Origin of the sequence: Janthinobacterium goodfellowi, assembly GCF_051380695.1 — a bacterium.
In the GTDB taxonomy this organism is placed as follows: domain Bacteria; phylum Pseudomonadota; class Gammaproteobacteria; order Burkholderiales; family Burkholderiaceae_D; genus Janthinobacterium.
On record NZ_JBNYXN010000010.1, the window covers coordinates 1 to 114262 of the forward strand.

Genomic DNA, 114262 nt, shown 5'->3' on the forward strand with positions numbered 1-114262 from the left:
CTGTTGGTCACCGATGGCCATGCCGCCTATCGCGCCTTTGCCCGTGAAGCGGGGATCAGCCACCAGGCCGTCAATTTGCGCGCAGGCATCCGGGTGCAGGGCGCCGTGCATGTGCAGCACGTCAATGCCTATCACAGCCGCCTACGGGAATGGCTACGCCCCTTTCACGGCGTAGCGACGCGCTACCTGTCGAATTATCTGGGCTGGCGCTGGATACTCGACGCCGGTCGTATCCGTTCGCCGGAAACATTATTGAAGGCAACACTGGGAGCATTCCCACATTTGACGGTGACATAGCCATGAAAAACGCCCCGCTGCATCGCTGCAGCGGGGCGCTTGCCGGCAAGCGCCGGTTTTACTTATCCAGCTGCGTGCGCACGCGGGCGATCGCGGCGCGTACCTGGCGTGGCGCGGTGCCACCCACGTGGTCGCGCGCGGCAACGGAACCTTCCAGGGTCAGCACCTTGAAGACGTCTTCACCGGTCAGCGGCGAGAAGGCGCGCAGCTGCTCGAGCGACAGGTCGGCCAGGTCGCAGCCGGCGTCGACGCAGGCGCGCACGGCCAGGGCCACCGCTTCATGGGCGTCGCGGAATGGCAAGCCCTTCTTGACCAGGTAGTCGGCCAGGTCGGTCGCCGTGGCGTAGCCTTGCAGGGCGGCTGCGCGCATCGCTTCCGGTTTCACCGTGATGCCGCCGGCCATGTCGGCGAAGATGCGCAAGGTGTCGATGACGGTGTCGACCGTGTCGAACAGCGGTTCCTTGTCTTCCTGGTTATCCTTGTTGTAGGCCAGCGGCTGGCCTTTCATCAGGGTCAAGAGGCCGATCAGGTGGCCGTAGACGCGGCCCGTCTTGCCACGCGCCAGTTCCGGCACGTCCGGGTTTTTCTTTTGCGGCATGATCGACGAGCCGGTGCAGAAGCGGTCGGCGATGTCGATGAAGCCGATGCGTGGACTCATCCAGATCACCAGTTCTTCGGCCATGCGCGACACGTGCATCATCAGCACGGCGGAGGCGGCGCAAAATTCGATGGCGAAGTCGCGGTCCGACACGGCGTCGAGCGAGTTGTGGCAGACGTCGTCGAAGCCCAGGGTCTTGGCCACGCGCAGGCGGTCGATGGGGAAGGTGGTGCCGGCCAGGGCGGCGGCGCCCAGCGGCAGGCGGTTGACGCGCTTGCGGCAGTCGGCCATGCGCTCGGCGTCGCGGCCGAACATTTCGACATACGCCAGCATGTGGTGGCCGAAGGTGATCGGCTGGGCCACCTGCATGTGGGTAAAGCCCGGCATGATGGTGTCGGCATGCTGCTCGGCCAAGTCCGTCAGCGCGCTGCGCAACGTCGCCAGCAGGGCGGTGATGTCGTCGATGGCGGAACGCACGTACAGGCGGATGTCGGTGGCCACCTGGTCGTTGCGCGAACGGCCCGTGTGCAGGCGCTTGCCCGCATCGCCCACCAGTTCGGTCAGGCGTTTTTCGATATTCAGGTGGACATCTTCCAGGTCCAGCAGCCATTCGAACTGGCCGGCGGCGATTTCCTGCGAGATTTGCGCCATGCCGCGCTGGATTTCCGCGTAGTCGGCCGGGCTGATGATGGCTTGCGCATGCAGCATTTCCGCATGGGCCAGCGAACCTTCGATGTCGAACAGCGCCAGGCGCTTGTCAAAAAATACAGAAGCTGTGTAGCGCTTGACGAGGTCCGAGACCGGTTCGGAAAACCGGGCCGACCAGGCTTCGCCCTTTTTGGAGAATTGATCAGTCATGAAAGAAGTCCTTTAGTGTAGGGCGATTATAAACAAGGTTGGCCGGCGGTAGGGCTTTTAGGGGCTTGCAGGGCGCTGAAATGGCCAGGAATGGGGCTGGCAAGCCTCAAATGCCACGGCGATGGCCTGTTGTGCGTTTCATCCGGGCTTTTTGTATTCTGTTCCGCGAATCGTGCGTTTGGTCGCAATCCGATGGCGGTTCAGGGGGGATCGGCCTACAGTTCAATCATCGCAACACACAACCAGCCACCCAAAGGACATCATCATGAACATCGCTAAAAACATGGAAGCCATCTTCGTTGCCATCATCGCCGTCGCCGCCGCCACCAGCCTGGCTACCGCCGCCGTGCCGAAGTTCCGCGCCGCGCCGGCCCCCATCGCCGCCAGCGCCGATCAAGCTACCATGCACACCGTGTACGTCAGCGCCAAGCGCTTGAGCGCCGAAGAAAAAGCCGCCTTGTAAGCGCGGCAGTGCCATGCAGGCAGTACAAGAAGCATCGGCAGCAAACAGCAACACCGCATCACGGACAGGCAGAACGGGCGGCGCCCCCGGTTCTATCCAGCCCTGGTGACAGCCGCAGCAAAAAGGCCGATGATCGTGTTTTTCAACGATAGCCGGGCCAGCGCGATGTCACATTTGATGATCAGCACCGACAAGGCGGAACTCGACGTTCCAGCCATCCACCATTTTCTCAGCACGCAATCGACATGGGCCATCGGCATCCCGCTGGCTACCGTACAGCACGCGATCGACCATTCGCTCTGCTTTGGCGGCACGCTGGACGGCCGTCAGGTGGCGTTCGCCCGCGTGGTCACCGACTACGCCACTTTTGCCTATCTGGTCGACGTGTATGTGCTGGAAGAATACCGCGGCCGCGGCTACAGCCAGCGCCTGATGGAGGCCGTGATGGCGCATCCCGGCTTGCAGGGCTTGCGCCGCTTCATGCTGGCCACCAGCACGGCGCATGATTTGTATGCGCGCTACGGCTTTACGGCGCCGCTCAGGCCGGAGACGCTGATGGAGCGGTATGTGCCGGATATTTATCGGCGTTGAACGGCCGGCGCGGTGTGCGCGGCCCGGGTCCTGCCCTGATACTGATATTGCGATTTTCTTGATCAACCACGCGACAGCCCTCTATTGGAACCTGACTCCATGACCTCTTCCCTTCTCTGGCCTCTCCTTGCCGTGTCGCTCACGGCGACTGGCGCACCCATGCCAGATGCATTCAGTCCGGCGCCTTGCGAGACGGGCATTTTTCGCCACGACCAGAAGGACTTCGTCGCCATTACCCATGGGGGCAGGGGGTACAGTTACACCTTCAGCGACGGGACCGTCGGCAACACGCAGGATGCCGGGGCGCTGCTCGCGTGCGGAAAAGACGCCGTGCTTGTCGGCGGCAAGGGGCGCTGGCCGAAAGTGGCACTGGCCGAATCGAATACGCGTTTTGAATCGAACGGCATCATGCTCGCGGGACGCTTGTTGGAGGCGCCGGGCGCAGGCAAGGACACGCCGCTGGTCGTGTATGCCCATGGTTCCGAAGGCAGCGGCTGGATCGACCGAGCGCGCGATCCTTACCAGATGGTCGGACGGGGCGTGTCCGTTTTCGTGTATGACAAACGTGGTACCGGGCAGTCCGAAGGGGAATATACGCAGAACTTTCCGCGCCTGGCCGATGACCTGGTGGCCGCGTCGCGCGAAGCCAAACGGCTGGCGCAAGGCCGTTACGGCCGCTTCGGCCTGATAGGCGTGAGCCAGGGCGGCTGGATCGTCCCGCTGGCGCAGGCGCGCGCCAAGGCCGACTTCATCGGCATCGGCTATGGCCTGGCGGTCGATATCACGGAGCAGGACGCGGCGCAGGTTGCCAGGGAACTGCAGGACAAAGGCTATGGCGGCGACGTCATTGCCAAGGCCCGTAGCGTGACGGATATCACGGCGCGGTTGGTGAAATCCGGGTACAAGGATGGCCTGGATGCTTTGTCCGAGGTTCAGCAGCGATTCGGCAAGGAACCGTGGTTTGTCCTCATCAAGGGAGGCTACACGGGCGTGCTCCTGAGCATGCCGGTCGAGGAGCTGCGCAAGAATGGCGTGCCGCGGTTCGACAAGCTCGGTGTAGACTGGTCGCAAGATCCGGTGCAGGTCTTGCGCCAGGTCGCGGTGCCGCAGTTATGGGCCTTGGCAGAGGAAGACCGCCAGGCGCCGCCGGCGGTCACCGTGGAGCGCTTGATGGCGTTGCGCAGCCAGGGGCAGGCTATCTCGGTCTACCTCTTCCCGCAGGCCGATCACGGCATGCGCAGCTATGCTCAGGCATCGGATGGAACGCGCAAAGTCACCATCATCACGCCGGGGTTTTACGATCTGATGGCCGACTGGGCAAAGGGCGGTGTCGATGGAAAGTACGGACAGGCGTATCGCAAATAAAGCCACGGCGACTGTGCGGCGCCGTGGCTTTTTTCATTGCCAGTGCATCAGGCACGGCGGAATCAGTAGCAGTAGCGCCAGCACCAGGTAGATCAGCTGCAGCGGGATCATCCACTTGGCCCAGGTAATCCAGGGCACGCGCGCCAGCGCCAGCACGCCGACGGTGATGCCGGACGTGGGGATCATCGGCGTGGTGAATTCGCCGAACTGGAAGGCCAGGATGGCCGTCTGGCGCGTCACGCCCACCAGGTCGGCCAGCGGCGCCATGATGGGCATGGTCAGCGCCGCCTGGCCGCTGCCCGAGTGGATGAAGAAGTTGATCACCGACTGCATGAAGAACATCTTTTGCGCGGCGAAGACGGGACTCGACGACGCTACCAGGGGCGTCAATGCATGCAGTATGGTGTCGATGATCTGCGCGTCGCGCGCCAGGATCATGGTGCCGCGCGCCAGCGCGATGACCAGCGCCACGCTGACCATGTCGCGCGCGCCCTGCACGAAGGATGCCACCAGGCTGTCCATGTCGAGCCGGCCGACCAGGCCGACGATGATGGCCATCACCAGGAACAGGGCGGCGATTTCATCGATGAACCAGTCGTACTTGACGACGCCGACGACCATCGTCAGCAAGGTCGCCATGAAAATCCACAGCACGGCGCGGTGCGTGCGCGTCATGCCGGCAAAGCTGTCCAGGTCCATCGAATGTTCGCTGCGCTTTTCGATATCGAGCAGGTAGGTCGGGCTTTTTTCCGGATGGCGCTTGATGCGCGCCGCGTACCACATCAAAAACACGATGCTGACGGCCGTGGCGATGGCCCACACGATCAGGCGGTAGCCGATGCCGGAAAAGATCGGCACGCCCGCGATGCCCTGCGCGATGCCGACGTTGAACGGATTTAAAAAGGCGGCGGAAAAGCCCACCTGCGAGCCGATGAAGGGTATCGACACGCCCGTGATGGTGTCGTAGCCCAGCGCCAGCGCCAGCGGCACGAAGATCAGGATGAAGGGAATCGCTTCCTCGTTCATGCCGAAGGTGGCGCCGCCCAGCGAGAACATGGTGAAGAAGACGGGGATGATGGCGGCGCGCACGAAGCGCGAGCTGGTATGGGCCTTGGCGATGGCCTTGATCAGCGAATCGAAGGCTTCCGTTTTTTGCAGCACGGCGAAGGCGCCGCCGACGATCAGCACGAAGCCGATGATCAGGCTGGCGTCGACGAAGCCCTTGATGGGCGCCATCATCAGCGCGGCCAGGCCCTGCGGCTTGTTGGCTACGTAATGAAACGTGCCGGGGATGATCAGCTGCTTGCCGTTGACCAGCTGGGTGTCGAATTTCCCGCCCGGCACCAGCCAGGTCGCCAGGGCGATCATGGCCAGGATGGCGCACAGCAGGACGAAGGTATTGGGGAGCTTGAATGTTCTCATGGCGCTTTTTTGTGACATTTATTGGCTCAGCAGGCTGCCGCCGCGGAAGGCGATGCTGCCTGCGACCTTGCCGACGTTCATGCCGCGCAGGACGTGGCGGTGGGCGCTGCGCGCAAAAAAGACGCCGGCGACGGTGCAGCGCAAGGTCGTCGTCTCGCCGCTGACGGGGTCGATCAAGTCTGCCACGGCATCGCCGGCGGCCAATACGTCGCCCATTTCGCGCAGGTAGACCAGCACGCCGTGATGCGGCGCGAGGATAGGTTCCACGCCGGCCAGCGGCGTGGGCGTACATTGCGGCGCGGGCAGGTCGTCGCCGGCGCCGGCGATGTCCAGCACGCCTTCGATGGCGAGAAAGCGCAGCAGGGCGGCGGCGTCGCGTTCGGCCAGGGCGTAGCTCACTTCCACTTCGCCGCGCAGTTCGACAGTGGTCGACAGGCAGGCGGCGGGAATCGGGTAGCGGCCCTGGAAGTGCGCGTCGAGATCCCACCACAAGCGGCTGCAGGCTTCGTCGAACGGTTCTTCGCCGGCAGCCAGTTCCAGCAGCACGGCGCGCGCGCCCAATAGCGCGGACAGGGGCGCGATCTGCGCCGCCAGCGGCGTGCCCGTATAAATGTGCAGGGCCGCCTCGTTATCGCAATGCAGGTCGAGCACGATATCGGCGTCGATGGCCATGCCCAGCAGGGTTTTCTTCAGCGTCTCCGCATCCGTGCCCGGCCGCCAGGCGGCGACGGCGGCGCGCGCATGCTCGCGTATCAGCGCCACGTTCGCTTGCGCATCCTGTCCCAGCTGGCCATCGAGCGTGGTTTTCAATTCATCGGCCACGTGGCGGTAGGCGCGGTTGAAGTTGATGCCGGTGGTCAGGTCGAAGCGGCCGAACGGCGCGCCATGGATGGCTTGCGCCAGGCCGATCGGGTTGGCGGCCGGCACCAGGATGATTTCGCCGTGCACCTTGCCGGCCGCCTCCAGCGCCAGCAGTTCGCGGCGCAGGAATTGCGACACCAGCATGCCCGGTACCTCGTCCGCGTGCAAGGCCGCCTGGATGTACACCTTCTTGCCGCTGCGGCTGGTGGCGGCCGCGGAGCCGAAGTGGAAGCTGCTCAATTGGCAGGAGACGCTGGCGTGCGCGGTGGAGATGGGATGCTGTCGTACTTGCATGGTGAATTCGCCCCAAAACGGGGCGCGGTTGATGGATTCCGGTCGATTATGTAGCAATATTTTCACGAAGTAAATCAATGAAAATCCTTTTACAAATATTTGTTGAGTTTTCTTTTTGATATGAGTACAGTAAGTTCGAGCGCCCCGTTTTCGCCTCCTTATCCGTCATTCGCCACACACAAAAACACAGGCCGCCAGCGATATGAGAGCATCCGCCAGTCCTGCCAGAAGCAGCGCCCCTACGCCACTTGCCACCACGCTGGCGTCGCCCGATGCCGCGTTTGCGCAATCGCCGCTGGGGCAGGCACTGATGCACGTGCTGGCCGGCGGCTCGGCCTCGCAGCGGCAGATCGCCGACTACCTGCTGCGCAACCAGATGCGCGTGACGGCGCTGGGCATCGAGGAACTGGCCGACAGCTGCCAGGTGTCGACGGCCACCATCAGCCGCTTCGCGCGCGACATCGGCCAGAAGAATTATTCGGCCATGCGCGGCGCCATGGCCGAAACCCTGCAATCGCTGCTGCAGCCGGTCGACAAACTGCGCCGCACGATAGAACGGCGCGCGCGCGCCACCTCGCCGATCACGGAAAGCCTGGAATATGCGGCCGCCAACATCGCCGCCACCTCCGATGCCCTGTCGCCGCCCGCCATGCAGGCCGTGGTGCGCCGCCTGACGCGCGCCAAGGTCGTGTACGTGATGGGTTTCGGCCTGTCGGCCAACCTGGCGGGCATGCTGGTGCAGCACCTGCAGCCGTTTTGCCCGCACGTGGTGGAAGTGGTGGGCATCGGCGGCTCGGAAGTGGCGGCCGGTCACCTGGTCAACCTGACGGCGCACGACGTGCTGGTGGTGATCTCGTTCCCCCGCTATACGCTCGACTGCATCGGCCTGGCCAGCTTCGCGCGCGACCGCGGCGCCTGCATCGTGGCGCTGACCGACTCACCCGCGTCGCCCCTGGCCGAATTGGCCGACCACGCGCTGTATGCGCAAAGCACGCATCCCGTTTTGCCCAGCAGCGCCAGCACGGCGCTGGCCATGATCGAGGCGCTGGCCGTGGCGCTGATGGTGTCGAACAAAAAGAACGTTGAAAAAGCGGCCCGCTTGAGCGACGTCATCGCAGCCTATCTGTATGGCGGCGAACATGGCGTGCAGGGCGCGCGGAAAACAGCTTCAAAGCAACGCAAGGCAGTCCCAAAACCATGATAAAAATCAGACGTACACCATTGGGGAGAGAGGCAATGCAGATGAAAAGACAGGATGGCGGCTCCTTGCCACGCGAGTCGCTGCTGGCGCAAGGCGTGCGGCTGGCGCTGGGCGCCTTGAGCATGTCGGCGGCGCTGGGCATGCTGGCCGGTGGCGCGCGGGCCCAGGAGCAGGGGCCGGACGTGGAGCCGGCGCCGAAAAAAATGCAGCGCGTGGAGATCACGGGGTCGGCCATCAAGCGCCTGGAGTCGGAGACGGCGCTGCCCGTGCAGATCATCACGCGCGCCGAGATCGACAAGGCGGGCGTGACGACGGCGGCCGAGCTGATGGCGCGCGTGTCGGCCAACGTGGGCGGCCTGACGGACGGTGCCAGCATCAACGTGGGCGGCGACCAGCGCGGCTTCAACAGCGCCAACCTGCGCGGCGTGGGCACGTCGTCGACCCTGGTGTTGCTCAATGGCCGGCGCATGGCCAACTTTGCCTCGCCCGGCGACGATGCGGGCGTGGACCTCAATAACATTCCCGCCGCCGCCCTGCAGCGCGTGGAAGTGCTGCTCGACGGCGCCTCGGCCCTGTACGGCACGGACGCCATCGGCGGCGTCATCAATTTCATTACGCGCAAGGATTACCAGGGCGTGGAGCTGAACGTCTACGGCAGCCGCACCGACGAAGGCGGCGCGGGCAAGCGCACGGCCAGCATCACGGCCGGCACGGGCGACCTGGCGGCCGATGGCTACAATATCTTTGCCGTGGTCGACCTGCAAAAAACGGACCGTCTGCGCTCTTCGCAGCGCAAGTTCATCCCGAACCTGCAGATTCCGCAGCGCCTCGGCCATCTGCTGTCGAACTTTACCAGCCCGGCGAATATCCGCCTGTCCAGCGCCCAGCGCGAGCACCTGCAGGACAACGGTTTCCTGCTCAATGGAAAGCCGATCACCAACCGCCAGATCAATTTTGCGATTCCGGACTGCGCGCCGCCGGCCAATCTGTATCTGCCGGCGGGTACGGGCGGCGTCGATGCCTGCACCTACGACTACATGGGCGACACGGAGCTGTATCCGAAGACGGACAAGCAGAACCTGCTCACGCGCGGCGTGCTGAAACTGAATAACGATCACCAACTGTATGCGGAAGTGGCGCTGAGCCGCTCGCGCAGCTATTACGTGGGATCGTCGGCGCGCGTGACCGGCTTCCTCGATTACAGCAAGGTACCGCAGCTGGCCAATGCCGGCTTCGATACCATCGTCGATGACGACGGCAAGCAGGTGGAGCGCGAACTGGAGCTGCGCATGCGCCTGAACGAGGCGGGCATGCGCACCAGTCAGCTGACCAGCGAAAGCCAGCGCGTCGTGGTGGGCGCCACCGGCACGCTCGCCGGCTGGGATTACGACGTGGGCTTCAATCACAGCGTCAACGTCGTGAAGGACCGCGATACGCATGGCTACGTCCTGTACGACAAGCTGATCGCGGGGATCGCCGCCGGCGACATCAATCCCTTCGGGCCCTCCGGCGCGAAAGGCCGGGCGCTGCTCGACAGCATCCAGATCGACGACGAGGTGCGTCATGCGCGCGGCACCATGGATGGGGTGGATTTCAAGGCGTCGCGCGCGCTGATGGCCATGGGCGGCGGCGACATGGCGCTGGCCGTGGGCGGCGAAGTGCGGCGCGAACGCACCGAGTTCCGCCCATCGGCATTGCTGATGAGCGACAACATCAACAACGATGCGGCGCCGGAAGGCGGCAAGGGCACCAGCGACAGCCGCAACGTGCAAGCCGTGTACGGCGAATTGCTGCTGCCGTTCAGCAAACAGTGGCAGGCGCAGTTGTCTGGCCGCTACGACCATTACGAGCAGGTGGGCGGCGCCCTCAGCCCCAAGGTGGGCCTGACCTACATGCCCGCCAAGCAGGTGCTGCTGCGGGCCTCGGCCGGCAAGGGCTTCCGCGCGCCGTCGATGTCGGACCTGCACCGTCCCACCGTCTACAGCAGCACGGCGACCTTGCCCGATCCCGTGCTGTGCGCCACCGTGGACAACAATTATGCCGATTGCGCGCAAAACTGGGACACGCGCCGCTACAGCAACGACAAGCTGAAACCGGAACACAGCCGCCAGTTCTCGGCCGGCCTGGTGCTCGAACCGGACCAGCACTGGACCTTCAGTGTCGATTACTGGAACATCAAGCGCACTGACCTGATCAGCGAAATCGGCGACGACATCATCCTGGGGAACCTGGCCAAGTACGGCAACCTCGTGCACCGCAACGAGGACAATGAAATCGACTACATCGAGCTGCGCAAGGAAAACCGCGGCGCGCAAAAAGCCTCGGGCATCGATATCACGGCCGACCTGCACGGCGTGAAAACGGCGTGGGGACGCTTTGGCGGGCACCTGAGCGGCACGTATGTGCTCGGCTCAAAAATACAGACCAGCCCTGGCGATACCTTTGTCAGCAATCTCAACCGCTTCGTCACGGATGGCGTGGTGCAGCGCTGGCGCCACACGATCACCTTGGACTGGGACAACGGCCCGTATTCGGCCAGCCTGTCGAACACCTATTCGAGCGGCTACGATGACCAGAACTCGGCCATCAACACGGACGACGGCAGCGTGGTCAAGCCGAACCGCGTGAAGGCGTACACGCTGTGGGACATGTCGGGCGCGTATGCGGTCAGCCAGCAGTTCAAGCTGCGCGCCGGCATACAGAATCTGTTCAATACCAGTCCGCCGTACTCGAACCAGGCGTACTTTTTCCTGTCCGGCTATGACCCCAGCTACACGGACCCGCGCGGGCGGCGCTTTTATGCGAGCGCCAATTACAGCTTCAAATAAGGCAAAAAAGCAGGAAATGCCGCAATACCGCTGTCACACGCGGCGGGTAGTATCGCAGTTGGGTTGCAAGCAGCAGTTTTGGCAGCAAGGGCGCATGCCTGTATCAAGCAGTGTGCGCCCCTTTTCTTGTATTTGAAAGGCACCATGAAATCATTCTCAAGCCGGTATCACACCTTTTGCGCCGCGCTGCTGTTCGCGCTGGCATTGTGCAGCTTCCCTGCCGTGGCGGCGCCCGGCGGCAGCGCCATCGGCAGCGCGCCGCAGGGCACGCTCGTCATCATCGGCGGCGGCCTGCGCGCCGACAATGCCGAAGTCTGGCAGCGTATCGTCAAGTTGTCGGGCGGCCCAGGCGCGCGCATCGCCGTGCTGGCCTCGGCCGCGATGAACCCGGAAAAATCGGGTGAAAGCATCATCAAGAAGCTCAATCAATATGGCGCGGACGCCTTTTTCGTACCGCTGGCCGTCAAGCTGGCCAATCGCGATTACCGCAAGGCGGCCGAAGATCCGGCCATCGTCACGCAGATCAAGTCGGCCACCGGCATCTATTTTGCCGGCGGCGACCAGGGACGCATCACGCAAGCCTTGCTGCGCCCGGACGGCAGCCGCACGGCCGCGCTGGAAGCCATCTGGTCGGTCTACCGCAACGGCGGCGTGATCGCCGGTTCCAGCGCCGGCGCGGCCATCATGAGCACCACCATGTTCTACGACGCCAAGCCCGTGCTCGACATGCTCAAGATGGGCGTCACGGACGGCCGCGAGATCGCGCCGGGCCTGGGTTTCATCGGCAGCGACGTCTTCGTCGACCAGCATCTGCTGGTGCGCGGGCGCTTTGCCCGCATGATTCCCGTGATGCTGAAAAAAGGCTATCACCTGGGGCTGGGTATCGATGAAAACAGCGCCATGGTGGTCGACGCCATGCGCGACGTGGAAGTGATCGGCTACAGCGGCGCCCTGCTGATCGACCTGTCGGGCGCCATCAGCGACCGCGGCGTGAAAAATTTCAATATCAGCAATGCGGCCATCAGCTATCTGGACCGGGGCGACAAGTTCAACCTCGTCACGCGCGTGTTTACGCCCTCGCCGGACAAGGCCGATAACAAGCTCGATCCGAACCAGCCCGACATGCGCGAACCCGTGTTTACCAACGATATCCTCGGCAACAACGCCGTGCTCGACCTGATGGGCAATCTGATCGACAACGCGCAGCAGGAAGCCATCGGCATCGCCTTCGGCAACCCGCGCGACCCGTACCCGGACCTGGGCTTCGAATTCCGCTTCAGCAAAACGGTCAACAGCGTCGGCTACAGCTCGACCGAGGCGGAAGCGTATTCGGTGCTCAAGCTGCGCCTCGACATCCGCCCCATCCAGCTGCGCCAGCCGCTGTACCGCTACAAATAAGCGGCGCCGCTGCGCCGCCAGCGCGGCCACGCGGCGATCGTCATGGCCCGCAGCAGCCACTCGACGGGGCCATAAGAGTGGCCGCGCAGCCACCAGCGGCTCAGGGGCAGCTGCAGGCTGAAGATGATGACGGCCAGCGCCAGGGCGCCCAGCGGCGAGACGCTGCCCATCAAGCGCGCGCCATACGCGAGGAACAGCCAGGCGCAGACGGCCGACTGCAGCAGGTAGTTCGACAGGGCCATGCGGCCCGTATCGGCCAGCAGCGCAAACAGCGTGCCGTCGCGCAGGCGCTCGAACAGGGCCAGCGCCAATGCCAGGTAGGCGCCCGCCAGCAGGGGCGCGCTCGCCAGGCCCACGGCCAGTCCCGCCACCTGCCATGCCTGGCTGTCGCCATACACGGAGGTCCAGGCATACAAGGCGGCGCCGGGCAGTCCCGCCAGCGCGCCGGCCCACAGCAGGCGGCGGCGCAGCGGCAGATAATCGGCCGCGTGCAGCAGCATTTCGCGCTTGCCGGCGGCCAGGCCGCACAGGAACATGGCCAGCGCGCACGGCGCCTGCACCAGCAGCAGGACGATCCAGATGTCGCTCAGTTCGCGCAAGTGCTGATTGACGACGGCGGCCGGCGTGGCGCGGTAGGCGGCCAGCGCCGTTGCCGCCTTTTGCGCCATCGCCACGGCGTTGTCCGCCGCGTCGCCCGCCGGCTGCAGGCTTTGCAGCCAGGCCATGCCTGCCCAGAACGCGGCGCAGACGGCGACGAGCACCAGGGCCTGGGACAGCGCCTGGCGTTCGCCGCAGCGGTGCAGCGCCAGCAGCACGATGCCCAGCACGGAGTAGGTGGTCAGTATGTCGCCATGAAACAGCAGCACGGCATGCAGGGCGCCGATCAGCCACAGGCCCGCCTGGCGGCGCAGCATGCGCGGCACGAATGGCGCGTCGGCGCGCGCGGCCGCCTGCATCTGCAAGGTGAAGCTGTAGCCGAACAGGAAGGAAAACAGCAGGTAGAACTTGGTCTCGAACAGCAGCGCGACCAGGAAATGCGTGGCGCGGTCGACGCCGCCGTGAAAGGCGGGATCGGTTAAGCCCAGGCCGAACCAGGGCGTGGCGAAGGCGCCGATATTGACCACCAAAATGCCGAACAGGGCGCAGCCGCGCAGGGCGTCGATGTCGGCGATGCGCGTGGGCGGGGTTTTCATGGCGGCGCTCATGCCAGGGCAGGGCGCAGGAAGCGCGCCAGCAGCAGGTGCAAACTGGCGCGCTGCGCCAGCGGCGCGTAATCGGGATCGACGGCGACCCGGTTGAAGATGCCGTCGATCAGCGCGGCGATCCAGCCGGCCGTTTGCGCGGCGTCCAGCGCGGCGTCGATCTGGCCTGCCGCCGCCGCCTCTGCCAGCAAGGTTTGCAGGCCGCCGCGCAGGCTGGCGTCGTTGCGCGCCACCCTGGCCGCGATATCCGTGTCGCGCATCGCCTCGGCGGCAATGTCCAGCGCCAGTCCCGCAAAGTCCCCGTCGGCCGCCAGCGCCAGCACCAGGTCCATGAAGTCGAGCAGGGCGCCGTACGCATCGGCGCTGCCTTGCACGCCGGCGAAATAGGCGGCCGTCTCGCTGCCTTCCTGGTCGACGATGGCGGCGATGATGGCTTGCTTGGTGGGGAAATAGTGAAACAGGTTGCCGGGACTCATGCCCGCTTGCGCGCAGATGGCGGCGGTGCTGGTCTGGTGAAAGCCCTTGCGCGCGAAGCAGTGGCGCGCGGCGGCGAGAATGGCGTCGCGGCGGGCCGCGTGTTTGCCGGGATCGATGGTGCGCATGGCGATTGCTCTCCTTTTAATTAATCGATTAGTCAGTCTAATATAAAGGAATGGCGTGGCACGGTCAAGCTGGGTGCTTTGCACGCCTCATTCCTGTCGCTACAATGTGCCGCACCGGATTTTTCCATGCCCGCCGCTGGCGCCGCTGTTTGTTCGGAAAACCGTTTCATTTACCCGTTTTTCTACCGTGTTAGGAATGAGATGCAGCAGACCCCGATTCGATCCTTCCTTTGCGCGCTGGCGCTGGCCGCTGGCATCGTCCCTGTCGCGCAGGCCGATAATGCCCCGCTGCCGGCCACCATGCGCCTCGATTACCAGCACAGCGGCAATGCGCTGGGCGAGCACTATGCGGTCGAACGCGTGCTGGTCGAGCCCCTGCCATGGCCGGGCAACCTGGCGCGTCCCATCGACGACAGCAACCGCGGCAACAATATGCTGGAAGTGGTCGACATCAAGTCGGGCAAGGTGCTGTACTCGCGCGGCTTTTCCACCATCTTCGGCGAGTGGGCCAGCACCGACGAGGCGAAAACGACCACGCGCGCCTTCCAGGAATCCGTGCGCTTCCCGCAGCCCGAGCACCCCGTGCGCGTGCGTATCCTCAAGCGCGACGAGCGCGGCCTGTTTTCCATTGTGTGGAGCACCGACGTCGATCCTGCCGCGCAGGACGTGATCCGCAAGCAGCCGCCGGCGCCCGTCAAGCCTATCCCGATCCGCATCAGCGGTCCGTCGTCCGAAAAGGTCGACCTCCTGATCATGGGCGATGGCTACACGGCCGCCGAAATGGGCAAGTTCGAAGCGACGGCGCGGAAATTGGCCGAACACCTGTTTACCGTCTCGCCATTCCGCGAGCGGGCCAATGACTTCAACGTGTGGGCCATGGCCGCGCCGACGCAGGAATCGGGCGTGTCGCGTCCATCGACGGGCGTGCATCACGCCTCGCCGCTGGGCACGCGCTACGACATCTTCGGCAGCGAGCGCTATGTGCTGACGACGGACAACCGCGCGCTGCGCGACCTGGCGCAGTACGCGCCGTACGAATTCATCGAAATCCTCGTCAATAACGATACCTACGGCGGCGGCGGCATCTTCGGCCAGTTCAGCACGGCGGCAGCGAACAACGACTGGGCCAATTACCTGTTCGTGCATGAATTCGGCCATCATTTCGCCGGCCTGGCCGACGAGTACTACACTTCGCCCGTGGCCTACCAGTCGAATGGCGAGCGCCAGGAACCGTGGGAGCCGAACGCCACGGCGCTGCGCGATCCGGCCAAGCTGAAATGGAAGAGCCACGTCAAGGCCGGCACGCCGCTGCCGACACCCTGGCCGAAGGAAGCGTACGACAGCCATGCGCGTGAATACCAGAAGCAGCGCGCCGCGCTGCGCGCGGCCAACCGCCCGGAAAGCGAGATGAGCGGCTTGTTCAAGGCCGACCTGGCGTACACGCAGCAGCTGTTCTCGAAGGCGCCGCAGCGCCATGCGGTGGGCGCCTTCGAAGGCGCGAACTACGAGTCGTCCGGCTATTACCGGCCCGAGATGCAATGCATCATGTTCGACCGCAGCGAGACCTTCTGTTCCGTATGCCAGGACGGCATCAGCACCATCATCGACTTGTATTCGCGTCCCGCCCCGGCAGCGGGAAAATAATGCCGTTCATATCGTTGGAGTAAGCATGGTGGGCCATGTTGCATCGCAATAGCATGGCCCCCGTTTCACCGTTCCCCCGCCTTGCGCCGCGCGCCAAGGCGCCACGCCGCTTGTTTTTCAGGCAATCCCCCTCCCTTTTGCACGGCCGCCTTTCCGTGCGCCAGCCCCGCGATATTGTCAAATAAGCACCACGATTCGATTGCTTGTCAATTAGTTCATTTAAATAATATTGATGTAGAATTTGATGTATATCAATGTTGCATCGCCGCAATCGCACTTATAGTTGACCTAGCTCAAAACGATAAGCATGCGGACCGGACTCATCGCGAATCACGTATCTAAATGCTGTAGAGTAATTTTCGCCCTGTACCAGTTCCCCGAGAATGCACTGGTGCCGGCCTCGAATTTCAGTGACGGAAGCCGATTCATGAAGATGCACACCCTCGCGCCTGACGCGTGCAATACCCTCCATCCCCACACACCGATTGCCTTGCCGTATGCGCGCGCCGGCGGCGTGACCTTGGCCATGAGCGCGGCCGCCATGCGCGCCGGCGCGGTGCGCTGCGTGCATGCGGCCACGCCGTGGCCCGCCTTGCGTCCGGTCCAGGCATGACGGCCGACTTGCGCCCGCACTTGCCATTGCAGGGCAAGCGTGGGCTGGTGGTCGGCATCGCCAACGCGCAAAGCATCGCCTGGGGCTGCGCCAGCGCGCTGCGCGCGGCCGGTGCCGAACTGGCCGTGACCTGGCTTAATGACAAGGCCAGAGCGCACGTGGAGCCGCTGGCGCAGCAAGTGCAGGCGGCCATCATGGCGCCGCTCGACGTGGCTGTACCGGGTCAATTGGAGGCGCTGTTCGCGCAGATCGAACGACAGTGGGGCTCCATCGATTTCGTCGTGCATTCCATCGCGTATGCGCCGAAACACGATTTGCATGGCCGCGTGACGGACAGTTCGGCCGACGGTTTTGCCCAGGCGATGGATATCTCCTGTCATTCCTTCATGCGCATGGCGAAGCTGGCCGAACCCCTGATGCGGGACGGCGGCAGCTTGATGACCATGAGTTATCTGGGCGCCGAGGAAGTCATCGCCGACTACGGCTTGATGGGCCCCGTGAAGGCGGCGCTGGAAGCGTCGGTGCGCTATCTGGCCGCCGAACTGGGGCCGCAAGGCATCCGCGTCAACGCCATCTCGCCGGGCCCCCTGGAGACGCGTGCCGCTTCCGGCATCGCCCATTTCGACCGCCTGATGGCCGACGCCATCGAGCGCTCACCCATGCGCCGCCTGGCCACCATCGAGGACGTGGGCGCGCTGTGCGCCTTCCTCGCCGGCGACGGCGCGCGCGCCATCACGGGCGGCACCCTGTATGTCGATGGCGGCTACAACATTCTGAATTGACTGGAAGACGATGACCATGGCTGTTTCTACTTTGTCCAACCGCGCCAGGATGGTCGCGCTGGCTGCCACGCTGGCGCTGGCCGGCTGCGCCTCGATGGCGCCGCCGTACGCACCGCCGCCGCTGCCCGTGGCGGCCCAGTATCCGGAAACCGATCCCGCCGGTGCGCAGGCTACCGACATCGCCTGGCAAGCCTACTTCGCCGACGCGCGCCTGCAGGCACTGATTGCGCAGGCGCTGGCGAATAACCGCGATATCCGCATCGCCGCGCTGCGCGTGGAAGAGGCGCGCGCCGCGTATGGCATCCAGCGCGCCGAGCAATTCCCCACCATCGCGCTGGGCGCCTCCGGCAGCCGCGCGCGCGTGCCCGGTGACCTGAGCGTGACGGGCCGCCCCATGACGAGCGCGCAGTACCAGGCGGGCTTGAACGTGAGCGCCTGGGAACTCGATTTCTGGGGCAGGGTGCGCAGCCTGAAGGACAGCGCGCTGCAAACCCTGCTGGCCAGCGACGAGGCGCGCCGCGCCGTCGGCGTGGCCCTGGTGGCGCAGGTGGCCAATGGCTACCTGGGCTTGCGCGAACTCGACGAGCGGGTGGAACTGGCGCGCGCCACGGTCGACAGCCGCGCCGAATCGCTGCGCATCTTCACGCGCCGCTTCGAGGTGGGGTCGATTTCCAAGCTGGACCTGACGCAGGTGGAAACCCTGCTCAGTCAGGCCCTGTCGCTGTCGGCGCAGCTGGAGCAGGCGCGCGCCGTACAGGCGCATGCGCTGGCCCAGCTGGTGGGCGGCCCCGTCGACCTGACGCCAGACACGCGCCGCTTCGACGACGCCAGCGTGCTGCAGCCGCTGCATGCGGGCCTGCCTTCGGCCCTGCTCACGCAGCGTCCCGACCTGATCGCCGCCGAGCACCAGCTGCGCGCCGCGCAAGCCAATATCGGCGCCGCGCGCGCCGCCTTCTTCCCCACCATTTCGCTGACGGCGGCTTATGGCACGGCCAGCGCGGAGTTGAGCGGCTTGTTCGACTCGGGCAGCGGGGCCTGGAATTTCGCGCCGCGCCTGGTGCTGCCGATCTTTGACGCGGGCCGCATCCGCGCCAATATGGACCTGGCCGAGGTGCGCCGCGACGTGGCCGTGGCCAATTATGAAAAGAGCGTGCAGGGCGCCTTCCGCGAAGTGGCCGACGCGCTGTCGAACCGGCGCTGGCTGGCGCTGCAGGTCGATATCGGCAAGACCACCTTGGCCGCGCAGAGCGAACGCGCGCGCCTGGCCAAGCTGCGCTACGACAATGGCGCCGCGCCCTACCTGGAAGTGCTCGATGCGCAGCGCGACCTGCTGACGGTCGAGCAGCAACTGGTGCAGACGCGCCGCGCGCTGCTCTCCAGCCAGGTCAGCCTGTATGCGGCCCTGGGCGGCGGCGCACCAGCGCCCGCCGCCGCTTCCACCCACTAATTTGATCGCCCCGATACCATGACTCCACAACTGAAGAAAAAACTCATCCCCGCCGCGCTCGTCGTGGCCGTTCTCGTGCTGGGCTACGTGGCCTGGCAAAAAATGCGCCCCACGGGCCCTGGCGAAGGTTTTGTCAGCGGCAATGGCCGCATCGAGGCGACGGAAGTCGACGTCGCCACCAAGCTGGCCGGCCGGGTCAAGGAGATCCTCGTGCGCGAGGGCGATTTCGTCAAGGCGGGCCAGCCGCTGGCCACCATGCAGGTGGACTCGCTGACGGCCCAGCGCGACGAGGCGCGCGCGCGCCAGCAGCAGGCGTCCGATGCCGTGGTCGGCGCGCAGGCGCAGGTGGCCGTGCGCGAAAGCGACAAGGCGGCCGCGCTGGCCATGGTGGCGCAGCGCGAAAGCGAACTTGATGCGGCCAGGCGCCGCCTGGCCCGTTCCGAAACCCTGTCGAAGGAAGGCGCTTCCTCGGTGCAGGAACTCGACGATGACCGCGCCCGCGTGCGCAGCGTGGCCGCCGCCCTGAATGCGGCCAAGGCGCAGGTGACGGCGGCGCAGGCGGCCATCGATGCGGCAAAAGCGCAGGTGGTCGGTTCGCGTTCCGCCGTCGTCGCCGCCGAGGCGACCACGGCGCGCATCGATTCCGACCTGGCCGATGGCCAGCTGACGGCGCCGCGCGACGGCCGCGTGCAATACCTGGTGGCGCAGCAGGGCGAAGTGCTGGCCGGCGGCGGCAAGGTGCTCAACCTGGTCGACCTGTCGGACGTCTACATGACTTTCTTCCTGCCCGAGACGGCGGCAGGCAAGGTGGCGATGGGCGGCGAGGTGCGCCTCATCCTCGACGCGGCGCCCAATTACGTGATTCCCGCGACGATTTCGTTTGTCGCCGCCAGCGCGCAGTTCACGCCGAAGACGGTGGAAACGGCCAGCGAGCGCCAGAAGCTGATGTTCCGCGTGAAGGCGCAGATCAGCCGCGAGCTGCTGCAAAAGCACCTGGCCCTGGTCAAAGTGGGTTTGCCGGGTGTGGCCTGGGTACGCCTCGATGCGAAGCAGCCATGGCCCGCTGAACTGACGGCGAAGGTTCCGCAGTGACCATGGACGTGACTTCCTTTGTCGTCAGCATCAAGGGCGTCAGCCAGCATTACGGCAAGACGGTGGCGCTCGACGGCATCGACCTCGACGTGCCGGCCGGCCGCATGGTGGGGCTGATCGGCCCCGATGGCGTGGGCAAATCGAGCCTGCTGTCGCTGGTGGCCGGCGCGCGCGCCGTGCAGCAGGGCAGCGTGATGGCGCTGGGCGGCGACATGCGCGACGCGCGCCACCGCGACGACGTCTGCCCGCGCATCGCCTACATGCCGCAAGGCCTGGGCAAGAATCTGTATCCGACCCTGTCGGTCGAGGAAAATCTGCAGTTTTTCGCGCGCCTGTTCGGCCATGACGCGGCCGAGCGCCGCCGCCGCATCGACCAGCTGACCCGCAGCACGGGCTTGCAGCCCTTCCTCGCGCGCCCGGCGGGCAAGCTGTCGGGCGGCATGAAGCAGAAGCTGGGCCTGTGCTGCGCGCTGATCCACGACCCCGACCTGCTCATTCTCGATGAGCCGACCACCGGCGTCGATCCGCTGGCGCGCGCCCAGTTCTGGGATCTGATCGCCGGCATCCGCGTGCAGCGTCCGCAAATGAGCGTGATGGTGGCCACCGCCTACATGGACGAGGCGCAGCGCTTCGATTGGCTCGTGGCCATGGATGACGGCAAGGTGCGGGGTACGGGTACGCCGGCCGAACTGCTGGCGCGCACGGACAGCGGCAACCTGGAAGCGGCCTTCATCAAGCTGCTGCCAGAAGCCAAGCGCGCCGGCCACCAGCCCGTCGTCATCACGCCGCTGGACCCTGCCAGCGCGCAGGACGTCGCCATCGAGGCCAAAGACCTGACCATGCGCTTCGGCGACTTCACGGCCGTCGATCATGTGAATTTCCGCATCGGCCGCGGCGAGATCTTCGGCTTTCTCGGCTCGAACGGCTGCGGCAAGTCGACCACCATGAAGATGCTCACGGGCTTGCTGCCGGCGACCGAGGGCAAGGCCTGGCTGTTCGGCAAGGAAGTCGATTCCAACGACATCGACACGCGCCGCAGGGTTGGCTACATGTCGCAGGCGTTTTCCCTGTACAGCGAACTGACGGTGCGCCAGAATCTGGTGCTGCACGCGCGCCTGTTTCACGTGCCGGAGGGCGAGATCCCGGCGAGGATCGACGAAATGGCACAGCGCTTCGACTTGCGCGCCGTGATGGACGACTTGCCCGACAGCCTGCCGCTGGGCATACGCCAGCGGCTGTCGCTGGCCGTGGCCATGGTGCACAAGCCGGAAATGCTGATCCTCGACGAGCCGACGTCCGGCGTCGACCCCATCGCGCGCGACGATTTCTGGCGCCTGATGATCGAACTGGCGCGGCGCGACCGCGTCACCATCTTCATTTCCACCCACTTCATGAACGAGGCCGAGCGCTGCGACCGCATCTCGCTGATGCACGCGGGTAAAGTGCTGGTCAGCGATGCGCCGGCCGAACTGGTGCGCAAGAAGGGCGCGCCATCGCTGGAAGCGGCCTTCATCGCCTACCTGGAAGAGGCGGGCGGCGGCACGGCGCCGGCGGCGCAGGAAAGCGAAGCGCCCGTGCAGCAGGCGGAAGCGCCCTCACAGCGGCAGGAACATCGCCGCAGCCGTTTCAGCCTGGGCCGCATGCTCAGCTACATGTGGCGCGAGGCGCTGGAATTGCGTCGCGACCCCGTGCGCCTGACCCTGGCGCTGGGCGGCTCCGTGCTGCTGCTGTTCGTCATCGGCTTCGGCATCAGCCTGGACGTCGAAGACTTGAGCTATGCGGTGCTCGACCACGACCAGACGACCCTGAGCCAGAATTACACGAACAACCTGGCCGGTTCGCGCTACTTCGTCGAGCGCCCGCCGCTGCGCGACTATGCCGATATCGACAAGCGCATGCGCAGCGGCGAACTGTCGCTGGCCATCGAGATCCCGCCCGGTTTTGCGCGCGACGTGCAGCGCGGCGCGCCGGCGCAGGTGGGCGCGTGGATCGACGGCGCCATGCCGATGCGCGCCGAAACCGTGCAGGGCTACGTGCAGGGCATGCATCAGCTGTGGCTGGCCGACCAGGCCCTGCACCGCTACGGCATCACGATGAGCAACCCCGTCGCCATCCAGACGCGCTACCGCTACAACCCGGACGTGAAAAGCCTGCCCGCCATGGTACCGGCCGTGATACCGCTGCTGCTGCTGATGCTGCCGGCCATGCTGGCGGCGCTGTCCGTGGTGCGCGAAAAGGAACTCGGTTCCATCATCAACCTGTACGTGACGCCCGTCACGCGCCTGGAATTCTTGCTCGGCAAGCAGGTGCCCTACGTCGTGCTGGCCATGTTCAACTTCGTCCTCATGGCCCTGCTGGCCGTCACCGCCTTCGGCGTGCCGATCAAGGGCAGTCTGCCGACCCTGATCGGCGCCACCTTCATCTTCAATATCTGCGCCACGGGCATCGGCCTGTTCGCCTCGACGTTTACGCGCAGCCAGATCGCGGCCCTGTTCGTGACCATGATCGGCACCATGATCCCGGCCATCCAGTTTTCCGGCCTGCTCAATCCCGTCTCGTCGATGGAAGGCGTGGGCAAGGCCATCGGCCTGATGTACCCGGCCACGCATATGCTCAATATCAGCCGCGGCGTATTCAACAAGGCGCTGGGCTTTGGCGACCTGCACGCCTCGTTCTGGCCCCTGCTCGTCGCCATTCCCGTGATCCTCGGCGTGACGGTGGCGCTGCTGAAGAAACAGGAGAGCTGATATGCGCCACCTTGAAAACATCTACCGCCTGGGCGTGAAGGAAATCTGGAGCCTGATCCGCGATCCGATGATGCTGATCCTGATCCTCTACACGTTCACTCTGGCCATCTACGTGGCCGCCACGGCCAAGCCGGAAACCCTGCACATGGCCTCGATCGCCATCGTCGACGAGGATGGCTCGCCGCTGTCCGGGCGCATCGCCTCGGCCTTCTTCCCGCCCCAGTTCACGCCACCGGCCATGATCAACCAGAGCCAGGTCGATGCGGGCCTCGATGCGGGCCGGTATACCTTCGTGCTGACGATCCCGCCCAAGCTGCAGGCCGACGTGCTGGGCGGGCGCCAGGCGGAGCTGCAGCTGAACGTCGACGCCACGCGCATGAGCCAGGCCTTCAGCGGCAGCGGCTACATCCAGCAGATCGTCGCCGGTGAAATCTCCGAATTTGCCAAACGCTACCGGGGCGCGACCGTCTCGCCCGTGGAACTGGTGATGCGCGCGCGCTTCAATCCCTCGCTGAGCCAGGCGTGGTTTGGCTCGCTGATGGAGCTCATCAACCAGGTGACGATGCTGTCGATCATCCTGACCGGCGCGGCCCTGATCCGCGAACGCGAACACGGCACCATCGAGCATTTGCTGGTGATGCCCGTGACGCCGGCCGAGATCATGCTGGGCAAGGTCTGGTCGATGGGCCTGGTGGTGCTGCTGGCCGCCGCCCTGTCGCTGAACCTGGTGGTGCGCGGCATGCTGCACGTACCGATCGAAGGCTCGATCGCGCTGTTCCTGTGCGGCGCGGCCCTGCACCTGTTCGCCACCACCTCGATGGGGATTTTCCTCGCCACCGTGGCGCGCAGCATGCCGCAGTTCGGCATGCTGCTGATCCTCGTGCTGCTGCCGCTGCAGATGCTCTCGGGCGGCAGTACGCCGCGCGAAAGCATGCCCGAGCTGGTGCAGAATATCATGCTGATCGCCCCGACCACGCATTTCGTCGAATTGAGCCAGGCGATCCTGTACCGGGGCGCCGGCATCGACGTGGTGTGGAAACCGTTCCTGGCCTTGCTGGCCATCGGCACGGCCCTGTTTACCTTCGCGCTGGCGCGCTTTCGCAAGACCATCAGCCAGATGGCGTAGCCCCCCGCGCCGGAATGGTCCGGCGTTTTTTGCATGAAAAGGATAGCCATGAAGACCGAAGCTGCACCATTTTTCTCCACCGGCGGCGTGCCGTCCCTGGGCATGCTGGGCGACTATGCGCGCGACTCGTGGCAGCGCATCGTGCTGTACGCGGACGTGATGCGCCGGCGCGGCAACCAGTACCAGGAGCACCTGGCCGAGGAAGTGCCGAACGTGCTGGACTTCCCCGCCGAACTGGTGATGTCCGGCCTGGAGCTGGCGCGCCCCGTCAACTATGGCCTGGCGCGTATTCTGACGCCCGATGCGCCCGAGCCTGATCCATCGAAGCGTCCGTTTGTTGTCGTCGATCCGCGCGCCGGACACGGTCCCGGCATCGGCGGCTTCAAGGCGGAAAGCGAGATCGGCGTGGCCCTGCGCGCCGGCCATCCGTGCTACTTCATCGGCTTCCTGCCCGATCCCGTGCCGGGACAGACGGTGGAAGACGTGATGCACGCGGAGGCGGCCTTCCTGGAAAAAGTCATCGCCCTGCATCCGCTCAGCGAAGGCAAGCCCGTCGTCATCGGCAATTGCCAGGCGGGCTGGCAAATCCTCATGACGGCGGCCATGCGCCCGGAGCTGTTCGGGCCCATCATCGTGGCCGGCGCGCCCGTGTCCTACTGGGCCGGCTGGCATGGCCGCAACCCCATGCGCTACGCGGGCGGCCTGATGGGCGGCAGCTGGGCCACGGCGCTGGCAGGCGACCTGGGCAACGGTCGTTTCGATGGCGCCAGCCTGGTGCAGAATTTCGAGAAGCTCAACCCGGCCAACACCCTGTGGAGCAAGCAGTACAACTTGTATGCGAACATCGACACGGAAGCGCCGCGCTACCTGGAATTTGAAAAATACTGGGGCGGCCACGTCTTCCTCAACGACGTCGAGATGCAGTACATCGTCGACAATCTGTTCATCGGCAACCGCCTGGCCACGGCGGAATTGATCACCTCCGACGGCGTGCGCCTGGACTTGCGCAATATCCGTTCGCCCATCGTCGTGTTCTGCTCGAATGGCGACAACATCACGCCGCCGCCGCAGGCGCTGGGCTGGATCACGGACCTGTACCGCGACGACAAGGACGTGCTGATGCACGACCAGACCATCGTCTACGCCGTGCACGACAGCATCGGCCACCTGGGCATCTTCGTCTCGGCCAAGGTGGGGCACAAGGAACACCAGAAATTCGCCAGCAATATCGACCTGATCAACCTGCTGCCGGCCGGGATCTACGAAGCGAGAATCGTCGACAAGACGCCCGACACGCCGAACGCGGACCTGGCCAGCGGCGACTATGTGCTGCAGGTCGAGCACCGCGGCATCGAGGACGTGCGCGCCATCGTGCAGCCGAGCGTGGAAAACGACCGCAAGTTCGCCGCCGCCGCGCGCGTTTCCGAGGTCAACCTGGCCCTGTACCGCACGTTCGCGCAGCCGTGGGTACGCGCCATGGTCACGCCGCAGACCGCGCGCTTCCTGCAGCTTGCGCATCCGCTGCGCGTGTCGTACGAGCGCTGGACCGACCACAATCCGCTGGCCAGGCTGGTGGCCAAGGAGGCGGAAAAAGTGCGCGCCCACCGCCAGCCGGTATCGCCCGACAATCCGCTGCTGGCCATGCAGGAAGCCGTCTCCGGCGCCATCACGGCCGGCTTGAACGGCTGGCGCGACTGGCGCGACACGCTGCAGGAAACCACCTTCGACCTGGTGTACGGCTCGCCCCTGGTGCAGGCGCTGACGGGACAAGCCATCGGCGATGCCGCGCCGCCGCGCCCCCATCCCGGCATCTCGCCCGAGCATTGCGAATACGTGCGCTGCGAAACGCGCAAGATGGACGAGGACATGCAGCGCGGCGGCCTGGTGGAAGCGGCCGTGCGCGCGCTGTTCTACATCTACCGCTTCCGCATGATCGCCGACGAGCGCAGGGTCAACCTGGCCCTCAAATTGATCAAGCCGCAATACCGGCAGGAGGTCGGCATGGAGGAGTTCCGCGGCATCGTGCGCCAGCAGGCGCGCCTGATGCTGCATGATTTCGATGCCGCCATCGCCGCCTTGCCGGTCTTGCTGTCGCGCGCCGAGCCGGACGACATCGGCGCGCTGGCCGAGTGGCTGCAGCAGGTGCTGCAAGTGCCCGAGGCGCCGACGCCGGACGAGGAAGCGAGCCTGCAGCAGATGCTGGACGTCTTCGACCGCGCGATCAAGGCGCAGGCGAAGGCGCTGCCGCCGGACGCGCGTGCATCCCATGCCGGAACCAAAGCCAAACCGGCCAAACACATTACCTCTGCCTAGAAGACCACGATGACTACTACACAAGACGATGATCTGCATATCGTGCGTAACCGCACCTTCGACCAGATCGCCATCGGCGACACCGCCAGCATCACGCGCACCCTGAGCATGGACGATATCGCCCTGTTCGCGGTGATGTCGGGCGACGACAATCCGCAGCACCTGGACGCCGAATTTGCCGCTTCCAGCCGCTACCAGGGCGTGATCGCGCACGGCATGTGGGGCGCTTCCCTGATATCCGCCGTGCTGGGCACGCGCCTGCCCGGTGCCGGCACCGTCTACACGGGCCAGACCCTGCGCTTTTTGCAGCCCGTGCGCGTGGGCGATACCTTGGCCATCAGCGTCACCGTCACGGCCCTCGAGCCGCGCAGCCGCCACGTGACCCTGGCTTGCCGCTGTGTCAACCAGCATGGCGCAGTGGTGCTCGACGGCGAGGCGCAGGTGATTGCGCCGGCCGAGCAGATCGAGCGGGCGCGCGCCACCTTGCCGGAAGTACGCCTGCATAACGGCGACGGCACGCGGCGCCTGCTCGAGCATGCACGCACGCTGGGGCCGATCCGGGTCGCCGTGATCCATCCCTGCGATGAATTGAGCCTGTCGGGCGCGCTCGACGCCTATGCGGCCGGCCTGATCACGCCCGTGCTGGTGGCGCCGCGCGCGCGCCTGGAAGCGGTGGCGGCCGAAGCGGGCCTGAGCCTGGCCGGCATCGCCATCGAGGACGTCGAGCATAGCCATGCGGCGGCCGCGCGCGGCGCCGAACTGGCGGGCAAGGGCGAAGTGGAGGCGCTGATGAAGGGCAGCCTGCACACGGACGAATTGATGTCGGCCGTGCTGTCGGCCAGCGCCGGCCTGCGCACCAAGCGCCGCATCAGCCACTGCTTCCTGATGCAGACGCCCGCGTATCCGCGCCCCTTCATCATCACGGACGCGGCCATCAATATCGCGCCCAACCTGGCCATGAAGGCCGACATCGTACGCAACGCCATCGACCTGGCGCACGTGATCGGCGTGGCCTGCCCGCGCGTGGCCATCCTGGCCGCCGTGGAAACGGTAAACGCGGACATGCCGGCGACTTTGGACGCTGCCGCCCTGTGCAAGATGGCCGACCGCGGACAGATCACGGGGGCGATCCTCGACGGCCCGCTGGCTTTTGATAACGCCGTGTCGATCGCCGCCGCCACCGTCAAGGGCATCGTCTCGGAAGTGGCGGGGCGCGCCGACATCCTGCTGGTGCCGGACCTGGAAAGCGGCAACATGCTGGCCAAGCAGCTCGAATACATGGGCGACGCGGACAGCGCCGGCATCGTGCTGGGCGCGAAAATCCCCGTCATTCTCACCAGCCGCGCCGATTCGCGCGCCAGCCGCATCGCCTCGTGCGCCATCGCCGTGATGCTGGCCAACCATTACCGGAGCACGCCGCCATGAACGCGCCAATCACCCACGCCGACGGTACCCTGATCCTCGTGCTCAATTGCGGCTCGTCGAGCATCAAGTTCGCCCTGTTCGAGCAGGCGGACGGCGTGTTGCCGCAGCAGGCGCAATGGAGCGGCAAGGTCGAAGGCATCGGCCGCGAAAACGCCACCTACCGCGCCGGCGGCCTGCCGGCGGTGGCCTTGCAGCTCGATGCGGAGCAGCCGCATCACGCGGCGCTCGAATACATCCGCGCGCAAGTGGTGGCGCAGCTGGCCGGACGTTCCTTGCGCGCCGTGGCGCACCGCGTGGTGCATGGCGGCAGCAAGTATTTCGCCCCCGTGCGCATCGATTTTGCCGTGCTGGCGGACCTGAAAAGCTATGTGCCGCTGGCGCCCCTGCACCAGCCGTTCGCGCTCGAGGCGATCGAGGTGTTGCTCACGTCGCGGCCCGACATCGCCCAGGTGGCGTGCTTCGACACGGCCTTCCACCACACGGTGCCGCAGGTCGAACAGATGCTGGCCCTGCCGTACGATGCGTGGGAGCGGGGCTTGCGCCGCTATGGTTTCCACGGCCTGTCCTACGAATACCAGTCGCTGGTGCTGGAGCAGCGTTTTGGCGCTGTCGCGCGCGGCAAGGTCATCGTGGCCCACCTGGGCAGCGGCGCCAGCCTGTGCGCCATGGAGAATTTGCACAGCGTGGCCACCACCATGGGATTTTCCGCGCTCGACGGCCTGATGATGGGCACGCGCTGCGGTTCGCTCGATCCGGGCGCCGTGATCTACCTGATGGAAATCGAAAAGCTGTCGCTGGAAAAAGTGGCGCATGTGCTGTACCACGAGTCGGGCTTGCTGGGCGTGTCGGGCGTGTCGGCCGACCCGCCGGTCTTGCTGGCGCAGCAGGACCGGCAGGATGCGACGGGCGAACGCATTCGCGCCGCGCTGGCCTTATATATCCGCCGCATCGTGCGCGAGATCGGCGCCCTGACGGCCGTGCTGGGCGGGCTGGACATGCTGGTGTTTACGGCCGGTATCGGCGAGCACAGCGCCGAACTGCGCCAGCGCATCTGCGCCGAGCTCGGTTTCCTCGGCCCCGTGCTCGATGCGCAGGCCAATGCGCGCAACGCCAGCCGTATTTCCACCGATGCCAGCCGTATCGTGGTGGGCGTGGAGCCGGCCAATGAAGAGTGGGTGGCGGCGCGCCACGCGGCCCTGGCCGTGGGCGCATGGGGATCTGAAGCGTAGGGCTGCGCTCGATGGGAAATTTGCCGATTTGCACATATTTCTCGTTGAGTGCGCTACCGCACTGTGTGGTTTGCCAGTTATCTTTACTATGAAGTCATGCCATTGCGCTACATCAAGAAACAGCGCGATGCCTGGCAAATTTTGAACATTTTGCCCGCCTTTAGTAAGAATAAAATTAAACCATATTGAAAGGTCTCATCATGAACAAATTACTCGCCGCCCTGATCGCCACCCTGTTTGCTACCGCCGCCTTCGCTCAAACCGCGCCGGCCACGGAAGCTGTCGTGAAAGCCCAGGCTTCCGCGCAAAAAGACGTCAACAAGGCTGCCGCTTCGGAAGCCAAGGTCGATGCCAAGGCTGACGCCAATGTCGCCAAGGCCGAAATGAAGGCTGACGAAAAGAAAGCTGACGCCCATCACAAGGCGAACAAGACCAAAGCCAAGGCCCATGACAAAGTCGTCAACGCCGATGCGGAAGACAAGCTGAAAGCGGAAGCCAAGGCAGACAAAACCGATGCCAAGGCCGATGCGAAAGCCACCAAGGCTGCCGTAAAAGCGAACGCCAAGGTCGCCAAGGAAAAAGTGGAAGCGAATGCCGACAAAGCCCTCGCCGCCACCAAGACCGAAGAAGCCAAGGCCAAAGCCGACGCTGAAGTCAAGGCCGCCGCCGCCAAGTAATTCCCCGTTTGCGGGCCACGGCCCGCAAGCCAAAAAGACAGCTTCGGCTGTCTTTTTTTTCGTCTGCCACTTTTTTCGGGCACCGCTTGCCAGTCTTGATCTGGCACAAATGCTCCTCTTTTCGCCGTGCCATAGTGAATTGGCCAACAGACGAAGGAGACATCATGAGCACCGCTAAAACGAAAAAATCACCGGCCACCGGTTCGGCGGAAGGCGCGCCGGCGATGCAGTCCATGCAGTCCATGCCGGTCGAGGGCGACGTGCATGCCGGCATTGATGCGGCGGGTGCCGACGCCATGCCGGGGCCGCGCCTGGGCATGTCGTACGCAGACCAGGCCGCCACCCATGCCGCAGCTGCCAGCGCGGGGAGCATGCCGGGCGGCGGCATGCAGCAGGCATCGCAGGGCATGGCCGGCGCCAGTTGCATGCACGTGGGCGATGGCGGCGGCATGGGGGGCGACCGCGACCGCGACGGCGATGGCGGGGGCGGTGGAGGCGGCATGGGCGGCGACGGCGGCGGCCAGGGCGGCGGTACGCCGCAGGTGCGCACCTGCGCCACGATGGACGTGCATCGCCGCCTGCTGACGGAAGATCCATCGTATGCGAGCGTGCGCGCCGATATTGAAAACCTGGCCGGTCTCTACGAGGGTGACGGCAGCATTGCCGCACGTTCCGGCGTGACGCAGATACCGGTGGTCGTGCACGTGGTGTGGAATACGGCCGCGCAGAATATTTCGGATGCGCAGATCGCCAGCCAGATCGACGTGCTGAACCGTGATTTCCGGCGCGTCAATCCCGATGTCAACAGCACGCCGGCGCCGTTCCTGCCGCTGACGGCCGATGCGCGCGTGGAGTTCGCTCTGGCCACGATCGATCCGAACGGCGCGGCCACCAGCGGCATCGAGCGGCGCCAGACGACCGTGGCCTCATTTGGCGCCGACGATGCCGTCAAATCGCAGGCGACGGGCGGCATGAATGCCTGGCCGGCCGACACCTACCTCAATATCTGGGTCTGCCAGCTGGGCGGCGGCTTGCTCGGCTACGCGCAGTTTCCCGGCGGCCCGGCCGCCACCGACGGCGTGGTGATCCTGCAATCGGCCTTCGGCACGACGGGCACGGCCGCGCCGCCCTTCCACCTGGGGCGCACGGCCACGCACGAAATCGGCCACTGGCTGAACCTGAACCATATCTGGGGCGACGACGGCACCGGCTGCTCGGGCACGGACAACGTGGCCGACACGCCGAACCAGGGCGGACCGAACACGGGCCAGCCTTCGTTCCCGCACATTTCCTGCAGCAACGGGCCGAATGGCGACATGTTCATGAACTACATGGATTACGTCGACGATCCCGCCATGTTCATGTTCACGGCGGGCCAGGTGGCGCGCATGCAGGCCTGCCTCGATGGTCCGCGCGCCAGCATCGGCACGGGGACGGGCGGCACGGGCGCCACGCCGCGCCAGAGTTCTTCCCCCGTCGTGGCCTGGGGCGCGAACCGCCTCGACGTCTTCGTACTGGGCACGGACCGCGCGCTGTACCACAAGGCCTGGAACGGCACGGCCTGGGCGCCGTCCGTCACCGGCTATGAAGGGCAGGGCGGCATCTGTACCAGTGCCCCGCAGGTGGTGTCGTGGGCGCCGAACCGGCTCGACGTGTTCGTCACGGGCACCGACAGCGGCTTGTTCCACAAGTGGTGGAACGGCACGGCCTGGGTTCCGTCCCTGAGCGGTTATGAAGCGATGGGCGGGCTGTGCGTGGGCGACCCGCGCGCCGTGGCGTGGGGGCCGAACCGCCTCGACGTGTTTGTCGTCGGCACGGACCGCGGCCTGTATCACAAGTGGTGGAACGGGGCCGCCTGGGGGCCGTCGCTGACCGGGTACGAAGCCATGGGCGGCATCTGTCTGGGCCAGCCGGAAGCCGTGGCGTGGGGGCCGAACCGCCTCGACGTCTTCGTCATCGGCACGGACCGGGCCCTGTACCACAAGTGGTGGAACGGCACGGCCTGGGGACCGTCGCTGACGGGCTACGAGCGCCTGGGCGGCATTTGCACCTCGTCGCCGAAGGCGGTGGCGTGGGGGCCGAACCGGCTCGACGTCTTTGTTACGGGCACCGATGGCGCCCTGTACCACAAGTGGTGGGACGGCGCGAAATGGGGGCCGTCCAACGACGGCTTCGAACGGCTGGGCGGCATCTGCGTGGGCGAGGTGGAAGCCGTGTCGTGGGCGCCCAACCGGCTCGACCTGTTCGTCATCGGCACCGATAGCGCCCTGTACCACAAGGCGTGGAACGGCAGCGCCTGGACGCCGTCGCTGACGGGCTTTGAAAGCCTGGGCGGCGTGTGCACCTCGCGTCCGCGCGCCACGGCCTGGGCGCCGAACCGCCTCGACGTGTTTGTCACGGGCACGAATGGCGCCCTGTTCCACAAGGCCTGGAACGGCACGGCCTGGTCGCCTTCCGTGAGCGGCTATGAAAGCCTGGGCGGCGTGGTATCGTGTTTCTGACATCAATGCGTTAAACAGGAGGCGGCATGCACGGCATGACAACGGCACTGCCCAGCGGCAGCTGGACGCATTCCTTCGAGGAGGATGCCGACGGTATCGAGGTGTACCGGCCCACGGCCTCCTTCGCCTTTCCTCCCAGCCGCAAGGGGCGCAAGGTGCTGGAGTTTGGCGCGCCCGCCGGCGCCATGGCGCAAGGGGAGGCGACATTGACGTCGATGGCGCCCGGCCCCGACGACCGTCCCCGCGCCGGCCCCGTTACCCGGCTGGTGCCCCTGGGCATGGGCCGCTATGCGCTCAGTGATGCTGGCGGGGGGCAGGACGTGATCGACATCGTCGAAGCGACGCCCGACGTGTTGCGCCTGGCGCGGCGTTAAGGCTGACCGCGCAGCTTGTGCGCGAGCGCCGTGCGGTTGCCCACGCCCAGCTTCTGGTAAATCGCATGCAGCTGGTTGCGCACGGTGGCCGGCGACTTGCCCAGTTCCCTGGCGATGCTTTTATACGGCAAGCCTTCGGCCGCCATGGCCGCCACCAGCCGTTCTGCCGGCGTCAGGCGCTGCATGGCGGCCTGCCTGAAACGTTGTGTGTCATCCCTGCTCTCCTGTCCGTGGGCGGCATGCCGGTGGCATGCCTGCAGGGATAACGGGAACGCGGGGAGTATTTATAAGATTATTTTTGCCTGCTGCGCCTACGCGGCGATGGGCGAAAAAAAAGACAGGCGAACCTGTCTTTTCGTGTGGCGCGATGGCGCTCAGCCGATGGCTGCCATCGATACCGGTTTCAGCTTGGCCGCTAGCGCCTTGCCCTTCTTGGCGCGCTTGCCGAAATGCTCAGCCAGGGCTGTGGCGCCCAGCGACGCATCCTGCGGTTTCGAGGCCCGGCCGATGCCCGAGACCACCACGCCGCGCTGCGTGATCGGCTGCACGGCCAGCAGCTTGTCCTTGGCATCGAGGTCGATCAGCTTGACGCCCGTGCCGCCCTTGGACAGGGTTTTCATTTCATCGAGGCCGAACACCAGCAGGCGCGCGCCTTCCGTTAAACAGGCCAGGGCGCTGGCCGCCTCGGGGATGACTTTCGGCGCCAAAGGCACGTCGCCATCGTCCAGGGTGATGAAGGCCTTGCCGCCTTTCAAGCGGCTCGTCATGTCGCCCGCCTTGGCGATGAAGCCGTAACCGGCGCTCGACGCCAGCAGCAAATTGGTGGCGCCATTGCCCGCAAAGTAGTGCAGGATGCGCACGGCGTTGCCCGGCGTGCCGCCGCTCAGGTCGCACAAGGTCGTGATCGGCACGCCGTCGCCGCGCGCGTTGGGCAGCGCCGCGACGGGCACCGAGTAAATCTTGCCGTTGTTGCCAAAGCCCAGCAGGGTGTCGACCGTGCGGCACTCGAAGGCGCCATGCAGGCTGTCGCCCGCCTTGAACGTGAACTGCGCCGCATCGTGGCCGATGCCGGTACGCGCGCGCACCCAGCCTTTTTCCGAAATGATGACGGTGACCGGCTCATCGACCACCTTCTGTTCGGCCACGGCTTTCTGCGCTTCCTCGATCAGGGTGCGGCGCGCGTCGCCGAACTGCTTGGCGTCCGCTTCGATCTCGCGGATGATGGCGCGCTTCATCGAGCCCGGGTTGTCGAGCAGATCCTGCAGCGATTTTTCTTCCTTGCGCAGTTCGGCCAGTTCCTGCTGGATCTTGATCGTTTCCAGGCGCGCCAGCTGGCGCAAGCGGATTTCCAGGATGTCATCGGCCTGGCGCTCGGACAGCTTGAACGCCTCGATCAGGGCCGCCTTCGGTTCATCGGAATTGCGGATGATCTGGATCACCTTGTCGATATTGAGCAGGATCGCTTCGCGCCCTTCCAGGATATGGATGCGGTCCTTGACCTTGCCCAGCTTGTAGCCGGTGCGGCGCGTGACGGTCTCGAAACGGAAGTCGATCCACTCGCGCAGGATGTCGCCCAGGCCTTTCTGGCGCGGACGGCCATCGCCGCCTATCATCACCAGGTTGATCGAGGTCGACGATTCCAGCGACGTATGCGCCAGCAGCATCAGCATGAATTCCGTCTGGTCCTGGTTCTTCGACTTCGGCTCGAACACGAGGCGCACGGGCGCGGCGCGGCCCGATTCGTCGCGGATGGTGTCGAGCGAATTGAGGATCAGCGCCTTCAGGGCCACCTGGTCCGGTGACAGCGCCTTCTTGCCCAGCTTGATCTTCGGATTCGTCAGCTCCTCGATTTCTTCCAGCACCTTTTGCGACGAGGTGCCCGGCGGCAGTTCCGTCACGACGGCTTGCCACTGGCCGCGCGCCAGTTCCTCGATCTTCCAGCGCGCGCGCACCTTCATGCTGCCACGGCCGCTCGCGTACATGTCGGCGATCTGCGATGGCGGCGTGATGATCTGGCCGCCGCCGGGGAAGTCGGGGCCGGGAATGATGGCCATCAGCTCGGCGTGCGTCATCTTCGGATCGCGGATCATGGCGACGGCCGCTTTCGCCACTTCGGCCAGGTTGTGCGACGGGATTTCCGTCGCCAGGCCCACGGCGATGCCGGAGGCGCCATTGAGCAGCACCATCGGCAGACGGGCCGGCAGCAGCTTCGGTTCTTCCGTCGAACCGTCGTAGTTGGGCTGGAAATCCACCGTGCCCATGCCGATTTCATCCATCAGCAGCTTGGCGATCGGCGTCAGACGCGCTTCCGTGTAACGCATGGCCGCCGCGCCGTCGCCATCGCGCGAGCCGAAGTTGCCCTGGCCATCGATCAGCGGGTAGCGCAAGGAGAAATCCTGCGCCATGCGCACCAGCGCGTCGTACACGGACTGGTCGCCGTGCGGATGCAATTTACCCAGCACGTCGCCGACCACGGCCGCCGATTTGCGCGGCTTGGCCGTGGCATTCAAGCCCAGCTCATTCATCGCATACAGGATGCGGCGCTGCACGGGTTTCTGGCCGTCGCACACGTCGGGCAGGGCGCGGCCCTTGACGACGGAGATGGCGTAATCGAGATAGGCGCGCTCGGCAAAGGTGGACAGGGTCAGCGCTTCGCCGTCGAATACCGGTTCATCCGGCTCGATCGGCTCAGGCTGGGCATCGTCAAATAAATTGGTTTGTGTGGACATGGCGCTTGTTTCGGTGTTAAGTGGTTGCGGTTGAATTCGTGGGGCTGATTATGACAGCCGGGATTTGGAAAAGGACTTGCCGTACGTCAGATACATATAGCGCAAGGTCAGATACAGCACGGCCAGGGCCAGCTCGACGCTGTTGTGCATCATCGGCATGGCGCGGATGGCCGGGGCGTGGCCGGCTAGCACGAAGCTGGCGAGGGACGGCACCAGCACCACCGGCCAGATCGTCTTCCATTTGAAATCGGTGGGGGAAAACAGCAGGCCGGCGCACGACCAGGCATACAGCGCGGCGCCGATGAGGGCGGCCGGCAGCTGTTGCAAATACAGTTGCAACAGCAAGCCCGCACAGCCGATCAGCCATGCCGCGCGCAGGCGGGGCAAGAGCGCCTCCGGCCAGCCGCAATCGCCATACAGGCCGGTGGCGCTGCGCAGGGCCAGCGCCGCCAGACAAAACATCATCGGCATGGCGTCGCCGATGGCCAGCGCAGACTGGCCCTTGCCGCTCATGAACATGGCGGCGAACAGCGACATGCCCAGGACCAGGAGCAGCAGCATGCCATGCAGCAGCTGGCGGTTCATCGCATACGCGAGCAGGGCCGACGCGCACAAGCCGCCCGCGGTGACGAGGCGCATAGTGTCGCTGCGTTCGGGCAGGAACAGCATCAGCGCCAGTACGAGGTAGGGCACGATCCAGCCCAGTTGCCGCAAGCCGGGCCGCTGCCACAGCACGGGCAGGCGGTCCTGCAGCGCTTCCTGCAGCGAGTCGAGTCGCGCGAACAGGGGCGCCGGCCAGCGCAAGGCATGCATGGCCAGCAGAGTAAAGGCCAGCGCCTGGAAACCGAGCAGGCTGGCATAGGCGGCCGTGTCGCCGAGCTTGAAGCCGGCCGCATCGAGCACGCCCGCAAGCATGAAGTGCAGCACGAAGCCCAGGCCGCCCGACGCGAGCGTCGTCTGCTTGAAGTAGCGTTTGCCATGGACGGCGTGTTCCCACTGCTCGAACAGGTCCGTATCGAGCTTGTAGGCCAGCATCTCGCCGTGCTGCCAGCGTATCGCGTGCAGCAGCTCGCGCAGCTGCTGCGTGAATTTTTCATCGAACAGCTGGCGCGCGTAGGCGCTTGGCGGCTGCTGCGACATGATGCAGTCCAGGCCGGGGTAGCTGTCGCGGTTGTCGCTGAAATGGGCGAACGAGCGGTCGGCCCGGTAGCGCTGCACGGCGGCGCGCACCAGGTCCGCATGGCTGCGCGCCAGGTAGGAAAAGTCGTGCTCCCAGCCCAGCTGCTCGAACAGGGCCTGGCGCAGCGCCAGGTCATAGCCGGCGCTGGCGCAATAGCGCAGCGCGCACAGGTCGAATTCCTCGCGCACATCGAGGTTCAGCATGGCGTCGTCCTGCAGCATGCGGGCCAGCGCGTCGCCCGCATCCGCATGCCGCATCCATGCCAGGCAGCCTTGCCACAGATTGGCCGCTTCCTGCGCCGGATCGATGGCGACCACGCCCCATAGTTCCGGCGGCGGTGCCTGGTCCTGGGCGATGACGCCCCACAGTTCCGCGTGCGCTTGCTGCGCGGGTTCGTCGATGACGCCCCACAGGTCGTCCGGCTCCATGGGCGGCGCTTCTGGCGCTTCCTCCACTGCCGCTTCGGCCGCTTGCGTTTCCGGCAGATCACCAGCACACAGGTGCGCATGGCGCAGCGCGTATTCATACGCGTTGCGCAGCTCCTGGAAGGCGGCAGGATCGTCTTCGGGACGCGTCACCTTCAGGCGCTTCGCATACGCGCGCTTGAGGGCACGCTCGTCGCCGGTCGGCTCCGTGCCCAGGATCTCCCACAGGCTGCGCTGGCCGTTGTGCATGCCGCCGTCCATTTACAGGAAGCTCTCGCTCTCGACCTGGCGCAACACCTCGTCGAGCGCCTGGCGCGCCTTGCGGATGGTGGCCGGATCCTGCGTTTCCAGCGCGGCCTGGAAATTGGCCGTGTGCGCCGCCAGGTACTGGCGCACGTCGCCCAGCGACTGTTCGTACAGCCGGTCGGCGCGCGTGACGAGGGTGCGGTTTTCCATCTGCTCGCGCGGGTGGATCTTCAGGTCGGCCAGTTCCGCAAAGCGCTGCTCGATCTGTTCCGGCGTCATCACGCCCGCGTTGTCGCTGATGATCATCTTGTGCTTTTCCTGCGTGGCCAGCACCGTCACTTCCGCTTCCAGCACGCCGCTGACGTCGTAGGTGAAGCGCACGTCGATGCCGATCTCGCCCGCCTTTTTCGCGGGGATCGGGAAGCTGATCTTGCCCAGGAAGACGTTGTCGGCCACCAGGCGCGACTCGCCCTGGAAGATCGCCACGTTGATTTCCTTCTGGTTGTCGTGGATGGTGGTGATGTTTTCCGTGCGCGAGACGGGCACCACGGAGTTGCGCTCGATGATGGGCAGGTAATGGCCGCCCTCATACTGGTTCGCGCCGACCTGGCGCGAAATCGAAATGCCCAGCGAATACGGCGCCACGTCCGTCATGACCACTTCGTCGAGGGCCGCGTCGCGCATCTTCAGGCCCGCCTGCACGGCGGCGCCCAGCGCCACGGCTTCGTCCGGGTCCAGGTGGATGGCGGGGAAGCGGCCGAACATGCGCGAGACGAGTTTACGCACCAGCGGCATGCGCGTGGCGCCGCCGGCCAGCACCACTTCATTCAATTCCGCGGCGCGGATGGTAGCGTCGCGCAGCGCCCGTTCCACGGGCAGGCGCAGGCGGGCCAGCAGCGGCTCGCACAGCTGCGCCAGCTTGTCTTCGCCGATCTCCCAGCTGAATTCCCTGTCCTGGTAGCGCGTGGCCATGCGCACGGACGGCTGGTCCGACAGCAATCGCTTGACGCGCTCGGCTTCGTCGCGCAGCAGCTGCTGCTGGCGCGGGTCGAGCAGGCGGCTGCCGACGGCGTCACGCAGGCCGCTGCCTTCCATGAAAGCGTCGACCAGCACGGTGACGAAGTCTTCGCCGCCCAAAAAATTGTCGCCGGCCGAGGCGCGCACTTCCATCACGCCTTCGAACAGTTCCAGGATCGACACGTCGAACGTGCCGCCGCCCAGGTCGAAGACGAGGAATTTGCTTTCCTGATCCTTGTCGCGGATGCCATAGGCCAGCGCGGCGGCCGTCGGCTCGTTGAGCAGGCGCTCCACGCGCAGGCCCGCCAGCTGGCCGGCGATGCGCGTGGCCTTGCGCTGCGCATCGCTGAAATACGCGGGCACGGTGATGATGGCTTCCTCGACCTTGTGTCCCAAAAAGGCTTCGGCATCTTCCTTCAGCGCGCGCAGCACCATCGACGACAGTTCTTCCGGGCGGAATTGCTGCGTGCCGAGGGTGATCTTCTTTTCGCTGCCCATGTAGCGCTTGAAGACGGCCGCCGTCAGCTGCGGGTGCGTCTGCAGCCGTTCGCGCGCGGCGCGGCCCACCAGCACGGTGCCGTCGTCATCGATGCTCACGCACGACGGCGTCAGGTGTTCACCGAGCGCATTCGGGATGATGGAAGCCTTGCCGTCGCGCCAGATGGCGACCAGGCTGTTGGTGGTGCCCAGGTCGATACCGATGATCATCAGATATCCGCCTCCGCCTCATTGCCGTGTTCCTCGATCCAGGCGCGGCGTCCTGCCGCTTCGCCCTTGCCCATCAACATATTGAAGCGCGAGGCCGAGGCCATGTGGTCGATTTCACCGAGCGTCACGGGCAGCAAACGGCGCGTGTCCGGATTCATCGTCGTTTCCCACAGCTGCTCGGCGTTCATCTCGCCCAGGCCCTTGAAGCGCGAGATCGACCAGGCGCCCTGTTTCACGCCTTCCTTGCGCAGCTTGTCCTCGATGGCGAGCAGCTCGCCGTCGTCGAGCGCATAGATTTTCTGCATCGGCTTCTTGCCGCGCGCCGGCGCGTCCACGCGGTACAAAGGCGGACGGGCGATGCAGATGTGGCCCTTGTTGATCAGGACCGGGAAGTGCTTGAAGAACAGGGTCAGCAGCAGTACCTGGATGTGCGAGCCGTCCACGTCCGCATCGGACAGGATGCAGATCTTGCCGTAGCGCAGGCCCGACAGGTCGGGCGAGTCGCCCACGCTGTGCGGATCGACGCCGATGGCCACTGCAATGTCATGGATCTCGTTATTGGCGAACAGGCGGTCGCGGTCCGTTTCCCACGAGTTCAGGACCTTGCCGCGCAGGGGCAGGATCGCCTGGAATTCCTTGTCGCGGCCCATCTTGGCCGAACCGCCCGCCGAGTCGCCCTCGACGAGGAACAGTTCATTGCGCGCGATGTCCGACGATTCGCAGTCGGTCAGCTTGCCGGGCAACACGGCCACGCCCGAGGATTTTTTCTTTTCCACTTTTTGCAGCGAACGCTGGCGCGACTGCGCCTGCTTGATCACGAGCTCGGCCAGCTTCTTGCCATAGTCGACGTGCTGGTTCAGCCACAGTTCCAGCGGCGGCTTGGTGAAGGTCGACACGAGGCGCACGGCGTCGCGCGAATTGAGGCGTTCCTTGATCTGGCCCTGGAATTGCGGGTCCAGCACCTTGGCCGACAGCACGAACGATGCGCGCGCGAACACGTCTTCCGGCAGCAGTTTCACGCCTTTGGGCAGCAGCGAGTGCATCTCGACGAAGTTTTTCACGGCGCCGAACAGGCCGTCGCGCAAGCCCGATTCGTGCGTGCCGCCATTCGAGGTGGGAATCAGGTTGACATACGATTCGCGCACGATGGCGCCTTCTTCCGTCCACGCCACCACCCACGCCGCGCCTTCGCCTTCGGCAAAGCCTTCCGAGTCCGGGCCAGCGTATTGCGCGCCTTCGAACAGGGGAATCAGGGTTTCGCCATTCGATACCTGCGCCAGCGTTTCGGTCAGGTAGCCGCGCAAGCCTTCCGCGTACTGCCAGGTCTGCGTATCGCCCGTCTTCGCGTTGGTCAGCGTGACGGTCACGCCCGGCAGCAGCACGGCTTTCGAGCGCAGCAGGCGTTGCAGCTCCGTTTGCGAGATGTTCGGCGAATCAAAGTATTTTGCATCGGGCCAGGCGGTGACGCGCGTGCCCGACTTCTTGCCGTCGCGCGGGGCGGGGCGGGAACTCAGGGGCTCGATCACGTCGCCGTTGGCAAACACCATGTGGTGCAAGCCGTTGCCGTCGCTTTCCTTGCGCCAGACGGTGATTTCCAGGCGCGTCGACAGCGCATTGGTGACGGATACGCCGACGCCGTGCAAGCCGCCCGAGAACGCGTAGGCGCCGCCCGAACCCTTGTCGAACTTTCCGCCCGCGTGCAGCCGTGTAAACACGATTTCCACCGTCGGCACGCCTTCTTCCGGGTGCAGGCCGACGGGAATGCCGCGGCCATTGTCTTCGACGGTGATGCTGCCATCCGTGTTTTGCGTCACGGCGATATGCGTGCAATGACCGCCCAGCGCCTCGTCGGAGGCATTGTCGATCACTTCCTGAATGATGTGCAGCGGATTTTCAGTGCGGGTGTACATCCCCGGGCGCTGCTTGACGGGTTCCAGTCCTTTCAGGACACGGATGGATGATTCGCTGTAGTCGGATGCTGGTTTTTTAGTGGCCATACGTGTTCAAGCTAAGTAAAGACAGTGGTTGGAACGCCACGCCAGGGCACTGCGGGGCGCAATGACAGCGGCGGCGATAACTGTATGAATATACAGTATATCCCGTCCAGCGTCACTGGGGGAGGGCAGTGCGGCAGGCTTGGCGTCCTTGTGCGGACGCTCGCGCATTCTATCTTGTCCGGCGAGCAATAGCGCTACTCCAGGGCAACAACGGTGCGCCGCGCGCGTGGTTTTGCGCCAATTGTGATGGATTTTATGCGGTAAAGCCGCCTTTTTTACATCTTGTTTACAGCTGCCTTCCCAGTCTTTACGAATTTTTTAGACCCTTTTGGCTAATCTGCTCACTATCAAAACAAACCTGAATGAGGGTGGGAATGGATCTCGTATATCTCGGCTTGATTGCCGTGTTTTTCGTCCTGGCGGCCGGCTTTGCCGTCGCCTGCGACAAATTAGGGAGCGTCAAATGAACGCGTTTTATGTGCTGGGCGCCGTCGTCTCGGCCGGCCTGCTCGTGTATTTGCTGGTGGCGCTGCTGAAGGCGGAGGAACTGTGATGACGACGCAATCGATACTGTTATTGGTGGCCTTCCTGGCCGTGCTGCTGGCCGCCGGCTATCCGCTGGGCCTGTACATGGCCAGGGTGGCCGGCGATGGCCCCGTGCGCGGCCTGGGCTGGCTGCAAAAGCTGGAAAACCTGCTGTACCGCTGGTCCGGCCTTCCCGCCGACAAGGCCATGGGCTGGAAAAGCTATGCCATCGCCCTGATCGTCTTCAATACCGTGGGCGCCGTCTTCGTCTACGGCCTGCAGCGCCTGCAGGGTTTCCTGCCCTTGAATCCCCAGGGCCTGGGCGCCGTCAGCCCCGATTCCTCGTTCAATACCACCGTCAGCTTCGTCGCCAATACCAACTGGCAGGGCTACGGCGGCGAACAGACCATGAGCTATCTGACGCAGATGCTGGGCATGGCGTGCCAGAATTTCTTTTCGGCGGCCACCGGCATCGCCGTGATCTTCGCGCTGGTGCGCGGCTTCGCCTCGCGCTCGGGAAAATCGATCGGCAATTTCTGGGTCGACCTGGTGCGCTCGACCCTGTACATCCTGCTGCCGCTGTCCCTGGCCCTGTCCGTCGTCTTCATGGGCGAAGGCATGATCCAGAATTTTTCCGCCTACAAGGAAGTGACCCTGCTCGACCACGTGGCGTATGAAACGCCGAAGGTGACGGCAGACGGCCAGCCCGTGCTGGACGCCGCCGGCAAACCCGTGATGGAAGCGCAAGTGGCGACGACGCAGACGATCGCCATGGGTCCCGTCGCGTCGCAGGAGTCGATCAAGCTGCTGGGCACGAATGGCGGCGGCTTCTTCAATGCCAATTCCTCGCACCCGTACGAAAACCCCACCGTGCTGTCGAACTTCCTGCAGATGCTGGCCATCTTCATCATTCCCGCCGGCCTGTGCTTCACCTTCGGCCGCATGGTGGGCGACATGCGCCAGGGCTGGGCCGTGCTGGCCGCCATGACCCTGATCTTTGTCGTCTTGACGGCGGGCGTGATGAGCGCCGAGCAGCAGGCCAATCCTGCCTTGCAGGCGCTGGGCGTGGACCAGCAGGCCAGCAGCCTGCAATCGGGCGGCAATATGGAAGGCAAGGAAACGCGCTTCGGCATCAGCTCCTCGACCCTGTTCGCGGCGGTGACGACGGCCGCATCGTGCGGCGCCGTCAATTCCATGCACGACTCCTACATGCCCCTGGGCGGCATGGTGCCGCTGCTGCTGATGCAGTTCGGCGAAGTGATCTTCGGCGGCGTGGGCACGGGCCTGTACGGCATGCTGATGTTCGCCATCCTGGCCGTCTTCATCGCCGGCCTGATGATAGGCCGCACGCCTGAATACCTGGGCAAGAAAATCCAGGCGTATGAAATGAAGATGGTGTCGCTGGCCATCCTGATCACGCCCGCCCTCGTATTGACGGGCACGGCGATCGCCGTGATGGTCGAACCGGGCAAGATCGGCGTGGCCAATCCGGGCGCCCACGGTTTCTCCGAGATCCTGTACGCCTTCACGTCGGCGGCCAATAACAACGGCAGCGCGTTTGCCGGCCTGTCCGCCAACACGCCGTTTTACAACGTGATGCTGGCGATCGCCATGTGGTTCGGCCGCTTCGGCGTGATCGTGCCCGTGCTGGCGGTGGCCGGTTCGCTGGCGGCCAAGCAGCGCCTGTCGGCCAACGCGGGCACCATGCCCACGCACGGCCCCATGTTCATCGGCCTGCTGATCGGCGTCGTCGTGCTGGTTGGTGTATTGAATTACGTTCCCGCGCTGGCCCTGGGCCCGATCGTCGAACACCTGCAACTTTTCATCAAATAAGAGGCTACCATGTCACGCACAAGCCTGACTTTGTTCGATTCCGCACTGATTGGCCCCGCCATCGTCGATGCGTTCAAAAAACTCGACCCCCGCACGCAGTGGCGCAGCCCCGTGATGTTCGTCGTCTATGTCGGCAGCATCATCACGACCCTGCTGGCCATCCAGGCCCTGAACGGCCAGGGTGAAGCGCCGTTCGGCTTCATCGTCGCCGTCGCCGTGTGGCTGTGGTTTACCGTGCTGTTCGCGAACTTCGCCGAAGCGCTGGCCGAAGGCCGCAGCAAGGCCCAGGCGGCCTCGCTGCGCGCCCTCAAGCAGACGGTGATGGCGAAGAAAATGCAGACGCCGAAATACGGCACCTCCTGGCTGCCCACGCCGGCGACCGACCTGCGCAAGGGCATGACGGTGCTGGTCGAGGCGGGCGACGTGATTCCCGCCGACGGCGAAGTGACGGCCGGCGTGGCCTCCGTCGACGAAAGCGCCATCACGGGCGAATCGGCGCCCGTCATCCGCGAATCTGGCGGCGACTTTTCCGCCGTCACGGGCGGCACCCGCGTGCTGTCGGACTGGCTGCTGGTGCGCGTTTCCGTCAACCCGGGCGAAGCCTTCATCGACCGCATGATCGCCATGGTCGAAGGCGCCAAGCGCCAGAAGACGCCGAACGAGATCGCCCTGACGATTTTATTGGTGGCCCTGTCGATCGTGTTCCTGATCGTCACCGTGACCTTGCTGCCGTATTCGCTGTTTTCCGTGGCGGCGGCCGGCACTGGCACGCCGGTGACGATCACCGTGCTGATCGCGCTGCTCGTGTGTTTGATTCCGACCACCATCGGCGGCTTGCTGTCGGCCATCGGCGTGGCCGGCATGAGCCGCATGATGCAGGCCAATGTGATCGCCACCTCGGGCCGCGCCGTGGAAGCGGCCGGCGACGTCGACGTGCTGCTGCTCGATAAGACGGGCACCATCACCTTGGGCAACCGCCAGGCATCGAGCTTCGTGCCGGCGCCCGGCGTGACGGAGCAGCAGCTGGCCGACGCGGCGCAGCTGGCCTCGCTGGCCGATGAAACGCCGGAAGGGCGCAGCATCGTCGTGCTGGCCAAGCAGAAATTCAATATCCGCGAACGCGAGATGGCCAGCCTGCACGCCACCTTCGTGCCGTTCACGGCGCAGACGCGCATGAGCGGCGTGGATATCCCGGGCGAGCAGCAGGTGCGCCAGTTGCGCAAGGGCGCGGCCGATTCCATGAAAAAGTATGTGGAAGCGCTGGGCCAGCCGTATCCGGCGGAGGTGGGACGCGCCGTCGATGACATCGCGCGCCGCGGCAGCACGCCGCTGGTGGTGGTGGACGACGGCCGCGTCATGGGCGCCGTGGAACTGAAGGATATCGTCAAGGGCGGCATCAAGGAGCGCTTCGCGGAACTGCGCCGCATGGGCATCAAGACCGTCATGATCACGGGTGACAACAAGCTGACGGCGGCCGCGATTGCCGCCGAAGCGGGCGTGGACGATTTCCTCGCCGAAGCGACGCCGGAAGACAAGCTGAAACTGATCCGCAGCTACCAGGCCGAAGGCCGCCTGGTGGCGATGACGGGCGACGGCACCAACGATGCACCGGCGCTGGCCCAGGCCGACGTGGCCGTGGCCATGAACTCGGGCACGCAGGCGGCGAAGGAGGCGGGCAATATGGTCGACCTCGATTCGAACCCCACCAAGCTGCTGGAAATCGTTGAAATCGGCAAGCAGATGCTGATGACGCGCGGGTCGCTGACGACGTTCTCGATCTCGAACGATATCGCCAAGTACTTCGCCATCATCCCGGCCGCCTTCGTGGGCACCTATCCGCAGTTGAAGGCGCTCGACATCATGCACCTGGCCAGCCCCGCCTCGGCCATCATGTCGGCCGTGATCTTCAATGCCCTGATCATCGTCGTGCTGATTCCGCTGGCGTTGAAGGGCGTGCAATACCGGGCCATCGGCGCGGCCAGCCTGTTGCGCCGCAATCTGCTGATCTATGGCCTGGGCGGCATCGTCCTGCCGTTCATCGGGATCAAGCTGATCGACATGCTGCTGTCCGCACTCAATTTAGTCTAAAGGAACCATCATGAGCACTATCGTCCGTCCCGCCCTGGTCCTGTTTGCCGCGCTGACCGTGATCTGCGGCGTCGTCTATCCGTTTGCCACGGCCGGCATCGGCCAGCTGGCCTTCAACGATGAAGTCAACGGCAGCATCGTCGAGCGCGGTGGCAAGCCCGTCGGCTCGACGCTGATCGGCCAGTCCTTCACATCGCCCAAGTATTTCTGGGGCCGGCCGTCGGCCACCGCGCCGATGGCCAATAACGGCGCCGGTTCGGGCGGCTCGAACCAGGGGCCGACGAATCCCGCCCTGGTGGACGCCGTCAAGGCACGCATCGCCGCCCTGCAGGCAGCCGATCCCGGCAACCGCAAGCCGATCCCCGTCGACCTGGTGACGGCGTCGAGCAGTGGCCTGGACCCGGAAATCAGCCTGGCGGGCGCCCTGTACCAGGCGCCGCGCGTGGCCCGCGTGCGCGCCGTGCCGCTGGCGCAAGTGGAAAACGCCATCGCCAAAGTGCAGAAAACCGCGTATATCGGCTTTTTCGGCGAACCGCGCGTGAATGTGCTGGAATTGAATCTGGCGTTGGATGCCATGGCAAAGTAAGCTGGCAACGGTTGGTTGGCCGACGTAGGTCGGCGTAGGTCGGCGTAGGTCGGCTTAGCGCAGCGTAAGCCGACATCACCACCGGCCGGGCCAACAATGTCGTCGGATTACGCGCGCCCTTCGGACGCGCTAATCCGACCTACAATGCTCCAAGTAGATTAAAATACAACATGCTCCCCAACGACAGCCAACGCCCCGACCCTGATGCCCTGCTGGCGCAAGTGCAGGCGCAGGAAAAGAAAGCCGCGCGCGGCCGGCTGCGCATTTATTTCGGCGCCTCGGCCGGCGTCGGCAAGACCTACGCGATGCTGGCGGCCGCCCGCAAATTGCTGGCCGATGGCCAGGACTTGCTGGTGGGCGTGGTGGAGACGCATGGGCGCCAGGATACGGCGGCCCAGCTTGACGGCTTGCCCGTGCTTCCGCTCAAAGCCATCGAGTATCGGGGCAAGATCCTGTACGAGTTCGACCTGGACGAGGCCCTGCGCCGCGCGCCGCCGCTGATATTGATGGATGAACTGGCCCATTCGAACGTGGCCGGTTCGCGCCATCCGAAGCGCTGGCAGGATGTCGAGGAATTGCTGGCGGCCGGCATCGACGTGCTGTCGACCGTGAACGTGCAGCACCTGGAAAGCCTGAACGACGTGGTGGGCGGGATCACGGGCGTGCGCGTGGCCGAGACCCTGCCCGATACGGTGTTCGACCGCGCCGATGAAGTGGTGCTGGTCGATATCCCCGCCGATGAACTGCTGCGCCGCCTGAAGCAGGGCAAGGTGTATCAGCCGCAGCAGGCCGAACGGGCATCGCAGCATTTTTTCCGCAAGGGTAACCTGATCGCCCTGCGCGAGCTGGCCTTGCGCCGCACGGCGGACCGGATTCAGGATGACGTGCAGGCCTACCGCGTCGAGAAATCGATCAATCCCGTGTGGAAGACGGGCGCCGCGCTGCTGGCCTGCGTGGGACCGCACGCGGGGGGCGAGCACGTGATCCGCAGCACGGCGCGCCTGGCCAGCCAGCTGAACGCGGAATGGCACGCGCTGTACGTGGAAACGCCGCGTTTGCAGCGCCTGCCGGCGAGCCAGCGCGAACGCATCCTGAAAACCCTGAAGCTGGCGCAGGACCTGGGCGCGCGCACGGCCATTGTGCCGTCCGCCGACATCGCCGGCGCCGTGGTCGAGTATGCGCGCGGCGCGAATATCTCGAAAGTCATCGTGGGACGTGGTCGCGCCAGTGCGCTGGCGCGCCTGTGGCAGGCGCCGCCCGCCGCGCGCATGGCCAGCCTGGCGCCCGATATCGACCTGATCGAGGTGGGCTTGCCGCCGGCCGATGCGGCGCCCCGGCGCGCGGCAGGCGAAGACGCGGAGGCGCCGCGCCGGCCATCGCGTCACTGGCGCTACATCCTGGCCGCCGGCGTCAGCCTGGCTACGGCCCTTGCCTCCGTCCCATTGCAACCCTATCTGGACCTGGCCAACATCGCCATGCTGTCCCTGCTGACGGTGGTGCTGGTGGCCGTGCGCCTGGGACGCGGGCCGGCGGCATTGGCCAGCCTGGTGGGCGTGGCCTGCTTCGATTTCATCTTCGTGCCGCCCCGTTTCTCGTTTGCCGTGGGCGATTTCCAGTATGTGATCACGTTTGGCGTGATGCTGGCCGTGGGCCTGATCACGGGCCACCTGACGGCCGGCCTGCGCTTCCAGGCGCGCGTGGCCTCGCACCGCGAAGCGCGCGCCCGCGCCCTGTACGAATTCTCGCGCGAATTGTCCGGCGTGCTGCAGACGGAGCAGATTTTCGACATCACGAAAAGCGCCATCGAACGGGCGTTCCGCGCGCGCGCCACCTTGCTGCTGCCCGATGACGAGGGCAGCTTGCAGGCCGCGAACGGTGGTGAGCCGCTCGATATCGGCATCGCGCAGTGGGCCTTCGACCACGCGCAGGCGGCGGGGACGGGCACCGATACCTTGCCGGCTTCGCCCATTTTCTACCTGCCGCTGATCGCGCCCATGCGCACGCGCGGCGTGCTGGCGCTGCTGCCGCTCGATGGCGCGCAGCGGGGGCGCTGGCTGCTGGTGCCGGAACAGCGGCAGCACCTCGATACCTTTGCCGCCCTGGCTGCCATCGCGCTCGAACGCGTGCACTACATCGACGTGGCGCAGGGCGCGCTGCTGCAGATGGAATCCGAGCGGCTGCGCAATTCGCTGCTGGCGGCCCTGTCGCACGACTTGCGCACGCCCTTGACGTCGCTGGTGGGCCTGGCCGAATCGCTGGCGCTGTCCCGGCCTGCGCTGTCGCCCGCGCAGCTGGACATGGCGCGCTCGCTGCAGTCCGAGACCGTGCGCATGAGCGCCCTGGTGGCGAACCTGCTGGACATGGCGCGCATCGAGAGCGGTCAGGTGCGCCTGAACCTGCAATGGCAGGCGCTGGAAGAAGTGGTGGGCAGCGCGCTGCGCGCCAGCGGCCCGCAATTGCAGCAGCACGCCGTGCAGACGCAGCTGGCGCCGGACTTGCCGCTGGTGCGCTACGACGCCGTGCTGATCGAGCGCGTGCTGTGCAACCTGCTGGAAAACGCGGCCAAGTACACGCCGCCCGGCAGCACTATCACGGTCGCGGCCGGAGTGCACGGCCAGTTCCTGCAGGTGACGGTGCTTGACGATGGCCCGGGCCTGCCGCCCGGCCGCGAAGAAGCCATCTTTGAAAAATTCACGCGCGGCGAGCGCGAATCGAACAAGCCGGGTGTCGGCCTGGGGCTGGCCATTTGCCGCGCCATCGTCGAAGCCCACGGCGGTACCATCCACGCGCAGCCGCACGCACCGGGACAGGGCGCCGCCATCGTCTTCAGCCTGCCGCTCGGCACGCCCCCGGCGCCGCCGGAGATCGAGCTCGATGACGCCAACGACCAAGAAACAGGAAAAACATCATGAACGAACCTTCCGCCACCGCCTTGCTGGTCGAGGATGAACCGCAAATCCGCCGCTTCGTGCGCGCCGCGCTGGAAGACGAGGGCTGGCAGATTTTCGAATCGGCCACCATGCAGCGGGGCCTGATCGATGCCGGCACGCGCCGGCCCGACATGATCGTGCTGGACCTGGGGCTGCCCGACGGCGACGGCATCGATTTCATCGCCGACATCCGCAAATGGTCGGCCGTGCCCATCATCGTGCTGTCGGCGCGGGTCGACGAGCAGGACAAGATCCGCGCGCTCGATGCGGGCGCCGACGACTATCTGACCAAGCCGTTCGGCGTGGGCGAGCTGCTGGCCCGCGTGCGCGCCACCTTGCGCCGCCAGCGCCAGCCCGCCGCCAGCGACGATGGCGTGGTGCAGTTCGGCGATGTGCGCGTCGACCTGAAGGACCGGCTGGTGACGCGCAACAAGCAGCTGGTGCACATGACGCCGACGGAATTTCGCCTGCTGTCGGTGCTCGTGAAGAACGCGGGCAGGGTGGTCACCAATCCGCAGCTGCTGCGCGAAGTGTGGGGGCCGTCGAACAGCGAAAACGGCCATTACCTGCGCATCTACATGGGCCATCTGCGCCAGAAGCTGGAAGCCGATCCGGCCCAGCCGCAGTACCTGCTGACGGAAACGGCCGTCGGCTACCGGCTGCTGCTGCCGCTCTAACACCTGATATTCCCCTGTTTGAAAACAGGCGCCGCGCGCGCCAGGGGGACGCTTTACCTTTTTTTTTGCAGCGGCGGGCCAGCTGCGCCATGTTGGCAAAGGCCCATACCACCCATGAAGAAGAAAAAACCATGAATAAAATGCTACTTGCACTTGCCGTCGCCACCTCCTTGACGGGCAGCCTGGCCCACGCGGACGAGGCCAAGCCCGACAATGAAGTCAGTTTCAACGTCGCCGGCGTGTCCGACTACCGTTATCGGGGCATCTCGCAGACGCGCTTGAAGCCCGCGTTGCAAGGCGGCGTGGATTACATCAACAACCCGACGGGCCTGTATGCGGGCGCCTGGGCTTCCACCATCAAGTGGACCAAGGATGCGGGCGGCAGCGGCGACGTGGAAGTGGACCTGTATGCGGGCAAGCGCGGCCAGTTGGGCGGCGATGTGGGCTATGACGTGGGCGTGCTCGCCTATGTGTATGCGGACAACGGCTTGAAGCACATCGCCGGCCTGGCCGACGCGGATACGCAGGAAGTCTACGGCCAGCTGTCGTACGGCCCCGCCTACGTCAAATATTCGCATGCCGTCTCGAACCTGTTCGGCATCGTCAACAGCAAGAACAGCGGCTACCTCGATATCGGCGCGAATATCGACCTGACGAACGGCTGGACCGGCAACCTGCATGCGGGCCACCAGAAAGTGAAAAACAATGATGCATCGAGCTACACGGACTGGAAAGTGGGCGTCACGCGCGACTTCGGTTTTGTTTCGGGCGCGCTGGCCGTGATCGGCACGAACGCGGGCAAGTTGGCGTATGCCTCGCCAGTGAATGGCAAATTCATGGGCAAGACGGCGCTGCAGCTGACGGTCAGCAAGACGTTTTAATTGACAGGGGAGGGAGGCGGCGCATGCGCCGCCTTTTTTTGCGTGCCCGGACGGGCTAGGTAGAAAGGTTGAAAACGGCGCAATACAGCTGTTCCAGACCGACCACGCGGGCGGCTGGAATTCGCGCGGCCAGGGCGTGGGCGGGCGTCGCTTGCGTGTCCCTTGCCAGCAGGACGCGCAGATCCGGATTGACGCTGCGCGCGTGCGCGATGCGGCGCGCCAGGCCAGCCTGCGCGGCGGCGTCGACGACGCCGTCGAGCGGCACCACCAGCACGCGCGCGGCGATCAGGGCCGAGCGGCTGCCCATGGAGTCGCGGCCTTCGCTGTCGATGACGATGTCGTGGTAGCAGTGCACCAGGTGCTCGAGCTCCGGCTGCAAGCCCTTGGCGCTGATGGCGCGCGCCATCAGGCGCGGCCGCGTCAGGCTGCCGTGCATGGCACCGTCGTGCATGCTCCTGGCCTGCGCCATGGCGCCCTGGCGCGGATCGGCATCGAGCAGCAATACCTTGCGTCCGGCCAGCGCGCGCGAGGCGGCCAGCCGCCCGGCCAGGATGGATTTCTCCATCCCCCCGCGTTCATCCGTGATGGCGATGATCATCTTGGCGCACGGCTGGCATGATGTTGGCAGGGGAAACCAGCTGCAGCAGACAGCCTTCGCGCGGCGCATCCCTGTCGCCCGCAGTCCATGCAGGCAATTCCATCAGAGGCTCCAGCGCTTCGGCCAAGGCGGCCTGGCCGTCGGCCGACATGGGCGTCATCGGCAGGCGCAATGCGTCGCGTACCTTGCCCTGCATGGCCAGCGCCGCCTTCACGGGAGCGGGATTCGGTTCGGCAAACAGCAGGCGGATGACGGGCAGCATGGTCTTGAACAGGGCGCCGGCGGCGCCGTGGCGTCCCTGCCTGACGAGGTGGTAGAGCTGCGCATACAGGTCGGGGCGCACCTGGGCGGCGGCCGACATGGCGCCGTGGCCGCCCATGGACAGGCTGGCCAGCAGCAGCGCATCGTCGCCGCACAGGACGTCCAGGCGCGTGTCGAGCAGCAGTTCGCCCAACTGCTGCAGCTTGCCGCCCGCTTCCTTGATGGCGACGAAGTGCGAGTCGCGCGCCAGCAGGGCCGCCGTTTGCGGTTCGATATTGACGCCCGTGCGGGCCGGCACGTTGTACAGCACGATGGACTGGTCGGTGGCGGCGGCGATGGCCTGGAAGTGGCGCACGATGCCGTCCTGCGAAGGGCGCACATACGCTGGCGCCGAGACCAGCAGGCCGGCCAGCGGATGGTCGTTGTAGCGCTGCGCCGTGGCGACGACGCTGCGCGTATCGCTGCCGCCTACTCCCATGACGACGGGGAAGCGGGGGCCGACGGCTTCGAGCACGCTGTCGAGCAGCATGCCCTGTTCCGCGGCGCTCAGCATGGCCGCTTCGCCCGTGGTGCCGCACACCACCAGGCCATCGATGCCGCTGGCGGCCAGTTCGCATGCGAGCCGTTGTGCCGCGTCGAAGTCGATGTCGCCATCGCCGTCGCAAAATGGCGTGACCATCGGCACCCAGATGCCCTGGAAGTGCGCGGTGATGCGCGATGACGACATCGCCTGTTCGCAGGAATACTGGTTCATAGCGATTTCCCCTGGCTGATGCGGCCAAATTCCGCCGCCGGCAGCAGGCGCATGACGGCATCCATGGTCAAACGCAGGGCCGGTTCCGTCACGCACAGCCAGACCTTCATGCGCTCGGCGTGGTCGACCGCCTCGACGCGCATGAACGACAGCATGCCGCCGCAGGTCTTGACGACCAGCTGGCGCAGCTCGGCCAGGCAGGACTTGTCGACCGTGATGTGCATGAGGAAGGTGGGCAGGCGGGGATGGCGGTGGGGCAGTGCTTGATGCGATGGCAGGCGTGAATGGGGTTCCATGGTGGCTTTGCAGCGGTGGTTGAGGTACGTTCAAGATTAGCAGCGGGGGCGTAAAGATTCTCTAAAAAGCGGGCCCGCCGGCGTAAACGGACTGTATGCAGTTTTACTGCCGCCGTGTTGCGTGGATGCGCCGCGCATGTGCTTTTGTTACAAAATTGAATCGTGCTTTCGGAAGCAGGGGTTTATATTGAAAACGTCTCCGCTTTCAGTCAGCCTTGCCATGTCAGACGAAAAAGATCCCCAGCAGCCCCCATCCACCGATCCCGCAGCGCCGTCCCGGCCCGACCGGGTGGGCCGCCGGGTGCCCGATGATGAGCACCGCGCGCACGACGCCGCCCCCCGCTACCTGAAGGATAACGACACGCCGCTGGCGCTGGCCTGGCGGGTGATCTCGTCGCGCTACCGTTCCATGCGCGACAAGGCCAGCCGCGATTTCATGCGGCGCACCCTGCGCATCGGCATCTCGGCGCGCATTTTCCACCCGGAGCCGGGCGCCACTGGCTTGCGCAGCAAGAACCTGCAATACCTCGAAGAGTCGATCGCCCAGTGGGTCATGTCGCGCGACGTGCTCGTGTTCATGATCCCGACGGTCAATACCAGCGGCCAGCTACACCCGAGCAACATCACCCTGCGCCACTATGCGCGCCATCTGGACGGCCTGGTGCTGCAGGGTGGCGCCGACGTCTCGCCGCAAACGTATTCCGAGGCGGCCACGCGGCCCGAATGGAACGGCGACCGCGCGCGCGACCTGTACGAGCTGGAACTGCTGCACGAATTCGTCGATGCGGGTAAACCCGTGCTGGGCATTTGCCGCGGCTGCCAACTGATCAACGTGGGCTTTGGCGGCACCCTGTACCAGGACATCGCCTCGGACGTGGAAGGCGCGGCCTCCCACGTCAACGACCTGTATGATCGCCACCGCCATACCATCGTCTTCCCGAAAGGCTCGTCCCTGGCGGGCATGTTCCCGAAGACGGGCGAGGCGCTCGTCAATTCCATCCACCACCAGTCGGTCAAGGACCTGGGGCGCGACGTCACCGTGGAAGCGTATTCGCAAGGGGACAACATCGTCGAGGCCATCCGCTACCAGCGGGCGCGCTTCGTCATGGGTTTGCAGTGGCACCCGGAATTCCATTCGGCGGGCGGCGTCGAGCTGCTCGATTGCACGCCCATCCTCGATAACTTTTTGCGCGCGGCGCGGGAGACGCGGTTTTGAGTACGCACCTGATCCGCCGGCGCACCGTGCTGGCCGGCCTGCTGGCGCTGCCCCTGGCGGGCTTGCGCGCGGCACCGCGCCCGCATGAAGGTGCGCTGCCGTTTGCGCTGACGTCCGCCGCGCGCGCCCGCACGCTCAAGGCGCGGGTGGCGCCGGCCATCGCGGAACAGGTGGTCAAGGCGGCACGCAAGGACGCGGCGCGGCCCGTGCACCTGATGGCGGAAGTGCGCACGGGCGGCTTGCTGAAGGGAGAGGGCGGGCGCGAGACCAGCCAGCAGGCGCAGGAAGACTGGCGCCAGGCGCGCTTGCAGGCGCTGGCCTGGCGGCTGTCGGGCGAGATGCCGCATTTCGAGGCGGCGCGCCAGCTGCTGCTGGCCTGGAGCGGCACCTATCAGCCCTCGTTCAGCCCTGTCGACGAGACGGAGCTGGCCAGCCTGCTGATGGGTTTTGATTTGGTACAGGAGCGCTTGAACGGCGTCGAGCGCGATCAGGTGCAGGCGTTTTGCCGCACCCTGGCGCAGGGGTATCTGAGCGATCCGATCAAGGTGGGAGGCCCGTCCACGGCGCGCAACAACTGGCACAGCCACCGCATCAAGATCGGCACGGCCGCCGCGTATGTCACGGGCGACACCCTGCTGGTCGCGCGGGCGAAGGAACGCTTCCTGGCGCACGTGCCGCGCAATATCGGCGCCGGCGGCGTGCCCTTCGATTTCGAGCAGCGCGACGCCCTGCACTACACCACCTACAGCCTGGAGCCGCTGCTGACGACGGCCCTGATGGCGCAGGCGCATGGCGACGACTGGTATGGCGCGCCGGAAGCGCGGCGGCTGGCCGAGGCGCTGACCTGGCTGGCGCCGTATGCGCAGGGCAAAAAGACGCACGAAGAGTTCGCGAAAAGCGCCGTGCCCTTCGACCGCAAGCGCGTGGCGGCCGGTGAAAAGGGCTTTACGGGGAACTGGGAGACCAAGGGCGCCGCCAATGTGTATCTGCTGGCGGCGCGCTTCGATCCCGCCTACCTGTCCCTGGCGCTGGAACTGCGCCCGCCAGCCTGGGCGCTGGCGCTGTATGGAAGCTGATTAAAACTTCGTGCGCACGGTGAACATCACATTGCGCGGTTCGCCGTAAAAGCCCGTCTGGAACAGGCCCAGGCCCGTGAAGTACTTCTTGTCCAGCAGGTTGTTGACGTTCAGGCTGGCCGTGACGTTCTTGCTGATCTCGTAGCGGGCCATCAGGTTGAGCAGCGCGTAGCCGCCCTGCTTGATGCGTGAATAATCCTCGATGGCGGGATTCCAGATATTGCCGTAGTAGCTGCTTTGCCAGTTGATGCCGCCACCGACGGTCAGCTTGTCCAGGCTGGCCGGCAGGCGCCACGAGCCTTGCACGCGCACCAGGTGTGCAGGCTGCGTGGTTTGCAGCATGGTGGAAAAGACATCCTTGCCATCCGCGTCGCGCACGTGGGTGTAGGTATAGCCGGCGCTCAGCTTCACATCCTTCATCACTTCGCCCGCCACTTCCATTTCCACGCCGCGGCTGGTGACGCCGTCGATGGCTTGATACGCTTCCTCGCCGTTGACTTCACCCACGGAGCTGGCCACGTTGCTCTGGCGGATCTGGAACAGGGACGCGCTGGCATTGACCTTGCCATCGAGGTATTCGGCTTTCACGCCTGCCTCGATACCTTTGCCGCGCACGGGGGCGAGGAAGTTGCGGTTCACGTCGCGGTTGCTCTGCGGAGCGAAGATGCTGGTATAGCTGCCGAAGAGGGAATACGTCTTGTCGAGGTCATACACGACGCCTGCATACGGCGTGATGACGTTGCTTTCCTCGATGCGCGAGGTGATGCGTGCGGTCTTGGGGTCGAAGAAGCTGCGGTCCTGCTCCTGCCTGTAGTTGCTCACGCGTGCGCCGACGATGACGGACAGCGCATCGGCCGGATGCAGGCGCACGGCGCCATACAGGCCGCTCTGGCGCGTGCTGTCGTTGTCGTTGCCCAGGCGGCTAAATGCGGGTTCCGCATACTGGCCGCGCCAGTCGAAATAGCTGCCTTCGACGGGTGGGTAGACCGATTCGTAGACGGGGCCGTCCTGCTTCGCGCTGGAATGGGAATAGCCGAGCATCGCTTCATGGCGGCGGCCGAAGGCGGTAAACGGCCCGCTGGCGTCGACGTTGACGGTGGTCTGGCGGCGGTCGCCCTTGTATTTGCCCATGAAGAAATAGGCGCCTTCGCCCGTGACGGGGTCGGGATTGCCGCCGCTGGCCGAACCGAGCACGCTGTCATGCTTGCTGCGCAGCTGGTTGGCGCTCAGTGTCAGTTTCCACGCGTTGGCGAACGTATGTTCGAGCGACGAGAACAGCGTGGTGTTCTGCATATCGCGGCGGCTCCAGCCGGTGGCGGGATTCCACGCGGTGGGGAAATCCGTGCGCGAGCCGTCGGCCAGCAGCACGGGGAAGCCCGTCCAGGTCGAGCCGCGCGGCTTGTAGTCCTGGTGCGTGAAGCCGGCCGTCAGCAGGGTCACGGGTGTCAGGTCCGCCTCGACGATGCCGTAGGCGACGGATTTCTGCTGCGTGTAGCGGTCCAGGTAGGAGTGTTTGTCCTGGTAGGCGCCGACCAGGCGGCCGCGCACCGAGCGGCTGTCGTTCAGGGGACCGGAGACATCGGCCTCGCCCCGGTAATTGTCCCACGATCCCGCGCCCAGGGTGGCCGCGCCCTCGAAGTGGGCTGTGGGGCGCTTGCGCACCATGTTGACGGTGGCCGACGGGTCGCCCGAGCCGCTCATCAGGCCCGTCGCGCCCTTCAGCACTTCGATGCGGTCGTAGATGGCCATGTCGCTGTTGGTCGTGCCCCAGTCGTAGACGCCGTCATAGATGGCCGACACGCCGTCGTACTGGAAATTGGTGACGGCAAAGCCGCGCGCCTGGAAGCTCCAGCGGTCGCTGTCGTAGTTTTGCACGCTCACGCCATTGACGTTCTTCATGACGTCGGAGACGGCGTTGCTGTTCTGGTCATCCATCTGCTGGCGCGTGACGATGGTCAGCGACTGCGGCGTTTCGCGCTGGCTCAGGGCCAGGCCCGTGGCGCCGCTGGCGGGGCCGCCCGTATAGCTGCCCGTGCCGCTGGTGGCGGCGCTGCGCTCGGCCGACGCTACCACGGTGACGCCGCTCATGACGGCCACGCCGCGGCTGTCCGCCGTGGGAGTAGTTGCGCCGGCGGGGATCTTTTGCAGCAGGTAGCCGCCATTCGATTGCGGCACGGCTTGCAAGCCGCTGCCGGCCAGCAGCACGCGGAAGCCATCGTGCAGGCTGTAGCTGCCTTGCAGGCCGGCGCTGCGCAAGCCTTGCGTGGTATCGCTGGAGAACGACAACAAAATGGCGCTGTCACTGCCGAAGCGCGTCAGCACATCGCCCAGCGCGCCGGCCGGAATGCTGTAGGCGCGTACTTGCCGGCTTTGTGCCTGGGCTGGCGCCGGCAGGGCCAGGGCCATGCCGATCTGCGCCAGGGCGCAGGCCAGAACGGTACGGGTAAGGAGGGAACGCGAAGCGTGGTGCATGGAATAAAGCCTTTCGTGGATGCGCAAGATGGAGACTGTCTATCTTCCAGGTCACGCGAGCACGGTAAAACAGCTCACTTTGCAGAAAATATTTTTCAGCGGGCCGCCAGTTCGATGCGCACCACCTGATGGCCCCAGAAGCGCGTGATGGTATTGCGCCGCAATTGCAGGCTGGCGCTGACGGCGTCGACGATGGCATCGACGTCGGCCAGCGGGTAGGAGCCGGAGACGCGCAGGCCGGCGACGGCGGGCGTGCAGCCCAGCGGATGGTCGCTGTAGCGCGACAGCTCGGCGAGGAAATCTGCCAGGCGCATGTCGCGCGCCACCAGCATGCCATTTAGCCAGGCGCCGCCATACGGCGCCAGGGCATGGCGGTGATAACCGTCACTGTCGAAATGGGCGCCTTCGCCGGGACGCAGCAGCAGGCGCTGGCTGCCGTCACCGCCCAGCACGGCGACGGCCCCTTCAAGCACGCCGGCGCTGGCATAGCCATCGTGCAGGCGCACGGTGAACCGCGTGCCCAGCGCCTGCAGGCTGCCGTGCGGCGTGCCGACGAAGAACGGGCGCTGCGCCGCATCCTTGCCGGTGGCGATGAAGATTTCGCCGGCCAGCAGGTCGATGCGGCGCTGCGCGCCGTCGTAAGCGATATTCACGGCGCTGTCGGTGTTGAGCGTGAGCTGCGTGCCGTCAGCGAGGGTCACGACGCGGCGCTGATTGATGCCCGTGCGGTAGTCGGCCGTCCAGCCGCGCCACGGGCTGCGGCGTTCGAATGCATACAGCGAGGCGCCGCAGGCCAGCAGCAGGGCCAGGGTCTTGACGGCATGGCGGCGCGGCGCGTTCGCTTGCACGCAGGCGCGCAGCAGGGTCGCGTGCGCAGCGGGCGGCAGATGCTCGTGCTGTATTTGCAGCTGCTGCCACGCTTGCGTGGCGCTGCCGGCCCGCTGCAGATGGCGTTTCACGGTGGCCAGCGAGATGCCGAGCCGGCGCGCGATATCTTCCTGCGGCAGTTCGTCGAGCTGGCGTAGTAAAAAAGCCCGTTTGACGGGAGGCGGCAGGCCGTCGAGCATGCGGTCCAGTTCAAACACGGTGGCCAGCAGCAGCGCGCGTTCCTCGGGCGAGGGCGCATGCAGGGGCGGCAGCTGGGCCAGCACGTCGAGGTACGCCTGTTCGAGTTTCTGGCGGCGGTAATGGTTGAACAGCACGCGCTGGGCCACGGTGGCGAGAAAGGCGCGCGGCTCGCGCGCGGCGACGGCGTCTTCGCGGTCGAGCAGGCGCAGGAAAGTATCGTGCGCCACATCGGCCGCGCACGCCGTGCTGCCGAGTTTTTTGCGCAGCCAGCCCTGCAGCCAGCCGTGGTGGTCGGCATACAGTGTCGCGATGTCCTGGCGTTGTAGCGGCTCTGCCAGCGGCATCGCATTCCCCTTGCGTTTTTAAACAATAATAAGAATCATTCTCATTGTAGCAAGCGGGGACGGCGGCTGTAAATGACGGGCAGGCGCGCTGTGGTTTTTTGGTTGGCGAACGGTAGGTCGGATTAGCGGCGTAGGTCGGATTAGGTCCGAAGGACCGTAATCCGACAACATGGTTGGCAGCGCCAGTCGGATTACGCCCGACGGGCTAATCCGACCTACGTTGCCAGGCAGCGCAACGTCAGTAGTTCATGGGCTCGCCACGGAAGCAGCGGATCGCCGAATCGACCATGCCCTCGGCGCTGCCCTGCAGACTGTGCTGCTTGCGCAGGTATTGCGCGTCGCTCCACTGCTTGGCCACGTCCGACAGGTGTTTCAGGGCCGGCGTGCTGCCCAGCGCCTCGGCGTGCGGTTCCATCTTGCGCAGGGTGGTCATGATGTCTTCGCGCAGCGACATCGTCTCGTAGGTTTTCGGATGCGTGATGGCGCCATCGAGGCCGAAGCGGCAGGCCTGGAAGCGGTTGTAGTTATAGACGAGGTAATCGTCTTCCACCGGCGGGGTTTCGCGGCGTTCGAGCAGGTAGCGGCACAGCGCCTGCAGGTAGGCGGCCAGCGCCGCGGCCCGCTCCACCGTCAGCGGCGTGTCGCACACGCGCAGTTCGATGGTGCCGAATTCCGGCTTGGGACGGATATCCCAGTAAAAATCCTTCATGCTCTTGATGATGCCCGTGTTCTCCATCTTGGCGAAATACTCGTTGGAGAACTGGTCCCAGCTCAGCGTAAACGGCGCGCGTCCGCTCATGGGAAACGCGAACACGGAATTCAACCGGGCCGAATCGAACAGGGTGTCGCGCCCCTGCACGTAGGGCGAGGACGCCGACAGGGCGATGAAATGGGGGATGTAGCGGTTCAGCGAATGCAGCAGGAACATGGCGTCGTCGCCCGAGGCGCAGCCGATGTGCACGTGCTGGCCGAAGATGGTGAACTGCTTGGCCAGGTAGCCGTACAGTTCCGAAATCTCCTGGAAGCGGGGCTTGGAAAAGATCTTTTGCGACGACCATTGCTGGAACGGGTGCGTGCCGCCGCCCGCGATGCCGATATTGAGCTTGTCGCCGGCCGTGATCAAGGTGTCGCGGATTTCCTGCAGCTGCTCCAGCAGGGGGCCGTGGTGCGTGTGCACGCTCGAGTTAATCTCGATCATGCTCTCGGTGATTTCCGGCGTGACGTTGCCAGGGAACGGCTTTTTATTCAGCAGATGCAGCAGGTCGGGGCTGGCGGCCGTCAAGTCATAGTCCGACAGGTTCACCAGTTGCAGTTCGAGTTCGACGCCGAAGGTCAGCGCGGCCGATTGGCCAAAGGGTTCCAGCGGCATTTAGCGCTCCTTGATTTCGTGGGTTTCTTTGGCCAGCATCAGCACGCGCTGCACCAGCACGGGGCCGATCAGTTCCAGGCCCAGGGTGATGGCGGCCAGGGCGTTCAATTCGTCGCCGAAGTTCACGCCGTGCTGGCGCGCGTGTTCGAGCAGCAGGATGATGAAGACGGAGACGGGCGTCAGGGCCACGCCCGTCAGCACGCCCTTGCGCCAGGAAATGCCGCTCACATGCGAGAACGCGGCCACGCCGGCGACCTTCGTCAGCAATCGTCCGCCGACGACGGCCAGGGCCAGTCCCGCGCCGGCCGTCACGCTGGCCCATTCCAGGGTCGAGGCGGCATACACGAACAGCAGCACCGTCAGCAACTCGCCCATGGCGCCGAAATTGCGCTGCGCCTGGCTGAAGGCAACGCGGCGGTGGCGCGCCACCAGGCCGAAGGTGAGGGTGGCCAGCAGCGGCGACAGGCTGGTGGTGTAGGTCAGGGCGACGAGCAGCATCACCGACAGCGCGAACGCCACGGTGGCGTCCTGCGCCATGTTGCCCAGGCGGCGCAGCATGGCCGGCACGACGATGCCGAAGACGGTGCCGGCGGCCACGGAGGCGGCCAGCACGGCGGCACTGCTGCTGCTCGCCTCGATCAGGTCGGTGGAGCTCTGGAACATCCAGAAGCCGACGATGATGTTGAACGTGAAGACGGCCAGCACGCAGTTCAGGGCGGTGAGGTGGACGATGCGCTCCGTGACCTGGCCCGAGCTGCGTTCCTCGTTGATGACGCGCATGATGGTGGCCGGCGAGGTGGACATGGCCAGCGATGCGAGCAGCAGCGCCGTCATCGAGGTGCTGCCGAATTCGATGCCGATGAAGTAGACGACGGCAAAGGTCAGCAGGGATTCGACCAGGCCCGTGACGGCGATCCACGGATTGTTCTTCAGCCAGCGCAGGTTGATGCGGTAGCCCACCTCGAACAGGATCAGGCCGAAGGCCACGTCGGCCAGCACCAGCATGGGGCCGGCGTCCGTCTGCGGCAGGATGCCTACCTGCGTCTGCGCGAGGACGAAACCGATCACGCCGTAAAAACTGATGCGCGGCAGGCCAGTCCAGCGGTGGCCGAATTCGCCCACCACCCAGGCCAGGGTAATGGCGAACGGCCAGGACAGGTCGGCGGCGATCGAGATCAGACTTTGCATGCTCATTCCTTTGAAAATGGCGCTGGCACCGGCCGGCAGCACGGGGGCTGGCGCGGCAAGGTCGTGGTGCAGCGATGGTGCATAGTTTGCGCAGAGCGATGCGCCGATTCTACCGGAGCAGAAGGCGCGCACGATGTGCGCAATCGAACAGTGGCGTGGCCATGGCGGCCGCGCACGGGATGCAGCAGGGTGGGGCAGGGCTGGTACCGGCGTATGGTACCCGCCCGCGGCGGAGATGCTCCGCACGGTAGTGCCGTGTCGCAGTGTACGGCATGGCGGCCCTCTGCCGCCATGGACTTTTTGTTGCGTGCTTTTATTTACTGAGCAGACGCATGCCCCGTTCCAGCCCGTCGATCGACAGGGGGAACATGCGGTTGTTCATCAACTGCCGCATCACGCCGATCGACTGGCGGTACTGCCACAATCCTTCCGACTCCGGATTGAGCCAGATGAATTTCGGGAACGCCTGGGTAAAGCGCGCCAGCCACGTCGATCCCGCTTCCTCGTTGTTGTATTCGACGCTGCCGCCCGGCTGCAGGATTTCATAGGGGCTCATGGTGGCGTCGCCGACGAAAATCAGCTTGGTGTCGGGCGGGTATTTGCGCAGCACGTCCCAGGTGGGGAAGCGCTCGGCGTTGCGGCGCCGGTTGTTCTTCCACAGATAGTCGTAGACGCAGTTATGGAAGTAAAAGAACTCCATGTTCTTGAATTCCGTCTTCGCCGCCGAAAACAGTTCCTCGGTGCGCTCGATATGGTCGTCCATGCTGCCGCCCACGTCGAGCAGCATCAGCACCTTGATGCGGTTCTTGCGCTCGGGCCGCATCCTGATGTCGAGGTAGCCCGCGTTGTTGGCCGTGGCGGCGATGGTGGCGTCGAGCGCCAGTTCGTCTTCCGCGCCTTCGCGCGCGAACTTGCGCAGGCGGCGCAAGGCCACCTTGATGTTGCGCGTGCCCAGTTCGCGCTCGCCGTCGTAATCCTTGTAGCTGCGCGCTTCCCACACCTTCACGGCCGTGCGGTTGCCGCCCTTGCCGCCGATGCGGATGCCTTCCGGATTCGTGCCGCCATTGCCGAACGGCGAGGTGCCGCCCGTGCCGATCCACTTGCTGCCGCCCTCGTGGCGCTCCTTCTGCTCCTTCAGCAGCTCGTTCAGGCGGTCCATCAGCTTGTCGTAGCCGAATTTTTCCAGCTGCGCCTTCTGCTCCTCGGACAGCTCGCGCTGCATGCGTTTGAGCAGCCAGTCGAGGGGAATCGCCGCGTTCGTGTCGAAAGCCGCATTGACGCCCTTGAAGTACTGGGCAAAGGCGCGGTCGAACTTGTCGAAATGGGCTTCATCCTTGACCAGGGTCAGGCGCGCCAGATAGTAGAAATCGTCCATCGAGGCGTCGATGACGTTCTTTTGCAGCGCTTCAAGAAGGGTCAGAAATTCCTTGATCGAGACGGGAATCTTCGCATCCTTGAGCGTGAAGAAGAAATCGATCAGCATGGCGCTTCCTCTGTCCCTGCTTCGGTCCCTTCACCTCCCGCGCGGGGCAGGGCGGCGATGGGGCGCTGCGCCAGCTTGTAGCGCAGGTGGGCGGCAATTTCCGGCCACTCGCCGCGTGTGATGCTGTACATGACGGTGTCGCGCACGGTGCCGTCGCGGCGCAGCGCATGGTGGCGCAGCACGCCATCTTTTTTCGCGCCCAGGCGCTCGATGGCCGCCTGCGAGGCGTGGTTGAAATTGTCGGTGCGCAGGCCCACCAGCGCGTAGCCGAGCGTGTCGAAGGCGTGCGCCAGCAGCAGCAATTTGCAGGTGGTGTTGACGTGGCTGCGCTGGCAGCGCTTCGCATACCAGGTGTAGCCGATTTCCAGGCGTCCGATGGCCGGCACCACGTCGTGATAGCTGGTGGTGCCGAGCACCTCGCCGCTGGCCGTGTCGATGACGGCAAAGGCGAAGCGCGTGGGGCGCATCTCGATGCCCTTGAAAATGTACTGGTCCACCTGGTCCGGTTCGGGCACGGAGGTGACGCGCAGATTCCACAGTTCCCCATCCATGGCCGCCGCGCGCAAGCCGGGCGCGTGGTGCGGCGCCAAGGCTTCGAGGCGGATGCCGTGCAGTTCCAGGGGGACGAAGACCTTGTCGGGGCTGATATCGTTCACCGGCGCTCCTTAGCGGTTGGTGCGCGACATGAACATCAGGCGCTCGAACAGGTGCACGTCCTGCTCGTTTTTCAGCAGCGCGCCGTGCAGCGGCGGCACGACGGCCTTGTTGTCCTTGCTGCGCAGCGCGTCAACGGGGATATCCTCGGCCAGCAGGAGCTTGAGCCAGTCGAGGAATTCCGACGTCGACGGCTTTTTCTTCAGGCCCGGCACGTCGCGCACTTCATAGAAGGTTTGCAGCGCCTGCGCCAGCAATTCCTGCTTCAGGTGCGGGTAGTGGACGGCGACGATCTGCTCCATCGTGTCCTTGTCCGGGAATTTGATGTAGTGGAAGAAGCAGCGGCGCAGGAAGGCGTCCGGCAATTCTTTCTCGTTGTTCGAGGTGATGATGACGAGCGGACGGTGGCGCGCCGTGACCATTTCGCGCGTCTCATACACATAGAATTCCATGCGGTCCAGTTCGCGCAGCAGGTCGTTCGGGAATTCGATGTCGGCCTTGTCGATTTCATCGATCAGCAGCACCACCGGCTCGGGCGCCGTGAACGCCTGCCACAGCACGCCCTTGACGATGTAGTTCTGGATGTCGCGCACGCGCTCGTCGCCCAGCTGCGAATCGCGCAGGCGCGACACGGCGTCGTATTCGTACAGGCCCTGCTGCGCCTTGGTGGTCGATTTGATATGCCATTGCATCAGCGGCATGTTCAGCGCGGCGGCCACTTCCTCGGCCAGCATGGTCTTGCCCGTACCCGGTTCGCCCTTGATCAGCAGCGGGCGTTGCAGGGTCAGCGCCGCATTCACGGCCAGTTTCAGGTCGGCGGTGGCGACATAGCTGTCGGAACCTTCGAAGCGTTGGCCTTGCTGGGGGTGCTGTGCTTGCATGAGCGGTCTGCCAAAGTGGGGAAATGGTGAGTATAAACAGAACTGTGGCGCGCTGCCACGCGGACGGCCTGTGCCTGCCTGCCGACAATGCGGGTTTTATAGGTGGACTTGCAAGAATATCTTGGCTAGAATCGGCAAGCAGCAGATTAATTGTCAATCTTAATTGTCTACACATAAAATCAATAAAAACCAGCTCTGGCGTTTCTCCGATTACCTTTGTTCACATTGCCACTATGAAAAAAATATTTGCACTTCTCGTGCTTGCCGGCATAGCAAATGCCGTCACAGCGGCTGACATTGTAGGAAACGCCAAGGCAGCCCCTGCCAAGGTGGAAATGTGTATCGGCTGCCACGGCATTCCCGGTTACAAGGCAACCTTCCCCGAAGTGTTCCAGGTGCCGATGATCGGCGGCCAGCCGGCAAAATATATCGAGAATGCGCTGCAAGCCTACAAGAAGGGCGACCGCAAGCACCCCAGCATGAAGGGCATCGCCAGCAGCCTGTCCGACCAGGATATCGCCGATGTCGCCGCGTACTATGCGCAACAAGCCAAGCCGAACTGAGGACCAGCCAGATGATGAAAACACTACTCGCCGCCCTCGTTTGCGCCACCGTCTCGTTGTCCGCCAGCGCCGCCGGCAATGTCAACACGGGCAAGGCCCTGGCCGAAAAATACAGCTGCGCCACCTGCCACGGCAAGGATTACGGTTCACCCATCGACCCGTCGTACCCGAAACTGGCGGGCCAGCACAAGGACTACCTGGAACACGCTTTGACGGCGTACAAACGGGGCGACAAGGCCAACGGCCGCAACAACGCCATCATGACGGGCCAGGTGAAACCGTTGAGCAACCAGGACATCAAGGACCTGGCCGCCTACCTGCACAGCTTGCCAACCACCCTGGTCATTCACCGCTGAGTTTTAGCCCGGATCACGCTTTCAAGCCCACCCGGCGCGCCAGCTTATGCAAATTGCTGGCGTCCAGCCCCAGCTGGCGCGCTGCGGCGGCCCAGTTATCCTGATGCAGCACCAGCGCTTGCCGGATGGCCTGGCGCTGGCTCGCTTCCACGATCTGATGCATCGACAGCGGCGCCGCCGGCGTGCCGCACGCGACTGGCACTGTCGGCGGCGCGTCCGTGCCGGCCGGCGCTTCCAGCGCATCGAGGTCGAGCATATCCGTTTCCAGGGTCACGATGTCCTTGCGGTTCGCGCCGCGGATCACCGCTTTCAGCGCGGCCCGGCTGATCACATGTTCCAGTTCGCGCACGTTGCCCGGCCAGCGGTAGTGGCACAAGGCGTTTTCCGCCGCGGCCGACAGGCGCAGGCTGCGCAGGCCCAGGCGCGCGCGGTTGAGCTCAAGAAAACCGCCCGCCAGCAGCAGCACGTCATTGCCCCGCTCGCGCAGCGGCGGAATCGGCACGGGATACACGGATAAACGGTGATACAGGTCGGCGCGGAACGAGCCGTCGCGCACATGCTCGCGCAGGCTGCGGTTGGTGGCGGCGATCACGCGCACGTTGACCCGGCGCGGCCGGTCCGCGCCCAGGCGCTGGATTTCGCCATTTTGCAAGGTGCGCAGCAGCTTGGCCTGTATCGACAGCGGCAATTCCCCCACTTCATCGAGAAACAGGGTTCCCCCCTCGGCCGCCTCGAAACGGCCGGGCCGGTCGCTGACGGCGCCGGAAAACGCACCGCGCACATGGCCGAACAATTCGCTCTCGGCCAGCGATTCCGGCAAGGCCGCGCAATTGACGTGGATCAATGGCTTGCCCGCGCGGCGCGACAGCCGGTGCAGGCGGTGCGCGCACAATTCCTTGCCCACGCCCGTCTCTCCCAGCAGCAGCACGGGCAGCTCGGAATCGGCGACCACCTGCAATTCGTGCAGCAAGTGCGTGATGGCGCTGCTCTGGCCGACGAAATCGTGTTCCTCGCGCGGCGCCTGTGCATCGGCCAGCATGGCGCCGCCCGACAGGCGCAGGGCGCGGATTTCCGTCTCCAGGCGGGTCACGCGCACGGCAGCCTCGATGGCGCAGGCCAGCTCGCCGAGGTCGCGCTGCGCCTGCGTATCGAAGGTGCCCACCTGCAGCGCGTCGAGCGTGATCACGCCCCAGCGTTCGCCTTCCAGATCCAGCGCCATGCCCATGCAGTCGTGCACGGGCAGCGGTTCGCCGGCCCGCTCGGCGATCAGGCCATCGTAGGGATCGGGCAGGGAGCTGTCGTGATGGAAGCACAGCACGCCGCGCCGCTGCAGGATGGCGGCCAGGCGCGGATGGTCGGCGACGGCGAAGCGGCGTCCCAGCGCATCGCTGGCCAGGCCGGCCATCGCCACGGGGCGCAGGTGCTCGCCGTCGAGCTTGAGCAAGGCCACGGCCTCGCAGCCGAAGTGCGCGCGCAGGCTGCCGACGAGGCGCTGCAGGCGCACGGCCACGGGCAAGTCGGCGACCAGGTCGGTGAGCAGCAGCAGGTGGATGGCGGTGGTGGTCATAACTACCATGCAGGGTACAACGGACCATGCTTGAAAAGGGTCATTAGGACCCTGCATTTTTCAAATCGTTGATTTAAAACAAGTTTTCCCTGGCACACCGTTTGCCTAGGTAAGGGGGCCGAACCGGCATACAAGACCAAGGAAAGCTTGATGAAAACGACTCCCTCCCTCCGCGCCATTGCCACCGCCGTCTGCGTCCTGGCATTCCCTCTGTCCGTGCAAGCCCAGGCGAGCCTGCCGGCCAGCGCCGCCGCCACTGCGGCCAAACCTGCCGCCGCCGCCGCGCTCAAGCGTTATGAACTGCAAACCAATATCGTCGACGGCAAGATGGTATTCATCGACGCCAAGGGCCAGGTCAACCCCGTGCTGACGGCCAAGGTGGGCGACACGGTCGAACTCGTGCTGAAAAGCGGCGAAGGCGCCGAGCACGACCTGCTGATCCCTGAACTGAACGTGGCGTCCGCCAAATTCAGCGCCAATAGCGGCAGCACCACCGTGCGCTTCAAGGTTACGCGCGCCGGCACGTTCACTTATTACTGCTCGATTCCCGGCCACCGCCAGATCGGCATGGAAGGCAAGCTGGAAGTGACCGGCACCTCGCTGGCCGAGAAGGCGGCGCCTGCCAGCGCAGCCGGCGAGTCGAGCCAGGCGGCCGCGCTGGCCCTGTACACGCCCGCGCCGTCGCCGATGCGCGGCCCCGATCCCTCGGCCGTCAGCGTGGCCGCCAATCCGGCGCAGGTACCTTCCGCCATCGGCGCGCGCGCGCCGCAAACCCTGAAATACCGCATGGAGACGGTGGAACTGCCGGGCAAGCTCGATGACGGCACCAGTTTTACGTATTGGACCTTCAACCGGCAAGTACCGGGCCCGATGCTGCGCGCCAAGGTGGGTGACACGGTGGAACTGACCCTGTTCAATGCCAAGGACAGCAAGATGATCCATTCGATCGACCTGCACGCCGTGACGGGCGGCCATGGCGGCGGACAGCACACGCAGGTGGCGCCGGGGCAGGAAAAAACGGTGACCTTCAAGGCGCTCAATCCGGGCCTGTTCGTCTACCACTGCGCCACGCCGCTCGTGCCGCAGCATATCGCGGCCGGCATGTACGGCATGATCCTGGTCGAACCCGAAGGCGGCCTGTCAAAAGTCGACCGCGAGTACTACGTGATGCAGGGCGAGATGTACACGGGCCGTCCGCACGGCGCGCCCGTGCACCAGGAACCGAACCTGGAAAAAATGGCCAATGAACTGCCCGACTACTACGTCTTCAACGGCGAAGTGGGCGCCCTGAGCAAGACGCACAAACTGCAGGCGAAAGTCGGCGAGACGGTGCGCATCTATTTCGGCGTCGGCGGCCCGAACAAGATTTCATCGTTCCACATCATCGGCGAGATCTTCGACAAGGTGTACAGCGAAGGCTCGATCAGCAGCCCGAAACACGACGTGCAGACGACGCTCGTCGCACCGGGCGGCGCGACCATCGTCGAACTCAAGGTACAGCACCCCGGCAGCTATCTGCTGGTCGACCATGCGCTGTCGCGCGCCGGCAAGGGCGCCGTGGGCGTGCTGGAAGTGACGGGCGACCCCGTGCCCGGCGTCTACCACGCGGGCGCAGTCCAATAAAACACTCCCCATTCATCATCAAGGAGCATCTATGGAACTGATCGAACAATCTCTGGGCCAGCTGGCCCGCCGCATCCCTGGCGCCACGCGCCTGTTCGATGCGCACCGCCTCGATTTCTGCTGCGGCGGCAACAAGACCCTGCGCGCGGCGGCCGAAGCGGCCGGCGTGGACACGGCGCCCATCGTCGAGGAACTGCAAGTGCTGGCCGGACGCGCAGATGCCAGCGGCGAGCGTGACTGGCAGGACGCTTCGGCCACCGAACTGGTGGAACATATCCTGGCGCGCTACCACGCCGTGCACCGCGAGCAGCTGCCCGAGCTGATACGCCTGGCGCGCAAGGTCGAGCAGGTGCATGGCGACCGCGCCGACTGTCCGCACGGGCTGGCGGAACACCTGTCGGCCATGGCGCAGGAACTGGAAAGCCATATGCGCAAGGAAGAAGACGTGCTGTTCCCGATGATCGTGCGCGGCCAGGGCCCCCGCGCCGGCGCGCCCATCAACGTGATGCGCATGGAGCATGACGACCATGGCGTAGCCTTGCGCGCCATGGAGGCAATGACGAACGATATCACCGCACCTGGCGGCGCCTGCACCACCTGGCGTGCGCTGTACACGGGCTTGCGCACCTTCCGCGAAGACCTGATGGCGCACATCCATACTGAAAACAATATCCTGTTCGAGCGCTTTGCGCCGGCTGCGGTGCACTGACAAAGGAAAGACCCATGGGTCCCTACAAAAAACTCTGGTTCACCCTGATCGGTGTGCTGATCGTGACGTTTTCGCTGCTCGGCTACTACGGCACGGAAGTGTACCGGCAGGCGCCGCCCATTCCCGCGCAAGTGCTGGCGCAGGACGGCCGGCAGCTGTTCGACCGCGAGGGCATCCTCGACGGTCAGACGGCCTGGCAATCCGTCGGCGGCATGCAGCTGGGCTCCATTTGGGGCCACGGCGCCTACCAGGCGCCCGACTGGACGGCCGACTGGCTGCATCGCGAACTGACGGCCTGGCTGGAACTGGCCGCGCAGGAACAGCATGGCAAGGCGTACGCGGCGCTCGACGGCCCCGCGCAGGCGGCGCTGCGCGAAGCGCTCAAGCTGGAATACCGCGCCAACCGGGTCGACGATGCGCAAGTGCTGCGCCTGTCGGCGCGCCGCGTGCAAGCCATCGCCAACACGGCGCACTATTACGACCAGCTGTTCTCCGACGCGCCTGCGCTGCACGCCAGCCGCGAGCATTTCGCCATGAAGGAAAACACCCTGCCCAGCGCCGAGCGGCGCGCGCAGATGACGCAGTTCTTCTTCTGGACGGCGTGGGCCGCCGCCACCGAGCGTCCGGGCCAGAAAGTGACGTATACGAACAACTGGCCGCATGAACCGCTGATCGGCAATCAGCCCAGCGGCGAAAACCTCGTCTGGTCGGTCGCCAGCGTGGTGGTGCTGCTGGCCGGCGTGGGCTTCCTCGTCTGGGGCTGGGCCTTCCTGCGCGACCATGACGACGCGCTGCCGGCGGCCGGTCCGCGCGATCCGCTCACCACGTTCGCGCTGACGCCATCGCAGCGGGGACTGGGCAAGTATTTGTTCCTGGTGGTGGCGCTGTTCATCTTCCAGGTCTTCATCGGCGGCTTCACGGCGCACTACACGGTGGAGGGGCAGCAGTTCTACGGCATCGACGTGTCGCGCTGGTTCCCGTATGCGCTCACGCGCACCTGGCATATCCAGGCCGCGCTGTTCTGGATCGCCACGGGCTTCCTGGCCGCCGGCCTGTTCCTCGCGCCGCTGATCAATGGCGGCAAGGACCCCAGGTGGCAGCGCCTCGGTGTCGATGTGCTGTTCTGGGCGCTGGTCGCCGTGGTGGTTGGTTCCTTCATCGGTAACTACCTGGCCATTGCGCAAGTGATGCCGCCCGAGTGGAATTTCTGGCTTGGCCACCAGGGCTATGAATATGTGGATCTGGGACGCCTGTGGCAAATTGGCAAATTCGTCGGCATCCTGCTGTGGCTCGTGCTGATGCTGCGCGGCGTCGTGCCGGCCCTGCGCCAGCCGGGCGGCGACAAGAACCTGCTGGCGCTGCTGACCGCGTCCGTGGGCGCCATCGGGCTGTTCTATGGCGCCGGCCTGTTCTATGGCGAACGCACGCACCTGTCGGTGATGGAATACTGGCGCTGGTGGGTGGTGCACCTGTGGGTGGAAGGCTTCTTCGAAGTGTTCGCCACCACGGCGCTGGCCTTCATCTTCTCGACCCTGGGCCTGGTGTCGGTGCGCATGGCCACGACGGCCAGCCTGGCGTCGGCCTCGCTGTTCATGCTGGGAGGCATACCCGGCACCTTCCACCACCTGTACTTTGCCGGCACCACCACGCCCGTGATGGCCATCGGCGCGAGCTTCAGCGCGCTCGAAGTGGTGCCGCTGATCGTGCTGGGGCATGAAGCGTGGGAAAACTGGCGCCTGAAGGAGCGCGCGCCGTGGATGGAGCAGTTGCGCTGGCCCCTGATGTGCTTTGTCGCCGTCGCCTTCTGGAACATGCTGGGCGCGGGCGTGCTGGGCTTCATGATCAACCCGCCCGTGGCGCTGTACTACATCCAGGGTCTCAACACGACCCCCGTGCATGCGCATGCGGCGCTGTTCGGCGTGTACGGCTTCCTGGCGCTGGGCTTTACCTTGCTGGTGCTGCGCTACCTGCGGCCCGACTACCGCTTCAGCCCTGCGTTGATGAAGACGGCGTTCTGGGGCTTGAACGCGGGACTGGCGCTGATGATCTTCACCAGCTTGCTGCCGATCGGCATCATCCAATTCCACGCCAGCGTGACGGAGGGCCTGTGGTATGCGCGCAGCGAAGGCTTCATGCAACAGCCGCTGCTGCAGAACCTGCGCTGGATACGCACCTTCGGCGACGTGGTCTTCATCGTCGGCGCGGTCGCCATGGCGCTGCAGGTGGTGCTGGGATTGATGGGAAGAGGGCCTGCACAGGCCTTGCCGCAGCGCATGAAGGAGGCAGTAAAACCGATGTGAGGTAGTACTGGTACAACACCTGGCAAAACCGTAGCGAGCGGCAGCGATTTGTGGCTAAGAAGCGCAACCGTACTTTAGTACGGGGGCGCCGAGCCGGTGAGCATCGCAGGCCGCAAAGCGCGACGCGCAACAGGTTTTGACAGGTGTTCCTACCGGCGCCGCACGCAGTCGATATACGCGTCCGTATCAGGCGGCAAGCCCGAGCGCTGCGAGGCCCAGATCATCTGGCCCAGGCATTCCATCACTTCGTGCTGGGCCGCATGGGCCGAATCGAGGCGCTGGGTCAGTTGCTGGACGGCCGGGCGGATGCCGCGCGGCTGGTCCACCTGTACCTGCTCCGTGATCGACAGATGCATGGACAGGTGCAGGAAAGGATTGGCTTGTCCCCCTTCGACGGAGTAGTCGCGCGCCAGCGCCGCTTCGACATCGGAGAGCTCGTTTTCATACTCGGGATGTTCGAGGATCCAGTCGAGCGCGATGGCTTCCATCGGCGTGAGGATTTCATGGGCGCGGTGCTTGCGCAAGGTGTCGCAAAAGAAGCGGCGCACGTCGTCGGAAGAGGGGTTGAACATGGCGGAAGGACTGTGGCTAAAGGGCAGCCGGCATTGTACCGCGTACGTCAATTCAAGGCATCGGGGATGCCTTTTTTGCCGTCTGGCGGCCGCTTGCATGACCCGATAGTCACCGCAATTTAATACCCTGCAGTAAGTATTATCCACTACCGCCACGGCCCGGCGGCACCAAATAACGGTGATAAAATCGCCGCTCTTGATATTTGCTCTGGACACGATGGCGATTTTGTTGCCATCCCGTGCTTCCATTGCCAGCACCTTTGCCACCAGATCTTGCTCCAGGCTTATCCCGGAGCGCGGCAGCATGCCTATCACCATCGACCTTGACCCGTCCGGCCGCCCTGGCGTTTCGGCTGGCCAACTGTTTTCATTTCATACAGCGATGGTGCCGCCACGGTGGCGCGCAAGAATCATCCTTCAGTATTCATAAACGGAGTTACGTATGCGTAAATCGCTATTACTTTTGATGTCGTGCCTGATCCTGGCGGCATGTGACAAGACCCCTCCGGCCTCGTCCGAAAAACCGGTCGACGTGCTGCTGATCGGCGCCGGTACCATGAGCGCCACCCTGGGCAGCATGCTCAAGGAACTCGATCCCTCGCTGACGATGGAAATGGTCGAGCGCCTCGATTCCGTGGCCGCCGAAAGTTCGGACGCGATGAACAATGCGGGCACGGGCCACTCGGCATTTGCCGAACTGAACTACACGCCGGAAGCGGCCGATGGCAGCATCGAGACCAAGAAAGCCGTTGCCATCAACGAGCAATTCGAAATTTCCAAGCAATTCTGGGCTTATCAGGTGGCCAACAAGCACCTGGGCGCGCCGCAAACCTTCATCAACAATGTGCCGCACATGGCCTTTGTCTGGGGCGACGACAATATTGCCTTTTTGAAGAAGCGCTATGCCGCGCTGCAAAAGGAAAACCTGTTCAAGGGCATGCTGTACTCGGAAGACCAGGCGCAGATCGAGCAATGGGCGCCGCTGGTCATGCAAGGGCGCGACAAGGGCCAGAAAGTGGCCGCGACGCGCATGGACATCGGTACCGACGTCAATTTCGGCAACCTCACGCGCGGCCTTGTGAAATACCTGACGGACAGCCACGGCATGGTGCTGCACCTGCGCCACCAGGTGGAAGACATCCGGCGCGGCGCCGACGGCGTGTGGAACGTGACGGTGAAAGACTTGAACGCAGGCAAGGAAAAGACCATGCGCGCCAAGTTCGTCTTCATCGGCGCCGGCGGCGGTTCGCTGCCGTTGCTGGAGAAATCGGGCATTCCTGAAGCCAAGGGCTATGGCGGCGTGCCGGTGGGCGGCCAATGGCTGGTGACGACCAATCCGGAACTGGTGGCGGCGCATGCGGCCAAGGTCTACGGCAAGGCGTCCGTCGGTTCGCCGCCGATGTCCGTGCCGCATCTGGACACGCGCATCATCGACGGCAAGAAAGCCCTGCTGTTTGGCCCGTTCGCCACCTTCTCGACGAAGTTCCTGAAAAACGGTTCGTGGATCGACTTGCCTGCCTCTATCGGCACGGGCAATGTGAAACCGATGCTGCAAGCCGGCTACGACAATATTCCGCTGACGAAATACCTGGTGGAACAGGTCATGAACACGCCGGAAGACCGCCTGAAGACCTTGCGCGAATACTTGCCGAACGCCAAGATGGAAGACTGGACCCTGCAAAACGCCGGCCAGCGCGTGCAGATCGTCAAGGATGACCCTGTCAAAGGCGGCTTGCTGCAGTTCGGCACGGAAGTCGTCGGTGCCGCCGATGGCAGCATCGTTGCCCTGCTGGGTGCTTCGCCAGGCGCCTCGACCGCGCCGCCGATCATGATCAAGGTGCTGCAAACGGCATTCAAGAGCCGCCTGGCCACGCCGGAATGGCAGGCGAAGATGGTGGAAATGGTGCCGTCGTATGGTCAAAAGCTGAACAACGACCCGGCCCTGGCCAACAAGATCCGCCATTACAGCAGCAATATCCTGGGTCTGAAGGCGATTACGCTCGATGTTCCCGCCGCTGCGCCAGCGCGGGCAGCAAACTAAGTCAGCCTGACCGGCAGGGGAGTTTCCTGCCGGCATGAAAAAAGGGGCAGCCTGTTCAGGCTGCCCCTTTTGCGTGGGAGCGTGCGTTCATTGCGGCGGGCTACTCCTTGCCCGGCAAGATCAGCTCCGGCGTACACCCTTCGGCGGCGATGCCGTCGCAAGGCTTGGCCAGTGCCGCGCCGTCCTGTGCCCGTGGCGCATGGGGCTGGCGCAGGTAGCGCGACGTGTGGCGGTGCGCTTGCTGTGCGTTGCCATGCACGGGCCAGGTCAGGAAGCGGGACAGCTCCTGCAAGGCGCGCTGGTAGACATCGCGTTTAAATTCAATGACGACATCGAGCGGGACCCAGTATTCATGCCAGCGCCAGGCGTCGAACTCCGGATGGTCGGTCAGGCGCAGATTGACGTCGTTATCGCGCGCGCACATTCTCAGCAGAAACCAAATCTGCTTCTGGCCACGGTAGTGGCCGCGAATCTCGCGCTTGATGAAGTGGTCTGGCACCTCATAGCGCAGCCAGTCGCGGGTGCGGCCGACAATTTTGACGTGTTCCTGTCTGAGTCCGATTTCCTCTTCAAGTTCGCGAAACATGGCTTGTTCCGGTGTTTCGCCATATTTGATACCGCCTTGCGGAAACTGCCATGAGTGCTCGCGCACCCGCTTGCCCCACCACACCTCGTTCTGGGCGTTTAGCAGGATGATGCCGACGTTGGGCCGAAACCCTTCACGGTCGAGCATAATGCACCTCAAACTTTCTGCGACAGTGCGTCCTTTTTTACATAATTACCCACAACTTCGCAAGCCGGTGACCTTTTCGGGGTGCGAAAAGCGCCGGAATCGCACCAATTGAGCGCATTTGTGTAAAGTATGGACGCATCAGCCAGCTAATCCTTTAAAATTAGGTTGATTATAACCCTCTCTTTTTAAAAAGAATTCACCGTTATGCGCGCCTCCCGTTTTTTTATTTCCACACTTAAAGATGCACCTTCTGACGCGGAAATCGTCAGCCACCAATTGATGATGCGTGCAGGCATGATCAAACGCCTCGGTTCCGGCATCTATACCTACATGCCGATGGGCTTGCGCGTGATCCGCAAGGTGGAAGCCATCATCCGTGACGAGATGAACAAAGCCGCCGGCATCGAACTGCTGATGCCGCTCGTGCAGCCGGCCGAACTGTGGCAGGAAACGGGCCGCTGGACCAAGATGGGCGACGAACTGATGCGCGTCAAAGACCGCCACGGCCGCGAATACGCGATCCAGCCGACATCGGAAGAAGTCATCACGGACGTCGTGCGCACGGAAATCAAGTCCTACCGCCAGTTGCCGTTGAACTTTTATCATATCCAGACCAAGTTCCGCGACGAGCGCCGCCCCCGCTTCGGCCTGATGCGCGGCCGCGAATTCACCATGAAGGACGCGTATTCGTTCGACCGCGACCTGGCCGGCATGCAGGCGTCGTATAAAGTCATGTTTGATGCCTACACGCGCATCTTCACGCGTTTCGGCCTGAAATTCCGCGCCGTGGCAGCCGACAACGGCGCCATCGGCGGTTCCGGTTCGCACGAATTCCACGTCATCGCCCACACGGGTGAAGACGCGCTCGTGTACTGCCCGACCTCCGACTACGCCGCCAACATGGAAGCGGCCGAAGCGCTGCCGCCAGCGGGCGAGCGCCCGGCCGCCACCCAGGCGCTGACGAAAACGGCCACGCCGGACACCGTCAAGTGCGAAACCGTGGCCGCCTTGCTGGGCATCGAGCTGTCGCGCACCGTGAAAACCATCGCCCTGACGGTGGAAACGACGGGCAAGGACGAAAAAATCACGAAACAGCATTTCATGCTGCTGCTGCGCGGCGACCATGAATTGAACGAGATCAAGGTGGGCAAGGTTGCCGGCCTGGCCGGTCACCGTTTCTCGACGGAAGCGGAAATCCTGGAAGTCTACGGCACCATCCCTGGCTACCTGGGCCCGATCGGCACGAAGGCACCCGTCACCGTGGTGGCGGATCGCACGGTCGCCCACATGAGCGACTTCGTCTGCGGCGCGAATGAGGCCGGTTTCCACTACACGGGCGCCAACTGGGGCCGTGACGTGGCCGAGCCTGCCATCGTGGCGGACTTGCGCAATGTCGTCGCCGGCGACGCGTCGCCGGACGGCCAGGGCGCACTGGCCATCGAGCGCGGCATCGAAGTGGGCCACGTGTTCCAGCTGGGTACGGCGTACTCGGAAAGCATGAAAGCCACCTTCCTCGATGAAAACGGCAAGCCTGCGCCGCTGCAGATGGGTTGCTACGGCATCGGCGTGACGCGCATCCTGGGCGCCGCCATCGAACAGAACTTCGACGACAAGGGCATCATCTGGCCAGCGTCGATCGCGCCGTTCGAGGTCGTGCTGTGCCCGATGGGCATGGACCGCAGCGAACTGGTCAAGGAAGAGACGGAGAAGCTGTACGCGGCCCTGCAAGGCGCTGGCGTGGACGTCATCGTCGACGACCGCGGCTTGCGCCCTGGCGCCATGTTTGCTGACTGGGAACTGATTGGCGTGCCACACCGCATCGTCATCGGCGAGCGCGGCCTGAAAGAAGGCAAGCTGGAATACCAGGGCCGCCGCGATGCGGAAGCGACCGGCGTGGCGCCTGACGAGATCGTCGCCTTCATCCAGGGCAAAATGGCGCAGTGAAGCGCTTATCGCTAAGTAAAACGGCTGGCGCGCTCGCGCTGGCCGCCGGCCTGGCCTGCGTTTCCTTTGCGCAGGCCGGCAACCAGAAAGAGGAGGCGCTGGCCGACTCCGTCCGCCTGGCCCTGTCGCACGCGATCCGCGACGAACGTCCGCCGCAACCCAAATTTGCCACGCCCGCCGACTTGCAGCGCTACCAGCAATGGCTGGCGCAGATGTCGCAACGCCTGCAGCGCAAGCTGCCGGATGCCCAGCTGCGCACGGAATTCCTGGAAACCGTCTGGTACGAAGCGCGCCGCGCGGGCCTGGAGCCGGCCCTGGTGCTGGGTCTGATCCAGGTGGAGTCGGCCTACCGCAAATACGCCGTCTCGCTGGCCGGCGCCCGCGGCTACATGCAGGTGATGCCGTTCTGGACGGGCGTCATCGGCGACCATGACCGCAGCAAGCTGTTCCACATGCAGACGAATCTGCGCTACGGCTGCGCGATCCTGCGCATGTACCTGGACATGGAAAAGGGCGATTTATACCTGGCGCTGGGGCGCTACAACGGCAGCCGGGGCAGGGCCGAGTACCCGAATGCCGTGCGTGCCGCGTGGAGCCAGTGGGAATTCAAGCCGGCCGGGTAGGTCGGACGCAGGTCGGATTAGGTCTGAAAGACCGTCATCCGACAACATGGTTGACGCCCGCAGCAAAAAAATGCCCCGCTCGCAGTAATGCGGCGGGGCACTCACACGGCGCGGAACGCCCTGTGCGTATCTGATTATTTCAAATGATCGGAGATCAGTTTCGTCATTTCAAACATGGAGACTTGGGCTTTGCCGCCGAAAACAGCTTTCAGCTTGTCGTCCGCATTGATCATGCGGCGGTTGGCCGGATCTTGCAGATCGAGTTTTTTGATGTAATCCCATACCTTTTTGGTCACTTCCGTGCGCGGCAGTGGTGCTGCGCCAACAACGGCGGCCAGCTCTTTCGATGGCGTCATTGCTTTCATGAATGCTGCGTTTGGCTTGCGTGGTGTTGCCGGTGCTGCCGCTTTCTTCGCCGCTGCTGGTTTAGCTGCTGCCTTGGCTGCGGGTGCTGCTTTCTTGGCGGCTGCAGGCTTGGCTGCTGCTGCTTTGGCTGGCGCTGCTACTGGGGTTTTTTTGGCTGTTGCCATCTTCGAGCCTCCTTAACAAACACATGGGAAATTGCGCAATTAATCGCACGGCTAATATTGGTGTGGATTTACCTTGTATGCAAGTGTTTTTCACGTTTTCACGAGGAAAAAGCAGGGAAATGCCGTGCCTGTCGCCCGGGCGCACCGCTTGGGAGCGCAGAACGGCGTTTTTACCCGTAAATGGCATGGTTGCTGGCTATGCGGGGAGGGGCGCTGCGGAGGGAGGGAAGAGTGATGCCGGACACATGAAAATGCATTCCGGCATTATTTAGAACGGTGTTTTTTGATCTGTCGAGTTTGGATACGCGGCGGAATGAATACCGTCACGATCCCCGCGAGCGGGGATCGTGATGCCTTACCTCATCCCAGGCATCATGCCCTTCATGGAGCGCATCATCTTCATCATGCCGCCGCCCGACAATTTCTTCATCATCGTCTGCATCTGCTCGAATTGCGTCAGCATGCGGTTCACTTCCTGCACCTGCACGCCGGCCCCGGCGGCGATGCGGCGCTTGCGCGTGGCCTTGATCAGTTCAGGCTTGGCGCGTTCCTGCGGCGTCATCGAATCGATGATGCCGCACATGCGGCGCACCTGTTTATCGGCCTGATCCATGTTCTTGCCGCCTGCCGCCTGCTGGAACTGGGCCGGCAGCTTGTCCATCAGGTTGGCCATGCCGCCCATTTTCTTCATCTGGCCCAGTTGCGCCTTGAAGTCGTTCATGTCGAACTTGCCGCCGACCTTGATCTTTTGCGCCAGGTCGGCCGCCGCCTTGCTGTCGACGCCCTTGCGCGCCTCTTCCACCAGGGCGAGGATGTCGCCCATGCCGAGGATGCGGTTGGCCATGCGGGTCGGATCGAACGCTTCCAGGCCGTCGAGTTTTTCCGAGACACCGGCAAACTTGATCGGTTTGCCCGTGATGTGGCGCACGGACAGGGCCGCACCGCCGCGCGCGTCACCGTCGAGCTTGGTCAGCACGATCCCCGTCAGCGGCAGCGCATCGTTGAAGGCCTTGGCCGTGTTGATGGCGTCCTGGCCCAGCATGGCGTCGACGACGAACAGGGTTTCGATCGGTTTCACGGCGCCGTGGACGGCGGCGATTTCGCGCATCATCTCTTCGTCGATACCGAGACGGCCCGCCGTATCGATGATCAGTACGTCGTGGTAATGCTTTTTCGCCCAGTCCAGCGCGGCCAGGGCGATATCGACGGGCTTGTCCGTGCTGGTGGACGGGAAGAAGTCGGCGCCTACCTGGGCGGTGACCGATTGCAGCTGGGCGATCGCGGCGGGGCGGTACACGTCGGCCGAGACGGTCAGCACTTTCTTCTTCTTTTCTTCCTTCAGGTACTTCGCCAGCTTGCCGACGGTGGTGGTTTTACCCACACCCTGCAGACCGGCCATCAGGATGATGGCGGGCGGCTGTTGCGCAAAGCTGATCTGCGACGCTTCCGGTCCCAGGTCGGCGCCCATCAGGGCGGCCAGCTCGCGCTGCACCACGCCAACGAGGGCCTGGCCTGGCGTCAGCGAGGAAATGACATCCTCGCCCATGGCTTTTTCTTTGACTTTGGCGATGAATTCGCGCACGGCGGGCAGGGCGACGTCGGCTTCGAGCAGCGCCAGGCGCACTTCGCGCAGCATGTCGGCGGTGTTCGCTTCGGTCAGGCGCGCCTCGCCGCGCATGGTCTTGACGACTTTGGCAAGCCGTTGGGTGAGATTATCTAGCATGATGAACCTGCAATGAAAAGCTTGGGAGTGGGCGGCGAAAGCCGGACGATGGCCGTCATTTTACCTTATCGCGGTTGGCTGGCGGTCCTGCGCTGCAGCGCCTGGCGGTTGGCCGGCTTTTGAATTAGTTGGTATTTCTGTCAATACCGCGATTGCATCAAAGGCATTGCGCGGTTAGAATGCGAATAATTCTTATTTACATTCTCGGGCAGCGCACGCCTGAGCGGAAAGGGATGCCATGTCGGCCGCCGATTTTGCCCAGCAACAAGACCTGCACGCGCTCTACAGCAGCCATCACGGCTGGCTGCAGGGCTGGCTGCGGCATAAGCTGGGCAATGCGGGCGACGCGGCGGACCTGGCGCAAGACACCTTCATCAGCGTGCTGACGGCCGCTTCCGCGCCGCAGATCCGCGAAGCGCGGCCTTTTCTCGCCACCGTCGCGCGCCGCCTGGTGGCGCACCGCTACCGCCGGCAAGTGCTGGAAGATGCGTATCTGGCGGCGCTCGCTTGCCTGCCGCCCGAGGTAGCGCCCGCGCCCGAAGCGCGGCTGCTGGCGCTGGAAGCCTTGCAGGAAATCGACACGGCCCTCGGTGGCTTGCCCGCGCCCGTGCGCACGGCGTTCTTGCTGGCGCAGCTCGAAGGTCTCAGCTATGCCGAGATCGCCGCGCGCCTGAACGTGTCGGCCAGCTCGGTCAAGCAATACCTGACGCGCGCCAACCGCCAGGTGTTTTTCTCGCTGCCGGCATGAGCACGGCGGCAGAACCGGCGGCACCGCCAGCCATCCGCGAGGACGTGCAGCAGCAGGCGGCCGAGTGGCTGACCGTGCTGATGTCCAGCGAGGCCGGCGAAGCGCAGCACGCCGCCTGGCAGCGCTGGCGCGCAGCCGACCCGGAACATGAACGGGCCTGGCGGCATATCGAAGCGGTATCGCGGCGCTTCAACGGCTTGCACCGCGGCGCGGCCGCGCAGGCGCTGGCCGGCACAGAGCAGAAAGCCGTCAACGGCAAGCGGCGCCAGGTGCTGGCGTGGCTGGGCGTGGCGGCCGGCGGCGGCATGCTGGCCGCGCAGACGGGCGCCTGGGACGGCGTGCGCGCCCTGCGTGCCGACTACCGCACGGCCACGGGCGAGCGGCGCGAGGTGGCGCTGGACGATGGCAGCGTGCTCAGTCTGAATACGGGATCGGCCGTCAACGTGCGTTTCGACGCCAGCCGCCGCCTGATCGAGCTGCTGGCCGGCGAGATCCTCGTCGTCAGCGGCCACGGCGCCGGCAGCGGCGCGCCTTTGGTGGTGGCCACGCGCGAAGGCCGGGTGCGCGCGCTGGGCACGCGCTTTGCCGTGCGCCAGCAGGATGACTACAGCACGGTGGACGTGTTTGAAAGCGCCGTTGAAATCCATCCCCGCGACAGTGCCGGTCCACCGTTGTTGCTGGCGGCCGGGCGCGGCGTGGCATTTTCCCGCCAGACGCTGGATGCGCCGCACGCCATCGCTGCGCATGCGCATGCCTGGTCGCGCGGGCAGCTGATCGTCGATGACGTGACCCTGGGCGATTTCCTGGCCGACCTGGCCCGCTACCGCCCCGGCGTGATCGACTGCGCGCCGGCAGTGGCCCAACTGCGCCTGTCGGGCGTGTTCCCGCTGGCCGACACCGAGCGCATTTTGAACATGCTGCCCAACTCGCTGCCGGTGCAGGTGCGCAGCCGCACGCGGTACTGGGTGACGGTCGAACCGGCGCCGTAGCCCTTGCGATAAAAAATATTGTTCAATCAGGCTGCCCGTTTTCGATTCTCGCGGCACCTGTAGTTAAGAGACTCACTATCCAGTACCCATGCAAGGCGCCACGCTGCCCGGTTTCATGCCGCTGCGTGCCGCCGCCACGATCAACCCAAATGGAAGGACGCAGTGTGATGCATCTGATGTACAAGGTCTGCCGCCCGGCACAACAGCCATACCCGGGAGCGCCGCGATGATGAAATCGGCCCACATGATGTTGTTCTCGCGCGTGCTTGCCGCCGTCTTTGGCGGCTATGCGCTGACGTCCGGCGTGGCCGTGCTGCTGGCGGCCGTATTGCCGCTGTCGCGCGCCGAAGCCGTACTGACGGCGACCCTGAGCGCCTTTGTCGTCTACACCTGCGCCGTGATCTGGGTCTTTGCCGTGCAGGACCTGCGCCGCGCCTGGCTCGGCATGCTGCTGCCAGCGATCCTGTGCGGCGGCATCGGCCTGCTGCTGTCGCGGGGTACCGCATGAGCGCCGTCAAGGTAGACAAAATGGTGAAAACGCCGCAGCAGGGCGGCTTGCGCCAGGCCATGGCCTGGCTGCATACGTGGAGCGGCCTGTGGATTTCCTGGCTGCTGTTCGCCATCTTCCTGACCGGCACCCTGGCCGTCTTCGACGACCCGATCGGCCACTGGATGACGCCCGAACACGCTTTGGCCGAAGCGGCGCATGCGAACGATCCGCCGTTGCCGAAGGTCACGGACCGTGGCCACCGCCTGGAGCTGGCGCTCGACTTCATGGCGAAGGAGCACCCGAAGGCGGACATGTGGGAAATCTGGCCCGTGCAGCGTCCCGGCCACGGCCTGTCCGCCTACTGGTTCCAGCCCAGCGGCGGCTATGGCTCGGCGGAGCTCGATCCGCTGACGGGCGCCGTCATCGAACATGCGCGCGAGGCAACGGAGCGCGAAACCATCGGCGGCCACCATTTCGTCGATTTCCACTACGAGCTGCACGCGGGGCGCATCGGCGTGTGGATCGTCGGCATCACCACCATGATCATGCTGGTGGCGCTGGTGAGCGGTGTCATCACGCACAAGCGCATCTTCAAGGATTTCTTCACCTTCCGCCCGGCCAAGGGCCAGCGCTCGTGGCTCGACGCGCACAACGCGGTGGCCGTGCTGACCTTGCCGTTCCAGTTCATGATCGCCTACACGGGCCTGGCATTTTTCAGCGATGACTATGTGCCGGCCCCCGTGGCGGCGCAATACGGCATGGACCATCCCAAGAAGGCCTTCCTGGCCGACTGGAACGATGTGGGGAAACCTGCGAAGACGGGCCAGCCGCTGGCCATTCCCGCGCTGGAGTCGTTCGCGCAGCGCGCCGAACAGGCCATCGGCCAGGAAATCCGCGCCGTGGTGCTGGACAATCCGAACGACGCCTCCATGCGCGTGTGCATGTACGGCTGGAATGAAGAGTCGGACACGATGGAACGCATCAGCGCCAACACGGGCAGGGCCTGCTATGCGCTGGCGACGGGCGAGCAGGTCGCCGTGCGCCTGCCGGGCGAGTCGGACACGGGCGGCGCGGGCCTGACGCGCTCCGTCATGTCGAACCTGCACATGGCGGCTTTCGGCGGCACGCCGATGCGCTGGCTGTACTTCTTTTGCGGCCTGGCCGGCACGGCCATGATGGGCACGGGCGCGATTATGTTCATGGTCAAGCGGCGCCAGAAGTCCGGCGGCGAGTTCGGCGCCTATACGCAGCGCGTGTACCGCGTCATCGCCTGCCTGAACGTGGCGGCGATTGCCGGCCTGTCCATCGCCTGCGCGGGCTTCCTGTGGGCGAACCGTTTGATCCCCGTCGGCCTCGAGCACCGCGCCGGCTGGGAAGTGCGCGCCTTCTTCGGCGTGTGGTTTTTGATGCTCGTGCACGCCTGCCTGCGCGCGGAAAAGCGCGCGTGGATCGAGCAACTGGGCCTGCTGGCCGCCCTGTGTCTGCTGCTGCCGGTGCTCAATGTCCTGAGCACGGGCGACAACCTGGCGGCGCAGATCGCGCGCGGCGACTGGGAAAGCGCGGGCGTGGAACTGGTCAGCATGGCCTTCGGCCTGCTGGCCGCCTGGGGCGCGTGGAAAGTCCACCAGCGCAAGGAAAAACCGCTCAAAAAGACGGCCAGCAAGGATGCGCCCTCGGCCAGCCTGCACGTCACTACGGAAGGACAGTCATGATTAACACCATCCTGTGCGCGCTGGGCCTGTCGTATGCGGGCATGGCCAGCCTCTCCTTGGCGATGGACCGCCACCATGGCCAGGTCTGGGGCAGGGACGCGGCGCCGAACGTGCGGCGCGCGTTGCAGCTGGCGGGAGCCGTCCTGCTGGCGCTGGCCATCTGGCCTTGCGTGGCCGGCTGGAGCGCCACCGTCGGCGTCGTCGCCTGGCTGGGTTTCATTTCGGCCGGCGCGCTGCTGGTGGCCCTGCTGCTGCCGTATGCGCCCCGCTTGCTGTTGCGTAGTTCCCTGCTGGCAGCCGTCGCCGCGCTGGCAGGTCTTGTGACGTTCCTGCGGTGATGTTTACCGCTATTTTCAAGGATAGACCGATGCATTTTTTACGTTTGGCGACACCGATTGATGTTTTGACTGTATTGAAAGTGGTTTCCTGATGGCGGCCCGCCTGCCTTCGCGCCGCGCCCGCATCCTCGGCGGCGCGGTCTTGCTGGCGCTGTTCGGCGCCGGCGCGCTGTGGGCCACGCGCGGTCCGGCCACCGTGTTCGACACGGCGCCCGTCAAGCGCGGCAACATCGAAGCAAGCGTCACGGCCATCGGCACCTTGCAACCGCAAACCTATGTCGACGTGGGCGCGCAGGTGTCGGGCCAGATCACGCGTTTGCACGTGCAGCCCGGCAGCGCCGTGGAAAAAGGCCAGTTGCTGGCCGAGATCGACCCCAGCGTGCAGCAGGCCACGGTCGACGCGGGCCGCGCCGCCCTGGCGGGCTTGCGCGCGCAGCTGGCCGACCAGCAGGCGCAGCACCGCCTGGCGGGCCAGCAGCACGTGCGCCAGAAGCAGATGGCCAGGTTCGATTCGACACCCTTGGCCGACCTGGAGACGGCCGAAGCCACCCTGGCCTCGGCTGGCGCCAAGATCGATCACCTGAAGGCGCAGATAGCCCAGACCCAGGCCAGCCTGAAGGCGGACGAAGCGCGCCTCGGCTATACGCGCATCTACGCGCCGATGGCCGGCAAGGTCGTGGGCCTGGACGCGAAAGAGGGGCAAACCCTGAACGCGACCTACCAGACGCCGAACATCCTGCGCATCGCCGATCTGTCGGCCATGACGGTATGGACGGAAGTGTCGGAGGCGGACGTGCGCCGCGTGCGCCCGGACATGCCCGTCTACTTCACCACCCTGGGCGGCGACCAGCGGCGCTGGAGCGGCAAGGTGCGGCAAGTGCTGCCCGCGCCGCCCGTGCCCGGTGGTTCCGCCGCCGGCACGGCCCTGGCGCCGTCGACCAGCAAGGTGATCTTGTATACCGTGCTGTTCGACGTCGATAACGCCGATGGCGAACTGATGCCGCAGATGACGGCGCAAGTGGTGTTCGTCACGGCCGCGGCGAACAATGTGCTGGCCGTGCCCTTGCCGGCCCTGAAACCATCGACGGAAGAAGGCGCTAAGCCGGGGCAGTTCACGGCCCGCGTGTTGGATGCGGACGGCAAGGTCGATACGCGCACCGTCACCGTGGGCGTGCGCAACCGCCTCAGCGCGGAAGTGCTGCAAGGCTTGCGCGAAGGCGAATTGCTGGTCACGGGCGAACAGCCTGCCGGCAGCGGCAGCAGCAGGTTCCAGTTGTGAGCGCGATGAGCGAGGCCGCCTCTCTGGGGGAAGCAGGAGAGCCTGGCCAGCCGGCGCCGCTGATCGAGCTTGCCGGCATCCGCAAGCGCTACGGCGGCCATGACGGCGCGCCGGCCGTGGAAGTGTTGCGCGGCTTGACCCTGGCTATCAGCGCCGGCGAATTCGTCGCCATCGTGGGCGCGTCCGGTTCCGGCAAGTCGACCCTGATGCATCTGCTGGGCTGTCTCGACAGGCCCAGCGACGGCAGCTACCGCTTCGCCGGCCAGGACGTGGCCAGCCTGAATCCCGATGAACTGGCGTGGCTGCGGCGCGAAGCGTTCGGCTTCGTCTTCCAGGGCTATCACCTGATCGCCACCGAATCGGCGCGCGAAAACGTGGAAGTGCCGGCCCTGTACGCGGGCATGCCGGCCGCGGCCCGCCACGCCCGTTCCGAAGCGCTGCTCAAGCGCCTGGGATTGAAAGACCGGCTCGACCACCGGCCGAATCAGTTGTCCGGCGGGCAGCAGCAGCGCGTGTCGATCGCGCGCGCCCTGATGAATGGCGGGCGCATCATCCTCGCCGATGAACCGACGGGGGCGTTAGATAGCAGCAGCGGCGCCGAAGTCATGGCCCTGCTGGGCGAACTGGCCGACGCGGGCCACACCATCATCCTGATCACGCATGACCGCAAGGTGGCGGCCCAGGCGCGCCGCGTGATCGAGATCAGCGATGGCGCAATCGTCGCGGACTCGGGCGCCATCGCCATTCCCGCCACGTCGACGGCCCTGCCGCCGCTGGACATGTCGCGCGCCGCCCACGATACCGGCGCTTCGCTGGGCACGGAATTGCTCGATGCGGCGCGCGCCGCCTGGCGCGTGCTGTGGATCAACCGCTTCCGCACGGGCTTGACCCTGCTGGGCATCGTCATCGGCGTCGCTTCCGTGATCGTCATGCTGGCCATCGGCCTGGGCACGCGCCAGCAGGTGATGGCGCAACTGGGCGCGTTCGGCTCGAACCTGCTGTACATGGCCTCGCGCGGCGAAAGCTCGCGCATCCCCGGGCGCAGCATCACCCTGGCCGACCTCGATGCGCTCAAGGACGTGCCGGGCATTTCCCACGTGCTGCCGAATGTCACGGGCAACAAGGTGATACGCCACGCTAACCTCGACGTGCAGACCTATGTGCGCGGCACGGGCCCGGCCCTGCCGCAGATCCAGACCTGGCCCGTGGCCAAGGGCGGCTTCTTTACCGAGGAGGACGAGCGCGAGATGGCCACCGTGGCCGTGCTGGGCGCGCACCTGGCCGAAAAGCTGATGCCCGACGTGCCCAATCCCGTGGGGCAGAGCATCCTGATCGGCAACGTGCCGTTCCAGGTGATCGGCGTGATGAGCGCGAAGGGCGCGCTGACGGGCGAGAAGGATGAAGACGATGTGCTGCTGCTGCCGTTTTCCACTGCCGGCATCCGCGTCTTCGGCCAGCGCGAGCCCACGTACACGGTGATGGCGGTGGCCGACGTCAAGCGCGTGACCGAGGTGGAAGCAGCGGTCGACGCCACCATGTTCGAGCGCCACCGCATCCGCGACTACGGCATCAGCAACGCGGCCGCGTCGATCGCCGCCGAAGCGAAGACGCAGGACAACATGACCATGATGCTCAGCCTGATCGCCGCCGTCTCGCTGGTGGTGGGCGGCATCGGCGTCATGAACGTGATGCTGATGACGGTGCGCGAGCGCACGCGTGAAATCGGCATCCGCATGGCGACGGGCGCGCGCCGGCGCGACATCCTGCGCCAGTTCCTCACCGAAGCCGTGCTGGTGTCGGTGGTGGGCGGCGTGGCCGGCATCGTGGTCGGCGTGACGGTGGCCGGCCTGCTGCTGGTCTGGGACGTGCCGGTGATCTTTTCGCTCAGCGCCATCGCCGGCGCCTTTGCCTGCGCCGTGGTGACGGGGCTGGTGTTTGGCTTCATGCCGGCGCGCAAGGCGTCGGGACTCGATCCGGTGGTGGCGCTGGCGGGACAGTAGCTGCCGGCCGGCCCTTGCCGCCTCCGGGCAAGGGCCGGCCGCCGGCAAAAAAAATGTTGCCCTGGCTCTAACACGCGGTACTATCTCCCCATAATAAAAATGCCGTGTCTTATGCCCTGGCGGGCACATACCAACCACCACAGGAGAACCCGATGCAGAAAAAATCCACTTTGAAGACCGGTATCGCCGCCGCCCTCATGCTGGCGTTCGGCATGGGCGCCGTGCAGGCGCAGGCGCAGGAAGTCGTGCGCCTGGGGAATTTGAAATTCGCCCATTACGGCGCCGTGTCGTACATCAAGGAAATTGCGCCCAAGTGCGGCATCAAGGTCGAAGAGCATATCTTCGCCAAGGGCCTCGACGTGATGCAGGCGATTATCGCTGGCGAGCTGGACGTGGGCGCGACGGCGTCCGAAGCGGCCATTTCCGGTCGCGCCGGCGGCGCGCCGATCTATGTGGTGGCCGGCTTTGCCAAGGGCGGCGCGCGCCTGGTGGCGGGCGCGGGACAAAAGATCGCCAGCGTCAAGGAACTCAAGGGCAAGCGCGTGGGCGTGACGCGCGGCGGCATCCAGGAAGTGCTGCTGCTGGCCGAGCTGTCGCAGGCGGGCCTGACGTATTCCGAAACCAAGGGCAAGGATGTGCAGCTGGTGTTTCTGGCCTACGCCGACTTGAACCAGGCGCTGATGGGCAAGAATATCGATGCCATGATGCAGTCGGAACCGCAATCGTCGCAGGCGATCAACAAGGGTTTTGGCGTGGAAATCCTGAAACCGTACGATACGCCGATCGGCGAACCCGTGCGGACCATGGTGATGACGGAAAAGTTCTACAAGGAACGCCGTCCGGTGGCGGAAAAATTCATGCGCTGCTTCGTCGAAGCGACGAAAACTTTTATCGACAACAAGGCAACGGCGGAAAAGTATGTGCGTGAAGTCGTGTTCCGCGGCCAGATCACGAAGGATGACTTCGACGACGCGATCAGCAATTCGCCGTATTCGTACGACATCTCGCCCGAACATATCCAGGTCACCACGGACGTGATGGTGAAAACGGGCGTGGGCCGCATGACGAAGCCGCCCGTGGCCAAGGACTGGGTCAAGACGGACTTGCTGGAGCAGGCGAAAAAGAGCCTGAACGTGAAGTAAATCAAGCAACCATTAAAAAACCTCCGTGCCAGCGATGGCGCGGAGGTTTTTTTGTGGAGGCGTGGCCTTAGCGGGCGTTAAAACCCATCCAGCCTTTTTCCGTCTGCCGGAAGCTCAAGGTGTAGATGCGCGTCAGTTCATCGCCCTTCTTGAGCTGGCGGCTGATGATGGCGCCGTAATTGTCTTGCACGAGCTGGTCCGACCATTGCAGCAGGTTCTCGAAACGCTCGGGCGTCATCGCCGCCTGGCGCGCCAGCAGCGGCGCGGGAATCGCCTTCCTTTCCTGCTGCTGCGTCCAGAATTCGCGGAACACCTTGTTTTCGCCGCCCATGCCGCGCGCCATCAGGCCCAGGCCCATGGTCATGCCCACGGAGCCGTCCGTCTTGGCCTGCGCCTCGAGCTTGTCGGCCACGTCGGCCAGCAATTCCAGGTAGCCCACCCTGGCGCGCAGCACGGCCGAGCCCTTGATTTCATATTGTTCGTTTTCTTTCCAGCCATTGAGCTTTTCCAGCTTCGCGATGTCGAAGTAATCCTTGTACAAGTCATAGCCCTGGATCGAGGTACGGAAATACTCTTCGTAGGTGGATTGGGACGGCGCATCTTTCATGCAGCCGCTTAATATAGTGCAGACGGCCAGCAGGAGGCAGGTCCAGGAAATTTTTTTGAAAGAAAACATGGCGGCGGCGGGGGACGAGTGGCGAAAGGTGGACGATTGTTGCTCTATGGACATAATTATAGGACTGGCTAATCAGGATGGCAACGTGGCCCCGACGCGGCGACCGTACATGGAAGGAAAGATTGCCGAAATCTTGAGGGTGCGCCACCCCGTCGCGCCCGAGGCGCGATATCATGGCAGGCTTGCGGTATCGGCGGCCGGCGAATTGCCTGCAGCCCATACTGTCGCTTGAATCGCGCTTGCCGGCTATGGTGTAAACTTAAACTATGCAGATCTATTTCTTTTTCATCGCCGCCCTGTTGTACGCGGCGTGCGCGGTGCTTCCCTCGTCCCGTGCCCGGCTCATTGCCGGCCTGACCGGCGTCGCCTGGCTGGCGCACGCGGCCACCCTGTGGTTCGACCTGATGGCGCCGGGTACCTTGCGCTTCGGTTTTTCCGCCATGCTGTCGGCCGCGCTGTGGGTTTCGGTCGGTGCCTACTGGATAGAGAACCGCAATTTCAGCCTGGACGGACTGCGCCGCATGGTCATGCCCAGCGCCGTCATCGCCATCGGCCTGGCCTGGGCCTTTCCCGGCAGCCAGGTCAGCATGGAAGGCAAGTCGGCCGTCTTCGGCTGGCATATCGCCGTGGCCGTGCTCGCGTACAGCACCTTGACGATCGCCGCCTTTCACGCCGTGCTGATGGCGCTGCAGGAATCGCGGCTGCATACGCGCAGCGAAAGCCGCGGCTTTATCGGCAGCGCGCTGGACCAGCTGCCAGCCCTGCTGACGATGGAAAAGCTGCTGTTCCGCATGATCGGCCTGGGCTTTATTTTGCTCAGCCTGACCGTGCTGTCGGGTATCGTGTTTTCCGAGCAATTATTTGGCAAGGCGCTCAACTGGGATCACAAATCGGTGTTTACCATGCTGTCGTGGCTATTGTTTGCCGCCCTGCTGGCAGGGCGCCGCTTTCGCGGCTGGCGCGGCAAGACGGCCCTGAGCTTCACCCTGGCCGGTTTCGCCACCTTGCTGCTGGCCTATGTTGGCAGCCGTTTTGTACTGGAAGTGGTTTTACACCGAGGATTCGCATGACACGTGTTTTATTCTGGCTGGCGCTGGTGTTCCTGGTGCTGTTTGCCATCCGCAGCAAGATCCGGGGCATGCAGCAGCGCGCCCGCGCGCAGCAGCAGCCGAATCCGTTTGTGCCGCCGGGTCGGCCGCAGGAATTGCCCGATGCCGAGCTGATGCTGTGCTGCGCCCACTGCGGCGTGTACTACCCGGCTTCGGAAAACGTGCAGGCCAAGGGCCACGATTACTGCAGCCACGCGCACGCCACCTTGTAAGGGCAGGCCCGCAGGTGCGCGCGCGTTGCTCATCCGTATCGTAACGACCTCCGGCATCCATCCGGCGTAGCATCTGCAGCAGGCGGTTCGCCACCGCCATTGCAGAAAGGCGCGCTCCCATGTCCAGTCCCCGCACCAGCCAGCAGACCGTGACCACCGCCGGCATGCCGCCGGCGCCGCAACTGAGCGGTAATTCGCTGCCCATGCAGGCGCTGCGCGCGCAGATAAGCCGCATCGCCCGCTGCGGCGCGCCCGTGGCCATTCGCGGCGAATCGGGCACGGGCAAGGAATTGGCGGCGCGCGCCATCCATGCGCAGGGTGCGCGCGCCGGCTTGCCGTTTATCGCCGTCAATTGCGGCGCCATACCCGACGCGCTGATGGAAGCGGAATTCTTCGGCTGCCGCCCGGGCGCCTATACGGGCGCGCTGCACGAACGCCAGGGCTTGTTCCAGGCGGCCCATGGCGGCAGCCTGCTGCTCGACGAAGTCGACGACCTGCCGCTGGCCATGCAGGTAAAACTGCTGCGCGTGCTGCAGGAGCGCCGCGTGCGCAAGCTGGGCGGCAGTACGGACGAGGCCGTCGACGTGCGCATCCTGTGCGCCAGCCAGCATGGCCTGGCGCGCGGCGTGGCCGCCGGCACGTTCCGCCAGGATCTGTTTTACCGGCTCAATGTGATCGAGCTGGCGCTGCCGCCGCTGCGCGAGCGGCGCGGCGATCTGCAGGTATTATGTGAGGTGATCCTCGCGCGCCTGTCGCCACGCCGGACCGTGAGCCTGGCGCCGCCCGTGCTGGCGGCCCTGGCCGCGTATGCATTTCCCGGCAATGTGCGCGAACTGGAAAACGTGCTGGAGCGGGCGCTGGCCTTTGCCGACGGCGGCGTGATCGAACTCGACGGGCTGGCCTTGCCGTCCGGGCCGGGCAGCATGCCGTTGCGGGCGGCGCCGGCTCTGCCGGCCGCGTCGGAGCGGCAACTGTGCCTGCCCGGCATGGCGGCATATGGCGTGGCCCCGGTCCTGCCGCTGGACGTGTATCTGCGCCAGGCCGAGCGCGCCATGATCATGCAGGCGCTGGTGCAGGCGCGCTATCACCGTGCGCGGGCGGCGCGCCAGCTGGGCTTGAGCGTGCGCCAGTTGCGTTACCGCATGCAGAAATTGACGATACAGGAAGCCTTACTTGATGAGCGCATGGACGATAGATGAAGACGGCTGGTGCGACGGCGCGCTGCGCTATGACTCGCCGTACCACGATGCGCGCCCGGCTGGTGCGCAAGTCGACTTGCTGGTGATCCATAACATCAGCTTGCCGGGCGGACACTTCGGCGGACCGCATGTGTCGGACTTGTTTACGGGCCGCGTAGATTATAATGCCGATCCTTCTTTCGCCGACCTGCGTGGCTTGCAGGTGTCGGCGCACTTTTTTGTGCGGCGCGATGGCACGCTGTTGCAATATGTTTCTACTGATCAACGTGCCTGGCATGCGGGCGCGTCCATGTTCGAAGGACGCCCGCAGTGCAATGGCTATTCGATCGGTATCGAAATGGAAGGCTCGGACTTTGTGCCCTTTCAGCGGCAGCAATACCGCGTGCTGGCGCTGCTGACGGCGGCGCTGGTGGCACGCCACGGGCTGTCCCAGGTGCGCGGCCACGAGCATATCGCGCCGGGGAGGAAGACGGATCCGGGGCCGTTTTTTGACTGGCATTTTTACCAAGTATGCTGGCTGGAAACCCTGCACGGACAGCCTGCGTTAGCGCTTACTTCGCGGGGATTGGGCTTTCCATCCCTACCCTGAAAAGTCAACCGAAATCGTATATGAAAATACAAAAAATTACGCCGACGGATGCCGGAAAACTATTGCATCGCCCTTCGATGGGCACTACAATTAGTGCAGAAGTTGGATGTAAAGACTATATCTAGTGCCATCACAGACGTTTTCAGAATTATTGTCAAAGCTACCCGGATTGCTGATAAAGCACTGGAACTGGCGGTTTATCACCCTTGATCGTGTTTCGCGCCAGCCGGGCAGTACGGTGTGGCGCTATGGATACTGAGCTGTTTTATGCATTACAAATTTACTATTTAGCAATAAATACCTGAAGAAGCCCTGACCATCGGGCGTTCTATTCAACAACACACGCGGCGGCAAAACTGCAGGCTGACTTTAGCTGACAACGGGAGCTTCAATGCAATCACCACAAGATATTTCTATCCATCCAACGCCAGTATCGCCAGCGCCAGGCGCGGCCAACAGCGTGGCGAGCACGGGCGCGGCATTGGGCGACTATCGCATCATCCGCCGCAACGGCGCGGTGGTGGCATTTGAGCCTTCGAAGATCGCCATCGCCATGACCAAGGCGTTTTTGGCCGTTAACGGCGGCCAGGGCGCAGCCTCGGCACGCATCCGCGAACTGGTGGAACAGCTGACCGACGGCGTCGTCGCCGCGCTGGTGCGCCGCCATCCGGGCGGCGGCACCTTCCATATCGAAGACGTGCAAGACCAGGTGGAACTGTCGCTGATGCGTTCGGGCGAACACGACGTGGCGCGTGCCTACGTGCTGTACCGTGCCAAGCACATGGAAGAGCGCCGCCTGCAGAAGGAAGCGCAAGGCGCGTCCGCACAAGTTTCCGCACCACAATTAAATGTCACCGACAACGGTGTGCGCCGCCTGCTGGACATGCAGGAAGTGCGCGACCTGATCAACGCCGCCTGCGCCGGCCTGGAAAAGCACGTCGATGCCGACGCCATCCTGGCTGAAACGGTGAAGAACCTGTACGACGGCGTGCCCGTCGAAGAGCTGCACAAGTCGGCCATCCTGGCGGCGCGCGCGCTGATGGAAAAAGACCCGGCCTACAGCCAGGTCACGGCCCGCATCTTGCTGCACACGGTGCGCAAGGAAGTGTTCGGCAAGGAAGTGCCGCAAGCGGCCGCTGCCGCAGAATATCTGACGTATTTCCCGCAATATATCGCCAAGGGCATCGCCGCCGAGCTGCTGAACCCGGTACTCGCCAGTTTCGACCTGGAACGCCTGGCGAAGGCCATCGTTGCCGACCGCGACTTGCAATTCGGCTACATCGGCCTGCAAACCCTGTACGACCGCTACTTCCTGCACATCCAGGACGTGCGCATCGAAATGCCGCAAGCGTTCTACATGCGCGTGGCCATGGGCCTGGCGCTGAACGAAGCGGACCGCGAAGCGCGCGCCATCGAGTTCTACAGCCTGCTGTCCTCGTTCGACTTCATGAGCTCGACCCCGACCCTGTTCAACTCGGGCACCCTGCGCTCGCAGCTGTCGTCGTGCTACCTGAGCACCGTCTCCGACGACCTGGAAGGCATCTACGACGCCATCAAGGACAACGCGCTGCTGGCCAAGTTCGCCGGCGGCCTGGGCAACGACTGGACGCCGGTGCGCGCCCTGGGCGCCCACATCAAGGGCACCAACGGCAAGTCGCAAGGCGTGGTGCCGTTCCTGAAAGTGGTCAACGACACGGCCGTGGCAGTCAACCAGGGCGGCAAGCGCAAGGGCGCCGTGTGCGCCTACCTGGAAACCTGGCACATGGACATCGAGGAATTCCTCGACCTGCGCAAGAACACGGGCGACGACCGCCGCCGCACGCACGACATGAACACGGCGAACTGGATTCCCGACATGTTCATGAAGCGCGTCATGGAAAAAGGCGAGTGGACCCTGTTCTCGCCGTCGGACACGCCTGACCTGCACGACAAGGTCGGCAAGGCCTTTGAACAGGCTTACCTGGGCTACGAAGCCAAGGCCGCCGCCGGCGAAATCCGCGTCTTCAAGAAGGTCCAGGCGCTGGACCTGTGGCGCAAGATGCTGTCGATGCTGTTTGAAACGGGCCACCCATGGATCACGTTCAAGGATCCTTGCAACATCCGCAGCCCGCAGTCGCACGTCGGCGTCGTCCACAGCTCGAACCTGTGCACGGAAATCACGCTGAACACGGGCCCTGACGAAATCGCCGTCTGCAACCTCGGTTCCGTCAACATGCCGGCGCACATGAAGGAAGGCAAGCTCGATCACGTCAAGCTGGCCAAGACCATCCGCACCGCCATGCGCATGCTCGACAACGTCATCGACATCAATTACTACGCCGTCGAGAAGGCGCGCAATTCGAACATGCGCCACCGTCCGGTCGGCATGGGCGTGATGGGCTTCCAGGACTGCCTGCACATGATGCGCGTGCCGTTCGCCTCGGACGCGGCTGTCAGCTTCGCCGACACCTCGATGGAAGCCGTCTGCTACTACGCCTACCTGGCGTCGACGGAACTGGCCGAAGAGCGCGGCCGCTATGAGTCGTACGCCGGTTCGCTGTGGGACCGCGGCATCCTGCCGCAGGACTCGGTCAAACTGCTGGCCGAAGAGCGCGGCGGCTACCTGGAAGTCGATTCCTCGTCGGCCATGGACTGGACGCCGGTGCGCGAACGCATCGCCAAGTTCGGCATGCGCAACTCGAACTGCGTGGCGATCGCCCCGACGGCGACGATTTCGAACATCATCGGCGTCTCGGCCTGTATCGAGCCGACGTTCCAGAACCTGTACGTGAAATCGAACCTGTCGGGCGAATTCACCGAGATCAACGGCTACCTGGTGCGCGACCTGAAGGCGCGCGACCTGTGGGATGAAGTCATGATCTCCGACCTGAAATACTTCGACGGCTCGCTGGTGAAGATCGACCGCATCCCGCAAGACCTGCGCGACATCTACGCCACCGCCTTTGAAGTGTCGCCAAGCTGGCTGGTGGAAGCGGCTTCGCGTCGCCAGAAGTGGATCGACCAGGCCCAGTCGCTGAACATCTACATGGCTGGCGCTTCGGGCAAGAAGCTCGACGAGACCTACAAGCTGGCATGGCTGCGTGGCCTGAAAACCACCTACTACCTGCGTACCATCGCCGCTACCCACATGGAGAAATCGACCTCCAAGACGGGCGCGCTGAACGCCGTGGCAGTCGATGGCGGCATGTCGGCCAGCGCACAGAGCGCCCAGGCGGCCGTCGTGGCGGCAGCCGCTGCCGCCGTGGCGCCGGTGGCAGCCGTGGCAGCGGCGGCGGACGACGCCGATGGCGAAGCCTGCTACCTGCGCCCGGGGGATGACGGTTTCGAGGAATGCGAAGCCTGCCAGTAAGATTTTAGTTGTCAGCCCAGAACTTCTGGGCTGATTCAATGTTGTCAATGTCCGCATTGTCCGATACAACGGGCCTGTTGCGGACCGCCGGCTCGCCGGCATGGAAAGGAAGAAGAATATGTCGTTGTCTTGGGATGATGAAACTACGTCGGCAGCTGTGCCGCGTCCGGCGCAGCAAGCGCCACTGGGAAATACCGATTTGAACCTGCCGGCCGGCGCCGAGCCGTCCGAAGCGAACGCCGAGCAAGTGGCGCGCCGCGTGAATGCCGACGACAAGCGCATCATCAACGGCAAGACGGACGTCAACCAGCTGGTGCCGTTCAAATATAAATGGGCGTGGGACAAATACCTGGCCGGCTGCGCCAACCACTGGATGCCGCAGGAAGTAAACATGCAGCGCGATATCGAGCTGTGGAAGAACCCGAACGGCCTGACGGACGACGAGCGCCGCCTGGTCAAGCGCAACCTGGGCTTCTTCGTGACGGCCGACTCGCTGGCCGCCAACAACATCGTGCTGGGCACCTACCGCCACATCACCGCGCCCGAGTGCCGCCAGTACCTGCTGCGCCAGGCGTTCGAGGAAGCGATCCACACGCACGCCTACCAGTACATCGTCGAATCGCTGGGCCTGGACGAAGGCGAGATCTTCAACGCCTACAACGAAGTCAAGTCGATCCGCGACAAGGATGAATTCCTGATCCCGTTCATCAACACCCTGACCGACCCGGCCTTCGTCACCGGCACGGTGGAAAACGACCAGAAGCTGCTGAAATCGCTGATCGTGTTTGCCTGCCTGATGGAAGGTTTGTTTTTCTACGTCGGCTTCACGCAGATCCTGGCGCTGGGCCGCCAGAACAAGATGATGGGCGCGGCCGAGCAGTACCAGTACATCCTGCGCGACGAATCGATGCACTGCAACTTCGGCATCGACTTGATCAACACGATCAAGATGGAAAACCCGCAGCTGTGGACGGCCGCTTTCCGCGAAGAGATCAAGGACCTGTTCATGAAGGCCGTGGAACTGGAATACGCGTATGCGGAAGACACCATGCCGCGCGGCGTGCTGGGTCTGAACGCGCCAATGTTCAAGGGCTATTTGCGCTTCATCGCCAACCGCCGCGCGCAGCAGATCGGCATCGAGCCGCTGTTCGCCCAGGAAGAAAACCCGTTCCCGTGGATGAGCGAGATGATCGACATGAAGAAGGAACGTAACTTCTTCGAGACGCGCGTGACGGAATACCAGACCGGCGGCGCGCTGAACTGGGAATAAGCCAGTATTGAAGTCAATGTACAAGGCGGGTGTTGCATCCCGTTTTGCCAGAAGCGCCGTCATGTGACGGCGTTTTTCTTTTGTGGCGGAACATTTTCCCGGTTCGACCACATCCCGACCAACCTACGTCGCAGTCAATGTGTCGAACGGCCAGCCGCCGCCCGACACTCCGCCCGTCTTCCCCAGCCTGATGCCCTGCCAGTCCTTCCACTTCGGTTGCACGCCGATCCTGGCACTGGGTCGACAGAGCTCGATGGTGGCTACGTCAAAAGTGCACTTCCTGCGCGACGCATCGATGCACGGCGGATTCGGCATCGGCTTGCCCAACACGCTCAAGATGGCAGCCCGCAGTTGTGGACGAGCGAGATGATCGACGTGGCGAAGGGACGCGACTTCGTCGAGACGCCTGTGATGGAACAGCAGGCCGGCGGCGCGCCGAAGCGGGAATCAGCCCGCGCTCTCAAGCCCAAAACGCCGTCACATGACGGAGCTTTTTTCTCGTGCTGGCGCAGAAAAATTGCGTCGCCGCGGCGTGCTGAAAAGCGCCATCGGCAGGGCGCAAAAATGCGCGCGCATCGGGCGTTGCGAAGTGGCCTGCGCCGAGCTTTTCGGATGTTGAGCGCGGCCGCATCGCGGGCCGAAAATATCGTTTCCGGACACGCTGGCGGCGGCATTTGCCGCGCGATTGTGCGATAGCACGCGTATCGTGCAAAAAAGGGGGCGAAAACGTGTCGTGCCGGTTGCGCATTGACAAGGTTTTCGTGTACTTTATGAGATTGCAAATGCGAGCGTTAGAATGCGGGGTTTTTTAACCAGCGCGGTAGCGAAAAAACCTCGCAAAACAGGGATACAGATTTACACGGATATGCACAAAACCACACCGTTTTCGTCTGCCGCCGTGCCCGAATTTTTTTCAGGCATGGCGGTTTTTTATTTGACGCATCGGTGTTGTGGCGAGCGCGATGCGAGGAGCGAAAAAACGCACGGCATCGAAACGAATGACCGAATTCAGACTTTGCCACCAGCTGCGAGATAAAGCAGGGTGGCACCGACGATGGCTGAAGTGCTGCAAACGTGAGGAGTTGCAGCAGTTCAGCTGGTGCCGAATTCATTAGCGCAAACGACCGTTTGTGCCGATGAATAATTCGCCTGGCCTATCCCTGTGGTGGGTCGGACGGGTTTAAATCTTGTAGCTTAAATTTCTCATCTCAGATGAAGGAGAGACAAATGGCAACAGCCGCTAAGAAATCAGAAGTAAAGAAACCAGCCGCCAAGGCTGCTCCTGCCGCGAAGAAGCCGGCAGCCGCAGCGAAGACGGTTGCCGCTAAACCAGCTGCCAAAGCCGCAGCGAAACCAGCAGCAAAACCAGCCGCCAAAGCCGCAGCCAAGCCTGCAGCAAAAGTGGCTGCCAAGCCAGTAGCGAAAGCCGCAGCGAAACCAGCGGCCAAGGCAGCAGCAAAACCGGCAGCCAAGCCGGCAGCCAAGCCAGCAGCGAAAGTGGCAGCGAAACCTGTCGCCAAGGCAGCGGCCAAGCCAGCGGCGAAAAAAGCCGTTGCCAAGCCAGCAGCAAAAGCTGCGGCGAAACCAGCCGCCAAGGCAACAGCCAAGCCAGCAGTGAAAAAAGCCGCAGCGAAACCTGCAGCCAAGGCAGCAGCCAAGCCAGCAGCGAAAAAAGTCGTCGCCAAGGCAGCAGCCAAGCCAGCCGCCAAAGCAGCAGCGAAGCCAGCCGCCAAGGCTGCCGCCAAGCCAGCAGCCAAGGCAGCAGCGAAGCCGGCAGCGAAAAAAGCCGTAGCGAAACCAGCCGCCAAGGCAGCAGCCAAGCCGGCTGCCAAAGCGGCAGCCAAGCCAGCAGCGAAAAAAGTCGTCGCCAAGGCAGCAGCGAAGCCGGCCGCCAAAGCAGCAGCCAAGCCAGCAGCCAAGGCAGCAACTAAGGCTGCAGCGAAGCCAGCGGCCAAGGTCGCAGCGAAGCCAGCAGCCAAGCCAGCAGCAAAAGCTGCAGCCAAGCCAGCGGCCAAGGCAGCAGCGAAGCCGGCAGCAAAAGCTGCAGCCAAGCCAGCAGCCAAGCCAGCAGCCAAAGCAGCAGCGAAACCTGCCGCCAAGGTTGCAGCGAAGCCAGCAGCGAAGCCAGCAGCGAAACCTGCAGCCAAGCCAGCGGCCAAGGTAGCAGCGAAGCCAGCAGCAAAAGCTGCAGCCAAGCCAGCCGCCAAGGTAGCAGCCAAGCCGGCAGCCAAAGCCGCAGCGAAACCTGCCGCCAAGCCAGCCGCAGCGCCAGTCGTGGCAGCCGCACCAGCAGCAGCGCCGGCAGCAGCTCCAGCGGCACCAGCCGCCGTGGCCGCCAAGCCAGCCGCCAAGAAGGCCGCGCCTAAAAAGGCCGCACCGAAGAAGGCAGCGCCTGTCGCCAAGCCATCGGCACCTATCGCACCTGTAGCAAAAACCGTGTTGGCACCGGCTGCAGCCTGGCCATTCCCAACCAGCACCCGCCCATCGTAATTCCAACGATACGGGTGCCTGGATGAGGCAACACGCCGCTGTGTGACTCAATCACACAGCGGTTTTTTTTTGGAGAATTAGTCGTGCTGATCGTTATCCTTACATTGATCGTTGATACCATTGCCACCTTGCTGGGCGGCGTGTTGCTGCTGCGCTTCTGGATGCAGGCGGTGCGCGTGCGGCCGCCCTCGTCGGTGGCGCAATTCACGTTTCAATTGTCCGACTGGCTGGTGCGTCCCCTGCGCCGCGTGGTGCCGGGCGTGGGCGGGTATGACTGGGCCAGCCTGATCGGCGCCTTCCTGATCGTGCTGCTGGCCAGCTCGGTGCTGTTTATTTCCGGCGCTCCCGTCGAAGTGGTGCTGCTCAAGTCGCTGCAACGCTTCCTGCAATGGATACTCTACGGTTTCATGGCCTTGCTGATCATCGAAGCCATCTTCAGCTGGGTTAATCCGCATGCGCCGCTGGCGCCGTTTGTGCGGGCCCTGAACGAGCCGCTGCTGCGTCCGATCCGCAAGGTGGTGCCGCTGGTGGGCAGCCTGGACTTGTCGCTGCTGGTGGCGCTGATCCTGCTGCAGATCGCGCAAGTGCTGGTGGGAATGATTATTGTGCTGCGATGATGGTGATGTGAGGGCGTGGGTCGGGTTAGCGTAGCGTAACCCGACATCCCCACGAACCCGACCTACATATTAATAGCGGTAACCGAACGCCGCTTCGAACTGGTCGGCGATGCTCTCCGGGGTAAACACGTGGTTTTGCGCACCCTGGGTGGAGATCTTGATGGCGCCCAGCAGGCTGGCCAGGCGGCCGCTGGTTTCCCAGTCCAGGTCGTTGGTGATGCCGAACAGCAAGCCGGCACGATAGGCGTCGCCGCAACCGGTCGGGTCCAGTACTTCCTTGGCGGTCACGACAGGAATGTCGATGCGCTTGCCATCCGTATAGATCTCCGATCCCTTTTCGCCACGCGTGACGATCAGCGCTTCCAGGCGGCTGGCGATGTCCGGCAGGGTCAAGCCCGTGCGTTCCATCAACATTTCCATCTCATAATCGTTGGCCGACACATACGTGGCCTTGTTGATGAAGTCGATCAACTGTTCACCATTGAAACGTGGCAACTGCTGGCCCGGGTCGAACATGAAGGGGATGCCCAGCTCGGCCAGGTCGGCGGCGTGCTTGAGCATGCCCTGGTCGCCGTCCGGCGAGATGATGGCGACCTTGGCCGGGCCCGCATTGGCGATCGGGTTTTCATGCGCAAACGACATGGCGCCCGGGTGGAAGGCGTTGATCTGGTTATTGTCCGCATCGGCCGTGACGAAGCACTGCGCGTTGTAGCTGTCGGCCTTGATCAGGATGTTGGCGGTGGAAATGCCCAGCTTTTGCAGGCGTTCCAGGTAGGCGGCGCTGTCTTGCCCCATGACGCCGACGATGCGCGGGTCGCCACCCAGCATTTTCAGGCTGTAGGCGATGTTGCCCGAGCAGCCGCCGAACTCCGTGCGCATGGTGGGCACGAGGAAGGAGACGTTCACCTTGTGCAACTGGTCGGCCAGCAGCGATTCGCCGAAGCGGCCGGGGAATTGCATGATGGTATCGGTGGCAAGCGAGCCGCAGATCAGCGATGTTTTGGTCATGATAGTGTCTGTTAAGGGTAGAAGATGGCGATATGGTAGCCAGACGCCGTGAGCTGGTCTAATGCGAAATACAGTTTGATGGTTTGTTCCGAGCGCGGTGCAAACCCCTTGCTCACGTCGATAGTGGCCGGCAGGTAGTCGCGCGGCGCGATCACGCGGCGCAAGAGGGGCTTGTCGTTCGCGTCGTTGAGGATCAGTTCGATGCTGGGCCAGGCTTGCACGCTGCGGCTGTGGTTGCGCAGCAGCGAGACATAGGAAAAGGTTTGTTCCTTCAGGGTCTGCAACTCGCCCTGCTCGATGGCCAGCGCCTCGATCTGCGCCGGCAAGTCGACCTGGCAGCCGCTGAGCTTGCACAGCGCGACCAGGGTCGACTTCCACTGCGGAAATTGCGCCGCCAGCGGATTGCGGAAGGTGGTCATTACCTGCAGGAATAGCAAAAGCAGCAGCACCAGCGAGCCGATGGCCATGGCCATGCGCAGGGCTTTGCTGCTCTGTTCGCGGCGCCGGCCCTGGGTGACGAAAGCCGGTTCGTCGTCTGCCGGCGGCAGGACCGGTGCTTCCTGCTCTTCGGCTGGCGCCGGTACAACGGGGGCGGCGGGCAGCGGCGTGAAGGAATGGTCGGCCAGCGTCGGTTCCCGGCGCGCAGGGCTGGCTGCGGCAGGCGCAGGCGGCACGGGCTTGTCCAGGCTGACTTTTTCCGTCGCCGGCAGCGCCGGTGCTGTGCCAGCGTCCAGATTCGGTTCGCGGCGGCTGTCGCGCAGATACGTGGCGAAGGCGGGCACGTCATCGACCTGGCGGCGCCTGAAGGGCGCCATCGGCTGGGGCAGCGGCGCTTCTGGCGGCTCTGCCGGGGTGTCTGCTGGTGTTTCTTCAGGCAGGTCGAGCGGCGCGTCGGCCGGTACCTCGGCAGGCAGGCTGACGTCGAGGTCCAGCTCGATGTGTTCGCCATCGTCCGCGTCGTCCTTGAGCTGCGCCGTTTCCGGCAAGATGCCGAACGGGTCGAACGAGGTGTCGAAGTCGAGGGAATAAATAGGTTCGTCGTCCGTGGCGGACGGCAGGCTGTTGTCGGCCGGATAACTGCTTGACGGCGGGGCGGCAGTACCGGGAGCGGATGTTAAAAACGGCGATGCCGCGGCCGGATCGACCAGCGCGGCATTGCCGTCAAACACTTCCCTGCATGTGCCACAGCGCACGATGCCCCCACGTAACTTCAACTGGTCAGCAGCGACCCGAAATATCGTGTTGCAATGGGGGCATTTGGTGGCGAGGGCCATTGCTGTGCTTATGCACCTTCCGCGCGGGGCGCAGGCGCTTGCGTTGCACCCAGGCGGCCATGCAGGGCCACCCAGCCGTCTTGCTCGGCCCATACACCCAACTGGATGAATGGCGCGTAGGCAGCGGCCACTTCTTCCGCCTGGCGTGCCAGCACGCCGGACAGGATCAGGGCGCCGCCATCGGCGACACGGCCCGAGAGCATCGGCGCCATCAGCTTCAATGGGCTCGACAGGATATTGGCGACGACGATGTCAAACTTGGCCGTGGCGTGTGCCGAGGTGGCAAACGTGTCTGGCAAGAAATATTCGATCTCGCACTGGTTGCGCTCGGCATTGTCGCGCGCCGATTCGATCGCTTGCGGGTCGATGTCGACGCCGGCCACCGTTTGCGCACCGAGTTTCTTGGCCACCATGGCCAGGATGCCGGAACCGCAACCGTAGTCGAGCACGGTCTTGCCTGGGGCCGGATGGGCTTCCAGCCATTCCATGCACAGACGCGTGGTCGGGTGGCTGCCCGTGCCGAAGGCCAGGCCGGGGTCCAGTTCCAGGATCAGACCGCTTGGATCCGGTGCCTCGTGCCAGCTGGGCACGACCCAGATATTCTTGCCGATGTGAATCGGCGCGAATTGCGACTGGGTCAAACGCACCCAGTCCTGCTCTTCCACGGGGCGCATGGTAAAGGCCGGCACTTCCGTCATGCCGACCGCTTGCGCAGCGGCGGCCACGATGGCGGCCTGGTCGGCGTCGACGTCGGTCAGCGCCACCACGCGGCTGCGTTCCCACGCCGCTTCCTTCGGTTCCATGCCGGGCTCGCCAAACAAGGGCTGCTCGGCATCCGTGCCTTCATCGGCGTCTTCCACCGATACCGACAGGGCGCCCGCTTCCATCAACGCGTCGGACATGGCCTCGGCGTTGTCACGGGCGATTTCGATGACGATTTCCGTCCAGCTCATGCGCCCGCCTTGATTTCGGATTTCTTGGCGATGCTGGGGCTGCCGCCATTCAGGTTCTTGCCCAGGTCCGGCATGTCGGCCAGCTTCTGTTCCAGATAGTGAATGTTGGTGCCGCCTTCGATGAAGCGCGCGTCGATCATCAGTTCGCGGTGCAGGGCGATATTCGTGTTGATGCCTTCGACCACCATTTCGGACAGGGCGATCTGCATGCGGCGGATCGCTTGTTCGCGCGTGGCGCCGTAAGCGATCACTTTGCCGATCATCGAGTCGTAGTGCGGCGGCACGTAGTAGCCGGCGTAGGCGTGCGAATCGACGCGGATGCCAGGGCCGCCCGGCGCATGCCACGACACGATCTTGCCTGGCGATGGCGTGAACTTGAACGGGTCTTCCGCATTGATGCGGCACTCGATGGCGTGGCCCGACAGCAAGACGTCGCGCTGGCGGAAACGCAGTTTTTCGCCGGCGGCGATGCGGATCTGTTCTTGCACGATGTCGATGCCGGTGATCATCTCGGTGACGGGATGCTCCACCTGCACGCGGGTATTCATTTCAATGAAATAGAACTCGCCGTTTTCGTACAGGAATTCAAACGTGCCGGCGCCGCGGTAGCCGATCTTGCGGCATGCTTCGGCGCAACGGTCGCCAATTTTCTCGATCAGTTTGCGCGGGATGCCCGGCGCTGGTGCTTCTTCGATCACTTTCTGGTGGCGGCGCTGCATGGAGCAGTCGCGCTCGCCCAGCCAGACGGCGTTCTTGTGTTCGTCGGCAAGGATCTGGATTTCCACGTGGCGCGGATTTTCCAGGTACTTCTCCATATACACTTCAGGGTTGCCGAAAGCGGTGCCCGCTTCCGTCTTGGTCATCGCCACGGCGTTGATCAGGGCCGCTTCCGTGTGCACCACGCGCATGCCGCGTCCGCCACCGCCGCCGGCGGCCTTGATGATGACCGGGTAGCCGATCTTGCGGGCAATTTGCACGATCGCTTTCGGATCGTCCGGCAACGCGCCTTCCGAGCCGGGTACGCATGGTACGCCAGCCTTGATCATGGTTTGCTTAGCCGACACTTTGTCGCCCATCAAGCGGATCGATTCGGAGCGGGGGCCGATGAAGACGAAGCCCGATTTCTCGACGCGTTCGGCAAAGTCGGCATTTTCCGACAGGAAGCCATAGCCTGGGTGAATCGCTTGCGCATCCGTCACTTCAGCGGCGCTGATAATGGCGGGCATGTTCAGGTAGCTCAGGGTCGACTGTGCCGGGCCGATACAAACGGATTCGTCGGCCAGCTTGACGTATTTCGCGTCCTTGTCGGCTTCGGAGTGGACTACAACCGTTTTAATGCCCATTTCGCGGCAGGCGCGCTGAATACGGAGGGCAATTTCACCACGGTTGGCAATCAGGATTTTTTCAAACATGGTAGGTTCGCGTATGTCTGTGAGAGCCGGCGAGCCGGCGAAACAACAAGTGTGAGGGGCTAAAACTGCAAACGGCCGTTGCCGGCCGTGTGGACTGGGTTTTAGCCGATCACAAACAAGGGTTGACCGAATTCGACCGGTTGGCCGTTTTCGACCAGGATCTGGGTCACGACACCGGCTTTATCGGAGTCGATTTCATTCAGGAGCTTCATCGCTTCGATGATGCACAGGGTATCACCTTCCTTGACGGTCGAGCCCACTTCAACATAGGCGGCGCTGCCAGGAGCGGAGGAGCGGTAGAAGGTACCGACCATCGGCGACTTGACCACATAGCCCGTTGGCTCGGCGGCGACCACGACGGCAGGTGCCGCAGCGGGAGCGGCGGCTGGCGCGGCTGGCTGGTATTGGGCTTGCATGCCTTGCGGCTGCATCATGACCATCTGGTTTTGCGGCATGGCCGACGATTTGACGATGCGAACCTTGCTTTCGCCTTCGGTAACTTCCAGCTCTGCGATATCCGATTCGGCGACCAGGTCGATCAAGGTCTTGAGTTTTCGTAGATCCATGTAAAACCCCTAGGAATGTAGTTTGTTTTATGAGTGATGCGGTGATGTCCAAGAGCCTATCGCCGCGCTAAATGCGTGCAGATCGCGTAGATTAACGTTTTTTAAGCGCAAAGTCGATGGCAAACCGATATCCATCGATACCTAGCCCGCAGATCGTCCCCTGCGCGATCGCGCTGAGAAATGAGTGATGTCGAAACGTTTCGCGTTGATAAATATTCGAGATATGGACTTCCACGAACGGGATGGCGACCCCGGCCAGCGCATCGCGCAAGGCAACGCTGGTATGGGTCAGGCCGCCCGGATTGATGACGATGGCATCGATCCCTTCCGCTCGCGCGGCATGGATGCGGTCGATCAGCGCGCCTTCGTGGTTGCTTTGAAAGCAGACCAGGTCGGCACCGGCCGCCATGGCTTGCGCCATTGCTGCCTGTTCGATATCGGCCAAGGTGCTGGCGCCGTAGACCTCAGGCTCGCGCGTTCCCAGCAAATTCAGGTTGGGACCGTTGAGCAGAAGGAGGTTTTTTGCCATGTATGGAAGACCGTTTTAGCGAAAGTTCCGCATTTTGCCGCCAAAGATACGCATTGGCAAGAGAAAAAAGCACGCTCCGAATTTACAATTTATCCAGATCGGCGCGCAACTGATCAAATTTCAAGCGGCCCAGATAGGTCTTTTTGACTTCGCCATCGGCGCCGATCAGCACCGTAAAGGGTAAACCGCCCGTGGCATTGCCAAAATGGCGCGACAGGTCGGTGCCGCTCATCCCGGAGACATACACGGGATAGGCAATCTTGAATTTGCTGGCAAAAGTGGCAATATTGCTGGCCGAATCGATGCCGATGCCGATCACCTGCAGGTTTTTCGCCGCATAGTGGCCTTGTACTTCGGATAACTCTGGCATTTCTTCCACGCAAGGGGGGCACCACGGCGCCCAGAAATTCACCAGCAGGTTTTTTCCTTTCCATTGCGACAAGGCTTGTGTGACGCCCGCCGCGTCCGGCAGGGACAGCGCATACAGCTCGTTGACGGGGCCCGTCGCGCCTGGCGCGATCGTGCTCGTCAGCGGTCCCGCTGCTTTCGCTTTTTCCTTGCTCAAACCGACGTAGGCGCCCATGCCGCCAAACATCAGCGCGACGATGGCGCAGGCGATCCAATTCTTTTTTGTCATAACTTTATCTATATCAATGTTAGTCGGCAGCCGGCACGCCATCGGCAAGGCTGGCGGCCAGCAGGCTGCGCAGCCCGGCGATATCGGTGCGCAGCACCTTGCCGTCGGCCTTGGCTTTCAGCGCGCCGCGCATATCGTCGAGCTCATACATGGCGGCGTGCACGCCTTCATTTTTCCACAAGAAACTGGCTGTCTCGACCGCATCATAACGCGCTCCCTTGAAATGCGGGCTTTCCGACATGTCGAGCACGACATTTTTATTCAGCAGGAAGATGTGGATTTCCTTGGCGCTCTCGGCAAACAGCTGCAAATAGATCTCGTCATGGGGGCCGGCCGTGCCGTTGAGCACGGGGCCGCTGAGCAGGGGATGAAATTGTTGCAACGCTTCCATGACCTGCAGCGCAATCGTGCGCAGCTGGAACAGGCGCGCGGGCTGGCTGTCAGCCAGGAACAGGGCATTGTATTGCCGCACCTGCTCCTCGATCATGTCGTTGTCCGGCAGTATATTGGGCCGATTCGTGGGCCGGTTCGGCGCGTCGCCCAGGACTTGCCGCGCCGCCTTGCGCTTGGCGCTGCCATAGTCGGCGCCATCCTGCGCCACGAGGCGCGCGGCAGCGGCGGCGATTTCCAGGCGCAACTGCGCGCTATCGTCAAATGCATCGTTCGTCATGAGCGAGATGATACTCCGAAGCGGAAAAAGTCATGGCGTCAGGTAAAATCCTGCACTTGCTGTTTTTTATCTCACCGTCTTACTTACTTAAGCGTGCGCCTTTCGCACTGATCACATGCATATTCATATTCTCGGTATTTGCGGTACCTTCATGGGCGGCCTGGCTGTCCTGGCCAAGGAAGCTGGCCATAAAGTCACCGGTTGCGATGCCAACGTCTATCCGCCGATGAGCACCCAGCTGGAATCGCAGGGAATCGAACTGATCCAGGGGTTCGATCCGGAACAGACCAAGCTGAACCCGGATTTGTATGTGATTGGAAATGTCGTCTCGCGCGGCAACCCGCTGGTGGAAGAAATCCTCAACCGCAGCCTGCCCTATGTATCGGGCCCGCAGTGGATCGGCGAACACATCCTGCGCGATCGGTGGGTACTGGCCGTGGCCGGCACGCATGGCAAGACGACCACCTCGGCCATGCTGGCCTGGATACTCGAAGACGCGGGCTACGCGCCGGGCTTCCTGATCGGCGGCGTGCCGATGAACTTTGGCATTTCCGCGCGCCTGTCCGGCAAGATCGACGGCAAGAGCGCCGAGTCGGATTTCTTCGTCATCGAAGCGGACGAATACGATACGGCCTTCTTCGACAAGCGCAGCAAGTTCGTGCATTACCACGCGAAGACGGCCGTCATGAATAACCTGGAATACGATCACGCCGACATCTTCCCCGATCTGCACGCGATCGAGACGCAATTCCACCACCTGGTGCGCACCGTGCCCGGCATCGGCCGCCTCGTGTTCAACGGCGACGAAGCGTCGCTGCAGCGCGTGCTGGCGCGCGGTTGCTGGAGCGAACAGGAAAGTTTTGGTCAAGATGCCAACTGGCAACTGCAAGAGCAGGCCGACGGCAGCTTCGACGTGTTCTTCAATGGCCAGCAGGAAGGCCACGTGGCCTGGGCGCTCACGGGCAAGCACAACCGCAGCAATGCGCTGGCGGCCATCGCCGCCGCGCGCCACGTGGGTGTGCCCATTGCCCAGGCGTGCGCCGCGCTGGCCACGTTCGAGAGCGTCAAGCGCCGCATGGAAGTGCGCGGCGTCGTCAACGACATCACCGTGTACGACGATTTCGCGCACCATCCGACGGCCATTGCCACCACCGTGGGCGGCCTGCGCCAAAAAATTGGCAGCAGCGGCCGCATCCTGGCCGTGCTGGAGCCGCGTTCGAACACCATGAAGCTGGGCGCCATGAAAGATGCGCTGCCGGGCAGCCTCAAGGATGCCGACCTGGTCTTCGGTTACGGCAGCCATGCCGCGCTGGGCTGGAGCCTGGGCGACGCGCTGGCGCCGCTGGGCAAGATTGCCAGCGCCTATGAAGACATCGATACCCTCGTGGCGGCCGTGGCCGCCAGCGCCCGTCCCGGCGACCAGATCGTGGTCATGAGCAACGGCGGCTTTGGCGGCGTGCACCAGAAATTGCTGGAGGCGCTAGCTCGATGATTCTGTACCTGCATGGATTCCGCTCGTCACCCCTGTCGATGAAGTCGCGCCTGCTGGCCGCGCAGATGCAGGCGCTGGGCCGCGAGGCAGAGTGGCTGTGCCCGCAATTGCCGGCCTCGCCCAAGCTGGCCATCGAACTGGCCTTGTCATTAGTTAGCAACGTGGCGCCAGCCGACCTGACCATCATCGGCTCCTCGCTGGGCGGCTATTACGCCACCTGGCTGGCCGAGCGGCTCGGTTGCCGCGCCGTCTTGCTCAATCCCGCCATCGTGCCCCTGATCGACCTGGAACAGCATGTCGGCGTGACGACGGAATTTCATTCTGACAAGCCATTCGAGTTCAAGCGCGAATACATCGCCGAGCTTGGAACCTTTGCTGTAGAGCAAATTACTGAACCGCAACGTTACTTCCTGATTGCCGCCACGGGCGATGAAGTGCTCGACTACCGCGACATGGTGGCGCATTATCAGGGGGCGCGGCAGTGCGTCATCGACGGCAGCGACCATGGCATCAGCGAATTTGCCGCATATCTGGCCCCTGTGCTGGCCTTTTGCGACATCCCGACGGACGCGGCCCAGTGAGGCCGGGTTCGCTGCGGCAGGCGCAATGGCATGCGCACGTCAATGCCGTCAATGCACCGCCGGCCTTGCGCCACTGGCTCACGGGCGGCGGTTCGCTGACGGCCAAGCTGAAAGCGCATAGCCAGGCATTCCGCGTGCAATGTTTGCATCAGGAAACGGCACGCTGCTTGAGCGACGAGGCCGCCATCATTGGTTTGCACCGCGCGGGCCGGGTATGGGAACGCGAAGTGCTGTTGCGTTGTGATAACAGACCGGCCGTGTTTGGCCATACCGTCGTGCCCATGCAGGCGACGGCCACGGACTGGCCCCTGTTTTCCGCGCTGGGCGAGCGTTCGCTGGGCACGACCCTGTTTGGCGACCGCATGGTACGCCGCGGTGCACTGGAATTTGCCCGCTTGCGCGCCGGCCATCCGCTGGTGCAGCGGGCGCAGGCGGCGCTGGCATTGGAAGGGCGGCGCTTTGACGCCCAGTCGCTGTTTTTTGCCCGCCGCTGCCTGTATCAGCGTCACCAGGGATTGCTGCTGGTAACCGAAGTATTTTTGCCGGCGGTGCTGGAGTTGACGTCCGTCGCTCGCACCGCTGCAACCGACACACTAATAAACAAAGCATAACAATGAATCTATTTTTTGAAGAATCCGGCGATTTCAAGGTCGGCACGGTCCTGTCGCAAGCGGGTGAAGCGTATCAGGTCGAAATGGCCAGCGGCAAGCGCACCAAGGTCAAGGTCAAGGACGTGCTGCTGCAGTATGAAAAGCCGGCCCCGGCCGAGTTGCTGGAACAGGCCAAAGCTGTGGCCGCCGAGATCGACCTCGATTTCCTGTGGGAAGTGGCGGGCGAAGACGAGTTCGGCTTTGCCGAGCTGGGCGCCGAGTATTTCGGCCACGCCCCCTTGCCGCCGGAAGCGGCCGGCCTGATCCTGGCCCTGCATTCGGCGCCCGTGTATTTCTACAAGAAGGGCCGTGGCCGCTACAAGGCGGCGCCGGAAGCGTCGCTGAAGGCGGCCCTGGCCGGCATCGAAAAGAAAAAGCAGCAGGCGCTGGTGCAGGCAGGCTATGTGGAAGAGCTGAAACAGAACCGTTTGCCCGCCTCGATGCAGCCCATGGTGCTGCAACTGCTGTTCAAGCCGGACAAGAACACGATTGAATACAAGGCGCTGGAAGCGGCGTGCACGGAATTGCACACGACGCCGCCGCGCCTGATGCTGGCCGTCGGTGGTATCGCTTCGCCAAAAGATTTGCACCTGTCGAAATTCCTCTTCGAGAACTTCCCGAAAGGCGCCGGTTTCCCCACCGTGCCCGTGCCCGCCGTGACGGCCAAGCTGCCGCTGGCCGACGTGGCCGCCTTCTCGATCGACGACGTGACCACGACCGAGATCGACGATGCCTTCTCCGTGCAACCCTTGCCCGATGGTACCGTGAAAGTGGGTATACACATCGCCGCGCCGGGCCTGGGCATCCGTCCGGAAGACGTGATCGACAAGATGGCGCGCCAGCGCATGTCGACCGTCTACATGCCGGGCGACAAGATCACCATGCTGCCGGACGAAATCGTCAATGCGTTTACCCTGGCGGAAGGCACGACGTGCCCGGCCCTGTCGCTGTACGCGACCCTGGACCCGAAAGCCGACTGGGCCGTGATCAGCACGCAGACGCGCGCCGAACTGGTGCCGATCGCCAGCAACTTGCGCCATAACCAGCTCGACGACCTGGTCAACGAAGAAACCCTGGCCAGCGGCGAGGGAGACTATCCGCACAAGGCCGATTTCGCTGTGCTGTGGCAATGGGCGCAGCAGCTGGAACAGGGCCGCATGAAGAAGCGCGAAGCGTTTGGCCTGAAGCCGGAACAGAATAACCGCGTCGATTTCAACTTCTATGTGGAAAACGACATCGTCACCGTGGCGCGCCGCAAGCGTGGCGCGCCGCTGGACAAGATCGTCGCCGAATTGATGATCTTTGCCAACAGTACCTGGGGCAAGATGCTGCACGACCATGGCGTGCCCGGCATCTACCGCAGCCAGGGCGGCGGCAGCGGCAATAGCTGGGCGGCAAAGATGCAGGTGCGCATGGTTACCCATGCGGCGCCGCATCAGGGCCTGGGCGTGGATCAATACGCGTGGAGCACCTCGCCCTTGCGCCGCTATACGGACCTGGTGAACCAGTGGCAAATCATCGCCTGCGCCGAGCATGGCGTGACGGCGCCGCTGGTGGCCCCGTTCAAGCCGCGCGATGCGAATCTGTTCGCCATCGTCTCGGCCTTCGACGCGGCCTATGCCGCGTATGGCGATTTCCAGTCGAATATGGAACGCTACTGGTGCTTGCGCTGGCTGCACCAGGAAAACGCGCGCCAGGTCGATGCCGTCGTGCTGAAAGACGAGATTTTGCGCCTGGTCGACATTCCGCTGGTCATCAAGCTGCCGGGCATGCCATCGGTGGCGCGCGGTGCCCAGGTGAAACTGGATTTGCTGCGCTGGGATGAAGTCGACCTGAGCATCGAAGCGCGCTTGCTGGAAATTGCCGCCGTGCCCGATGCGGCGGCCGATGCCGAGCTCGACTACGAAGAAGAATCGGGCGACGACGGGGCCGACGAGGGCGACGCGGCGCCGGAAGCCTCGCCGGAAGCGGCGAACCAGGTCAGCGACGCCGACGCGGAAGTGGCGGAACTGGCCAGCGAAGACGTGGTCAGCGAGCCCGAGGTCAAGTAAGGCCGCGGGGCGGCGCGAAAAACGGGACTAAAACTGTTTCCCGCGCCGCCCTTTGACGTAGAATTCAGCACATCTTGTGCTGTATGGAATTGGGTTGCGCGTGAAGTCTTTCCGAGAGAATCGTTTCCTGATGATCGCCGTGGCGGTATCGTTGCTGGCGCACGGCGCCTTGCTGGCGATGCATTTTGTCGCCCCGGCCCCGCAGCGGGCCGTCGCCACCGATCCCGGCCTGGAAGTGATACTGGTCAATGCCAAGCATGCGGACAAGCCGCTGAAGGCGGACGCGCTGGCGCAAGCCAACCTCGATGGCGGTGGACAAGCGGACAAGGGGCGCGCCAAGTCGCCCTTGCCCGACATGCGCAAGCTGGAAGAGGGCGACAGCGTCAAGGCCAGCGCCCGGCGCATCGCCGAACTCGAGCAGAAGCAGCAGGAATTGCTGACGCAGGCGGCCAAGGCGACGTCCTACAGCGCCGCGCCCGTCACGGAAAAGGACAAGCCCAATCCCCTGGCCAGCGGCTCGGACTTGATGGAAAGCAGCAAGGCCATCGCGCGCATGGCGGCCGAGATCAGCCAGACCGTGGAAGACCAGAATAAACGTCCGCGCAAGACGTTTATTACGCCCAGCACGCAGGAGGTCGGCTATGCCATGTATTACAAGACCTTGCAAAAGCGCATCGAGGAAATCGGCACCCTGAATTTCCCGCAAAAGAATGGCCGCAAGATGTATGGCGAACTGGTCGTCTACATCCCCATCTTCCAGGACGGCACGATTTACCAGAAAGAGGGCGGCGCCCGCGTGGAGAAAAGTTCGGGCAATCCCGCGCTGGACGCGGCGGCCCTGGCCATCGTGCGCCGTTCGGCACCGTTCGGCCGTTTCCCACCGAATATGTTGTCGAGTGATAAAGATGACCTGTGGGTCGTCATCACCCGTTTCAAATTTACCCGCGAAGAAAAAATGGAAGCTAACCTGACTGGCGGCAGCAATTGAACAAGCAAGAGATGAATCCCGATCAATATTGTGTCTTCGGCAATCCCATCGCCCACAGCAAGTCCCCCCTGATCCACGCCGCGTTTGCCCTGCAGACGGGCGAGCCCATCGTCTATGATCGCCGGCTGGCGCCGCTCGACGGTTTTGCGCTGGCGGCCCGCACGTTTGCGGCCGAGGGCGGCAAGGGCGCGAACGTGACGGTGCCCTTCAAGCTCGACGCGTGCGCGCTGGCCACCGCGCTGACGCCGCGGGCCAGGGCCGCCGGCGCCGTCAATACCCTGCGTTTTGATGGCGACATCATTCTTGGCGACAATACCGATGGCGCGGGCCTGGTGGCCGACATCGTGCGCAACGCGGGCGTGTCCATCGCCGGCAAGCGCATCCTGCTGCTGGGCGCGGGCGGCGCGGCGCGCGGCGTCGTGCTGCCCTTGCTGGAACAGGGACCTCAGGAAATGTTTATTGCCAACCGCACCGTGACCACGGCCGAGGCGCTGGTGGCGCAGTTTGCCGACGCGCTGGCGCACCCCGGCCAGCTGCGTGCCGGCGGCTTCACGCAGCCCGACGGCGTCTTCGATATCGTCATCAATGCCACCTCGGCCAGCCTGGCGGGCGACTTGCCGCCCGTGCCGCCCGGTATCTTCGGCAGCCACACCCTGGCGCTCGACATGATGTATGGCGCCCAGCCCACCGTCTTCATGGATTTTGCCGCCCAGCATGGCGCGCAGGTGCGCGATGGCCTGGGCATGCTGGTGGAGCAGGCGGCCGAAGCATTTTACGTGTGGCGCGGCGTGCGGCCGCGGACGCAGGACTTGCTGGCGCAATTGCGGGGCAGCCTGTGAGCGCCGGCAAGAAGGGCGCGCGCAAGAGCGGCCGTGGCTACGGCTGGATCAAGTGGCTGTTCATCGTGCCCGTGCTGGCCTTCATCGTCGTGCAACTGTATTTCTTCCTGCAAATCTGGTGGTGGGTCGACCATAATCCGTCCAGCACGGCGTTCATGCGCGAACAGTTGTCGGTCTTGCAGGACAAGAATCCGAATGCCACGATCCAGCAGACGTGGGTGCCGTACAACCGCATCTCGAACAACCTGAAACGGGCCATCATCGCCTCGGAAGACGCGAATTTTTCCGAGCACGAAGGCGTGGACTGGGAAGCCTTGCAAAAGGCATATGAAAAGAATAGTAAAAAACAAAAGGTCGTGGCGGGCGGCTCCACCATCACGCAGCAGTTGGCGAAGAATCTGTTCCTGTCCGGTTCGCGCAGCTATGTGCGCAAGGGCCAGGAACTGATCATCACGTATATGCTGGAAAGCCTGATGGAGAAGCAGCGCATCTTCGAGATTTATCTGAACGTGGTGGAGTTTGGCACGGGCATCTTCGGTGCCGAAGCGGCTGCGCGCCACTATTACCATGTCAGCGCGGCAGGCCTGAGCGCGGGACAGGCGGCGAAACTGGCCGTGATGCTGCCCAATCCCCGCTATTACGACCGCCACCGCGATACGGGCTACCTGAACCGCCGCACCAGTGTCATCCTGCGCCGCATGGGGGCGGCGGAATTGCCGTAACGGCGACCAGTTTTCTTTGTATAAAATCAAGGCTGTCGAATTGGCACTATTGCGGCGCAGCATCTTAATCGGCGCCATTGGTGCATCGCCGCACTTTTTCCGTGAAAAAGCCGTGCCGGGGGTGGTCGTGAAAAGGCCTTTGCGGGTACACTTGCGCTGTTTTCATTTTTGGCGCCAGCGCCAGCACATTACGATAACCCAACATCCGGCTGAGAGCGCGCATGATCAATGTCTTTGTATTACAGAATGGCCGGCTCAACCAGGTGCCGATCGACAGCCGCGCAGACCTTGAAAATGCCGAACCGGTGTGGGTCGACCTGACCGACCCCACCGATGATGAACGGGCCTGGGTCAAAGCCATCTACAACGTCACCCTGCCGGGTGAAGACGAAGTCAAGGATATTGAAGCGTCGGCCCGCTATTACGAAGCGGAAAACGGCGACTTGCACCTGCGCACGGATTTCCTGCGCGAAGAAGACGACGGTCCGTCGCGCGTCATCACCGTGGCCTTCATTCTTGCCCGCAAGATTTTGTTTTCCATGCATACGGACGACTTGCCCGTGTTCCGCCTGGTGCGCATGCGCGCCCGTTCGCGGCCCGGCTCGATTGCCGACTACATGGACGTGCTGCTCGACCTGTACGCCACCGATGCCGAATATTCGGCCGACGTGCTCGAAGGCATCTACCAGAACCTGGAAGAAGTCAGCACGCGCGTGCTGCAAAAGGAATTTACCGATGCGCACGCGGCCGAAGCGCTGAATGCCATTGCCCACGAGGAAGATTTGAATGGCCGTATTCGCCGCAACATGATGGATACGCGCCGCGCCGTGAGCTTCCTGATGCGCGGCCGCTTGCTCAATTCCGAGCAGTTCGAGGAAGCGCGGCAGATTTTGCGCGACATCGAATCGCTCGATGGCCACACCTCGTTCCTGTTCGACAAGATCAACTTCCTGATGGACGCCACC

98 protein-coding genes and 1 pseudogene (1 of these 99 cut by a window edge) are annotated in these 114262 nt (G+C 64.1%); 61 read left to right on the plus strand and 38 right to left on the minus strand.

The genetic code is table 11. From position 1 onward, the window contains the following. A partial coding sequence (locus tag ACQ4WQ_RS27120; protein WP_436501303.1) for an IS1595 family transposase occupies positions 1-297 on the plus strand: 297 nt, incomplete at its 5' end. 58 nt (positions 298-355) lie between these two features. Here the strand turns inward: ACQ4WQ_RS27120 and argH are convergent. Further along, entirely contained in the window at positions 356-1753 is a 1398-nt protein-coding gene (gene argH, locus ACQ4WQ_RS27125; RefSeq protein WP_436501305.1) for an argininosuccinate lyase, read from the minus strand. 265 nt (positions 1754-2018) lie between these two features. On the opposite strand from argH, the gene ACQ4WQ_RS27130 reads away from it, so the two are divergent. The 3 genes from ACQ4WQ_RS27130 to ACQ4WQ_RS27140 all read left to right on the plus strand — a co-directional run bounded on the left by ACQ4WQ_RS27130 (position 2019) and on the right by ACQ4WQ_RS27140 (position 4172). Continuing rightward, positions 2019-2216, plus strand: coding sequence for a hypothetical protein (locus ACQ4WQ_RS27130; RefSeq protein ID WP_070288640.1), 198 nt, complete (start codon positions 2019-2021; stop codon positions 2214-2216). A 165-nt stretch (positions 2217-2381) separates the two neighbouring features. Beyond that, entirely contained in the window at positions 2382-2807 is a 426-nt protein-coding gene (locus ACQ4WQ_RS27135; protein WP_436501307.1) for a GNAT family N-acetyltransferase, read from the plus strand. Between the two features lie 99 nt (positions 2808-2906). Continuing rightward, positions 2907-4172, plus strand: a complete 1266-nt coding sequence (locus ACQ4WQ_RS27140; protein ID WP_436501309.1) for an alpha/beta hydrolase family protein — start codon at positions 2907-2909, stop codon at positions 4170-4172. Positions 4173-4205: 33 nt separating this feature from the next. On the opposite strand, the gene ACQ4WQ_RS27145 is transcribed toward ACQ4WQ_RS27140, so the two are convergent. Both ACQ4WQ_RS27145 and ACQ4WQ_RS27150 read right to left on the minus strand, forming a co-directional pair. Beyond that, the gene (locus ACQ4WQ_RS27145) at positions 4206-5594 is read right to left on the minus strand and encodes a YfcC family protein (protein ID WP_162995779.1); all 1389 of its coding nucleotides are present in this window, start codon (positions 5592-5594) and stop codon (positions 4206-4208) included. Positions 5595-5612: 18 nt separating this feature from the next. Beyond that, positions 5613-6749 carry a succinylglutamate desuccinylase/aspartoacylase family protein gene (locus ACQ4WQ_RS27150; protein WP_436501311.1) on the minus strand — a complete coding sequence of 379 codons (1137 nt, stop codon included), beginning with the start codon at positions 6747-6749 and terminating at the stop codon, positions 5613-5615. Between the two features lie 202 nt (positions 6750-6951). Here ACQ4WQ_RS27150 and ACQ4WQ_RS27155 point away from each other — a divergent pair, with 202 nt between their 5' ends. The 3 genes from ACQ4WQ_RS27155 to ACQ4WQ_RS27165 all read left to right on the plus strand — a co-directional run bounded on the left by ACQ4WQ_RS27155 (position 6952) and on the right by ACQ4WQ_RS27165 (position 12176). Further along, entirely contained in the window at positions 6952-7950 is a 999-nt protein-coding gene (locus ACQ4WQ_RS27155) for a MurR/RpiR family transcriptional regulator (protein ID WP_436501313.1), read from the plus strand. Positions 7951-7985: 35 nt separating this feature from the next. Next, on the plus strand, positions 7986-10778 hold the full coding sequence (locus tag ACQ4WQ_RS27160) for a TonB-dependent receptor (protein ID WP_436501315.1): 2793 nt from the start codon (positions 7986-7988) through the stop codon (positions 10776-10778). Positions 10779-10922: 144 nt separating this feature from the next. Further along, positions 10923-12176 carry a cyanophycinase gene (locus ACQ4WQ_RS27165; protein ID WP_326459212.1) on the plus strand — a complete coding sequence of 418 codons (1254 nt, stop codon included), beginning with the start codon at positions 10923-10925 and terminating at the stop codon, positions 12174-12176. On the opposite strand, the gene ACQ4WQ_RS27170 is transcribed toward ACQ4WQ_RS27165, so the two are convergent. Beyond that, positions 12167-13369, minus strand: a complete 1203-nt coding sequence (locus ACQ4WQ_RS27170; protein WP_436501317.1) for a DUF418 domain-containing protein — start codon at positions 13367-13369, stop codon at positions 12167-12169. The two genes, ACQ4WQ_RS27165 and ACQ4WQ_RS27170, sit on opposite strands and share 10 nt — an antisense overlap. Before the next feature lie 8 nt (positions 13370-13377). Further along, positions 13378-13980 (minus strand): TetR/AcrR family transcriptional regulator, encoded by a 603-nt coding sequence (locus tag ACQ4WQ_RS27175; RefSeq protein WP_436501319.1) that lies wholly within the window; start codon positions 13978-13980, stop codon positions 13378-13380. A gap of 201 nt (positions 13981-14181) precedes the next feature. Here ACQ4WQ_RS27175 and ACQ4WQ_RS27180 point away from each other — a divergent pair, with 201 nt between their 5' ends. The 13 genes from ACQ4WQ_RS27180 to ACQ4WQ_RS27240 all read left to right on the plus strand — a co-directional run bounded on the left by ACQ4WQ_RS27180 (position 14182) and on the right by ACQ4WQ_RS27240 (position 31950). Further along, the gene (locus tag ACQ4WQ_RS27180; protein ID WP_436501321.1) at positions 14182-15624 is read left to right on the plus strand and encodes an IgA Peptidase M64; all 1443 of its coding nucleotides are present in this window, start codon (positions 14182-14184) and stop codon (positions 15622-15624) included. Between the two features lie 427 nt (positions 15625-16051). Beyond that, positions 16052-16237 carry a hypothetical protein gene (locus ACQ4WQ_RS27185; protein ID WP_326459208.1) on the plus strand — a complete coding sequence of 62 codons (186 nt, stop codon included), beginning with the start codon at positions 16052-16054 and terminating at the stop codon, positions 16235-16237. After that, entirely contained in the window at positions 16234-17019 is a 786-nt protein-coding gene (gene fabI, locus ACQ4WQ_RS27190) for an enoyl-ACP reductase FabI (RefSeq protein ID WP_436501323.1), read from the plus strand. The genes ACQ4WQ_RS27185 and fabI overlap by 4 nt, the downstream gene beginning before the upstream one ends. 10 nt (positions 17020-17029) lie before the next feature. Further along, positions 17030-18466 carry an efflux transporter outer membrane subunit gene (locus ACQ4WQ_RS27195; protein ID WP_436501325.1) on the plus strand — a complete coding sequence of 479 codons (1437 nt, stop codon included), beginning with the start codon at positions 17030-17032 and terminating at the stop codon, positions 18464-18466. A gap of 18 nt (positions 18467-18484) precedes the next feature. After that, a complete protein-coding gene (locus tag ACQ4WQ_RS27200; protein ID WP_436501327.1) occupies positions 18485-19558 on the plus strand; it encodes an HlyD family secretion protein in 1074 nt (357 codons plus the stop codon). Between the two features lie 2 nt (positions 19559-19560). Then, positions 19561-22305, plus strand: coding sequence for a ribosome-associated ATPase/putative transporter RbbA (gene rbbA, locus ACQ4WQ_RS27205; protein WP_436501329.1), 2745 nt, complete (start codon positions 19561-19563; stop codon positions 22303-22305). 1 nt (position 22306) lies between these two features. Next, on the plus strand, positions 22307-23431 hold the full coding sequence (locus ACQ4WQ_RS27210; protein WP_219132708.1) for an ABC transporter permease: 1125 nt from the start codon (positions 22307-22309) through the stop codon (positions 23429-23431). A gap of 102 nt (positions 23432-23533) precedes the next feature. Beyond that, entirely contained in the window at positions 23534-25744 is a 2211-nt protein-coding gene (locus ACQ4WQ_RS27215; RefSeq protein ID WP_436501504.1) for a DUF3141 domain-containing protein, read from the plus strand. 9 nt (positions 25745-25753) lie between these two features. After that, positions 25754-27169 carry a bifunctional enoyl-CoA hydratase/phosphate acetyltransferase gene (locus ACQ4WQ_RS27220; protein ID WP_436501331.1) on the plus strand — a complete coding sequence of 472 codons (1416 nt, stop codon included), beginning with the start codon at positions 25754-25756 and terminating at the stop codon, positions 27167-27169. After that, positions 27166-28398: an acetate/propionate family kinase gene (locus tag ACQ4WQ_RS27225; RefSeq protein WP_436501333.1), complete on the plus strand. Its 1233-nt coding sequence runs from the start codon at positions 27166-27168 to the stop codon at positions 28396-28398. Before ACQ4WQ_RS27220 ends, ACQ4WQ_RS27225 begins: the two co-directional genes overlap by 4 nt. A gap of 200 nt (positions 28399-28598) precedes the next feature. Then, complete coding sequence (locus ACQ4WQ_RS27230; RefSeq protein ID WP_070224288.1) at positions 28599-29075, plus strand: hypothetical protein; 477 nt, start codon at positions 28599-28601, stop codon at positions 29073-29075. Between the two features lie 164 nt (positions 29076-29239). Next, positions 29240-31576: a DUF8189 domain-containing protein gene (locus tag ACQ4WQ_RS27235; RefSeq protein ID WP_436501336.1), complete on the plus strand. Its 2337-nt coding sequence runs from the start codon at positions 29240-29242 to the stop codon at positions 31574-31576. Positions 31577-31602: 26 nt separating this feature from the next. Beyond that, positions 31603-31950, plus strand: a complete 348-nt coding sequence (locus ACQ4WQ_RS27240) for a hypothetical protein (protein ID WP_436501338.1) — start codon at positions 31603-31605, stop codon at positions 31948-31950. On the opposite strand, the gene ACQ4WQ_RS27245 is transcribed toward ACQ4WQ_RS27240, so the two are convergent. The 5 genes from ACQ4WQ_RS27245 to ACQ4WQ_RS27265 form a co-directional block, all read right to left on the minus strand. Beyond that, positions 31947-32135: a helix-turn-helix domain-containing protein gene (locus ACQ4WQ_RS27245; RefSeq protein ID WP_035822224.1), complete on the minus strand. Its 189-nt coding sequence runs from the start codon at positions 32133-32135 to the stop codon at positions 31947-31949. The two genes, ACQ4WQ_RS27240 and ACQ4WQ_RS27245, sit on opposite strands and share 4 nt — an antisense overlap. A 189-nt stretch (positions 32136-32324) precedes the next feature. Further along, positions 32325-34679: a DNA topoisomerase IV subunit A gene (gene parC, locus ACQ4WQ_RS27250; RefSeq protein ID WP_436501340.1), complete on the minus strand. Its 2355-nt coding sequence runs from the start codon at positions 34677-34679 to the stop codon at positions 32325-32327. Positions 34680-34727: 48 nt separating this feature from the next. After that, positions 34728-36533 (minus strand): hypothetical protein, encoded by a 1806-nt coding sequence (locus ACQ4WQ_RS27255; RefSeq protein ID WP_436501342.1) that lies wholly within the window; start codon positions 36531-36533, stop codon positions 34728-34730. Between the two features lie 12 nt (positions 36534-36545). After that, on the minus strand, positions 36546-38255 hold the full coding sequence (locus tag ACQ4WQ_RS27260; RefSeq protein WP_436501344.1) for a molecular chaperone HscC: 1710 nt from the start codon (positions 38253-38255) through the stop codon (positions 36546-36548). Continuing rightward, positions 38255-40252: a DNA topoisomerase IV subunit B gene (locus tag ACQ4WQ_RS27265; protein WP_326457346.1), complete on the minus strand. Its 1998-nt coding sequence runs from the start codon at positions 40250-40252 to the stop codon at positions 38255-38257. The genes ACQ4WQ_RS27260 and ACQ4WQ_RS27265 overlap by 1 nt, the downstream gene beginning before the upstream one ends. Before the next feature lie 463 nt (positions 40253-40715). Here ACQ4WQ_RS27265 and kdpF point away from each other — a divergent pair, with 463 nt between their 5' ends. From kdpF to ACQ4WQ_RS27300, 7 genes are all read left to right on the plus strand, one after another. Continuing rightward, positions 40716-40805 carry a K(+)-transporting ATPase subunit F gene (kdpF, locus tag ACQ4WQ_RS27270; RefSeq protein ID WP_034746483.1) on the plus strand — a complete coding sequence of 30 codons (90 nt, stop codon included), beginning with the start codon at positions 40716-40718 and terminating at the stop codon, positions 40803-40805. Further along, complete coding sequence (gene kdpA / locus ACQ4WQ_RS27275; RefSeq protein WP_326457347.1) at positions 40805-42610, plus strand: potassium-transporting ATPase subunit KdpA; 1806 nt, start codon at positions 40805-40807, stop codon at positions 42608-42610. Before kdpF ends, kdpA begins: the two co-directional genes overlap by 1 nt. Positions 42611-42619: 9 nt before the next feature. Then, on the plus strand, positions 42620-44698 hold the full coding sequence (gene kdpB, locus ACQ4WQ_RS27280) for a potassium-transporting ATPase subunit KdpB (protein WP_058048269.1): 2079 nt from the start codon (positions 42620-42622) through the stop codon (positions 44696-44698). Positions 44699-44708: 10 nt separating this feature from the next. Beyond that, the gene (gene kdpC, locus ACQ4WQ_RS27285) at positions 44709-45284 is read left to right on the plus strand and encodes a potassium-transporting ATPase subunit KdpC (RefSeq protein WP_436501347.1); all 576 of its coding nucleotides are present in this window, start codon (positions 44709-44711) and stop codon (positions 45282-45284) included. 170 nt (positions 45285-45454) lie between these two features. Next, the gene (locus tag ACQ4WQ_RS27290; protein WP_436501349.1) at positions 45455-48196 is read left to right on the plus strand and encodes a DUF4118 domain-containing protein; all 2742 of its coding nucleotides are present in this window, start codon (positions 45455-45457) and stop codon (positions 48194-48196) included. Further along, on the plus strand, positions 48193-48891 hold the full coding sequence (gene kdpE / locus ACQ4WQ_RS27295) for a two-component system response regulator KdpE (protein WP_436501351.1): 699 nt from the start codon (positions 48193-48195) through the stop codon (positions 48889-48891). The genes ACQ4WQ_RS27290 and kdpE overlap by 4 nt, the downstream gene beginning before the upstream one ends. Before the next feature lie 131 nt (positions 48892-49022). Further along, a complete protein-coding gene (locus ACQ4WQ_RS27300; RefSeq protein WP_436501353.1) occupies positions 49023-49772 on the plus strand; it encodes a TorF family putative porin in 750 nt (249 codons plus the stop codon). Between the two features lie 55 nt (positions 49773-49827). Here the strand turns inward: ACQ4WQ_RS27300 and ACQ4WQ_RS27305 are convergent, their stop codons facing one another. The 3 genes from ACQ4WQ_RS27305 to ACQ4WQ_RS27315 are packed head-to-tail and all read right to left on the minus strand — an operon-like array spanning position 49828 to position 51681. Then, the gene (locus ACQ4WQ_RS27305) at positions 49828-50337 is read right to left on the minus strand and encodes a P-loop NTPase family protein (RefSeq protein WP_326456525.1); all 510 of its coding nucleotides are present in this window, start codon (positions 50335-50337) and stop codon (positions 49828-49830) included. Positions 50338-50347: 10 nt separating this feature from the next. Beyond that, complete coding sequence (gene dapA, locus ACQ4WQ_RS27310) at positions 50348-51385, minus strand: 4-hydroxy-tetrahydrodipicolinate synthase (protein WP_436501355.1); 1038 nt, start codon at positions 51383-51385, stop codon at positions 50348-50350. Continuing rightward, positions 51382-51681: a hypothetical protein gene (locus ACQ4WQ_RS27315; RefSeq protein WP_436501357.1), complete on the minus strand. Its 300-nt coding sequence runs from the start codon at positions 51679-51681 to the stop codon at positions 51382-51384. The genes dapA and ACQ4WQ_RS27315 overlap by 4 nt, the downstream gene beginning before the upstream one ends. A 220-nt stretch (positions 51682-51901) precedes the next feature. Between ACQ4WQ_RS27315 and ACQ4WQ_RS27320 the strand changes: the two genes are divergently transcribed. Continuing rightward, positions 51902-52897, plus strand: coding sequence for a gamma-glutamyl-gamma-aminobutyrate hydrolase family protein (locus ACQ4WQ_RS27320; RefSeq protein ID WP_436501359.1), 996 nt, complete (start codon positions 51902-51904; stop codon positions 52895-52897). Further along, the gene (locus tag ACQ4WQ_RS27325; protein WP_436501361.1) at positions 52894-53973 is read left to right on the plus strand and encodes an alginate lyase family protein; all 1080 of its coding nucleotides are present in this window, start codon (positions 52894-52896) and stop codon (positions 53971-53973) included. Before ACQ4WQ_RS27320 ends, ACQ4WQ_RS27325 begins: the two co-directional genes overlap by 4 nt. Here ACQ4WQ_RS27325 and ACQ4WQ_RS27330 read toward each other — a convergent pair whose 3' ends face one another. From ACQ4WQ_RS27330 to ACQ4WQ_RS27365, 8 genes and pseudogenes are all read right to left on the minus strand, one after another. Next, positions 53974-56445, minus strand: coding sequence for a TonB-dependent siderophore receptor (locus ACQ4WQ_RS27330; RefSeq protein ID WP_436501363.1), 2472 nt, complete (start codon positions 56443-56445; stop codon positions 53974-53976). It abuts the gene before it with no gap. Between the two features lie 95 nt (positions 56446-56540). Next, a complete protein-coding gene (locus ACQ4WQ_RS27335) occupies positions 56541-57293 on the minus strand; it encodes a FecR family protein (protein ID WP_436501506.1) in 753 nt (250 codons plus the stop codon). A gap of 81 nt (positions 57294-57374) precedes the next feature. Next, positions 57375-57857, minus strand: a pseudogene (locus ACQ4WQ_RS27340) (sigma-70 family RNA polymerase sigma factor); the annotation flags it as partial. A gap of 238 nt (positions 57858-58095) precedes the next feature. Continuing rightward, on the minus strand, positions 58096-59226 hold the full coding sequence (locus tag ACQ4WQ_RS27345) for a YbdK family carboxylate-amine ligase (protein WP_034780287.1): 1131 nt from the start codon (positions 59224-59226) through the stop codon (positions 58096-58098). Then, on the minus strand, positions 59227-60414 hold the full coding sequence (locus tag ACQ4WQ_RS27350; RefSeq protein WP_070218615.1) for a cation:proton antiporter: 1188 nt from the start codon (positions 60412-60414) through the stop codon (positions 59227-59229). 313 nt (positions 60415-60727) lie between these two features. Further along, on the minus strand, positions 60728-61897 hold the full coding sequence (locus ACQ4WQ_RS27355; RefSeq protein WP_070256030.1) for a vWA domain-containing protein: 1170 nt from the start codon (positions 61895-61897) through the stop codon (positions 60728-60730). Beyond that, positions 61891-62553 (minus strand): GNAT family N-acetyltransferase, encoded by a 663-nt coding sequence (locus tag ACQ4WQ_RS27360; RefSeq protein WP_436501366.1) that lies wholly within the window; start codon positions 62551-62553, stop codon positions 61891-61893. The genes ACQ4WQ_RS27355 and ACQ4WQ_RS27360 overlap by 7 nt, the downstream gene beginning before the upstream one ends. Positions 62554-62562: 9 nt before the next feature. Beyond that, positions 62563-63432: an AAA family ATPase gene (locus ACQ4WQ_RS27365; protein ID WP_436501367.1), complete on the minus strand. Its 870-nt coding sequence runs from the start codon at positions 63430-63432 to the stop codon at positions 62563-62565. Between the two features lie 233 nt (positions 63433-63665). Between ACQ4WQ_RS27365 and ACQ4WQ_RS27370 the strand changes: the two genes are divergently transcribed. Together ACQ4WQ_RS27370 and ACQ4WQ_RS27375 are read left to right on the plus strand one after the other, a co-directional pair. Next, on the plus strand, positions 63666-63995 hold the full coding sequence (locus ACQ4WQ_RS27370; protein ID WP_046684254.1) for a c-type cytochrome: 330 nt from the start codon (positions 63666-63668) through the stop codon (positions 63993-63995). A gap of 14 nt (positions 63996-64009) precedes the next feature. After that, positions 64010-64351: a c-type cytochrome gene (locus ACQ4WQ_RS27375; RefSeq protein WP_326457688.1), complete on the plus strand. Its 342-nt coding sequence runs from the start codon at positions 64010-64012 to the stop codon at positions 64349-64351. A 13-nt stretch (positions 64352-64364) separates the two neighbouring features. Here the strand turns inward: ACQ4WQ_RS27375 and norR are convergent, their stop codons facing one another. Next, positions 64365-65918, minus strand: coding sequence for a nitric oxide reductase transcriptional regulator NorR (gene norR / locus ACQ4WQ_RS27380; RefSeq protein WP_436501370.1), 1554 nt, complete (start codon positions 65916-65918; stop codon positions 64365-64367). Positions 65919-66068: 150 nt separating this feature from the next. On the opposite strand from norR, the gene nirK reads away from it, so the two are divergent. From nirK to ACQ4WQ_RS27395, 3 genes are read left to right on the plus strand one after another with little or no spacing between them, the layout of a single operon-like run. Beyond that, positions 66069-67541, plus strand: coding sequence for a copper-containing nitrite reductase (nirK, locus tag ACQ4WQ_RS27385; RefSeq protein WP_436501372.1), 1473 nt, complete (start codon positions 66069-66071; stop codon positions 67539-67541). Between the two features lie 31 nt (positions 67542-67572). Further along, on the plus strand, positions 67573-68250 hold the full coding sequence (gene ytfE, locus ACQ4WQ_RS27390; RefSeq protein ID WP_326457682.1) for an iron-sulfur cluster repair protein YtfE: 678 nt from the start codon (positions 67573-67575) through the stop codon (positions 68248-68250). Positions 68251-68264: 14 nt separating this feature from the next. Then, positions 68265-70550 carry a nitric-oxide reductase large subunit gene (locus ACQ4WQ_RS27395; RefSeq protein WP_436501374.1) on the plus strand — a complete coding sequence of 762 codons (2286 nt, stop codon included), beginning with the start codon at positions 68265-68267 and terminating at the stop codon, positions 70548-70550. Positions 70551-70699: 149 nt separating this feature from the next. Here the strand turns inward: ACQ4WQ_RS27395 and ACQ4WQ_RS27400 are convergent, their stop codons facing one another. Beyond that, positions 70700-71122 carry a DUF1841 family protein gene (locus tag ACQ4WQ_RS27400; protein ID WP_070218599.1) on the minus strand — a complete coding sequence of 141 codons (423 nt, stop codon included), beginning with the start codon at positions 71120-71122 and terminating at the stop codon, positions 70700-70702. A gap of 442 nt (positions 71123-71564) precedes the next feature. Between ACQ4WQ_RS27400 and mqo the strand changes: the two genes are divergently transcribed. Then, complete coding sequence (mqo, locus tag ACQ4WQ_RS27405; protein WP_436501376.1) at positions 71565-73163, plus strand: malate dehydrogenase (quinone); 1599 nt, start codon at positions 71565-71567, stop codon at positions 73161-73163. 100 nt (positions 73164-73263) lie between these two features. Here the strand turns inward: mqo and ACQ4WQ_RS27410 are convergent, their stop codons facing one another. Then, positions 73264-73896, minus strand: coding sequence for an RNA pyrophosphohydrolase (locus ACQ4WQ_RS27410; protein ID WP_070218597.1), 633 nt, complete (start codon positions 73894-73896; stop codon positions 73264-73266). Between the two features lie 204 nt (positions 73897-74100). Between ACQ4WQ_RS27410 and ACQ4WQ_RS27415 the strand changes: the two genes are divergently transcribed. Both ACQ4WQ_RS27415 and ACQ4WQ_RS27420 read left to right on the plus strand, forming a co-directional pair. Then, a complete protein-coding gene (locus ACQ4WQ_RS27415; RefSeq protein ID WP_436501378.1) occupies positions 74101-75840 on the plus strand; it encodes a proline--tRNA ligase in 1740 nt (579 codons plus the stop codon). Continuing rightward, on the plus strand, positions 75837-76463 hold the full coding sequence (locus ACQ4WQ_RS27420; protein ID WP_436501380.1) for a lytic transglycosylase domain-containing protein: 627 nt from the start codon (positions 75837-75839) through the stop codon (positions 76461-76463). The genes ACQ4WQ_RS27415 and ACQ4WQ_RS27420 overlap by 4 nt, the downstream gene beginning before the upstream one ends. Before the next feature lie 134 nt (positions 76464-76597). Here the strand turns inward: ACQ4WQ_RS27420 and ACQ4WQ_RS27425 are convergent, their stop codons facing one another. Together ACQ4WQ_RS27425 and ffh are read right to left on the minus strand one after the other, a co-directional pair. Next, complete coding sequence (locus tag ACQ4WQ_RS27425) at positions 76598-76993, minus strand: SWIB/MDM2 domain-containing protein (RefSeq protein WP_071653383.1); 396 nt, start codon at positions 76991-76993, stop codon at positions 76598-76600. 355 nt (positions 76994-77348) lie between these two features. Beyond that, entirely contained in the window at positions 77349-78716 is a 1368-nt protein-coding gene (gene ffh, locus ACQ4WQ_RS27430) for a signal recognition particle protein (RefSeq protein WP_034746567.1), read from the minus strand. Positions 78717-78954: 238 nt separating this feature from the next. On the opposite strand from ffh, the gene ACQ4WQ_RS27435 reads away from it, so the two are divergent. The 8 genes from ACQ4WQ_RS27435 to ACQ4WQ_RS27470 all read left to right on the plus strand — a co-directional run bounded on the left by ACQ4WQ_RS27435 (position 78955) and on the right by ACQ4WQ_RS27470 (position 87414). Next, on the plus strand, positions 78955-79464 hold the full coding sequence (locus tag ACQ4WQ_RS27435) for a sigma-70 family RNA polymerase sigma factor (protein ID WP_326457675.1): 510 nt from the start codon (positions 78955-78957) through the stop codon (positions 79462-79464). Continuing rightward, complete coding sequence (locus ACQ4WQ_RS27440) at positions 79461-80453, plus strand: FecR domain-containing protein (protein WP_436501383.1); 993 nt, start codon at positions 79461-79463, stop codon at positions 80451-80453. Before ACQ4WQ_RS27435 ends, ACQ4WQ_RS27440 begins: the two co-directional genes overlap by 4 nt. Before the next feature lie 226 nt (positions 80454-80679). Then, a complete protein-coding gene (locus ACQ4WQ_RS27445; protein ID WP_436501385.1) occupies positions 80680-80961 on the plus strand; it encodes a hypothetical protein in 282 nt (93 codons plus the stop codon). After that, a complete protein-coding gene (locus ACQ4WQ_RS27450) occupies positions 80958-82655 on the plus strand; it encodes a PepSY-associated TM helix domain-containing protein (RefSeq protein WP_436501387.1) in 1698 nt (565 codons plus the stop codon). The genes ACQ4WQ_RS27445 and ACQ4WQ_RS27450 overlap by 4 nt, the downstream gene beginning before the upstream one ends. Then, positions 82652-82993: a DUF3325 domain-containing protein gene (locus ACQ4WQ_RS27455; RefSeq protein WP_070218591.1), complete on the plus strand. Its 342-nt coding sequence runs from the start codon at positions 82652-82654 to the stop codon at positions 82991-82993. Before ACQ4WQ_RS27450 ends, ACQ4WQ_RS27455 begins: the two co-directional genes overlap by 4 nt. A 91-nt stretch (positions 82994-83084) precedes the next feature. Beyond that, the gene (locus tag ACQ4WQ_RS27460; protein WP_436501389.1) at positions 83085-84272 is read left to right on the plus strand and encodes an efflux RND transporter periplasmic adaptor subunit; all 1188 of its coding nucleotides are present in this window, start codon (positions 83085-83087) and stop codon (positions 84270-84272) included. Between the two features lie 5 nt (positions 84273-84277). Beyond that, entirely contained in the window at positions 84278-86272 is a 1995-nt protein-coding gene (locus ACQ4WQ_RS27465; RefSeq protein ID WP_436501391.1) for a MacB family efflux pump subunit, read from the plus strand. Between the two features lie 152 nt (positions 86273-86424). Further along, positions 86425-87414, plus strand: coding sequence for an ABC transporter substrate-binding protein (locus tag ACQ4WQ_RS27470; protein WP_414654737.1), 990 nt, complete (start codon positions 86425-86427; stop codon positions 87412-87414). A gap of 67 nt (positions 87415-87481) precedes the next feature. On the opposite strand, the gene ACQ4WQ_RS27475 is transcribed toward ACQ4WQ_RS27470, so the two are convergent. Continuing rightward, positions 87482-88021 carry a hypothetical protein gene (locus ACQ4WQ_RS27475; RefSeq protein WP_436501393.1) on the minus strand — a complete coding sequence of 180 codons (540 nt, stop codon included), beginning with the start codon at positions 88019-88021 and terminating at the stop codon, positions 87482-87484. Positions 88022-88356: 335 nt separating this feature from the next. On the opposite strand from ACQ4WQ_RS27475, the gene ACQ4WQ_RS27480 reads away from it, so the two are divergent. From ACQ4WQ_RS27480 to ACQ4WQ_RS27510, 7 genes are all read left to right on the plus strand, one after another. Further along, a complete protein-coding gene (locus tag ACQ4WQ_RS27480; protein WP_070218587.1) occupies positions 88357-89160 on the plus strand; it encodes a cytochrome C assembly family protein in 804 nt (267 codons plus the stop codon). Next, on the plus strand, positions 89157-89411 hold the full coding sequence (locus ACQ4WQ_RS27485; RefSeq protein WP_326457668.1) for a PP0621 family protein: 255 nt from the start codon (positions 89157-89159) through the stop codon (positions 89409-89411). The genes ACQ4WQ_RS27480 and ACQ4WQ_RS27485 overlap by 4 nt, the downstream gene beginning before the upstream one ends. A 119-nt stretch (positions 89412-89530) precedes the next feature. Further along, complete coding sequence (locus ACQ4WQ_RS27490) at positions 89531-90610, plus strand: sigma 54-interacting transcriptional regulator (RefSeq protein WP_436501396.1); 1080 nt, start codon at positions 89531-89533, stop codon at positions 90608-90610. Beyond that, positions 90588-91199, plus strand: a complete 612-nt coding sequence (gene ampD / locus ACQ4WQ_RS27495) for a 1,6-anhydro-N-acetylmuramyl-L-alanine amidase AmpD (RefSeq protein WP_436501508.1) — start codon at positions 90588-90590, stop codon at positions 91197-91199. The genes ACQ4WQ_RS27490 and ampD overlap by 23 nt, the downstream gene beginning before the upstream one ends. Before the next feature lie 391 nt (positions 91200-91590). Next, positions 91591-94548, plus strand: coding sequence for a ribonucleoside-diphosphate reductase subunit alpha (locus ACQ4WQ_RS27500; protein WP_436501398.1), 2958 nt, complete (start codon positions 91591-91593; stop codon positions 94546-94548). Between the two features lie 118 nt (positions 94549-94666). Then, the gene (locus tag ACQ4WQ_RS27505) at positions 94667-95818 is read left to right on the plus strand and encodes a ribonucleotide-diphosphate reductase subunit beta (RefSeq protein ID WP_070218582.1); all 1152 of its coding nucleotides are present in this window, start codon (positions 94667-94669) and stop codon (positions 95816-95818) included. A gap of 366 nt (positions 95819-96184) precedes the next feature. Continuing rightward, positions 96185-96514 (plus strand): hypothetical protein, encoded by a 330-nt coding sequence (locus tag ACQ4WQ_RS27510; RefSeq protein ID WP_436501400.1) that lies wholly within the window; start codon positions 96185-96187, stop codon positions 96512-96514. A 628-nt stretch (positions 96515-97142) separates the two neighbouring features. On the opposite strand, the gene ACQ4WQ_RS27515 is transcribed toward ACQ4WQ_RS27510, so the two are convergent. Both ACQ4WQ_RS27515 and ACQ4WQ_RS27520 read right to left on the minus strand, forming a co-directional pair. Continuing rightward, positions 97143-97745, minus strand: a complete 603-nt coding sequence (locus ACQ4WQ_RS27515; protein ID WP_436501402.1) for a hypothetical protein — start codon at positions 97743-97745, stop codon at positions 97143-97145. Further along, positions 97746-98138, minus strand: coding sequence for a hypothetical protein (locus ACQ4WQ_RS27520; RefSeq protein WP_436501404.1), 393 nt, complete (start codon positions 98136-98138; stop codon positions 97746-97748). A gap of 253 nt (positions 98139-98391) precedes the next feature. On the opposite strand from ACQ4WQ_RS27520, the gene ACQ4WQ_RS27525 reads away from it, so the two are divergent. Next, complete coding sequence (locus tag ACQ4WQ_RS27525; RefSeq protein ID WP_227742044.1) at positions 98392-98925, plus strand: YggT family protein; 534 nt, start codon at positions 98392-98394, stop codon at positions 98923-98925. Between the two features lie 69 nt (positions 98926-98994). On the opposite strand, the gene ACQ4WQ_RS27530 is transcribed toward ACQ4WQ_RS27525, so the two are convergent. The 8 genes from ACQ4WQ_RS27530 to ACQ4WQ_RS27565 form a co-directional block, all read right to left on the minus strand. Further along, complete coding sequence (locus tag ACQ4WQ_RS27530; protein WP_436501406.1) at positions 98995-99933, minus strand: carbohydrate kinase family protein; 939 nt, start codon at positions 99931-99933, stop codon at positions 98995-98997. Between the two features lie 11 nt (positions 99934-99944). Continuing rightward, positions 99945-101207, minus strand: coding sequence for a DUF3426 domain-containing protein (locus ACQ4WQ_RS27535; RefSeq protein WP_436501408.1), 1263 nt, complete (start codon positions 101205-101207; stop codon positions 99945-99947). Positions 101208-101215: 8 nt separating this feature from the next. After that, positions 101216-102160, minus strand: coding sequence for a 50S ribosomal protein L11 methyltransferase (prmA, locus tag ACQ4WQ_RS27540; protein ID WP_326457661.1), 945 nt, complete (start codon positions 102158-102160; stop codon positions 101216-101218). Next, positions 102157-103572, minus strand: a complete 1416-nt coding sequence (gene accC / locus ACQ4WQ_RS27545) for an acetyl-CoA carboxylase biotin carboxylase subunit (RefSeq protein ID WP_070222157.1) — start codon at positions 103570-103572, stop codon at positions 102157-102159. The genes prmA and accC overlap by 4 nt, the downstream gene beginning before the upstream one ends. 101 nt (positions 103573-103673) lie before the next feature. After that, positions 103674-104138, minus strand: coding sequence for an acetyl-CoA carboxylase biotin carboxyl carrier protein (gene accB, locus ACQ4WQ_RS27550; protein ID WP_070222155.1), 465 nt, complete (start codon positions 104136-104138; stop codon positions 103674-103676). Positions 104139-104229: 91 nt separating this feature from the next. Next, positions 104230-104667 carry a type II 3-dehydroquinate dehydratase gene (gene aroQ, locus ACQ4WQ_RS27555; RefSeq protein ID WP_034746628.1) on the minus strand — a complete coding sequence of 146 codons (438 nt, stop codon included), beginning with the start codon at positions 104665-104667 and terminating at the stop codon, positions 104230-104232. Positions 104668-104749: 82 nt separating this feature from the next. Beyond that, positions 104750-105304, minus strand: a complete 555-nt coding sequence (locus ACQ4WQ_RS27560; RefSeq protein ID WP_436501411.1) for a TlpA family protein disulfide reductase — start codon at positions 105302-105304, stop codon at positions 104750-104752. Positions 105305-105323: 19 nt separating this feature from the next. After that, a complete protein-coding gene (locus ACQ4WQ_RS27565) occupies positions 105324-105974 on the minus strand; it encodes a hypothetical protein (protein WP_070290494.1) in 651 nt (216 codons plus the stop codon). A 115-nt stretch (positions 105975-106089) separates the two neighbouring features. Between ACQ4WQ_RS27565 and mpl the strand changes: the two genes are divergently transcribed. The 7 genes from mpl (at position 106090) to mtgA (ending at position 113297) form a co-directional block, all read left to right on the plus strand. Continuing rightward, a complete protein-coding gene (gene mpl / locus ACQ4WQ_RS27570; RefSeq protein WP_436501413.1) occupies positions 106090-107466 on the plus strand; it encodes a UDP-N-acetylmuramate:L-alanyl-gamma-D-glutamyl-meso-diaminopimelate ligase in 1377 nt (458 codons plus the stop codon). After that, complete coding sequence (locus ACQ4WQ_RS27575) at positions 107463-108047, plus strand: YqiA/YcfP family alpha/beta fold hydrolase (protein WP_436501415.1); 585 nt, start codon at positions 107463-107465, stop codon at positions 108045-108047. The genes mpl and ACQ4WQ_RS27575 overlap by 4 nt, the downstream gene beginning before the upstream one ends. Continuing rightward, positions 108044-108658, plus strand: coding sequence for a chorismate--pyruvate lyase family protein (locus ACQ4WQ_RS27580; RefSeq protein ID WP_436501417.1), 615 nt, complete (start codon positions 108044-108046; stop codon positions 108656-108658). The genes ACQ4WQ_RS27575 and ACQ4WQ_RS27580 overlap by 4 nt, the downstream gene beginning before the upstream one ends. A 2-nt stretch (positions 108659-108660) precedes the next feature. Next, the gene (locus ACQ4WQ_RS27585; protein WP_436501419.1) at positions 108661-110748 is read left to right on the plus strand and encodes a ribonuclease catalytic domain-containing protein; all 2088 of its coding nucleotides are present in this window, start codon (positions 108661-108663) and stop codon (positions 110746-110748) included. Between the two features lie 130 nt (positions 110749-110878). Further along, entirely contained in the window at positions 110879-111736 is an 858-nt protein-coding gene (locus ACQ4WQ_RS27590) for an energy transducer TonB family protein (RefSeq protein ID WP_436501510.1), read from the plus strand. An 11-nt stretch (positions 111737-111747) separates the two neighbouring features. Beyond that, complete coding sequence (gene aroE / locus ACQ4WQ_RS27595) at positions 111748-112575, plus strand: shikimate dehydrogenase (protein WP_436501421.1); 828 nt, start codon at positions 111748-111750, stop codon at positions 112573-112575. Beyond that, positions 112557-113297, plus strand: coding sequence for a monofunctional biosynthetic peptidoglycan transglycosylase (mtgA, locus tag ACQ4WQ_RS27600; protein ID WP_436501512.1), 741 nt, complete (start codon positions 112557-112559; stop codon positions 113295-113297). The genes aroE and mtgA overlap by 19 nt, the downstream gene beginning before the upstream one ends. 64 nt (positions 113298-113361) lie before the next feature. On the opposite strand, the gene ACQ4WQ_RS27605 is transcribed toward mtgA, so the two are convergent. Then, the gene (locus ACQ4WQ_RS27605; RefSeq protein WP_436501423.1) at positions 113362-113520 is read right to left on the minus strand and encodes a hypothetical protein; all 159 of its coding nucleotides are present in this window, start codon (positions 113518-113520) and stop codon (positions 113362-113364) included. On the opposite strand from ACQ4WQ_RS27605, the gene corA reads away from it, so the two are divergent. Then, positions 113519-114262: the 5' portion of a magnesium/cobalt transporter CorA gene (gene corA, locus ACQ4WQ_RS27610; protein ID WP_034746658.1), read on the plus strand. The gene runs 222 nt beyond the window's last position; only the first 744 of its 966 coding nucleotides appear in the window; the start codon lies at positions 113519-113521; the stop codon falls past the right edge of the window. The genes ACQ4WQ_RS27605 and corA overlap by 2 nt on opposite strands.

Bases quoted from the DNA above. Each gene is read 5' to 3' on its own strand.
- argH (WP_436501305.1), bottom strand. From the start codon at position 1,753: ATGACTGATCAATTCTCCAAAAAGGGCGAAGCCTGGTCGGCCCGGTTT.
- ACQ4WQ_RS27130 (WP_070288640.1), top strand. From the start codon at position 2,019: ATGAACATCGCTAAAAACATGGAAGCCATCTTCGTTGCCATCATCGCC.
- ACQ4WQ_RS27135 (WP_436501307.1), top strand. From the start codon at position 2,382: ATGTCACATTTGATGATCAGCACCGACAAGGCGGAACTCGACGTTCCA.
- ACQ4WQ_RS27140 (WP_436501309.1), top strand. From the start codon at position 2,907: ATGACCTCTTCCCTTCTCTGGCCTCTCCTTGCCGTGTCGCTCACGGCG.
- ACQ4WQ_RS27145 (WP_162995779.1), bottom strand. From the start codon at position 5,594: ATGAGAACATTCAAGCTCCCCAATACCTTCGTCCTGCTGTGCGCCATC.
- ACQ4WQ_RS27150 (WP_436501311.1), bottom strand. From the start codon at position 6,749: ATGCAAGTACGACAGCATCCCATCTCCACCGCGCACGCCAGCGTCTCC.
- ACQ4WQ_RS27155 (WP_436501313.1), top strand. From the start codon at position 6,952: ATGAGAGCATCCGCCAGTCCTGCCAGAAGCAGCGCCCCTACGCCACTT.
- ACQ4WQ_RS27160 (WP_436501315.1), top strand. From the start codon at position 7,986: ATGCAGATGAAAAGACAGGATGGCGGCTCCTTGCCACGCGAGTCGCTG.
- ACQ4WQ_RS27165 (WP_326459212.1), top strand. From the start codon at position 10,923: ATGAAATCATTCTCAAGCCGGTATCACACCTTTTGCGCCGCGCTGCTG.
- ACQ4WQ_RS27170 (WP_436501317.1), bottom strand. From the start codon at position 13,369: ATGAAAACCCCGCCCACGCGCATCGCCGACATCGACGCCCTGCGCGGC.
- ACQ4WQ_RS27175 (WP_436501319.1), bottom strand. From the start codon at position 13,980: ATGCGCACCATCGATCCCGGCAAACACGCGGCCCGCCGCGACGCCATT.
- ACQ4WQ_RS27180 (WP_436501321.1), top strand. From the start codon at position 14,182: ATGCAGCAGACCCCGATTCGATCCTTCCTTTGCGCGCTGGCGCTGGCC.
- ACQ4WQ_RS27185 (WP_326459208.1), top strand. From the start codon at position 16,052: ATGAAGATGCACACCCTCGCGCCTGACGCGTGCAATACCCTCCATCCC.
- fabI (WP_436501323.1), top strand. From the start codon at position 16,234: ATGACGGCCGACTTGCGCCCGCACTTGCCATTGCAGGGCAAGCGTGGG.
- ACQ4WQ_RS27195 (WP_436501325.1), top strand. From the start codon at position 17,030: ATGACCATGGCTGTTTCTACTTTGTCCAACCGCGCCAGGATGGTCGCG.
- ACQ4WQ_RS27200 (WP_436501327.1), top strand. From the start codon at position 18,485: ATGACTCCACAACTGAAGAAAAAACTCATCCCCGCCGCGCTCGTCGTG.
- rbbA (WP_436501329.1), top strand. From the start codon at position 19,561: ATGGACGTGACTTCCTTTGTCGTCAGCATCAAGGGCGTCAGCCAGCAT.
- ACQ4WQ_RS27210 (WP_219132708.1), top strand. From the start codon at position 22,307: ATGCGCCACCTTGAAAACATCTACCGCCTGGGCGTGAAGGAAATCTGG.
- ACQ4WQ_RS27215 (WP_436501504.1), top strand. From the start codon at position 23,534: ATGCTGGGCGACTATGCGCGCGACTCGTGGCAGCGCATCGTGCTGTAC.
- ACQ4WQ_RS27220 (WP_436501331.1), top strand. From the start codon at position 25,754: ATGACTACTACACAAGACGATGATCTGCATATCGTGCGTAACCGCACC.
- ACQ4WQ_RS27225 (WP_436501333.1), top strand. From the start codon at position 27,166: ATGAACGCGCCAATCACCCACGCCGACGGTACCCTGATCCTCGTGCTC.
- ACQ4WQ_RS27230 (WP_070224288.1), top strand. From the start codon at position 28,599: ATGAACAAATTACTCGCCGCCCTGATCGCCACCCTGTTTGCTACCGCC.
- ACQ4WQ_RS27235 (WP_436501336.1), top strand. From the start codon at position 29,240: ATGAGCACCGCTAAAACGAAAAAATCACCGGCCACCGGTTCGGCGGAA.
- ACQ4WQ_RS27240 (WP_436501338.1), top strand. From the start codon at position 31,603: ATGCACGGCATGACAACGGCACTGCCCAGCGGCAGCTGGACGCATTCC.
- ACQ4WQ_RS27245 (WP_035822224.1), bottom strand. From the start codon at position 32,135: ATGCAGCGCCTGACGCCGGCAGAACGGCTGGTGGCGGCCATGGCGGCC.
- parC (WP_436501340.1), bottom strand. From the start codon at position 34,679: ATGTCCACACAAACCAATTTATTTGACGATGCCCAGCCTGAGCCGATC.
- ACQ4WQ_RS27255 (WP_436501342.1), bottom strand. From the start codon at position 36,533: ATGCACAACGGCCAGCGCAGCCTGTGGGAGATCCTGGGCACGGAGCCG.
- ACQ4WQ_RS27260 (WP_436501344.1), bottom strand. From the start codon at position 38,255: ATGATCATCGGTATCGACCTGGGCACCACCAACAGCCTGGTCGCCATC.
- ACQ4WQ_RS27265 (WP_326457346.1), bottom strand. From the start codon at position 40,252: ATGGCCACTAAAAAACCAGCATCCGACTACAGCGAATCATCCATCCGT.
- kdpF (WP_034746483.1), top strand. From the start codon at position 40,716: ATGAACGCGTTTTATGTGCTGGGCGCCGTCGTCTCGGCCGGCCTGCTC.
- kdpA (WP_326457347.1), top strand. From the start codon at position 40,805: ATGACGACGCAATCGATACTGTTATTGGTGGCCTTCCTGGCCGTGCTG.
- kdpB (WP_058048269.1), top strand. From the start codon at position 42,620: ATGTCACGCACAAGCCTGACTTTGTTCGATTCCGCACTGATTGGCCCC.
- kdpC (WP_436501347.1), top strand. From the start codon at position 44,709: ATGAGCACTATCGTCCGTCCCGCCCTGGTCCTGTTTGCCGCGCTGACC.
- ACQ4WQ_RS27290 (WP_436501349.1), top strand. From the start codon at position 45,455: ATGCTCCCCAACGACAGCCAACGCCCCGACCCTGATGCCCTGCTGGCG.
- kdpE (WP_436501351.1), top strand. From the start codon at position 48,193: ATGAACGAACCTTCCGCCACCGCCTTGCTGGTCGAGGATGAACCGCAA.
- ACQ4WQ_RS27300 (WP_436501353.1), top strand. From the start codon at position 49,023: ATGAATAAAATGCTACTTGCACTTGCCGTCGCCACCTCCTTGACGGGC.
- ACQ4WQ_RS27305 (WP_326456525.1), bottom strand. From the start codon at position 50,337: ATGGAGAAATCCATCCTGGCCGGGCGGCTGGCCGCCTCGCGCGCGCTG.
- dapA (WP_436501355.1), bottom strand. From the start codon at position 51,385: ATGAACCAGTATTCCTGCGAACAGGCGATGTCGTCATCGCGCATCACC.
- ACQ4WQ_RS27315 (WP_436501357.1), bottom strand. From the start codon at position 51,681: ATGGAACCCCATTCACGCCTGCCATCGCATCAAGCACTGCCCCACCGC.
- ACQ4WQ_RS27320 (WP_436501359.1), top strand. From the start codon at position 51,902: ATGTCAGACGAAAAAGATCCCCAGCAGCCCCCATCCACCGATCCCGCA.
- ACQ4WQ_RS27330 (WP_436501363.1), bottom strand. From the start codon at position 56,445: ATGCACCACGCTTCGCGTTCCCTCCTTACCCGTACCGTTCTGGCCTGC.
- ACQ4WQ_RS27345 (WP_034780287.1), bottom strand. From the start codon at position 59,226: ATGCCGCTGGAACCCTTTGGCCAATCGGCCGCGCTGACCTTCGGCGTC.
- ACQ4WQ_RS27350 (WP_070218615.1), bottom strand. From the start codon at position 60,414: ATGCAAAGTCTGATCTCGATCGCCGCCGACCTGTCCTGGCCGTTCGCC.
- ACQ4WQ_RS27355 (WP_070256030.1), bottom strand. From the start codon at position 61,897: ATGCTGATCGATTTCTTCTTCACGCTCAAGGATGCGAAGATTCCCGTC.
- ACQ4WQ_RS27365 (WP_436501367.1), bottom strand. From the start codon at position 63,432: ATGCAAGCACAGCACCCCCAGCAAGGCCAACGCTTCGAAGGTTCCGAC.
- ACQ4WQ_RS27370 (WP_046684254.1), top strand. From the start codon at position 63,666: ATGAAAAAAATATTTGCACTTCTCGTGCTTGCCGGCATAGCAAATGCC.
- ACQ4WQ_RS27375 (WP_326457688.1), top strand. From the start codon at position 64,010: ATGAAAACACTACTCGCCGCCCTCGTTTGCGCCACCGTCTCGTTGTCC.
- norR (WP_436501370.1), bottom strand. From the start codon at position 65,918: ATGACCACCACCGCCATCCACCTGCTGCTGCTCACCGACCTGGTCGCC.
- nirK (WP_436501372.1), top strand. From the start codon at position 66,069: ATGAAAACGACTCCCTCCCTCCGCGCCATTGCCACCGCCGTCTGCGTC.
- ytfE (WP_326457682.1), top strand. From the start codon at position 67,573: ATGGAACTGATCGAACAATCTCTGGGCCAGCTGGCCCGCCGCATCCCT.
- ACQ4WQ_RS27395 (WP_436501374.1), top strand. From the start codon at position 68,265: ATGGGTCCCTACAAAAAACTCTGGTTCACCCTGATCGGTGTGCTGATC.
- ACQ4WQ_RS27400 (WP_070218599.1), bottom strand. From the start codon at position 71,122: ATGTTCAACCCCTCTTCCGACGACGTGCGCCGCTTCTTTTGCGACACC.
- mqo (WP_436501376.1), top strand. From the start codon at position 71,565: ATGCGTAAATCGCTATTACTTTTGATGTCGTGCCTGATCCTGGCGGCA.
- ACQ4WQ_RS27410 (WP_070218597.1), bottom strand. From the start codon at position 73,896: ATGCTCGACCGTGAAGGGTTTCGGCCCAACGTCGGCATCATCCTGCTA.
- ACQ4WQ_RS27415 (WP_436501378.1), top strand. From the start codon at position 74,101: ATGCGCGCCTCCCGTTTTTTTATTTCCACACTTAAAGATGCACCTTCT.
- ACQ4WQ_RS27425 (WP_071653383.1), bottom strand. From the start codon at position 76,993: ATGGCAACAGCCAAAAAAACCCCAGTAGCAGCGCCAGCCAAAGCAGCA.
- ffh (WP_034746567.1), bottom strand. From the start codon at position 78,716: ATGCTAGATAATCTCACCCAACGGCTTGCCAAAGTCGTCAAGACCATG.
- ACQ4WQ_RS27435 (WP_326457675.1), top strand. From the start codon at position 78,955: ATGTCGGCCGCCGATTTTGCCCAGCAACAAGACCTGCACGCGCTCTAC.
- ACQ4WQ_RS27440 (WP_436501383.1), top strand. From the start codon at position 79,461: ATGAGCACGGCGGCAGAACCGGCGGCACCGCCAGCCATCCGCGAGGAC.
- ACQ4WQ_RS27445 (WP_436501385.1), top strand. From the start codon at position 80,680: ATGATGAAATCGGCCCACATGATGTTGTTCTCGCGCGTGCTTGCCGCC.
- ACQ4WQ_RS27450 (WP_436501387.1), top strand. From the start codon at position 80,958: ATGAGCGCCGTCAAGGTAGACAAAATGGTGAAAACGCCGCAGCAGGGC.
- ACQ4WQ_RS27455 (WP_070218591.1), top strand. From the start codon at position 82,652: ATGATTAACACCATCCTGTGCGCGCTGGGCCTGTCGTATGCGGGCATG.
- ACQ4WQ_RS27460 (WP_436501389.1), top strand. From the start codon at position 83,085: ATGGCGGCCCGCCTGCCTTCGCGCCGCGCCCGCATCCTCGGCGGCGCG.
- ACQ4WQ_RS27465 (WP_436501391.1), top strand. From the start codon at position 84,278: ATGAGCGAGGCCGCCTCTCTGGGGGAAGCAGGAGAGCCTGGCCAGCCG.
- ACQ4WQ_RS27470 (WP_414654737.1), top strand. From the start codon at position 86,425: ATGCAGAAAAAATCCACTTTGAAGACCGGTATCGCCGCCGCCCTCATG.
- ACQ4WQ_RS27475 (WP_436501393.1), bottom strand. From the start codon at position 88,021: ATGAAAGATGCGCCGTCCCAATCCACCTACGAAGAGTATTTCCGTACC.
- ACQ4WQ_RS27480 (WP_070218587.1), top strand. From the start codon at position 88,357: ATGCAGATCTATTTCTTTTTCATCGCCGCCCTGTTGTACGCGGCGTGC.
- ACQ4WQ_RS27485 (WP_326457668.1), top strand. From the start codon at position 89,157: ATGACACGTGTTTTATTCTGGCTGGCGCTGGTGTTCCTGGTGCTGTTT.
- ACQ4WQ_RS27490 (WP_436501396.1), top strand. From the start codon at position 89,531: ATGTCCAGTCCCCGCACCAGCCAGCAGACCGTGACCACCGCCGGCATG.
- ampD (WP_436501508.1), top strand. From the start codon at position 90,588: ATGAGCGCATGGACGATAGATGAAGACGGCTGGTGCGACGGCGCGCTG.
- ACQ4WQ_RS27500 (WP_436501398.1), top strand. From the start codon at position 91,591: ATGCAATCACCACAAGATATTTCTATCCATCCAACGCCAGTATCGCCA.
- ACQ4WQ_RS27505 (WP_070218582.1), top strand. From the start codon at position 94,667: ATGTCGTTGTCTTGGGATGATGAAACTACGTCGGCAGCTGTGCCGCGT.
- ACQ4WQ_RS27510 (WP_436501400.1), top strand. From the start codon at position 96,185: ATGATCGACGTGGCGAAGGGACGCGACTTCGTCGAGACGCCTGTGATG.
- ACQ4WQ_RS27530 (WP_436501406.1), bottom strand. From the start codon at position 99,933: ATGACCAAAACATCGCTGATCTGCGGCTCGCTTGCCACCGATACCATC.
- ACQ4WQ_RS27535 (WP_436501408.1), bottom strand. From the start codon at position 101,207: ATGGCCCTCGCCACCAAATGCCCCCATTGCAACACGATATTTCGGGTC.
- prmA (WP_326457661.1), bottom strand. From the start codon at position 102,160: ATGAGCTGGACGGAAATCGTCATCGAAATCGCCCGTGACAACGCCGAG.
- accC (WP_070222157.1), bottom strand. From the start codon at position 103,572: ATGTTTGAAAAAATCCTGATTGCCAACCGTGGTGAAATTGCCCTCCGT.
- accB (WP_070222155.1), bottom strand. From the start codon at position 104,138: ATGGATCTACGAAAACTCAAGACCTTGATCGACCTGGTCGCCGAATCG.
- aroQ (WP_034746628.1), bottom strand. From the start codon at position 104,667: ATGGCAAAAAACCTCCTTCTGCTCAACGGTCCCAACCTGAATTTGCTG.
- ACQ4WQ_RS27560 (WP_436501411.1), bottom strand. From the start codon at position 105,304: ATGACAAAAAAGAATTGGATCGCCTGCGCCATCGTCGCGCTGATGTTT.
- ACQ4WQ_RS27565 (WP_070290494.1), bottom strand. From the start codon at position 105,974: ATGACGAACGATGCATTTGACGATAGCGCGCAGTTGCGCCTGGAAATC.
- mpl (WP_436501413.1), top strand. From the start codon at position 106,090: ATGCATATTCATATTCTCGGTATTTGCGGTACCTTCATGGGCGGCCTG.
- ACQ4WQ_RS27575 (WP_436501415.1), top strand. From the start codon at position 107,463: ATGATTCTGTACCTGCATGGATTCCGCTCGTCACCCCTGTCGATGAAG.
- ACQ4WQ_RS27585 (WP_436501419.1), top strand. From the start codon at position 108,661: ATGAATCTATTTTTTGAAGAATCCGGCGATTTCAAGGTCGGCACGGTC.
- ACQ4WQ_RS27590 (WP_436501510.1), top strand. From the start codon at position 110,879: ATGATCGCCGTGGCGGTATCGTTGCTGGCGCACGGCGCCTTGCTGGCG.
- aroE (WP_436501421.1), top strand. From the start codon at position 111,748: ATGAATCCCGATCAATATTGTGTCTTCGGCAATCCCATCGCCCACAGC.
- ACQ4WQ_RS27605 (WP_436501423.1), bottom strand. From the start codon at position 113,520: ATGCGCGCTCTCAGCCGGATGTTGGGTTATCGTAATGTGCTGGCGCTG.